Below are 95,696 nucleotides of genomic sequence, written 5' to 3'. Positions count from 1 at the left end.
ATTTTATATCTACGTAGATATTATATCAAAAATTTAAATTTTTTCAGCCGGCTGAATAAAGTAAAAGGAGAAAAATTAGGGGCTTCAAAAATAGGAGAAAATAAGTTAAAGAAAAAGTAAAAAATATATAAAAAGAAAAACAATCAGTTCTACCGACACCTGGATTTTTATTTGAGGAACAATAGACCAATTAATAAAATCAAAAGAGAGCAAGGATATAAGCATAAGTGGAGTGAGATTTCATATATTCAGAATAAACAAAATCAAGATAAAATTGTTTAGGCTTCTTGCTCATGGTTTAACCACCATGTTAAAAAAATATAGTTTTAATAACTATATTAAATAAATATTTAACTCAATTATATTATACACCAGCGAGGCCCCACTTTTTAAGAGTATTATGAAAACTCTGTAAACAATATACTTTCAGAAATTCGAAAGATACTATTTAAGATAAAAATGGAGGAAATTAAAATGGAAGATAAATTAAATAATAATAATAATAATAATAATAATAAAATTATAAAACAAAAAAGTATTATTTGGAATTTAACAAAGTATTGTGTGTGGAATTGTCAATTTTGTTGTGTTGATGCAAAATGTATTCGACCATTTAGTCTAATTAATAAAGAAGAAAAACCGGATTTTTCTTATGATACAGAAGAACTTAATTTTAAACAAAAAATAGCAGTTATTGACCAATTGAGTAAAGGAAATTACCGTATTGATTTTTCTGGTGGGGAATTATTAATTGATCCTATGAACATAAAAGTTATTCAATATGCGTCAAAAAAACTTGGTAAAGAAAATATTGGAATTAGTGTTTCAGGTGCTTTTATTACAGATGAAATTGTTAAAATTTTAAAAAATACTGTACATGATGTTGAAATTACTGTAGATTATTTACCGTTTAAACCATATAATTTAAGACCGATTGGATATCATGAATATGCTGAATATGCGATAAAAAAATTAAAAAAACAAGGCATTCGTGTGGGGGTTCAAACAGTTCTCACGAATGCAAATATTTCATTGAAAAAAATTTATTCATTATATAATTGGATTCAGGAAAACAATGTAGACGAATGGAGTATTCTTCGTTTTTTCCCTTCAGGACGAGGACAATTTTATGAATTTCTAACTCCAACGCATGTTCAATATTGTGAAATTGTTGATTATATAAAAAATATATCCAAAAATGGAAAAGTAGAAATTAAGTTTCAATATCTTTTACCAAATCATGAAGCTTATACATTAGAATGCAGAGCAGTTAAGAGATCTATAGGTATTTTACCGAATGGAACAGTAATAGCTTGTTTTTGGGCTCTTGATAAAAATATGGTGCCAAACAATGATAAATATATCTTGGGTAAAGTACCCGATGAATATATTGAAGATATTTTGAAAAATGAAAAAGCTATGGAATGGAGAAATAAAACTCATATGTGTAATATTTTTACAAAAGAAATTTTAGAAAACTATAAACCACGAAAATATATTATATAGATTTAAGAGGTGAAAAATAAAATGAATGAACTAACCAATTTAAAAAAATTTATTTTTAATGCGAAACAGCATACTTATGCTAGCTCAAAAGATGGGGATGAAATAATTAATGATGATCGTAGTTATGAGTTTAAATATCAAGATAAAGAATTTTTATATCGAGATAGATATTTTGGAATTGACCCATTTACTGGGCAGGAGGTTGTATATTATAAAAATTCTCCTGTATGGTGTATGAACTATTATGGATACACTCTAGAAAATTCAAAGTTTAGAAATGAAATTTTCATTTTTTTAAAAACTGCATTAATACAACTTAATGAAAACTATCCATTTAGAGGTATTGATAATCTTCGGATTGGAAAATTTCAGTATATAAACAAATATAAAGGGGATCTTTTAAGGTTTTCGGGACATGAAGTAATTTATTATGAAAAACGTATTGTTTATTATTTGGATTATTTTGGTGGAGAAATAAAAGATCAATAGTCGATTAGTTTTGCTAATAAGGAGGAACATAGATGGAGAAAATTTGTATCCTTTTAGAAGATCATGCCGATATAAAATATTGTAAAACAACAATAGCACTTATAAAATATAGTAAATATGATGTTGTTGCAATAATAGATTCCAAAAATAAAGGAAAATTTTCCGATGATGTTTTAGGGACTCATAAGAAAATTCCGTTTGTTAGTAATATAAAAGAAGCATTCAAAATAAATAAAAAAATCAAAGCTTTATTTATTGGAATATCTCCTCCAGGTGGGGAATTTCCAGAAATAATGCGGAATCATGTTAAAGAAGCTTTAAGTATGGGTTTGAATGTTGTTAGTGGTTTGCATTATTTCCTGAGCGAAGATCCTGAATTTTGCGAATTAGCTCGTTTAAGTGGAAGCAAAATTATTGATATACGTAAAATTAGTAAAGATAAGATTTATTATAATAGATATAATCCTCGTAGAGCAGGTACAAATGTAATTTTAACTGTTGGAAGTGATTGTTCGGTTGGAAAAATGATTACAACAATTGAATTAAATAAATCAGCATTAAATAGAGGTTTGAAGTCCACTATTGCTATGACAGGGCACACAGGAATGATGATAGTTGGTGATGGAATTCCTGTAGATGCAACAATAAGTGATTTTACAATTGGAACTATTTCAAAATATATTCAGTACTTAGCTGAAAATCATGATTATGTATTTGTTGAGGGACAAGGGACAATTACACACGGTAATATATCATTAGCGTTATTGCATGGTGCAGAACCAGATTATTTAGTGTTATGTCATCAAGTAGGACGAAAATATATTAAAGGATATAATCAATGGTTAATTCCTCCTTTAAATGAATTAGTAAAAATATATGAATATGCATCATCCTGGAAAAAAGGAACTAATTATGCTCGCGTAATTGGAATATCCCTCGATACACACCTATTATCCCACGAAGAGGCTATTATCTATATTAATAGCGTTCAAAAAGAACTAAATATTGTTACTACAGATCCATGGCGTTTTGGTGTTAAAAAGATAATTGATGAGATTATTTCTAAACATAAAATGAAAATTTAAAATCGTTTATAAAATATTTATAATTTTAATATTTTTAATAATTTATTTAATTTTGTAAAATAAAGTGGAGGAATATATAAATATGGATAATAAAATAAATCATTTTAAATTCAAAGTAAGATCGCATCTGCCTGATATATTATATTTTATATCTTCGATGTTGTTTTTTTATACACAACTACATATAGTTATTGAATATTTGATGTTTTCAAAGATAAATTTTGTTGAGATATGGTTGTGTTTGATTTTATTTAAAATAGGTGAATTAATTCATGAATTTATTGATATAGAATATAATGATATATTTTCCATACTAATTATAATAATTTCAATAGGTTTAATTAAATTTAGTACTATTCCAATATTTTATTTTTTCTTTTCTTTCATTTTTATGAAAATTAGAAGTAATATATCAGAATATAGTAGTAAAAAAGTTAAAATTATTGGACGAGCAATAGGATTTATATTATCTCCTTTTTATAATAGTTTAATTTATTTATTATGTGTTATTTTAACATCAGTGATTTGTTTGTTGACTACTGAATTGGAAACAACAAAAAGATTAAAAATTAATAAAATAAATAATAAAGAAAATTCCATAATATATTTGCTTATGGCTCTGCATCATACGCATTATTTTGTGTATGCCTATTCAATTCCAATATTTTTCTTTCAAAAAAATATTTTACCAATAGAGATAACAGGCCTTATTTTTTATTTGGGCTGGGCAGCTTATAATGCTTATGAGAAAATAATAAAACCAGCATGGAATTGGTTTATTATAGGACATATATTGGCAGCATTTTCTCTTATTATATTATATATGACAAACGTTCTATTTTTTACAATTATAGCCTGGTTTATGACAGGACTTGGAGGTGGAACTGTGTATATGCTGCACAGTTTAGTATATAAAAAAAATAATAATACTAAAAAGGATATGTTAATTGCTGAAGGATTTGGACACCTGATAGGTATAATTTTGTGGGGTATTATTTATTTATTAAAAGGAGTTAATGCAAATTTTTTATTTGGAGCATTTTTTGCAATTATTATAGCTATTCTCTCTTATTATACAAATTATAAAACAAATTTAATAAGTTCACGATTTTAACTTATATTAATCATGATTATATCAAGGGAGGAATTTTAATGTATTATGCTAATGTAAAATTAGATATATTTAAAGTAGAATCATCTTTTTTTAAACTCAACCAATCTACTCCATCTGCATTATATAGAACAAAAGAATGGTTAGTTGATAGTCAACAGCGGTTGGGGGATATTCCGGTTTATATAGAATTATTTTATAATAAAAAACCCATTGCACTTTTTCCAGTTATTATATTTAACAAACAGAGTGATTATCCACCAGTGGATCCACATCGTATAATAAATGAAGCGCTTGGTATAAAAACGAATAAACCTATTGCATACTGTGCAACTTTATTTGGTTTGGGGTGTCCAATTTTATTTAATAAAAAAGAACATGATTGGGATTCTATAATTTCAATTCTTAAAGCATTATTAAAAGAAAAATTTAATTGTGAAAATCTTGTGTTTGGATACTTTTTTGAAAATGATGATCCATTTAAAGGTTATACTTTTAATAAAAATTATGTAACAATTAAATCTCATAAATTACTTGGTATCCTTAATACAGGAAAATTTACTTCTTTTGAAAATTATAAAAAAAGCTTAAGTAAAAATACAAGAAAATCTTATAATTCAGAAACAAACACTTTTATAAAAAATAAATTATATGTAAAAAATCTACCTATTAAAGAATATGATCTTGATTTAATAGGTAAAATGTCTTCAAATGTTTTCGCTAAATATGGTGCTAAAGTAGATCCTTCTAAAATATCGAATTTTGCCAAACATATTTCCGATAAATTCCCTAATAATTCTGGTATTATTTCATGTTGGAAAGACAAAAACATAATATCTTATGTATTATATATTAAATATAATAAAATTTTGTATGCTCATACATTTGGAAGAAATTATGAATTAGACAAATATAAATCATATTTTTTAGTTGCATATCATGCACTCATTAAATATGCGATTGAGACGGGAATGGAATATATTAATTACGGAGGAGGAGCTAGTTGGACTAAAAAAAGAAGGGGGGTATCTATAATACAAACATATTCATATGTTTGTTAATTATATATTATGAAAAAATATTTTAAAAATATCAATAGAAATATGCAGGTTATTTTGTTAGGACAGATAACAAATAATATCGTGTATTATTCTTTTCTGCCTTTTCTTTCTTTTTATTTGTCAGGAACATTTAATGTTAGTCAAATAGGATTTATGATATCTTATCGTTCAATATCAAATATTAGTGGTATACTTATTGGAGGCGGATTGGCGGATCGTGTTCGTCCAGAAAAGGTGATGGTAATTTGTTTAACTGGCGCTTCATGTATTTATTTTTGTTTGGCATTTATAAATAATTATATTATGTATAGTATTTTGCTATCTACTATAGGTTTTTTATCGGGAATTAGTTATCCATGTGAGAGTGTTCTTATAATGAGAAATACAAATTCAAAAAATCGCGCAGAAGTATTTGCTATTATACGTGTGATCTTAAATATATCTGCTAGTATTGCACCTATTCTTGCTGTTAAGATATTTATTAAATATCATATTATTACTTTTAGTATTCTTGCATTATTAAATATAATTTATGTTATATCAATAATCGCCTTTTTTAAGGGAAATGACATTAATCAAATAAAAAATGGTAAAATTTTAGATACATTTTTAGATGAAATATGGGGTATTATAAAAATTTTTAAAGATTATAAATTTTTGCTTTTAATTATGGCTTTTACCCTGTCAACGGTAGCAACATATTCCATTGAAACTACATTACCGTTATATTTAAATATATATTATCATAATGCTGAATATTTATATAGTTTTATTATATTACTAAATACATGGTTGGTTATCCTTTTGCAGATTCCGTTATCTAAATTTAGTAAATTTATTACTTATACAAAATCCGCAATTTTAGGACAACTTTTAGTAGGTATCTCTTTTATTTTTTTAGCATTAATTCATAATTCAGTAGGTTTAATTATTATATTCATAGTTTTTACAATTGGAGAAATTCTTATTTCTCCTGGTGCAACGCTTCTCATCGTTGATAATTGTAGTAGTAATAATACAGGAAAATACTTATCTATAGGCAAATTACGTCTATTTTTAGCTTTACCAATTTCATCTTCAATAGGTGGTTATTTGTTAAATTTAAAAATGGATAAAACTTTTCTTTATATGTATGGATTATTTGCGTTTAGTGGAGCAACTCTATTATTTTTTCTCATTAATAAGATAAACGATAGCAGTGTAAAATTTAACATTTCGAATATGAATAATATAATTTAATATTTATTTAACAAAACTATATAAATAGTGAGGGATTTGAATGGATATAAAACAACCTTTAATAGGGATTATTGGTGGCATGGGAGCATTTTCTTCACTTGAATTTATGGATACGATTTATAAATTTAATAGACCATATATTTCCGATCAACAAGCTCCAAGAATTATATGTGTTTCTGACACTAATATCCATGATCGTACATCTTCTATTTTACATAATTGTTGCGATTCATTACCTGATTCAGTAAATTCTATTATTAATAAACTATTATATTTCGAAATTGATATAATAGTAATAGCTTGCATAACTTTTCATTTTTATTTTAAATTGCTTCCGCCGGAGATACAAGAAAAAACAGTTAATCTTATAGACATTATTAAGAGGGAGCTGAAAAAACATAATAAATCAGCTGTTTTATTAGCAACACTCGGTACTTATAAATCCGGTATTATTAATGGCAAAAATGTAATTATTCCTTCATTGGAACAACAGAGAAAAATTCATTCCCTTATATATGAAATTAAAAAAGTTGGGAAAGATCCTGTTTTATTAGATGAATTAATGATTAACATTGAAAATATGAAAAATGAATTTAGAACTAATTTAGTTATTGCTGGTTGTACAGAAATACATATTGCCGTAAAATATTTTAAAGAAAATAAATTATTAAATGATATTACTTTTATAGATCCATTATTTACTATTGGGGTTAATATAAATAATATCCTCAGTTTGAAAAAAGGAGAGAATTTTTAATGGCAGAAATACTTTGTAAAAGTATAATTACAAAAAGTAAGCTACCTGAAACAGATTATTGTTGTAATATTTATGTTGGGTGTACTCACGGGTGTGTATATTGTTATGCACGTTTTATGAAACGATTCACAGGTCATACTAATGAAGAGTGGGGATATTTTGTTGATTATAAATCAAATGCAATAAATGTATTAAAAAAGGATATAAAAAAAATAAAAAAATATGAAAGGGTATTAATGGGAAGTGTAACTGACAGCTATCAACCTATTGAAAAGAAACTTCAATTAACTCGTAGATGTCTTAAAGCTATGGCAGACTTTGACATCAATATTTCAATTCTTACAAAATCTGTGTTGGTTTTAAGGGACATTGATATTTTTAAGAGATTCACGAATTGTGAAGTTGGCATTAGTTGTGGAATAAATAATAGTGAGGTATCTAAAATACTTGAACCCCATGCAAGTTCTATTGAAAAGCGTTTTGATGCATTAAGAAAACTAAAACAAAATGGTATAAAATGTTATGCCTTTATAGGACCGATAATTCCATATATAACAGACTTAGAAAAAATATTTTATAATATAAAGGATAATGTAGATTTTATTATGGCTGAAGCTCTTAATCTAAGAGGAATAAATCTACCTTTATTCAAAAAGCGTCTCATTGAGTTAGTAGGTGAAGAAAATACAAATAAAATAATAGCAACATGTAAAAATAATGAATATTGGAACATGGTAGAAAAAACTATTGTAAAATTATCTTCAAAGTATGGTATAGAAAATAAAGGCTTTTTTAGACATGTAAAGAGATGAAAAATAAAAAGCATAAAAGAAACAATAAATTGAAACAAGAGAAGTAGCTAAAAACACGAAACATTATTATTAAGTTTGTGATTAAAAAGATTAAATACAAAATCAGGAGTAAAATATTTCAAAGAACCATGAGGTCTGAGATTATTGTAAAAATAGATATATGAAATATAGTAATTATAAACATCCTCAATATTATTAAATTCAATAGATTCAACAAATTCTCTTTGAACATAAACAGCTTTTCGAAGAAAAGCGAGTTTAGAAAAACCATAAAAATAAAATAAAGCCATAAACCTTATTCCTGCGAAGCAGTGAATATTCTTGTAACCAAATTCATGAGTAATATTTAACTCTTCTATAAGAGCAGCAGTAAATTTAGCCTTGAATTGTGGTCCGTTATCTGTTCTGATAATAAGATTATCAGGAATAGCTCCTCTAAAATCAATAGCTTTTTGTAAGGTATTAATAAAATCTTTAGCTTTAATAGAATGACCAATATAAACACCAACAATAGACCTATCAAAAGCATCAATAATACTTAAAACAGGAATAAACACATCAGAAACCTTTTCACCTTTAGTATTAAGAGAAAAACCTTTAAAATGGGATTTTCTATTTCTTTTAACAACAAAAAACAATCTGGAATTATAATAAAAAGTACTGGGACTAATATTATAATTTTTAAGTAAAAAAGAAGTAGCAACACCAAAATTTCTATACTTAAAAACAATTAAAAAATTACCAATAAAAGTTACTTTCCACAGTTGTTTTTTTTTCAAAAGTTTAATCTCATCTTCTTGCATTTTAAGAAGAAGCTCTTTCTCAAGAAGACGTTCATAATATTCAAATTTCTTTTTTAAAACAGCAGAATCATTAGAATTATCCGAATCATTTCTAACAATGCCGGCAGATTCATAAATAAAAAAATCGCATGCTTCGCAAAAATAAAAGATAAAATATTATTTTAAATAAAAAATCATACTGCTTGCACAGCATGATTTAGAAATATCAGAAATAATAGATTTAGTTCTACCTTTTTTAGAATTAAAAACATTATCGTCATAACCAGAATCTTCATATTTTTTAACCCATTTAGTGAAAGCAGAAAAAGAAATAGAATATTTCTCACAGATATCAGCTTGAGTTAAAGAATCACTGGAAAGATATTCTTTAACAACAGATAACTTAAAATTAGGATCATATTTTTTTCTTTTTCTCATTTAAAACACCCCTTTCTTCTTTTCATTTTTATGATATCATTTTCTTATTTTTTCTCCAAATCTTCCAAGGGGTGATTACGCGGCTTGCTTCAAGATATTGGAAAAGAAAAAGTTATTTTTTAACAGTGATGAAAAAATTGGAGAGTGAAAAATGTCAAAAGAAGTGTTAAATAATAAAAATTATGTTTTAATAATTATTTCTGATTCAATTAACAGATTCGGAGATTCAATTGACAAAATTGTTTATCCATGGATGGTATACGAAGTTACAAATTCAACAAGCATAATGGGGATTTTATTTGCAATAAATTTTATTCCTCAGATAATTTTTACTATATTAGGGAGTAATTTCATCGATTTTTATTCAAAAAAGAAAATTGTTATTTCAGGAAATCTATTACGTGGAATCATTGTATTTTTTACAGCTATTTTATTGTTAACTAAAACCATAAATGTTTCTTATATTTTTCTTTTTTCCATATTAAGCAGTTCTTTAGGAACTATTGTTAAACCAGCGAATAAAGCTTTGATACCTTTAGTGGTTGAAAAAAATAATTTAATGGAAGCAATATCTTTTTCAAATTTATTAATTTCTATAGTTGATATATCAGGGTTATTATTTGGAGGACTTATATCATCATATTTTAATATGTTTATAGCTTTTATTATTAATAGCTTGACTTTTTTTATTTCTTCAGTATTATTAGCCTACATCAGGATAAATGAAATATTTGAAAAAAATATTTCAAAAAATAAATTTTTGATTTTTGATACTTTGAATTATATAAGAAAAAATAAAATAATATTTCCAAGTATTTTAATGGCTTTTATTGTAAACTTATGTATAACTCCATTTTATATATTACAAGTTGTATATGTAAAAGATATTCTAAATCAAAATTCTATTTATATTAGTTATATGGAAATATCAACATTATCTGGAATAATAATAGGAAGTTATATAATATCAAAAATATCAAAAAAGATTAAAAATCTTAATACTATAGTTGTAAGCATTATATTTTTAAGTATTACTTATGCCTTATATGTACTTCCACAAATAATTATAGTTGAAAACTATAACTTATTTATATACATAGTTTTTATAAGTTTTTTCTTTGGTTTTTTTGGACCTTTTTCGACAATACCACTAAATTATTATATTCAGGCGTATTCACCTAAAAATATGTTGGGAAGAATAAATTTACTAAAAAGTTTCTTAGCTAGAAGTTCAGCTCCATTAGCAGGATTGATAGTATCAATAATATCTAATAAAACAGATATTTTAAGTATTTTTTTAATTATGTCCAGTATTATGGGAATATCAGCAATTATATTTTATTTAAAAAATTATAAAACTTTTAACCAGGTAAAGAAAATTGTGAAAGAGTCAGTATGAGGTTTTAATTAAAAACCCCTCAATAATCTCATCAATCAAAGCTCTTTCATCATCTTCAAAAGAGTAATAACCAAGAGCAACACGCTTATAACCTAAACCATATTTAATTGCAAAATCACGAACATTATCTTTTGGATAAGGAGTAATAGGCCATTTAATATTGTATTGAACGCAATTTCTTAAAAACACATCAAAAACTTTCATTTCCTCATCACTGAGCTCAAAATAGTGTAGAATAAATTCTTTAAATTCTTCACATTCTTTAAAAGCTCAGTGATGAGTTTTTTTCTTGATAAAAAGATATTAGAGATATAAATTGATAGTCAAAAGTGTTATAAAGCGCCAAAGATACACTAAAAACTTTGTGAAAAATAAAAAATGTATAACTTAATTAATACAATACAGAGATTAAGGAGTGGAATACATGAAAAAGATAAAAGAAATAATAAATTTTTATAGATGTATTAGCAGGAAAAGATTGATTTTAACTCTTATTGGAGGTCTAATTCTTTCCTTTCCAATAATCATAAATATATATACGCCCGTTATTATAGGTAAAATAATCGATAATCTGTCAAATCAAACGCTAAATATAAATAATATATATCTTTTAATAGGATTATTTGCATTAAATATAATATTAGATTATATAGGAAATAAAATATATTTGTACAATAAATACAAAGCAGCAGATGAAATGAGAAACTATATATTTGAAAAAACTTTTAGTATACCTATAAAAGAATTTAACAGAAATGGTGCAGCATATTATTCTACATTAATTAGAGAACAATTAAATAACGCATTTGCAGTACTTGATTATTCGTTTATCCAAAATATTTTACTTACAGTACGAATGATATTTATTATGGGAATAGTATTTTTATGGAGCAAAATAATATTTATAGTATTTTTATTAAATGGTGTGGCAGTTTATTTGTTTTCAAAAAACATGAATAAATTGACAAGACCATATATAGAAAAAGGAATGAATGAAGTAAGGAAAATAAATTCCTTTCTAAATGAATCGTTTAATAATATCATACAGGTACTTTCCGGAAATTTCGTTAAAAAACTTTCAAGAGAATATCAGGAAAAGAATAAAATTACAACAGATTATTTTTTAAAATCAGAATATATAAGAGTGAAATTGAATATTTTGCTTTCTGAAATTCCGGAAGCATTTACAAAAGTGTTTATTATAGTTTATTCTGCATATCTGGTTTTAAAAGGAAATATGGAAATAGGTCAGATATGGGTATTATTGACTTATTATTCTTATATAAAACAACCATTTGAATTCTTTAGATACTTCTCTAAAGCATTTTTAGAAGGTGATGTAACTATTAATGAAATAAATAAATTTTATAGTAAAACAAAAGAAAACAAAGGAAAAGATAAAAAATATATGGAGTTATTATCTGCAGATAATTTTTACACATTAAAAAATGTAAACTACAAAATAAATGGAAGAAAAATATTGAAAAATATAAATATTGTATTCCCTAAAAATAAAATAATAGGAATAGTTGGTTTATCTGGAGAAGGAAAATCAACACTGATAAACATCTTATTAGGATTTGAAAAAGAATATGAAGGAGAAATATACTTAAATAGAAAAGACATAAGGAATTTAACTCATGAAGAAATATTTAACGAATTGGATTATTATGAACAAAATGTAAAAATATTTAATAAATCACTAAAGGAAAATATAATTTTAGGTCGAGAATGGAATAAAAAAAGATATGAAGAAATAGTCGAAAAATTAAAATTAAAACATTTAGAAAATAGAAAGTTAGGGAGCAATGGTGAATTTATTTCTGGTGGTGAAAAACATAGAATTCAATTAGCCAGAATTATGTATTCAAATAAAAAATATGTAATCCTTGATGAACCGCTTACCAACCTGGATGCAATTAATGAAAAAGAACTGCTGGATATATTAAATGAACATTTAAAAGATAAATCAGCAATTATAATTTCTCATAAATTTAATATCATAGATATTTGTGATTTAATAGCGGTAATAGAAAACAGTAAGATAACCTCATTTGATGCTCATGAAAATTTATTAAAGAAAAATGATTTATATAAAAAATTAAGAGATATAGCTGTTAATTTTGAAAATCGATCTAAAATAAATCAATGAATTTTATTAATTTTATAGTAAAACGCAAGAAAAATTTCCTTAAAAAGAATTTCGCGATATAAGACCTTTGTTTGAAATCGGATGATAAATTAATCATCCGATTTTTTTATTGCCTTTAAAATCGCTAATTTTTAAAAATCATAAATTTTGATACCTGGTAAAATTATATTTTTCTATTTAACTTCGGTAAATCAAAATTTACCGAAGTTAAGAGAAAGTCTTTAATAAAGCTAAAAATCGCTATTTTTCTATTAAATATACCTATAAAAATACAAATATTTGAGTATGAGACATTATCTATTTTTTCTAGATGAAATATTTTTTTAGTACTTTTTTATATAATATATATAGTTTATACAATATATAATAATTATTACATTGTATTTGTGGTTTTTGTTTGTTTTTGATTTTTCTATTGGTCGTATTAATGTATATTGCATTATATAATTTATTATTGGATATATAATAATTTATCTATTGTATAATATAAATATTTGATGTATAAGAAAAATGAAATTGATTATTTTTAATTTTTAATAAATAAATTTTATCTATGAATATATAATATACATTAAAATATATAATGTATAAATTTAATTGATAAAAAAATTCCAGATTTGAATTTTTATGGTATACTTATCATGGAGAAATTTTTTGATTGGAGGATGAAATTATGGGAAAGGTTCTAGTTGTTGATGATGATAAAGTAATTAGAGAATTTTTAAGAGAATTACTAACTTCAAAAAATATTGAAGTTAACGATGTAGAAAAAGGAAGCGAAGCTATAGAATTACTTAAGCATACAGAATATGATGTTGTATTATTGGATATAATAATGGAGGATTTAGATGGAATAGAGGTTTTAAGAAGAATAAAGAAAATGTCACCATTAACTACTGTAATTATGATGACTGCTTATTCAAGTCCGGATTATGTTTTGCATGCACTAACTCTTGGTGCAACTGATTTCGTTGAGAAGCCGTTTGAGCCAGAACTGATATTAAAATTAGTTAAAGAAAATCTTACTCGTGTGAAAAGATGGAAAAAATCTTTGGGTTTATGAGGGCTATATATTATGTCCTTTATATCTAATCTAACTTTTTCGGAGTTTAATGAATATATTAGTAAAATTTTTGATTTAATAATAAAAAAAGTAAGAGCTGATTCTGGCTCTATTCTTGTTCTTGATGAAAATGAAAATATTATATACAAGGCTGAAAAAAATCTTACCATTGAAATTGAAAAAATCTCTGTTGGTGAAATTGACAGACTTGTTTCCAGAATGAAGAAGCCTGTTATTCTTGAAGATTTATCAGAATTTCCTGATTTAAAAGGTAAAAAACGAGAGGAAATAAAATCATCTATTATTTTTCCAATGTATTTCAAAGATAAATTAATAGGTTTTTTAAATTTAAATAGAAAAAATTCATCTTTTATCAATAAAGATATTGAAATTATAAAAGAGCAGGAAGTTTTTTTAATTCCTACTATATATAATATTGTTCTTTTAGAAGAAATAAATAAGGAACGTAGAAAGTTTAATAGATTTATTATTGCATTAAAAATTATGATAGATTCATATTCTAACTCAAAAAATACATTTGAATTTTTAGGAAAGGTTTTAAGTGCGGTAAAAAAAGAATTGAATGCAAAAATTACATTTGTTTTTCATGATTCACAATATACTGGAAAGGGGATAAGATTTGGAGACAAGGTGCTTGAGATAGTATATGGTGAAAATTATGATATTGAGTATGTTGAAAAAATAGAAGAATTCTTTAAAAGTATATTATTATTAAAACATCTTGAAGAAATTACAAAAACCATAGATGTATATTCTGAAAATTCCAAAGAAATTTTAATGATGAATTTTGTATCCTGGGAATTGCTTCAAGAGGTAAATAGCACCTTAACCTCATTAAATATGATAGCTTTTATGTTAAAAGACAAAGATCCACGATTAGCAGAAAATATAAAAGAAACTGTTAAAAGATTACAAAGTGCATCTGATAAATATAAATCTAAATTCTTTAAAGATAAAAAAATAGAACTTGTGGATATCTATGATTTACTTGAAGATATTGGAAAACGTATAAAAATATTTTTACCTGATATTGATTTTAAAATATTGAATATTTTTCATACTAAAATATACTTTCAGAAAGAAATTATTTCAAATGCCTTTTTCAGTATTTTTCTCACAATACTAAAAGATTTAAAAACAGATAAAAACATTTCTTTTGAAATTTCACACGAAAAAATAAGTTTACGTGAGATAAAAGTGATAATTACAGCATACCCAATTAATATGTCAATAAGCGAAGAAAAGATTAAGGAGCTTTTTAAAATACCATTTGGTATATTTGAAAATTATCATATTAAATCAAATGTTCAAATTAACGAAGATAAAATAATTTTAGATTTCATTATCCCAAAAAAATAATACCCTTAAAAAGGGTATTATTTTTCTAATGCATAAACAATTTTTTCTAAATCGTTATATGTGTTAATATATGGAATTTGTTTTCTTATTTCCCTGGCATTTTTTAAACCTTTTGTGTAAGCAATAAAAATCTTTTTAAATCTTCTAATTGCTTTTTCTTCACCATAATCATCTATCATCATTCTAATATGTTCTAAAATTGTTGATTTAAATTCTTCAAATTCTGGCTTTCTATTTGAGAAAATCCATGGATTGCCCATACTTCCACGAGCAACAATTACAAAATCTACATTATATTCACTCATTAAAATTTGCGCATCTTCATATGAATAAACATCTCCACTTGCTCCTAAAGGAATATCACAAATTTTTTTTAAATCTCTAAACCTTTTCCAATTCGCCTCTCCAGAATATAATTGTTTTTGAGTTCTGGCATGGACAATAACATAATTAGCATTATTCTTTTGAACAACTTCGATTATCTTTTCTGCAATATCCTCATCAAAACCCAATCTGATTTTTACTCCCACTGGAATTTCAACATTTTCCTTTAATGCTTTAATAATATTTCCCAACTTATCTAAATCCTTTAATAAAGCCGAACCTGCTCCTTTTTTTATTACTTTTTTAACAGGGCAACCGGCATTTATGTCAATCCAATTTCCTTTATTTTCAACTAATTTTGCAGCTTTTATAAAACTTTCTATATTAGAACCAAATAATTGAATACCAATATCTTTTTCATTTTCTTTTGGCAACATTGAAAAACTTTCTTTTTTATCTCTAATTAATGCTTCTACACTAATCATTTCAGTAAAAGTAAATTCTGCACCATTCTTCCTGCATATTTCTCTATATGCATAATCTGTATAATCTGCCATTGGTGCCAATCCAATTTTACCTTCTATCATATATCTCTCAACCCCAAATTTGGAACTGCATCAAGAGATAAATCAGCAAAATTATTTCTAATAAATTTTTCATAACCTGCACGTGCAATCATAAGCGCATTATCAGTACATAAATTTAACGGCGGGAAATAGATTTTCATATTTTTTCTTTTAACTTTTTCTTCTTCTATTCTTTTCCTTAAATATGAATTTGCAGCAACACCACCTGCAATAATTATTTTATCAACCTTTAAATCTTTAGCTGCTTTCATAGTTTTATGAATTAATGTATCTATTAAAGCCTTTTGGAATGAAGCCGCCACATCTTCAATCTTATAATTATCATTTTTCTTAGTAAAATATAATAGTGCAGTTTTTAATCCGCTAAAACTAAAATCATATCCTTTATGATACAACGGTTTTGGAAAATCATAAATAGGTTTTCCATTTTGAGCTAATTTATCAATTTTAGGACCGCCAGGGTATCCAAGATTCAACAATCGAGCAACCTTATCAAAAGCTTCGCCTGCTGCATCATCTATAGTTTGACCAATAATTTCAAAATGCAAATAATCTTTTGCATGAAGTATCATAGTATGACCACCAGAAACAAGCAAAACGAGAAATGGCGGTTCTAAATCATCGAAGGCTATAAAATTGGCATAAATATGCCCGTACAAATGATTAACTCCAATTAATGGTTTATTTAAATTTAAAGCCAACCCTTTTGCAAAATTTAAACCAATAAGCAAAGCCCCGACTAATCCGGGGCCATATGTAACTGCAATAGCAGAAATTTCTTCAGGTTTTATATTAGCTTCTTCAAAAGCCTTATTAGTTAATTGATTTAAATAATTCAGATGTTTTCTTGCTGCAATTTCCGGAACAACACCACCAAATATCTTATGTATATCAATTTGCGAAACAACAAGGTTAGAAAGTACTGTATTTCTTCCCTTTAAAATTGCAACAGCTGTTTCATCACAGGATGTTTCAATAGAAAATATAATAGGTTCTTCCTTCATTATGCACTCTCCCGCTCAATCATAACAGGTTCTTTCTTTTTCTTAACAACATCTTCATCAATAATAATTTTTTCTATAATGCCTTTTCTTCCAGGAACTTCAAACATTATATCAAGCATTACTTCTTCAAATACGCTTTTTAAAGCTCTTGCACCGGTTCCTCGTTTTAATGCTTCTTTAGCAAGTTCATATAATGCACCATCAGTAACTTCCAATTCAACGCCATCTAATTCAAGCATTTTCTGGTATTGTTTTAACAATGCATTTTTGGGTTCTTTCATAATTTTTACTAAATCTTCTTCACTTAAGTCGCTTAATGTAGAAACTACAGGAAATCTTCCAACAAATTCTGGGATTAAACCATAATGTACTAAATCATCTTGAGTTACATTCTTTAATATTTCTCCAAGTTTTAAATCTTTTTTAGACTTTATTTCAGTACCAAAACCCATTGTAGTTGTAAGAATTCTTTGTTTAATAATATCATCAAGTCCATCAAATGCACCACCAGCAATAAACAATATATTAGAAGTATCTATTTTAATAAATTCTTGATATGGATGTTTTCTTCCACCTTGAGGAGGAACATTTGCAATAGTTCCTTCTACAATTTTTAATAATGCCTGTTGAACACCTTCACCTGAAACATCTCTTGTAATTGAAGGATTAGGTGATTTTCTTGTAATTTTATCAATTTCATCAATGTATATAATACCCATTTGAGCCTTTTTAGTATCAAAATTAGCAGCCTGTAAAAGTCTTAAAATAATATTTTCAACATCTTCACCAACATAACCAGCTTCTGTTAAAGGTGTTGCATCAGCAATTGCAAATGGAACACCAAGAATTTTAGCTAAGGTTCTTGCCATTAATGTTTTACCAGTACCAGTTGGTCCTATTAATAATACATTTGACTTTTCAATTTCAACATCATCGTGTTTATTGCCGTAGAAAACTCTTTTATAATGATTATAAACGGCAACAGCAAGTGTTTTTTTAGCATATTCCTGTCCAATTACATATTTATCTAACTCTGCCTTTATTTCAGCAGGTGTAGGTAATTCCTTTTTTTCGCCTGCATTTTCTCCCTCGATATTTTTTGCTTCCTGTTCTTCTATTAAATCAGCAAATAATTCTATACATTCATTACATATATACACACCAGGTCCAGCGATTAATGTATCAACTTTGCTTGCTGGCCTTCCACAAAACGAACAATATTTTTCTTTCATAAACCGATTCCTCCCGTTTAAATATAATTTCTTTTATCCTATTTTAACACCTTCATGTAGATTTTCTTCAATAACTTTCTTTAATATTTTGTAAAAAAATACATTATCATAAAATTTTTTATTTTATGTAGTTTTTAGTTTTATCGAATTTTAGTATTTAATAATTAAAATCAATAGCTTAAATATATTTTATTAAATACTATAATTTACCAAATTTCTATTTTATTATATCTATAAATTTGACATTTATATAAATTTTTTGTATAATTATTTATATTCAAACTTAAAATTCTTTTTAAATCCTGAAAGTTTACAGGAGGCTAAATATGTTAGAATTTATCTTTAACAGTAAAATAAAAATAAAAGTTTTAAGAACTCTTGTAGAAACTGATGAAATTTATTTTAACGACTTAAGAAGAAAAATAAATAGTGGTGCTGGTAGTTTGAAAAAAGTTATTGATTTCTTTTATGAAAAGAATATAATTGAATTAAAAAGAATAGGTAAAAGAAAACTTCTTATATCTCTAAATAATAATTACAAAGAATTATTAAAAAAGATTTTCGAAATAGAAAAAGATTTTATAAAAACCTATAGAAAAATTTAAGATTATTTTTTTTGAATTTAAAAAATTAAAAAATAATTTTTCAAGGAATAACAATAACATCCTCCAAAAGGGAGGATGTTATTGTTATATATTAAATTCTTCTATATCTTCACCAAGTAAAATTTTTGAAATTCTTAAAGATGCCTTTCCATCACCAAAAGGATTTTTTGCATGAGACATTTTATTATAGAAATCTTTATCAAATGCCAATTTATTTATATATTCTTTTACTGTTTCTTTTTCAGTTCCTATGAGTTTTGCTGTCCCGGCTTCTATTGCTTCAGGTCTTTCTGTTGTTTTTCTTAAAACTAATGTTGGTTTTCCTAAAGCTGGAGCTTCTTCCTGGATACCACCGGAATCGGTCATAATAAAATCAGCTCCTGTCATTAAAGCTGTAAATTCAAGATATTCAACAGGATCTATTAAGATTGCATTTTTTATATTTTCTAATATTGGATAAACAACTTCTCTTACTGCAGGATTTAAATGTACTGGAAATACTAAATATATATCTGGATTTATTTCAAGGAACTCTTTAACTGTTTCCATTACATTTTTCATTGGTTCTCCCCAATTTTCTCTTCTATGCATTGTCATTAGTATGTATCTTTTATCGTTTAATCCGTATTTTTCCTTTATTTTTTCTATTTTTTCTTTATTTTTATCTATAACCCATAACAATGCATCAATAACCGTATTTCCTGTTATAAATATATCTTTTTCGTTTATTCCATCTTTTAATAGATTTTCTTTTGCATTTTGTGTTGGTGGAAAATGCAAAGTGCTTAATACTCCAGTTAATCTTCTATTCATTTCTTCCGGAAAAGGGTTATATTTATTGTTTGTTCTTAATCCTGCTTCCACATGTCCAACAGGAATTTTATAATAAAATGAGATTAAAGCACCTATAAATGTTGAAGTTGTATCTCCCTGAACGAGTATATAATCAAATTTTTCCTTTTTTAAGATATCATCTATTTTTTTTACGAGATTTGCTGTTAATTCCGGCAATGTTTGGCGATGTGTCATTACATTTAAATCGTAATCAGGTTTTATATTGAATAGTTCTAAAACCTGATCCAGCATTTCTCTATGCTGTGCAGTTGCAATAACTTTTGCGTCTATATTATGTTCTTTTAATGAATGATATACCGGTGCCATCTTTATTGCTTCTGGTCTCGTTCCAAATATTAGTCCAACCTTCATTTTTTCACTCCTTTAATATATTTAGATGATTTATTGCATTTGATTTTAGAATTCATATGATATTTTTACTGTATATTTGATTAATTCAAATTTATCAAATGTTGTATTGATTTCTAAATTTTTGAGTTTTAATTGTAATGTTGTGTAGTTGAATTCAGTTGTTTCACCATATGGTCCTGACCATGTTTCGGTATTTCCCTTTAATTCAGTATTAAAATATGATGTGTTTAAATCTATTTCGCCTTTAATTATGTGCTCATATAATACCTTTAAATTGTCAAATTTATTTATAAATTCTAATGAAATGAGATAGCTTTCTATATCGTTGCCATAATCATATCCCATTGGTATATCGTATATTTTATTTCCGTCAATATATCGTCCGGTAAATTTTAATAGTTCCTGCCATCTATTATACATCCAGGAGTATATTTTATATTTTTCACCTTTTAAAATAAAATATGTGTTTTTATATTTTCCATTTATAGAGCTTCCGTATCCCCATGCAAATGCTGTTGGTTTATATGATTCAGCACCAGCTTCAGTTAAAGGTACAACATAGTCATCCATGGCAAATTCGCCATATAACTTTATTCCTTTAAAAGGAACAATTTCTCCATCTAATCCAAAAAGAGCATTTGAATATCCTTCGCCATATGTATTATGTAAAATATTCATAAAATTTAAATCGACTAAATCAGGGAATTTACCACCAATTAAATTTAATTCATTGAGGGAAATTCTTAATTGTTTTATAGGTTTAATATCCAATCTATGAATTAAGAGAGACTTGTATGGATCATAATATCCTATACCTATTGATCTTCTATCGGAATTTCCATCTACATTCATTTTTTGTATTGCTAATTCCTCATCTGTAAGATATGCATTAAATGAGTATGCGCCAAAATATATTCCCATTTCACCTAATAAAAAGTCTGTTGTGAAACCACCTGTAATTCCATTTACATATGGAAGTGCGTCTGAAAAAAACACGCCATGTTCCAACAAAGACCAATCTGTTTTATACTTTCCAGCAATAAACCAGAAACTGTTTATTTTTTTTCCATAATAATATTCAAAATTCAGATTATTTTCAGGAGTTATTTCAAAAATTATACCATAATTATTTGTTCTATATGAAAAAAGATCATATAATTCGTAACCTGTATTTTTTCGTAATAAAGGAAAATACAAGGAAATATTTTTGGTATATTCAATAGGATAAGGTGAAATTGCCGTTGGAAGTGTCTCCCCAGATATAGTTTTCTCGATTGTGTAAATTTTATATTCATTATCGTTTTCAAATGAAAAAGCAAATAGTTGTATTGCTGATAATACTATAAATAGTATCAAAATAACTGTTTTTTTCATAACACACCTCTATTATTTTAATTTAAGTGGTATTGTTGTAAATATTGAATATATATTGTATCTTTCATCGCCGTATTCCATATTAATATATTTAAATTCAAGATTTTCAATTAAAGGTATGTTTATTATCCCTTTTATTTTTTGTACTTTAAATTCTTCACCAAAAGATGTCCCAAATTCATTTTCATAGTATAATAACCAGTTTTTTGAAGAAATATATCCTGAAATGGAAGTTGCTTTTGAATTTTCATCATATTTAAATCCAAGGGGATAATCATAAAAATATCTTGCTCCCGGGTCATTTATTATTTCAAGTGAACGGTTGTATAATCTATTATATGGAATATCGTCTTCGTATATTCCAGCATCTACAGAATAATATTCGTATTGTCCTGAAATAAATAGTTCTTTTAAAGGTTTTAATAATATTTCCACACCATATCCGTAACTATTTTTTTGTTTTATAGGATTATATGCATCTTGAAAGTACAATCTAAAAGGCATTTTTTGATATTGAATGTCAATACCTGCTAAAGCATTTTTTACATCAAATGGTGTAGATGGAATTTCTCCACCATATAATCCTAAGGTTGAAAGTCCTATGTTTATTGCGTAACTTTCATAATCTATTCTGTTTACCCATACTTCTTTAAAGGCAAGTGTTGCATCTGTTGAAAATTGTTTTTCGTATTCCGTTTTTGTCATCATTGGCTGCATTGAAATTAATATGGAATTACAGGTAATATCAGGCAATTTTACTTTAAAATTTATATTTTCATAGTATTTAGATGCATCTGATATTAAAAGTGAGTTTTTTAAAGGACCTAATGATATAGGAGTACGTCCAAGTACCATGCTCCATTTTTTTTCGTTTAAACTGAGATAACTAAGAGATGGTGTGTCTAGAGTTGTTCGAGTTAAGATTGATGCATCTTTGTATATATCATAAATGTTCATGCTTTTATATTTAAAGTAAGGCGAATTCCCTTCTTTAAAATCAACAATAAATTGTGCATATAAATTTTTATTATGATAGAATTCAAAGCCAAAATCCAACCATGAATAATATTCCTTATACATATCACTAAAAAATATTTCATCTTTTTCAAGGGTAGAATATCCTCCACCATCAAATATTACTGTATTTTCTAATCTTTTTTCGTAACCCAGGGGTATTTTAAATAAAATTGAAGATTTGTATTCTGAATCATTTTTGTATAATAAAGGAAAACCGGTATATTGAATACCGGCATACATGTTTAACGATTTTTGATAATAATATTCGATTGTTCCAGGAAAAAGTAATTTTGCGGAACTAAATAATATAGTATTTAAGATTGCTATAAAAAATATTAATACTATTTTCTTCATCTAATCTTCCCTGCCAGCCATTTTTTTCTTTTTTCAAGATATAGATTTCTTATTTTTGTTAATTCTTCCTGGTATTCTTTATCTTTAAAATTTTGATAAGAATGGTCAAAAGCCTTCCATTGTTCATATACATACATTAAGGTTATTTCGGCATAAATTCCTTTGGATAAATATATTCTATTACCCCATGGTTTAGTACTCGCTAAAACAAATTGCATATGATGAACATAACCAATATCAAGATTTACCTTTCTTTTTCCATCAACAGAATATTTTTTTTCTATATCATTTGTTATTGTTTTAGCTTCTGCAAGAAATCCAGGCGAATATAGGTTTTTAAAACTTATCATTCGCGCCTTTATTTTAACGTTTTGCCCCATTTCCATATTGTAATAATATGTATATTTTTGAAAGTCAATTTCATCTGAAATATAATCTATTTCTCCAAAATGTTTTACAAGTTCATTATATACTCCCTCAGTATATAACCAGTAATCGGTATTACCAGCTGAAAAGAAGTGTATGACATAATTAACTCTATCAATATCTTTAATTTTTCCCATCTTCGACCACCACCTCAAATTTTTTGAGTTTAATTTTATATATTTTATCGTAAGTTTTTACAGTAATTATTCCATAATTGTCTTTAATAATAAATTTTTCATTTTTCCCTATTATTAGGTTTTTTGTATTTCCAGGTTTTAAGATTTCATCGTTTATAAAAACAGTTTTTGTTCCATTATTTGTAATTTCCACTGGAATTTTTTGAGATGAAGCAATATATATTAAATCTGCTGAGTTTTGAAGTATTTTAACAGCTAAAATCAGTGAAACGATAATGATAAAAGCTGATATACTCATGTATATTTTATATTCATTCATTTGATATCACCAAACGTTCCAAAAATTCTTTTTCATCTTGAATTTCACCATCAAGTTTTTTGATTTTTATATATTCTAATATTTCTCCGACTTTTTTTCCTGAAATACCTTTTTTTATGATATCTTTTCCTGTAATTTTTAATTCTAAATTTGAAATGGCCTTAAGATATTTTATATATTTTTCCTCCATTTCCTTACTGGTTAAAAAACCAGAAATCACAATCTTCAATTCATCATCTATATCTCCTAAAATATTATAAAAATCCGAATTTTTCCATTTAAATGGCAAAGTTTTAAACTTTTCTATTATGATGTTTAATCTGTTCAGGTTATTTATAAATTTCTTTGGCAACCCATATCTTTCAGTTGCATATATCGCCGCCTCTCCATTTTCGCAGGCTAAATAGCTATATAAGAATATATGGAAATCCTTAATTTTCTTATTTTTTATATTACATTTATTTTCAAACCATTTTTTAAATTTAAGTATTTTTTTAAAGCGTTCTACTTTTTCTTTTTTATATTTTGAATGCCAGAATAAATGATCAAATATTGATAATTCTCCCATTTCAATAATAGAATCTATTACATTTTTTTCAGATAATATTTTTTCTAATTCTTCTCTCAAACGCATTCCGGTAACTTTTTCAATATAATTATTGTTTATAGCTTCTTTCATTAATTCAAGTGTTCTTTCTTCTATTTTAAAATTAAATCTTCTTTCAAAACGTATTGCTCTTAAAATCCTTGTTGGATCTTCAATAAAACTTAAATTATATAAAATCCTTATTATGCCATTTTCTAAATCATTTTGACATCCAAAGAAATCAAATAATACACCAAATTCTTCTGGATTTAATTTTATAGCCATTGCATTTATTGAAAAGTCACGCCTGTAAAGATCTTTTTTTATTGTACTTATTTCAACTTTTGGTAAATCAGCAGGTTTTTCATAATATTCAACACGTGCAGTTGCAATATCTATTCTAAATCCATCTTTAAAGAATAATGAACCTGTATGGAACTCTTTATGTTCAACAAATGTTGTTCTAAGGTTTTTAGATACGTATTTTGCATACTTTAATCCATCACCTTCAATAACTATATCAATATCGTAATTCTTTTTTCCCAATAATAAATCTCTTACAAAACCTCCAACTACATATACTGGAAAGTTAAGTTCTGCTCCATATATTCCGAGTAATCTTAAAAGATTTAGATATTTTGGTTCTATAATCTCTAACATCTTTTTTAAAATATTTTTTTTATGAAGAGTATTGGTATAGTCAATTATTATTTTTGCAGGTGATTTGTGAAAAAATTTCCCTTTTATTAAATCGCTTCTTGTAATTATTCCTATAAGAAGATTCTCTTTATTTAAAACAAGAATTCTTCCTATTCCATTTTCCGCCATTATTTCTCTAATTTTTTCAATAGAGGTTTCAGGTGAAACGGAAATTATCTTTTTTGACATTATTTTTTTTATAGGCTCTTTTTCAAGACCATGGTTTATAGCTTTTTCAACATCTTTTTTGGTAACAATTCCAATTAATTCATTTTTTTCAATAATTGGAAATCCGCTATGTCCAGTTTGTATCATAAGTTTATATATCTTTTCTATTGGTTCTTCTGATAATACTGTTCTTACAGGTGAAGACATAATGTCTTGTGCTCTAATTTTTGGAATACAGATATTATCTATGTTATTTAAGATTTCTTTCAAAAGAATATCCGGTGATTTTATTGAGCTTTCAAATGAAATCATATTATGGGATAACATATCTATTTTATAGTATTTCTTTAATTTATTGATATCTATATCCGAATTTGCAGATTTTATTATAACTTTTATTTTTTCATGAGTTTCAATAATAAAAATTATGTAAATATCATAAATTCCAAAAATTTCTGAATTTACATACTTATCTATATAATTATTTAGCGTTTTCTCAATATATGAGAAAAACACATTATAAGAGTTAAATTTAATTATCTGTGAATTTTTCTTCAATTCATCAATTATTTTGTCCATCTTCCCATCTCTCTTTATTTGAACTTTTTAAGTATATGTTTATTCTAAAGTATTAGAGTTTTCAACTTAGGAGTTGAAAATATGCGAATAAATCCTGATGCTGTAAATCCAATTCTTGGATATAAACTTGATCCCGGAGAACCTGGTCTTTCAACGGGAGCACCTGCATCATTGAGTATTTTACGTGTTCTTTCCCAAGAAACTTCAAATTTAGTACGTTTTAAAGCAGAAGCCGCAAAAAACGGCGGGTATATAATTTATAGCAAAATCTCGCTTGATATGGAAAAGCGAGGTGCCTTTCTGGCTGCTGTTGCTGGAAAAACAGAAGTAAAAGTTGCTTATAAAAAATCTGATGATACGTTAGATCCGGATAATTCCAATCCATTAAATCCCGAAAGTGATAAAGATGAAAAAAATTCTTTAAATCCTACAAAAAATAAGGATAAAAAACTCCTGGAAATGGAAATGTTAATAAAACGTTTGAAAAATTATGCACAAAGTGAAACTGATCCAATTATAAAATCTGAATTAGAAGAAAAAATTCGTTCTTTAGAAAATCAATTAATAATGATGAAATTGGGAAATACAATCATTTCCCAGAATGAGTCTATTTTAGGTATGATTTTTTCTGCGTATTTTTAATTATTTATTTTTTTTGTTATTACTTATATTTTCAAAATGCTTTTCAAGTTCGTCAAGATCTATATTTTCTTCATTTCTATATATAGATTCTTCTTTAGGGTGTGAAGGATGTTCTTTTACCTTTTCCATGGCTTTTAATACTTCTGTTAATACTTCCGCTCTTGTCTGGAATGTGTAATTTTGCAATTCTGAATATAATCTACCTTTTTCAGTGACTACATATTTTGGATGCAGATGGTTTAATGCCAGTGCAATAACATCGGCTCTACATCTGTCGCATATACACATATCGATATTTGGCATCGCAAACATTTCATTGGTTATTTCTTCAACTATATGTTCCATTACATTAGTAATATGATACTTTTCAATAATCATCATTTTCCCCCCATTGTAAATAATGTTAGTTTTATATCACCATAATTATACACCTTATATACTGCAAGTTCACCATATTTTTCTGAAATTTCTTCTCTTTTTGAATGTTCAACTATGATTAAAGTATCTTCATCATATATATTAGAGTTTTCACTAATTTTTTTCATTGCTTCATCTGCAAGTCCCATTTGAAAAGGTGGATCCATAAATATTATATCGTATTTTTCTGTTAATTTTGCAATAGCATTTCTAAAATCAGAACATATTAAATTTATTTTGTCTTTAACTCCTAAATTCCTTGCATTTTTTAATATAGTAGAACAGGCTTTTTTAGATGCTTCAATAATAGTTGCATCTGTGGCTCCTGAACTTAAAAATTCGAAAGTAACTATTCCTGAACCTCCGAATATTTCAAGAGATTTCATATCTTCCACATCAACAAAATTAAATATAGCTCTTCTTACATTTGCCGGTGTATAACGTGTTCTTTTATCATTAACAGTCATTACTTTTTTTCCTCTTAAACTTCCACTTTCTATTGATAACATATCTTTTTCACCTACGCTTCTAACATTTTTAATTTTTTCCCATATCGTTTATATATTTCTTCTCTTAATGCAGGATATTTTATTAAATCGGGATCTTTGGACAATATTTCATTAGCATCTTTTCTTGCTGTGTTTATAAGTTCTGGATTGCTTAATATATCAGGAAATTTAAAATCTGGTAATCCATGCTGCTCAGTGCCAAAGAATTTTCCAGGCCCTCTCCATTGCAGATCCATTTCTGAAACTTCAAATCCATTTGTTGTTTGAGCAAATTTTCTTAAGCGTTCTCGTGTTTCAGAAGCTGTTTTTTTGCTAACAACAAGGAAACAGTAAGCCTGCTTATTACTTCTTCCAACTCTTCCTCTTAATTGATGCAATTGTGATAGACCAAAACGTTCTGCATGTTCTATAACAATTACGGTAGCATCTGGAATATCAACACCAACTTCCACAACTGTTGTAGAAACAAGGATTAAGAATTCTTTTTTGGAAAATCGTTCCATAATATCGTTTTTTTCCTGTGATTTCATTTTACCATGTAATAGTTCAACACCATATTTTTTAAATCTTTCATTTAATACTTCATACATTTCCGTTGCGGCTTTTAAATCTATTGCTTCAGATTCTTCAATTAGCGGATATATAAAGAAAACCTGGTGTTTTTGTTTTAATTCATCTTCTATAAATTTATATATTTCATTTATTTTTTCTTCTGTTGCATAAACTGTTTTAACTTTCTTCCTTCCAGATGGCATTTCATCAATTATTGAAACATCAAGATCTCCATACAATGTCATGGCGAGCGTTCGGGGAATTGGGGTAGCTGTCATAAATAAGATATCAGGCATTACCCCTTTATTTATTAAGCTTAAACGCTGTTTTACTCCAAAACGATGTTGTTCGTCAATTACAACAAGACCAAGGTTTTTAAATTCTACATCTTCCTGAATTAATGCATGTGTTCCTATCAAAATATCTATTTCACCATTTTTTAATTTTTCTTTAATAATTTTTTTCTCAGAATTTTTTGTTTCACCCAATAATAATTCCACGTTAATCCCAAAATTCTCCATATGTTTTTTAATTTTTAAAAATTGTTGTTTAGCGAGTACAGAGGTTGGTACCATCACTGCTCCCTGAAAACCACTTTCATAATTGTATAATAATGCCATTTCTGAAACTACAGTTTTTCCTGAACCAACATCTCCTTGTAATAGTCTGTTCATAGGTTCTTTGGAATCCATATCTTTTCTTATTTCATTAAAAACCTTATTTTGAGCATTAGTCAATTTAAAAGATAATATCTTTTTAAATTCTTCAATTAATTTCCCTTCATTTTTCTTAGATATACCTATTTTTTCTTTAATTAATCTTTTTTTCATTAATACTGAAAATTCAAATAAAAAAATCTCTTCATATTTTAAAGCTTCTTTGGCTTTTTCATAATGAAAAAAACTCTTTGGAAAATGTATCCCTTTTATTCGCCTGGATAAGCTTATTAATTTATATTTATTTTTGATTTCTTCAGGAATAAATTCTTCTTTATAATTTACATAGGGAATTGTTTCTGAAAAAATGTTTCTCATATTGTTTTGGTATATACCTCTTTTTAAAGGATATACTGGAAGAATTCCAGTTTGAACTTCTTGTTCAGAAGTTATTATCTGAAAATCAGGATTTTTAATGGTTTTCCTGCCAAACTCCACTTCAACTGTTCCATAGGCTGCAACCTTTAATCCAACTTGAATAAATTTTTTTATATATTCCTGATTAAACCATGTAAGAATTAAAACACTCCCATCTTTATCTTCAAGAGCATATGATAATATTCTTAAACTTCCTATATTTTTTTCTTCAAAATTTACTATATTACCAACAACAAGACAATTTTGACCATGATAACAATCAATAATACGTTTAATTTCTCTTCTATCTTCATAATCTCTCGGGAAAAAATAAAATGTATCTTCAATTGAATTAATACCAAATTCTCTTAATATTTTTGCACGTTTATTGCCGACACCTTTGATAAATTTAATATCTGTAGCTAATGGCATATCTTTATATGGTTTTTCTGGTGAATCAATTAGATATTCATATTTCAATTTTTCTATTAGTTCTAAACCATTTAAAGCTCTTTTTATACGCCTTTCATCTGAAAGATTAGCTATAGGTTTATAATAACCAAGAAAAGAGCCTATTTTTTCTTTTAGGCCCTTCTCCTGTTCTATTATGTTTATATAATTGGCGGAATATTTATATAACTCTTTAAATAAATATTCCCATTTTAGTTTTTCTTTTAAAGCATCTTTTAATTTAGCTTCGAGACCGTTAAAAAAGTCTTCTATATTCATTATAAGGGTTTTTCCTCCCCATATACTGCAAGCCCGAATACTTCCGGACCACTATGACATGCTACTGTTGGCCATATTCTACCTTCAATTAGTTCGTAATCATAGCCAAGTGTTTGGAATTTGTCCATAAACATGTTAAACACTTTTTCTTCCTGTTCTTTATTGCTTTCAAATCCGTGTATTTTATATATTTTAATGTTATAAGGTTTATTTTTTATAAATTCAAACAATGATTCAGACATAGTTTTATATGCTTTATTTAAACCTCTAACCTTAGCTAACGGAGTAATTTCAGCATCTTCAACAGTTAATACTGGAATTATTTTTAATAAAGTTCCTGCCATCCCTGCTGCTTTTCCAATCCTTCCATTTTTAATAAGATATTTTAATGTTGGGACAGAAAATTCCATAAATGTATTATCTATAATTTTCGGAATTAATTCGTTAACTTCTTCAAATTCTCTTCCTTCATTTAAGAGTTCAACAATTCTTCTCGCAACAAGAGAAGCTCCTATTGAAACCATTTTGGTGTCAACAATTTTTAGATTAATATCATTGAGCATATTTTTTGCCATATTAGCAGTGTTGTATAACCCTGACATTTTCGATGAAAAATGAATATCAACAATTTCATCATATCCCTCTTCTTTTAATGACTCATAAATATTCATTATTTCCTTTAAGGATGGTTGAGCGGTATGAATTTCTTCAGCACCTTCTACTAAATCATAAAATTTTTCTTTTGAAAGATCTACACCATCAGTATATTCTTTTCCATCAATATATACCTTCATTCCCATAAATTTCAGATTATATTTTTCAATCCAGTCAGGTGTCGGAGAACATCCTGAATCTACGATTATTGCCCTTTTCATTTTTGTTCCTCCTCTACGACTATATAATTACCCTCTCGTTTAAAAATCAAATTATTTATTTTTACTTCTTTTATTTCTGAATGATTGTTCATAAACATGAGTAATTTATCATAAAATCTTACTTTTAAATATGCATCAAAAATATTATATTTTGATTTTAGATTTTCACGCTGTCTAACATTTAAATAGAAATAGAAAGTTATTGAATTTATGACTATAATTATTGTTAAAAGAATTATTGCCAATCTCATTTTAAAAATTCATACACCCTTTTAAAATTTTCTATTCTGGATTTATAACGTGTATCAGGATATCTCTCTAAATATAGTAAATTATAATTATAAACTTCTGAATAAAATTTTGTTACATGTTCCGCTAATTTTATTGCCAATTCCGAATTACCATTTGACTTTAGATAAAAATAGAGATCTTCAAAAAATGCAAAAGATTTATCAGGTATTCCTCTTGTTTTTTTCATCATATAATAATCTGCTTTTGCTTCTTTTTCGGCTATTTTTAAAATATTATTTATTGTTTTTTCCATACCTATATAGCCATTAAAGTTAAACATTATTTTCATGTATTCGGTATATACATCTTCCCATTCAGGAAATCTATTCCATCCTCCTGGCAGTATTTCAATTGTTTTATCATACCAATACACAAATTGAGTATAGTAATGCTTTTTTAACTTTTCTATCTCTTCAACAATGTTTTTATCTTCATTAAAATATCGTTCTAGATTATTTAAATTCTGGAAAATGATAACATTTAATTTTGAAATTAATCTATACGCATTTTTTTCATTAAAAGATGTATAATTACTTTTTAATTGATCAATTTCATCCTGTAAACTTTGTATATATGCAAGTGCCTGTAATACTTCTGGATTTCCGTTTGTTTTTTCTTTAAGTAATAAATAAAGATTTTTTATAGTAAATCTAATCTGAGATGAAGAATACGGCATTAAGTCTAATGCGCCTTCGAATTTTTTAAGCATAAAATCATATTCAGGATATTTCATATCCATATAATCAGTTAATTTGTTATAATCAATTTCCATTAACCTATATGGCGTTTTTGCAAGTAACTGCGCAAGATAAAATCCAGATTTTCCAAATGCTGGATTAGCTTTTAATGATTTTAAGAAATATTCTTTTGCTTTTTTATATGATTCAAAAGCTTTATTTTCATATTCTCTTTTTGTATTTAGATATTTTTTCTTTTCATCTTCCAGTTTCTGTATTTCTGAAGAAATCTTTTGTAATTCAAGCGGATTTGATACTTTATAATTTTTTAATTTACTTATTTGAGTATCAATTTGATTTATTATATTTGGAATTTGGTTTTTAACTACATTTTGATAAGCATCAATTTTCATATATTCTGCATTGGCGGTTTTAAAGTAGATTTCTGCCGCTGTAGAATTGATTTTTAAAAATGATACAAGAATTCCAATTATAAAAAATACAACAAATACACTCTTTAATGTTTTAGAAGAAATTGATACTTTTTTTGTTTCTCCAAACTGTTCTGAAACAGCTACAGAAATAATAAACAATGCGGACATTATATTTGGATGTAAATGCATTGGGAATTCAGTTGCACTATGAATTGCTATAATTGTAAGTGACCATGCAAATAAATTGAACATTAAAAGTTTATTGAAGTCTTTAATATTAAAAACTCTTTTAAAGAAAACAGTTATTAAACCAAATAATAATAACATTATTGCTATAAAACCAAATAAACCCGTTTCACCTAAAACCTGTAAGTAATCATTATGAGCTCTTTTAAAATTGTTCCATGCATAATAAAATTTTTCAGGGTTTCTTGCCTGAATATCAGCCATATATCTTACAGCATAAACAGGATAAGTGACAATTCCTCCACCTATAAATCTATTTAATAGATGATTTGGGTCTTTCCACTGTTCAACAGCAGCAAGCCAGGATAAAGTTCTTTCATCCCATGAAGATACCGATGTAATTGCTTCGAATCTCTTTGCTGCAACAACTTCCCCACCCTTGTTAAATGGTGATGGAATATTGAACATAATTAATAAAAAGGAAATTATAAGAATAATTAAAATCATCGGAATTAAAAACTTTTTGCTTTTTATATAATTAATATCTTCATCGTTTTTATTTTTTAAAAAACTAATTGAAAAGAATATTGCAAATATTGCCATTCCAAGGAAAAAAGATAAATAAATTGAACGTGTTTGTGCAAATAATAATACCCAGAACATAACAAATATTGAGATAATACTAAAGACTCTTTTTAAAAGAGAAGAGTTTTTTGATAATGCAAAATATATTCCTATTGGAATCATTTGTCCCATGTAGTCTGAAACAAAATTTGGATTTCCTATTGTTGTTCTTAAGGTTATTCTCTGGGAAGGATCACCATATTTCCCAAAAAATATATCATATCCGAAAAATTTATTTAATAATCCATCTACGCCAATGATAAAACCAGTTATTAAGAATATAAACAGCGCATCTTCAATAAATTTGAAGTCTTTTCCAAATCTATTTGTTAAAATATAGGATACAAAAACAATTATTGAGATATATAAAGCTACTTCAAAAGAATATCTGAAATAATATTTATTTTGTATAAATACGTTTATCAAAGAAAAAACAGACGCCAGACCAAATAACGAGAAATATATGTGATTTAGAGAATAAGAAATTTCATATTTTTCTTTATTAAGCTTGAACAAATAAACAAAAAACATAGCGGTATAAAAAAGAGCAAAAACGAGATGTTTTTGTGTTGAATACTCATAAACCCATGATGGCACCATTAAAAATGGTAATACTAAAAAGAAAACTCCCATTGCCATAATATCAGCTGGATACTTTGACCTGACATTCATACTACTTCCTCCTCCGTAATTATCTTTATCTTTACCATTTTATCATACCACAAAAATTATAAATACTTACATCTAAAATCAATAAAAATGTTATATAATATGCCTGGTTATATTAAATTTTTGTCATTTAATTATCTCATCGGTTAGCTGCAAAATTATATGTTAATAAAAAATAATAATATGTAAAAATAAATTTTATTTAGAAAAGAATTTGTTTTTTCAAGAAAGATTTTTTGCGGTAAAAGATAAAAAAATATTTTTTATTCTTTATAGGTAATAATACCTTTGCTCTAATTCTGACTCTTTTTAACAGATTTAGAGTATAATAGTAATGAAAAATATCACAACACTTTTTGATTTTGTTTTTATATTCTATGTAGGAGGAATTCGTCATGATAATACCATTAAGCAGTTTAATAATAGGAATGGATGGAATAATTGTAAGGCTCGATTTTGAAGATTCAATAAAGGAAAGATTTATTGCCATGGGGGTATTGCCTGGTAAGAAAATAACTTATGTTCATGAATCACCATTTGGTGACCCAATGGTATTTAAAATTGAAGATAATAAAATCATGATAAGAAAAAGCGAAGCTCAGCGTATTTTTGTTGATGTTACTGAAGAATATATTACTTTAGATGAGGCACGTCCTGGAATGTATGAAGTTTTTATGATTAAAGGCGGAATGTTATTAAAAAAAGAATTGGAGAAGACAGGTATTACTATAGGCAGTAAAATTCAGGTTTTAAGCAATAATTATGGAAAGGTTTTAATTAATGCAAATGGTAAAAAAATAGGATTTGGTAAAGGAAGGTCGAGAAAAATAATTCTCAGAAAAATCAGATAATAAAGCTGGTGGAATAATGGTAAACGAAATAATGGAGTATATTAATAGTCAACAGGAAAATGTATCTACTGATGATATAAAAAGATATTTTAATCTTTCTGATAGTGATTGGAACATTATTTATCCTTTTTTATTATCAAACGGTGTCAAAATAAACACTTTTGAATCAATGAACTTAACCTGTGAAAGTTGTCCTTTAAAAGGTTTTTGCAATAAAAAAAGTTGTGGAGGGTAAGATATGACTTTTGAAATAGCCATAATAGGTAATCCAAATGTAGGTAAAACCTCTATATTTAATATTATTACTGGAAGTAGGCAGTATATTGCCAATTGGCCTGGAGTTACTGTAGAAAAAAAGGTTGGTTCATTTAAATACATGGGACACAACTTTAAATTAGTTGACTTACCCGGTATTTATACGCTTTCAGCCCAAAGTGACGATGAAAAGGTTGCACGTGATTATTTAATAAATGAATCTCCTGATGCTGTAGTCGTTGTTGCTGATGCATTAAACCTTGAACGTTCAATGTATCTTTTGACTCAGATTTTAGAAATGAATTTACCGGTTGTTCTGGCAATAAATTCAATTGATGAAGCTGAAGCAAAAGGAAAGGTTATAAATCCTTCATTTATTTCAAAAACATTGAATATCCCCGTAATTTTAACTTCTGCGAAGAAAAATATTGGTATTGATAAATTACTTGAAGAAATTCATAAAACTGCTGAAACAAAACATGTTCCTGCGAAAAATTTTCTTTATACAGATAAAATCAATGAGTACATAAACGAATTTATAAATGAAGTGAAAAAATATTCCATGTTAAATTCATATGATTCAAGATGGTTGGCAATATACTATCTTGAATTTGGAAATAAAAACTTTCATTATCCTGAAGAGTTAATAGAACATATTAACAAAAAATTCGATATGAATAAATTAAAATCAGAATTCATGAACTGGAAATTTAAATTTATCTCTTCTCTTATAAACAGCGCTGTCGTTGAAGAAGGTAGAAGCTGGGCAATGAGAGACATTTTAGATCATGTAATGACACATAAAGTTTTAGGGTTATTAATTTATGTTATTGCATTGTATTTTGTATTTTCTTTAACCTTTAATATTGCCAGTCCTCTTTCTGATCTAATTGATATGGGATTTAGCGCATTAGGGAACTTAATTGATGGTAAGATTCAAATTCCATGGTTAAATTCATTGATTGTAGATGGAATTATCGGTGGAGTTGGCGGAGTTTTAGTATTTATCCCACAACTTTTCGTGCTATTTTTCTTTATGGGATTTTTAGAAGAATCTGGGTATTTACCTCGTGCCGCATTTCTTGTTGATAAACTGGTTAGAAAATTCGGTCTTAGCGGACGTTCTTTTATGTCAATAATTTTAGGATTTGGATGTAGTGTTCCGGCAATAATGTCAACAAAAACTATTGCCAATAAGAAAGAAAGAATGGCTTTAATTTTAAGTATCCCATTTGCTTCATGTTCAGCAAGATTACCTGTATTTATACTTTTAATAAGCGCCTTTTTCGATAAAAATGCTGCATTTATATTGCTTTCTGTATATATTACCAGTATTTTATTAGTTTTAATTTCAGCTAAAATATTACAAATCTTCTTTATCCGTGGTGAAGAAGTTCCATTTACAATAGAATTGCCACGTTTTAGAATGCCTACATTTAGAAATCTTGCTTTATATTCATGGAATAGAGGAAAACATTTCCTTGAAAAAGCTGGAGGAATTATATTAATCGCAACTATTTTTATCTGGCTTTTATCTTATTTTCCAAATAATAATGATATAGCTAATTCATATGCAGCAATGCTTGGTAAATTCTTTGAACCTATAACAATGCACTTAGGATGGAATTGGCAAACAAATATTTCCTTATTATTCGGAGCTGTTGCAAAAGAAGTTGTTGCATCATCATATATGACCATATTAAACGTTGGAGAAGACGGAATTTCATATGCTTTGAGAACTATTTTAACAGAACGTTCAGCTTTAGCTTTAATATTCTTTGTATTGACATATATTCCATGCTTTGCTACACTTAGTGTAATTAAACAAGAAACAAATAGCTGGAAATGGATGTTCTTTGAATTATTTTATACATTATTGGTAGCTTATGGCCTTGCCAATCTTGTATATTGGATTGGAGGTTTTATATTATGAAAAACAAACGATTATTGCTCATTATAATAGGAATTATGTCTTTAATAATGGGTTATATAAATTTTTCATACGATAATTTCATTTTCCTTTCCTATATTACTGTATCATTAATAGCTTTTTTTGGATTTTGGGAAGATATAAAAAATATATGGTATCATCGTTCCGCACATATTATCGTTAGTGGTATTATTTCTGTTTTAATAGGGATATATGAGATATTAAAATACATATTTGGATGGCTTGCAGTTTATACAAGTCAGGAGAATCCTCCTATATTTAAAATTGACATTTTTGTTTTTAGTTTATTTATGATTTTAGTTATGGTATATGAAATTAATTATCTAAAAAAAGCTGGAAAAAATATATAATTAAAAATAGCTCCCTGATGGGAGCTATTTTTAATATTGAAATATTTTCATTGATTTTACAGAATCCTTTCCAAGTAAGAAAATCACATCTCCTGTTTTATCAACTAAAGCATATTTTATATCGTATTTTAAGTTAAAACTATAAACTTTATTCAAATTTACACTATTCCATATTTCCACATTACCGCCTTTACCGGAAACAATAAAATATTTTTTCAAAAGAGATGGTGAAACGTTATACACACCTTCAAATGATTTAAAGGAAGTTAAAACATTTCCATCTTCAATATTTATTATAGAAATTTTTCCATCAAATTCTGCTGCAATAAGATATTTGTCATTTTTTAACAATAAGATATCTGTAATTGTATTATTGAATTTAACCTTCCAGATTAACTTACCATTAAATTTATCAATTTTAGAAACCATACCATCTAATGTTGAAATATAGATAGCTCTGTCATTTACACTAACTTTTGTTATTTCTTCTTTTAAATCAACAAGGAGCTTTTTCTCTGTTCCGGTAATTACATATAAATTGCCATTTTTTAAAGCTACATATACCATTTTATTTTTTGCAGTTAAATAGGTTATGCCGTTTTTAAAATTAAAGGTATAATCAATCTTCTTTGTAGTAAGATTATAAACATTTAATATACCTTTTTCATCACCAGAATATAATAACTGATCTTCATCATCAAAAGCAAGTGCCGTGATTTTATTATCGTGATTGTAACTATCAAAACCTTCATTGGTTATATCTGATACAATCATAACCATTTTGTCATTTCCATAAGCAAGAAGATTATATTTACTTAAAGCTATAGCTTTACCTATTACATTGCTTTTTAGATCCCAATTTATTTCAGGATTTTTCAAAACGTTTTCTGTAGTTTTTTCTGAAACAACATCTATTAAATCTATATCGCTTTTGTTCTGCGGTTTAAATGAGATTTTTCTGTTTTCTTTTGTATAATTTCCATATAATATTCCATCCTTTGAAAGAACAACCATTGTATTTTCGTCAGGTATTTTTGCATAGGTTAAAATTGAATCCTTTGAAATTGTATGTTCTCCAAAAATGCTTGTTACATTTATATTAGCTTCATCACTACCTGTAATATCTCCAAAAAATTTCATTCCATTTTGCAATACAAAATATGTATATTTGCTTTCAGGTTTTTCCATACCTCCAGAAAATCCGTAAATAGCATTATTTAATAAACTCAAAGTTCCATAACCAACATCAAAGAAATAATAATCATTTACCTTTTTTATGAGTTTTTCATATTTAAATTCATAACCATTATAAAGTTTTAGAGTATATGGTTTTTTAAATTCATATTTCGGATATGAAATACTTTTTATTACTGATAAATCAAGAGCACCTTGCCCTAAAACAGGAATATTCAAAAACAATTGATTATCTTTAGCTTCAAATATATTACCTTTAATTTCAGTATAATTATCCCCTAATGTTATTTCAAAGTTAGTGGGCTGTTCTTTTCTTGTCCATTCAACATCTGGAACCTCTGGATGTGCAACATTTACAAACTTTAGCTTTGAAACATCGTTTAATATTAACTCACCGATGTTCATTTGAATATTAGCTGTTCCAGAAGCATATGACGTTAATTTACCTTCAAAAATTTTATCATCAACAATTACTCCATAATCAGACGTTGTTTTTTCATCAAAAGAAATATATAAAACATTATCAAGCATTACTGTCATTATCTGATTAAAAACTTTCATTTTTACAACGCCATCTTTTATTTCAATGATTTCTGTTGTAACAGTATTTCCATCAACAGACTTTAGTAATGCTCCATACCCCATCCCCATAAATAACATAGTCAAAAACAATACAAAAAACTTTTTCACATAAACTTCCTCCTTTCTCTCCCTCACTTTATATTAATTTTATTATATAATAACCAATAACAATTGAAAAAATCTGCAATATCAAAGAGTTTTCCAGATAATTTAATTTAATAGATAATGATTTCGTTTTCAAATTGGAAACAGCAAGTGAAAATATTAAAGCTGTAATGGAAATAACTAAATCAAGTTTGGTAAAATGATATTCAACAATTCCAATTAATGGAATAATAGAAATTAATATAGTTGAATAATATATTTTTTTTGATAGTTTTAAAGCATTTATTATTTTTATTGAATACATCGCTGTTGTAAATGCTGATATATACAATAATATCTTTAAATCCCCATGGATACCTATACTTTCTTTTACAAAAAATCCATGTGATGGAAAAATTCCTGATAAACCAAAAATACTGAATATAGCCAGCATTTTATTTATATCGTAATTATTTACATCTCTCAATAATATTATACTACGAATATGCGTTTTTTCATAAATTCTTCCAACATTGTAAAAAGCTAAAGATTTATATATCATATGCATAATAAAAAACGGAATAAAAAGTTCTTTCTTTTCAGCTATAATTATCATTGCTAATCCCATTTGAGATATCGTCGAATATGCAAGTATCCTTTTGGCATCATTTTCCAGAAAAGCTAAAATACCACCAATAATTAAAGAAATAAAACCATAAATTAATAAAATTTCTTTTATTTCATTATAAAATCCGTCATATAAAGCAAAAGAATATATTACATAAGTTCCAATTGGTGCAATGTAACCTGATAAAACCGCGGAAATTTCAGAAGAAGCTTCAGAATGTGCTGTTGGTAACCATGCAGATAAAAAAATCATACCGCTTTTAACTAACAATCCAGTAACAATAAGTGAAACAGCTAAAGGATTTGGTTCTTTTGAAAATGCTATATGTAAATTCAAGCTTCCAGTTTGTGCATATATTAGACCAACTCCTATTAAATAAAAGGTTAATCCAATATAACTCAAAAACATATATTTTAAACTTGCCCATATCCTTCTTTCATTTCTTCCTATTCCAATTAGCAAAAATGAAGATATTGAAATTAATTCTAAATGAACATATGTATTAAAAAAATCTTCTGAGGTTAATATACCAATGAGCGTACCATTTATAATAAGCCAGAGTGCCGTAAAGATATTATCATGACGTCTTGCTGAACGCCAATATATTATAAACATCATAATATTGAAAAAGAAGGCAACAACATACATTTCTCTCGGAAAATAGATTTCTATTCCGTTAAATCTATTCCAACCACCTGGAAATATTCTTTCTTCTTTTCCAAAGAACATTAAATACGTATTTAATGTAATAAGAAAAGCATAGGTTATATAACCAATTTTTTGATGGTGATGTCTGGAAAGATATGCTATAATTCCCATTGATACAGGAAATAAAATCAATAAAATAGCCATTATTTTTCTAACTCCTCTTCTATAATTTCAACATTATGAGTTTTAAATTTTTCTGCAAGTATCATAATATAAACAAGAGAAAGTGAGATTGTGGCAAAACCAATAACAATAACCGTTAATAAAAACGAATGTATTAACGGATCTGAGAAATTTTCCCTAATTTGCTGAGATATTATAGGTATATTTTCATCATAGGCTACAAAGGTAAAAAACAACAAAACACCAGATTGAAAGATACTTAAAAAAAATAATTTAATTATTAAGTCTTTTTTTATAATAATTCCCAATAATCCTAATATAATTATTATAAATGAAAATATTATATATATATAACTCATTACAACAGCCCCCTATGTTTTATAAACTGATATAATATTGTCCAGGAGCCACCAAAAACCTCAAAAGCAATAAAAGAATTTAACATTATAGCACTTCCACCACTGAAAAGCGAACCTGGTTCAAATTTTGGGAAAAAGTTTATAAAATATTCACCAAAAAAAATCTTTCCAATTACTGCATATATAATTATAAAAAGCGGCACTAAGACTTTTATTTCTTCAATATGAGATTTTTCAAATACTTCTTCAATATCCTCATATTTTTTTACCAATGCCAATGAAAGAACGCCTGTTCCTAAAATAATTCCAGAATTAAATCCTCCACCAGGGTATAAATGACCTGTAAATGTATTATAAAAACCAAGAAGAAGTGTTATTGGAAACATAACAGGTGAAAAGACTTTTAACACAACAGATGGTTCGGAAAATTCATATTCACTTTTTCCAAAGAATTTCATAAAATATGAAATTCCAATTATAGTAACTGTAAAAACAAGAATTTCAAAGAAAGTATCATAAAATCTATAATCTAAAACTATTGCAGACACAATATTCAAAGATCCGTTTTCATTTAAAACGTTAATTCCATAATATTGATTTTTTATAAACTCATGAGGAACTTCAACTATTAAAATATAAAAGAATAAGCCAAGTGATAATAAAGAAAGAAATAATTTTTTCATCCCAGATTCCTCCGGATTATATTTTCATATTCTTTTGAAGATAGGAAACCTTTTAAAAACCTGTTAAATTCATCCTTTAACGCTTTATTATTTTTTGGAAATAGTGCTATATAACCTGAGCTTTTATATTCTTCTGGAGAAATATTTTTCTCTTTTCTCAAATAAGCTTTTAATCTTAAGTAATCCATCAAATTTTTATTTTCAAAATCTGAAAAAAGCATTTTAAATTCTTCTGGTATTTCTTCATTGACTATAAATAATTTTGTTGGAAGATATTCTTTGGAAAACAATAATTTTAATTTTTTGGGATTTTCAATACTTATCCCGCCAATTATCATATCCAAACGTTCTTTTTTTATATTTTCCAAAAGGCTATTTTTATCCATCTTTACATATTCTACATCAAAAAAAGAATTTTCAGAGAAATTTTCAATGAGTTCCTTTTCAAAACCCGTTAGTTTTCCATCAATTTCTTCAATTAAATACGGCGCTTCTATATACCCAACTCTAATTTTAGACCTTGTTTTTATTGCGATAATATAGACAAAGATTATAAATGCAGAACCTATAGTCATTTGAACTGCAGCAACATCAGGTGCATTAAAAACAAAAAAAACACCCGATAAAATCGTTCCAAATGATGCATATATCAGGATTGCTTTAATATATTTTTTCACAAAAAACATCATAATTGCAAGAATTAGTAAAGAAGTCAAAAGTACAATTTCAATCATTATCTCTCACCTTAACCTTATTTTGTGCAGCACTGTGAGCAATTGCATGAGATAATACGGGACCTATTAATAATATTAAAATACTTATAATTAAAAAACGGAATATTTCGTCCTGATACTTTAAAGCAAAACCTATTAGTACTGTAAAAGTTCCTACAGTATCTGCAATACCTGCAAATTGAATTCGCGTATATAAATCTTTTTGGTTTAGCATTCCTATACTTCCCAATAATATTAATATCCCGCCAAGAATAAGCAATATATTGCTAATCATTTTTCCCACTCCGTTCAAGAAACCTTGAGATAATTACAACTCCCCATAAATTTAATACCAAAAAGATTATAATTATATCAATCATTACATAAAACTGTTTATTTATTGCATAAACAATAGATAATATAGAAATTTTAGATGACATTGAAGCAAATGCTAAAACTCGATCCCACGCTGTGGGACCGAGTATAAGTTTTATTATCATTAATATCAAAGAAATTAAAATTAATATATCCAGAATTATAAATATCAAAACAGTTCACCCTTCCATACATTGTTTGGATTGTGTGCTTCATCGGGTGATTTATCAACTTTATGGATTATTAAATGATTATTCTCTTCAAAAATAAACATTGTTCCCGGTGTTAGGGTAATGCAATTTGCTATAGCAGCTTTCTCAGAATCAGTTTTATTATTTACATCTACTGGAACAAGCCCAGTATAACTTTTTTTTATTAGAAAAGGTAACATTTTGAATGTTGTTTTATACATCTGAATAATTCTGCCAATGGCTGATATAAATAATTCTACAACTCCTTTAATTTCTTCTTTTAGAAAATATTCAGAAATTTTCACAACAGCAATAGAAATAATTATTCCAAGAGATATGGATATATCATTTAATGATCCTATAAACCCTAACCAGAGAAATAATATAAATAAGTATATCATTTATAACTCTCCATTAATTTTTTTATTGTATCAATAACCTCTTGTTCAGTTTTTTCAATATTATCTGTATTTATACTAAACCCAGCAGCTCTTGGGTGGCCACCGCCACCAAAATGTACAGCAACTTTTGAAACATCAAACCATGATTTTGATCTCATACTAACATGAAACTCATTTTCTTCAGCTTCGGTAAATGTAATAGCCACTTCTACGCCTTTTATGGATCTTAAATCCCCAACAAATGATGGTGAATCCTTTGGTTTAATATCATATTTTTTTAACATATCCAATGTAATATGTGAATATGCAATTGTATTGTTATAATCCAATTTCATTACATCAAGGAAATCTTTATATAAAAGTATATGTTCAAGAGGTCTATTTTCAAGAATCATATTACTTATAAATGCAATATCTCCACCTTTTCCAACAAGCCATGCAACATCTTCAAAAACTGTTGCATCAGTATTTGAGTATTTAAAAAATCCTGTGTCTGTAGCAATTCCTAATAAATTTGCAGTTGCCAATTCTTTATCATACTCAACACCTAACATTTTATTTATTCTCATAACCATCTGTGCAGTTGCACCATACATTTCAACCCAATTAATATTTCCAAAATATGTATTAGTTGCATGATGATCAATTACTATACTTCTTGCAAACTTAAAATGGTCATAGACCCTACCTATTCTGTCAGGCGAAGAAGCATCCACTGAAATAATTAATTCAGCTGGAAATTCTTTTATACAATCATATGATTTTATTTTATCCTTAACTCCTGGAAATTCTTCAAGATACGCTGGGATTTCATAATCAATAACCCCTCTTACATTCTTTCCTAATCTTTCCAAAGCAATAACCATTGATAATACTGATGATATATCATCACCATCTGGCATAATATGTCCAACAACAAGAATATTTTTTGCTTTTTCTATTTCACCAACTATAGCTTCTATATTTCTCAACATCCAATCACCTCAAAACGTCTTAATTGCTATTTTTACAACTTTAGCAAATTTATGTTTTATTCTTTCAGCAACTTCCATAACTTCCTTATGATTAAGTGGCTGAGGCAAAATACCTGCTGCCATATTAGTTACTGCAGAAAAAGCAACAGCTTTTATGCCACAGTGATTTGCAGCAATAATTTCCGGCATTGTTGACATACCAACAAGATCACCTTCTAATTTTTCAAGCATCTTTATTTCTGCAGGTGATTCATAAGATGGACCTAACATCCAGCAATATGTTCCTTCCTGAATCTTTATTTTCTTTTCTTCAGCACCTTTTTCAATTTTATCAAGCCATTTTCTATCAATTGGTGTTGCCATTGATGGAAATCTTGGACCCATTTCGTCAATATTTGGACCAATTAATGGATTCTTAAATGTGAAATTTATAAAACTTGTATTAGCTACAATATCTCCAGGATTATATGTTCTATTAACTCCACCTGCAGCATTAGTTAACACAAGTCCTTCAACGCCTAGTTCTTTAAAAACATAAATTGGAAATACCAATTTACTTAACTCATGACCTTCATATGCATGAAATCTTCCTTTTAAAGTAATAACAGGTTTTCCTTCTAACATGCCAATAACCATTTTTCCTGCATGACCCTTTACTGTAGACTGTGGAAAATGCGGAATATCCTTATAATCAATAATAATAGGATCTTCAATTTCGTCAGCGATATATCCTAATCCAGATCCTAAAATTAATCCAATTACCGGTTTAATATCTGATTTTGATTTAATATATTCTGCTGCTTCCTGAATTTTCTTATACATATAAATTCCTCCCTTTCATATTCGTTTTAGTCTTTACTTAAATTTTATCACAAAAATATGGCGATTTTACTATATAAAAATTTATTTTTGATATAATACTATTAGAAAACATTCCATTATGGAGGTGAAATTATGTTAAATGAAAAAAAAATAATAGAGTTTCTTGATGATTTAAGCGCCAAAACTCCTACACCTGGCGGAGGAGCAATGGCTGGCGTTTGCGGAGCAATTGCTGCATCGTTGGGAATAATGGTGTCAAAATATTCATTAAAGAAAAAAGGACTTGAAGATTTTCAACCAATTATTGAAAAATCTCTGGAAAACTTTTTAAAATGCAAAGAAAGGCTTATTGAACTTGCTGAAGAAGATATGAATGCATATCAAGGGATAAAAGATGCCTTTAAATCAAAGGATAAAGAAAAAATAAATATTGCTGTACGAAATGGTATAGAAACAGCTTATAAAATTGCAAAATGCGGCTATGAAATTTTAAATAATTCATACAATATTGCAAAATATGGAAACCAAAATTTACTTTCAGATGCTATCATAACAGGATATTATGCCTGGGCTACGTTACAATCAGGTCTAATCCTGGTAAAAGATAATATACAATATTTATCAGATGAAGAATATAAAAAAGAATTAATTGAAGATATCAATGAATTTACTACTGAAACTGATGGATTAGTAAAGAAAATTAGAGAATTATTTGAAGAGAAAAATATTAAATTATAGGAGGATTTTTGATGCTTGAAGGACCTTTAAAATATGAATTATTACACAAAGATAAACACAGTAATGCACGAAGAGGAAGAATATATACACCAAATGGGATAATTGAAACACCAGTATTTATGCCTGTTGGAACTAACGGAACAGTAAAAGCCTTAAAAAACTCAGATTTAAAAGATATTGAAGCAGAGATAATACTTGGAAATGCTTTTCATTTATTTTTGAGACCGGGATTAGAAGTGCTTAAAAATGCTGGTGGATTACACAAATTTATGAATTGGGATAGACCAATATTAACTGATAGCGGTGGATTTCAGGTATTTTCTTTACGAGACAGAAAGATTTCTGATGAAGGGGTGCTATTTAGATCACCGCTTGATGGCTCGAAAATTATGATGACTCCTGAATTATCTATGGAAATTCAAATGACAATAGGTTCAAATATTGCCATGGCTTTTGATGAATGCGTGGAAGCTGGTGCTGAAAGAAAATATGTTGAAGAATCAGTAGATAGGACTTTTGAATGGGCTAAGCGTTCATATAAAGCTCATACTAAAAAAGACCAGGCTTTATTTGGAATAGTTCAGGGTGGATTCCATGAAGATTTAAGGGATAGAAGCTTAAAACAGATTACTTCAATTGATTTTGACGGTTTTGCACTTGGAGGATTGTCTGTTGGAGAACATTATTCTGAAACCGAAAGAATATTAAAACATTCAGGACCAAAATTACCTGAAGATAAGCCTCGATATATAATGGGAATTGGAACACCTTTAATAATATTAATGTCTGTTGAAAATGGCATGGACATGTTTGATTGTGTTCTTCCAACAAGAATGGGAAGGCATGGAACTGCTATGACCTGGGAAGGAAAGGTGAATTTAAAAGCAGGAAAATGGAAATATTCAACTGAACCAATAGACAACAAATGTGATTGTTATGCATGTCAAAACCATACAAGAGGTTATATTCACCACCTCATAAGAAAAGATGAAATACTTGGTAAGATATTATTGAGTATTCATAACCTTAGATTCCTTATTAATTTTGTAAAAGAGGTACGAAAAGCTATAGAAGAAGATAGATTTCTCGAATTTAAAGAAGAATTTTTATCAAATCCAAATAATGTTTATTAATACAATCCCCACTCATTACGAGTGGGGATTAATTGTATAATATGTATTTTTTCCGCTGCCATTTCTTTTAAGTAATCCTTTTTCAACATATTCTTTTAAAATATTACGCGCCTGTCTTTCTTTTATATTAAGGATTTTTTCAACATCACTCCTTGTGATTTTCCCATGTTCATTTAAAAATTTTAATATATCCTCGTTTATTTCCGGCAATTTTCCGGCACTTTCCGGCAATTTTCCGGCACTTTCCGGCAATTTTCCGGCACTTTCCGGCACTGTATTTTCAAAAGCTTCTTTATTTTCTATTATCTTATAAATAACAACTTTAAAATATCTTCCGTCATCAATAAATTCTGGTTCTTTTAATCCATTTAATTTACATAACTCGATTATTCTTCTTATTCCTGTTCCCCATTGTTCAATATACCTGATTTCTTTAAAAAATCTTGCAATTACTTTATTTCTTATTTCGGAACGACCATCTTTTATTGATTCTACATCAAGATTCCCTGGTAATCCTCCTGGTGAGGTTATTTCTATTCTATTATCAAAAATAGCCAGTTTTATATCAGAATTGATTGAATAATCACGGTGAACAACAGCATTTATTATTGCTTCTCTAATAACTTCAATAGGTACTATATATTTTTCCCGCCTTCGAATTTCAGTTATTATCATGCTTTTTTCAATATGAACTTTTGAAAAATTAATTGCTTCTTCCACGATTTTATATAATGGACCAATAAATTCTTTACTATCAATAAATTCATTTACGCTATTTCCTTTAAATCTTGCACATTTTATACCGGCATATTCTAGAAATTCATCTTTACCAATTAATAAAGCTCCTCCAATGGTAAGAAATTTCTTTTTATTATATTCCTTTAAAATCTTCAAATTCACCATTTTAATTTCATTTAATTCTTTACCTGTAAATTTCTTAAAATCTGTTTTTATTGGTTGAAAATCAATACTCTCTTCTGGATAATCAAATAATATCTCTTCATCATAGGATATATTTAATTTTTCTCGTTCTAAAGCTTTTATAATATTTTCATCAGCGAGCCTCGTTGTAGCTCCAACTCTAATATAAACTTTCTTTTTATTATCCTGTTCTTTTAAATAATATGGTTTTAATTGCCCCGAAAATATTTCCACAACCAATAAGTTTTTATTTTCAATGTTTGCAATATAAATTTCTGGAATTATTGCAGGAAAACATTTTTCTGAAATTAAATTTGATATTTTATCGGATAAATCAAAAATTTCTTCATCATCAATTCCAATTATTTCATGTGTTTTATCTTTTATTCCAAATATTATTTTCCCACCACTACCATTAGCAAAAGCTACAACAGTTTTTAAAAAACTGTTGTAGTTTCCTGACAATTTTTCTTTAAATTCTAATTTTTTATTTTCACCTTTTTTTATTTCTTCAATAAGAGTCATATAAATCACCTGTAATCTTTAAAATACACTTTTATTATAACATGGATATCTTCTTTTTTAACTCTTCTTCAAAGTTTTTGTTGTATTCAACCTCAATTATTTTTCCATTTTTCAAGCTTATAATATATCCTTTTAACGGATTTCCAAAGTCTTTTAAAAGATACATATAAAATTGCAATTGGAATTTATAATCTTCTATTTTTTCAGAATTGTTCAATTCTGAATATTTATAGTCCAGAATTTCAATATTATTTTCTTCATCAAATATTACCCTATCTGGAACACCAAAAATCATATACTCTTTATTATCAATCAACAACCTTTTCACAAGTCGCCATTCAGTTTTGAACCTTTTAGCAGAAAATAATCTTTCAATTAACGCATTATTCAATTCCTCTGGAAGCTCTCCAGTTTCGATTAAATTCAATATTTGACTGAAATTACCAACACTTTCCATTAAATTGTGTAATTCCGTTCCTTTTAATATACTTTCTTCATCAGAAAAGAAATCATCTGCTGTGATTTTTATATATCCTTCTTCTGTTAAATCATCTGTTGTTTCTTCCTTTTTTAATTCATTGATTATATATGTTGGTGCTATATATTTTTTATATGCAAATCCTGTTAAATCGCTTAATTGTTTTTCTTTTATATCACGCGATTTTTCAGAAACTTCTTCATTTACAGATATTTCATTATTTTCAAGCTCTTCTAATGCAATAATATCTCGCTTGTCTTCGTATTGAAAATGCATAAACAAATCGGCTACATATTTATACTTTCCATCATCATTTTCATCTTTTTTCTTTTTTGTTTTATTTTCCTGAACAATAGGAATTATAGGAATTAACATTTCTTTTGGCCTTGTTATTGCAACATACATTAACCTTAAAACTTCAGTATCTTCAAGAAATTTATTAATATCAAACTTTTTTGAAAAACCTTCTCCAAGTTCCACATTAATTTTTTCTTTATCTGTTAAAGGAAGTTCTATATTTTTAACTGTCTTGAGGAATAATTTTTTTAGAATAAAATACCTTACATTGTCTTCTGGCAATGAAAATTCCGTTTCTTCCTTACTTAAACTGACATTTTCACCTGTTTCTTCTTCTGAATTTAAATTTAGCTCTTTACCAAGGCCACCAAGTATTACAATAGGAAATTCAAGGCCTTTTGACTTGTGGATTGTTAATACTTTTACAACATTTTGTTTTTCATCTTCTATAGCTGCTTCGCTTTCTGAAACTTCCGATGTCTTTTTTAATAATTTTATTAATTCCGCAAATGAAACAGCAAGTGTGTTATATTGTTCAGCTTCATTGATAAGTTTTTTTACATTTGCTATTGCATAATGTGCATCAGACATCAGTGTTAATTTTGATAAATAATTTGTTTCTGAAATAAATTGTTTTAAAATATGTGTTGGTTTTAAATAGTATTTTAATTTCACATATCTTTCCAGAACTTCAAATGCTTTTAATTCTTCAGGAGATAGTTTATCTTTATTATTGCTTACTACTTCATATAATGAACTATATTTTTCCTTATTTCCTTTTTTTATTTCTATGAACTCATTTAATCTTTCAAATGTCATACCACCAATTAATGACATCATATATGCTGAAAAATTGAAGTCATTACGAGGATTTTGAACGGCATTTAATGCAGAAAATATGGTCTGAATTTCGTTTTTATCATAAAATGATTTACTTCCAAGAATATAAAAAGGAATATTATATTTTTTAAATGATTTTCTTATTTTATCTTCTGAAATTTTTAATTCTCTCAATAATACAGCAATATCGCTATATTTTATTTCTCTTTCTTCAAAAATAATTTTTCCATTTTCTCTTTTTCTAAATTTCATTTTTTTACCAATTAATGATTGAATAGTTCTGGCAATTGCTTCATATTCAATATTCTTTTCTTCATCTGACTTTTTATCATTTTTCTTTGGTTTTATGTACGTTACATATTTTATTCTTCTTTTATCTGTTCCATCTTTTGAAATTGAAGGAATAACATCGTTTTCGTCTTTTACTTCATATTCAGAATAATCCTTATCTTCACTAAATAACAAATTTTTATATATTTTTTCATATGTTTTCTTTACATTTTCATATACCCCAAGTAATTCATCATTAAACAGCATCTTTTCCGAAAATTCATTGGCAAACTCAACAATTTCTGCATTTGAACGTCTATTAACCCTTAATTGAAATTTACTGTTTTCTTCAAATTCATTTTCTGTAACTGCAAATACAGAAACATCTGCACCTCTAAATCTATATATTGATTGTTTCCTGTCTCCAACATAAAAGATATAATTTTCATCTGTATGAATCTTATCAAATAATGCTTTTTGAAGGAAATTGGTATCCTGATACTCATCGACTATTATATATTTAAATTTATGCTGATACTTTTCTTTTATATTTTCATCTTCAAGTGTTTCCAACGTTTTGGCTAATACACCTTTAAAATCAAATTGAAATTGATCTTCTGTATATAAGTTATATATTTCCTGCGCTATTAAAACAGCATTTTTAAAGAGCCATAATACCTTATTATAATCAGGATTAGGTAAATCATATTCAGGAATTTGACTCATTTTCATTTCAGTTCGCCAATTTCTTAATGTATCCAATAAAACTTCCTTAAATGTATCGATTTTTAGCTCCTGAAGTATAAACTTCAATGCAACAATGAAATTTTCTTTATTTTGAATTAACTCATTTATAATTTTTTTCACTGTCTCTCTTCGTTCAGGCGATAAAAAGAATGTAATTTCTTCAATATTTGATTCTTTGTCTTCTATAATATCTTCATATATCGAAAATATTATTTTCAATGTATTATAGACAGATTTTTCTATTTCAATTCCCATTCTTAATTCATTGATTATTGTAAAATTTGGATCAACACCTATTGCTATATTATTTTCTCTCAATATTCTCGAGCAGAAACTGTCTATTGTCATTATCCATGCACTATTGAGATTTGTTTTTATCTGACGCCAATATTTATAATTTTTTCCTTTATCTAACTTTTTATCAATCTCCTCCAAAATCCTTTCTTTCATTTCTCCAGCCGCTTTATTGGTAAAGGTAACAGCAAGAATATTTTGAACAATATCTGGATTATTTTCTTTTTCGTATTTTTCCAGTATGGCAACATAATATTGAGTTATAGTATATGTTTTTCCAGTACCTGCAGAAGCTGAAATAAAATAATTTTTATCAAGATTCTTTTTCATTTCTTCTATATTTAAAACTTCAGGCATTTTCTTCACCTCATTATTTAGATTTACGTTTAGCTTTTAAGTGATCTCTATTTTTTAAATTAATATATTTTCCAAATCCCATAATCTTACATAATGAATAATACTCACATTTTATTGATAATCCGTTAGGATTATCATTACCTTTACATGCATAATATTTTTCATTACTATTTCTCACATTGTATCCTTTTGATTTTAAATAATCTAAAAATCTAAATTTTAGTTTTTCATCATCATTAATAAAAACAGGATAAAATTCTGAATTTTTAATGGCATCTACCACTTCATTAAACCAGCTTTCAAATTCTTTTAGTGATATTTGACTATATGAATTTGAATTTCCAGAATATTTTATATATAAATCGTCATTTTTTATTTTAATCCATATTAAAGCGTCAGTTTTATTAAAATCCTTTTCTTTCATTGGAAGGAAGCTCAAAAATACGGATTTTTCTTTTAATTTTTCTTTCCAATCAGAATTGCTTAATAATATATAATAATAAAATAATAATTGTTCACTTTTGAAACTTTTACTATTTTTATAATCTATTATTGAATATGCTTCCTTTTCTTCTTTACCAACAGGAATCAATTCATTCTTTGACTTGTCAATATCAAAAATCACATCTTCTTCAAGAATATCGATTCTATCAATCCTTGCAAAAAGATTATAATTTTCATATTTACCGGAAACAGGAAATTCGCTTTTCAATACTTTTTTGTATTTTATAATCTTTTTCTGCTCGTCTTTAATCTTTGAATTTTTAAAATGAATATAAAACTCTATTAATTTTTTTATAGTAAAGATTAAATCCTGTGATATATCTTCAATTTCCACTTCTTTTACAATCTTATACGATTTCAATTCATCTACACCCGAATTATCCCATTCTTCATAAGCAATACTTTTAATTTCTTCATATAATTTTTCTTCGTCTCCAATAAGGCTATAAATGGAATTATATGTTGGATACTTATCAAATAATTTCTTCATTATCTTATGTTTTAAATTACCTACATAGAAAATAGAAAAGTCCTTATTTGCCCCTATTCTTGCTATATATTTCAGATAATATTTAAATGGGCAATCAACATATGTGGATATCTTATTATGACTGATATCCCCAATAGGATATTTGGTATCCAGCACCCAATTATAATTATCCCTTTTCTCTTTTAATTTTTCAATTTCTGAAATAACTTCATTAATTTCATCAAGGTCGGACTTTAAATTATTATATGCAAAATATAAAGCTGCCTGTTCAAGAGAATATATTTCGTCCGTGTTTTCAGGAATAATCTCTTCGCTTTTTATAGCAAAAGGATACTCTCTAATTTCAAATAATTTTTCAAAATCCTTTTCATATGAGGAACCAAGGATTTCTTCTCCCGATAATGTGGCTTTTGGATATGTAAATACCACATTATCAGCAAAAAGCATTGAGATAAACATATTTTCTCTGAATTGTAACTCAGAGATTTTTGAGTAATTATTTTCTTTTGTAATAGACGATAATAATGGATTTATATGTATAGAAGGATAATTCATATCCGTAAATGAAACAAAGATTTTATACTTTTTATGTACAAACCTGGAATCATTAAGTGAAAATATTTCCACTGTATTGGAATATTTTTCTGAAATTCTGTATTTTTCTGTTTCTATTAAACTGGAAAGAATATTATAGAACTTTGAAAGTTTTATTTTTCCAGGTATTAAATGTTCCAGATTTTTTTCTAATGTAAGCAGCAGTTCATGAAATTTATACAATGCATTTAATTCACTTTCAACCTTATCAATATTTTCTACTTTTATTCTTCCTTCTTTAATCCATGTATTTAAAAGTTCCCTATAATATGTAAGCTCAAAATCGTTTTTATCTATTTCTTCCAACAAATTAAACAATGTTTCAAGTATCTTCTCTAATTCTTCCAATTCGGCTCTCTGCAATTCCAATCTCTCTTTTTCATCAGAATCAAATAATTCTTTATCTATTTCTTCAAGACGCTTTGAAACAACACTCAACCACTTTTCTTTTCTCGATTTCAAAGTTGCTTTTGGAAAGTCATAATAAAGGTTTAATGTTTTTAAAAGTGATTCTATTTCATCAATTGATAATGAACGTTCTCCGCCATAACCTGCTTCTATTAATGCAAGTAAGTCTTCAACTTCATAACCGGAATATTTTGTTTTTAATGGCAATAATAATTTAGATACCATTACACTTTCTGAAAGTGGCATATCATTTTTAAGCCTATATGGAACCTTTAATTCTTCAAAAAATTCAGCAAATGCATTGGCAGTTTGCGAATCTGGAACAATTATTCCAAAATCATCAGGTTGATAATTCTCGTATATTATTTTTCTTTTTATTTCTTTTGCAATATTTTCAATTTCAAGAACAGTATTCTTAAACACGCCCTTTTGAAAAGTTGTATTTAAAAATAGTTCTTTTAAACTTTCCTTTTTATAACTTCCAGAAAACCCTTCATTTTTCAGGAAATAAACAATATTCTCCAGACTCTCAAACGATTCATCATCAATAGGATTCCATGCAAAGAAAATTACGTTATCAAACATATCAAACAATGTTTTTAATACCTTGTTCAATATTGGCGGAACATCAAAAAATCCACTTATAACAAGTGTTTTTCCAAGTTTTTTTTCAATTTCAGGCAATTCCTTATAGAACCATTTATAAATACTAATCTGATCATAATTTTTCCCATTGTTTTTTGAATCGTCAAAAGTTGTATTTAAGATATCTTCTAATTTTTCTTCAAGATGTTTATAAAGTTTGAAGAGATTATTATCGCTTTCCATATCTTTATCTATTTCTGAGTACAACGGATGATTTTCAATAAGTTTTTCATCTTCGATTCTTGAAATTTCCCATTTCTTTTCAAAGATTTCCAGCAAATATTCAATGGCCTGTTTTGATTTTGCAAGTGTTTTTACGTATTTTCTAAACTCTATATTATTTTTTTCTTTTTCAATTAAATCTTCTAATTCCTTGGCGATATAGGCTTTTAAAAAATCCCTGTCTATAAACAAAGATGTTGGTTCATATCTTCTAAACATCTCAACAGCATATTGATTTATAACTCTAAAGGCATCTCTATTAATAGTCTTATCAACTTTTCTTGCAACACTTTCTGCAATTTGCTTTACATAATCACCAGAAGGTCCTAAAAAGAGAAAATTCATAGGATCTTTCTCATATAAAGGCAATATAAACTCAGCAATCTCCTCAAAGTGATTTTTACTTAAATTAATTAACTTCAACTCTTTCATCTCATTCCCCCGTTTTTATAGAATTTTTTATATTATCCTGATTTTCATTAATTTTATTATTTCACTTCCTCAACAAACTTAGCTTCTTTTCCAACAAAGATTATTATGAATTTTTTTTGCTATATTAAAATTATACCATACTAAAATTATAAAAAGCCCTTCCGAATTTTGTCGGAAGGGGATATAATAAATCTTTTATAGAATCCTTATTTAATTACAATCTCAACCTCTTTCTTATCAAAAGCAATAGCAACTTTTATTATTTTTTCTATTCCATAACTCTTGATTTCTGCTTCATAATTCTTTTCTTCTATTTGTTTCATTCCTTTTTCTGCACATTCTTTTAAGTTTTTATCTTCGTCTATATCTAATTTTTTGAATTCAAATATTATTCCTGGCTTGCTTTTCTCTTTTGGAATCAGTATTAAATCTGCTCTTCCGTATCCTGATTCTCTATTGCTTTTTATTATATATTCTCTTTGTAACCCCACACTCATTCCCAATATAAGTCCATGGTAAAATCTTTCCGGTTCTTCTCCGCTTACATCAAAATAACTTAATGTTCCTTCTACTATTTTTTTAAATTCCTCTTCAAACTTTTTTTTCTTATTATTTGTTAGCAACCAGATTATACTCTTATAATCTATTCTATTTTCTTCTAATATATTCACCACTGTTCTTTCAAAGAAGCCTTTTGTCTCTTTGTTTGTTATTCTCAATGTATATTCTGGATTTTCTTCATCTCCTTTTTTATCTATCCAGGTTAAATATCCAGTAAATAAAAATAATGTCCATACGCTTTCTTCTACATTGACATTTAAATCTCCATATACCAAATTTTCATTTATTGTTGTTGTTACTGTTCCTCCTTCTATTAAATCATACATCTTTGCTTTTATTTCTGCACTTCCTTTGGCTATTAAATCTTTTATTAACTTATTCCCGCTGGTGTTTATCCAATAATTCTTTATTTTCTTTTCATATAATAAATTCATTATTGAATATGGATTATATATTTCCAATCCTCCAAAATTAAATCCATTATACCATTCTATTATCTTTTCTTCTTCATATTCCATACCATAATATTTCAAAGCTTCATGTAATTCTTCTTTTGTCATTCCGAATTTGTCATTGAATAATTCACTTAATACTGTTGATACTTGAAGATTATTTACTCCAGTGAATATGCTCTCTTTTGCCACTCTTGTTATTCCTGTTAATACTGCTTTTTCCAAATACTCATTATCTTTTAATGCGCTTCCAAGCATATTTCCTATGAAGTTTATGAATTCATTGTAATATCCATTTAGATATGATTGTTGTATTGGTGTGTCGTATTCGTCTATTAATAATATTACCTTTTTACCATGATGCTTGTAAATAAATTCTGTTAGATTTTTTAATGAAGATTCAAATATTGTATCTTCTTTTGCATCTTTCTCTTCATCTGTTTTTCCTGGAATTTCCTCTAATTCTAACAATTGTTTTATATATCTTTTTTCCAGTATATTTAATTTATCGCTTTCCAGTAAATATAGATGTTCTGAATATATCTTTCTTATTAATGCTTTTACTTCTATTTTCATTGAAAGTAATTTATCTTTTTTTGTGTCTTTAAAGGTTATAAATATAACAGGATATTTATTTAAATACTTTTCTATTATTTCCTTTTCATTCCAAATTTTTAAATCTTTAAATAAATTCTCACTGTTTTCTTTCATTGAAAAGAAATGTTCTAACATGCTCATGTTTAATGTTTTTCCAAATCTCCTTGGTCGAGTGATTAATATTACATCTCCACCTTCTAATATATCTTTTATAAGCATGCTTTTATCTACAAAATACATATTGTTTTCTATTAAACTTTTAAAATCGCTTTTTCCGAGAGGAAGTTTCTTCAATTTTTCCATTCTTTCACCCCCACGGTGTTATTATACCATACTAAAATTATAAAAATCCCTTCCGTGCTTTGTCGGAAGGGGATTTTTAATTTTTAATTAAATATTTTTTTGTTATTTGTTTATAACCAACATACATAAATTCCCACGAATATATAAATCTATCCATTTTACAAATTCACTTTTATGTTAAATTTTATTTTTCATTCCTCATATTCTATTCCGTGTTTTTCACACCATTCTATAGCGATTTCTTTATATTTTTCTGTTTTATAATCGAACCATTTTTCTCTTAGACCTAATCTAAAAATTTCATTTTTGAATCTTCTAAATGCTCCTCTACCTCTAATTGCATTTAATAATATTTCAGAAGTTTCGTCATCAACCATATAAATAGAAAACTTTTTCATGATCATATATTCATGAATGTCATATTGTGATGGTATTGGAATATAATTTTCCGGATGACTTAATATATCCTCTGCCAATTTTAACTGTTCCTTTTCCCATTCATCGGCTTTTGAATATATATTATCATAATCATCATCCTCAGCATCTTGAAGATATTCGTCTTCAATCATAATAAATTCTCCATTTTTTTTGTTATAATATGTAGTTGTTTCCGCCATTTGAATTTCCATTTCTCCAATAAGATCATTTATATTAACTTTAATAATATCCCCCCTTTTTTTACTATATTTTACATTCTTTTATTCCACCTCTTCAACCAACTTAGCTTCTTTTCCAACAAAGATTATTATGAATTTTTTCATACTTCCGTTTTTTGAATTTAATTCATATGACTTTTTGTATCTTTCTATCTGTTCCCTTGCCTGAGCGATTTTTTCCTTGAATTTGCTTTCGGTATATTCATTCTGTTTTATGTATTTTACTTCTATTATTGCTTCATATGGCACTTCTTCATATCTTTTGAATATTGCTATATCCACATATCCACCTTCTACTGGATATTCCATTTTTACCATTGCTAATGAGGTTAATACTAAATAACTATACATTAGTATTTTTATATATTTTTCATCAAATCCCATAAATATTCTGTTATCCAGCTTCTTTAATATATTTTCTATCTCTTTTACAAATGGTTCTATTGTTCCTTCTGATAATAGACTTATTATTGCATCTTCTATTTTACCGGTGTCTATTATATCCGTTAGTTTTTCTTCTATATATTCTGTGAAATAGTCTGAGAATATCTTTCTCATTGAATAATTTGGTATTTTTAAATATGTTCTTATTCCTTCTTTTTCAAATGTCATAAATCCAAGATAAAATAATAATGATTTTATATCTTTTGTTTCTATCCTTTTTCCTGGATTGAATATGGTTGTGAGTTCCGGTAAGGTTGTTTTTCCTGTTAATAGTATTTCATTTAATAATTCTCCTATTATCCTTTTTGCACTTTCTTTTTCTCTTTCTTCTTTTGACAAATCTTTATTATTTTCTATCGCTACTCCTAGTAATTCCCCTAAATCAAATAGGTTTTGTACTTTTTTATAATCACTTAATATGTTGTCGTCTATTATTTTTTCCGGTGGTTTTTTCCCCCTTTGATATTTTATTATGAAATAAAATACCATATCAGGGTTATATACTGTTTCTTTTGCATCTGGATTGAACTTATAGCCATTATAATTTTCTTCCATTTCTTTAAGTAATTTATCAGAATATATTTCATAATATTTTAATAATTCAATTACCTCTTCTTTTGTAAATCCAAGCATTCTATTAAATTCTTTTTCTAAGGTTATATTCATTGTAATATTAAATCCACTGGTTAATGAGTCAAGCATAATAGGGCTTACCCCTGTCATGGATATTCTTTTTATTATTGTTTTTGTTCCTTTTTTTATTTCTTCGTAGAACTTTCTTACAAATCCATGTTTCGTTACACTATTTCTAAACAAGTCAAGATTAAAACTCAATAATTCATTGGCAAAGTGATCATATTCATCTATTAATAAATATATTGGTTTGTCTAAAATATCTTTCGTATCAGTTAAAAAAGCTCTTATTATATCTGCTGGTTCACTATATTCTTCTTTTATTGTTAATTCTAAATCATATCTATTATTGAAATCTACAAGTGAAGCTATTACATTATTTTTAAAACTTTTTATTAATATATCCTTGTTTTCTGTTTGTATTCCTGAGAAATCCATATATAATATGTAATATTCATTTTTTAATGGTGTTGGATTTTTGCCGATATATAAATCTCCAAATAATTCTTCAAATTTGTTTTTATAATTAATATCATAATATTTTCCAAGTGTATCTAAAAACAATGTTTTTCCAAACTTTCTTGGTCTTAAAAAGACTATATATTTTTCATCTAAATTTTCTAATTTTTTTATATATTCTGTTCTATCTATATAATAATAATTATCTTTTCTTAATCTTTCAAAATTTTGTTCTCCATATGGTATTTTCTTTTTCATTTACCCCACCTCTTAAAAAGTATTATGGATTTTCTTTGCTATATTAAAATTATACCATACTAAAATTATAAAAAGCCCTTCCGAGTTTTGTCGGAAGGGATTAAGAATAAATATGGTTTAATTAATAATATTTTTAAGCCTTTCTTCAATTTTTGACCAATGCTGATTTAAATTAATAGTTTTAATACATATTTTATATTTATCACTTTTGGCACAAAAATCTATTTGATTGTCTCTTTCAGGATATAGAAGAATTCCTACTAATTCTTGATTATCTTTTGGATTGGTATTTTCAAGATACGAGGATATTTGATATAGATTAGAAGATATAAATTTTTCTCTATCATAATTTTTTTGTAGTGCATTTTTATAATATTTAGTATCAATAATAATTTTTTTAGATTTTGATATCAATGAAATATCTGTCTTCATAGTGGGAATATTTATTAATTTACCTTCCAGTACATTACTACTCCATTTCCATTTTATATATTCTATTTTTACATTATATAAATCGCTTACAGTTATTTTATAAAAATTTCTTACGAACTTTTCAAAAATCACATGCATTTTTTCTTCATCATCAAATATATTCATAAAGTTTTTATTATTGCAACTTGTTGAAAATAGATAATTATTATATAATAATTCACATATTTTTATTATGAATATATAATAATTATTATTCCTATGAAATAATATATTATTAAATTTCAACGAATCTAATCTTATTAAATCAACATTGTTAAAGTATATATAGATTTGCTCAATTTCATCTTTTATATTATTCGTTATTTTTTTATTTTTTAATAAATAATATAATGTTGTTTTTATTATTTGATTCTGTAAATTATTATAGGATAATTCATCATGTTCACAATATAATTTCATTTGTTTAAGACCTATAAAATTCAAACTTCTTGTAAAATTTATTTTTCCTTTAGGAATAGAAACAATCATTGAATTTTCTTGATATGTTCTATCAAACCCTCTTTTTATCAAATAAGATAAGGCATTTACAAGTATTTTAGCTAAGAAATCTGGAATATTTTTAAAATTTTCCGTTTTAATTCCAATTTTATCAAGAAATTTTATATTTAACTTATCCCACGCATAAAATAACATATAATATAAATTTTCTTCATAAATTTTATTTTGACTCATCATTTTGTTCATCTAACCAATCCTTTTCTTCTATATCTAACTTTTTTCTTATTTCTTCAAGTTTTTCAGGATCATTAAACCAATATTCTTCTAACAATGGTAATATCTCATATTTTATAATATCATTGTACCAGTATTTAAAATCATCTATATTATTCTCCGAAACAAAATAACTATGTCCAATTTCAAATCCTTCTCCAAATGCTTCTTTTATCTCTTTATTGTTGAGATTTTCTATTTTATTTCTTAATTTATTTATATTTCCAACGGATATTCTTTTATTTTTTAAAAAATCTTCAAACTTATTATTACTAAATGCAGGCTTTATAGTAACAAAAGAAAATCTTCTTCTTAAGGCATAATCCACCATTGCAAGTGATCTATCAGCTGTATTCATTGTTCCTATTATATATACATTCTCAGGTATATAAAACTTTTTATTTTCATTATATGTTAATGAAATTTTATTTTTCTCTCCTCTTTTATCCTTTTCAATTAGCATCATTAATTCACCAAAAATTTTACTTAAGTTTCCTCTATTAATTTCATCTATGATAAATAAATAACTATTTTCAGGATCTTTTTTTGCTTTCTCTATAAATTTATAAAATATGCCTTTCTTTAATATAAATGAACCATTTTCAGTTGGCCTATATCCTATTATAAAATCTTCATATGAGTAGGACTGATGAAATTGAACTATTTCAATATTATCATCTTTTATTCCCATTAAATTACCCATTTTTTTGGCAATAAACGTTTTCCCCACACCTGGAGGTCCTTGAAAAATTACATTTTTTTTCCTCTTAATTAATTCTAAAATTTTATCAATTTCTTCATCTGGAAGAAATATTTCTTTTTTTATTTTATTTACATCGTTCGTATTTGGATTATTGTCAATATTATTATTCGATATTTTTTTATCAGGAGTTTCGGATAATTTATTTAATTCCTCTTCCCATTTACTTTTATTTATTACTTTATAAGTTCCATTATTATCAACAAATTCTAAGAGATTGTCATCTCTGAGGTTTTGAAATTCTCTAAGAATTGTCGGTTTAACATTTTTATTATTAGAATGTATTTTTTCCAATTCTTTTAAAAATGCGTTATAAAAATCCTTTGAAGTAAAAATATCTTTATCTAATTTTTTTATTCTTAAGAAAATATCTTTAGTCCACCCCTTATAGGCCATCAAAATTCCTCCTTAATTATTATTGCTAATTATAATTTATATTGCATAGCAAATGCAAATATCGAGAATCTTTTGAATATTTTTACATGTAATAAATTATACCATACTAAAATTATAAAAATCCCTTCCGAATTTTGTCGGAAGGGGGTTAATTATCAATAAATTTTAAAAATTTTCCTATTCAAATATTTCTTGAATCCAGTATTTTTTATAAGCATTATGTTCTCCAATTTTATTTATATTATCAGTAAACATTTTTCAAATCCATCTATTTTATTCGGATAAATTATTTAATTCCTCTTCCCATTTACTTTTATTTATCACTTTATAAGTTCCATTATTATCAACAAATTCTAAGAGATTGTCATCTCTGAGGTTTTGAAATTCTCTAAGAATTGCCGCTTTAACATTTTTATTATTAGAATATATTCTTTCCAACTCTTTTAAAAATGCGTTATAAAAATCCTTTGAAGTAAAAACATCTTTGTTTAATTCTTTTATTTTTAAAAAAATATCCTTAGTCAAACCTTTATATGCCATCAAAATCCCTCCTTAATTATTATTGCTAATTATAATTTATTAAGTTTCAATATTAAATATCTTTATAAATTTCTTTTATTAAATTTGTTATATCTTCATCTTTAAATTGAGTTTTAAATTTAATTTTTATAGTATCTCCAAAAAATTTTTCTGCATGTTTTATTTTTATTCTTTCTTCATCTCTTAAACTATCTTTATCAGTATCCTTTGTTTCTACAATAAAATACATCTTCTTTTGGCCATTTTCATAATCTAAAACATATGCAAAATCCGGGGAATATGTTTTTCCACCAGCTATCGGTATTTTTATGGAGTTTTTAGGAATTTTTGTAAAAACAATTATTTCTTTTATTTCTTTTTTTATATTTTCTCTTTCCAAATCTGAATCATAAAATAATTCTTCAAATAAATAATCATCAGAAACTTGTTCTTCCGAATAGAAAATTCCAATATCAGAGGAATCAATTTCTTTTTTAACCATCCCATCAGAATTAGTAATTTTAGTTGGATGAATTGAACCAGTAACCTTCTGATATTCTATACTAAATTTATTTAATGCATTATACATTAAATAATTATCAAATTTTTGTTTGAATAATCTAATTGTAGTTTGATTAAGATATTTATTCATTTCTATTTTGGATTCCACAAAAGCATTATGCAAAGTTTTTATATTTATATATAATTTTTTAGATAATTCTTTCAGAAATTCCTCATAACTCATTGTTTGAATAGAGCTATTTTCCTCACCATAAATCGAAACTTCTTCATTTACCATTGCTTCATAATTTTCAAAATTTACTTTTTTAATTTTTTCTTGAAATTTTTCTGGTTTAAAAGGTTCATATTTTTTCAAAAAATCTAAAAATATTTCCTTGAATTGTTCTTCATTTTTTATTTTATATTCAAGTATAACCTTTTCATTAAGCTTTTCCCAAAGCTCCTTTAATAATGGATATTTTTCAACTCTTATTTTTACTTTTTTCTTGAATTCAGTATCTTTTTTTATTTTATTAGAATTAACTCCATTAAATATAAGAGGATAATTTTTTTTAATATATTCAAATCCATTCTCTTTAAATTTATTAGTTCTTGTTATAACATTATTTTTATCTAAAGTTTCTAATAACTCTTCTTCACTAATTTTATAAATTTTACAGATTCTTTTAATCATTACATCATCAAGTTTTTCAGGTTTATCCTCTCTCGAAATAGCTCCTGATTTATCATTTATTTCTTTAACTAACTTTTCCACAAAATCATTTTCAGTAAAATCTACAAAATAATGTAAATAGAATTGTTCATTTTTAACTCTGTTACCATATTGATTCACAGGCAATCTTAATCCTCTTCCAACTTCTTGTAATTTGGAAATTTCTGAACCACTACTTCTTAATTTACATATTTGAAAAACATTAGGGTTATCCCAACCTTCCCTTAAAGTCCATTTTGAAAATATAAATCTTCTTGGATTTTCCAAATCTAATATTGCTTGTTTATCATGTAATATTTCATTTACTTCTTTTTCGATAACTTCATCATTTTCCCCTTTATCTGCAGCAAAATATCCACCATGGGTTTTTGAAATATCTTCTAAAGTTTTTTTTAGATAATTTCTATAAAATTCATTTTCTTCTTTCTTTAATAATTCTTTTATTTCTAATTCAACATAATTTTCAAGTGTTTTTCTAATATAACCTTCCTTATTTCTATATTCATCAATATTATCTATAAAAAATAAAGTTAACGGTTTTATTTTTATATTTCTTGTAAGATATTCTTTTTCTAATTTAAAATGATTTTTAACAGCTTCTTTGATCATTATTTCTTGCAATTTTTCAGCATATGAATAAGGATTTATTTTATCTCCTTTTTTAAGTTCTAAACCATTAGATAAAATAATAGTATTTTTATTTAATTTTTCAATAATCAAATCCTTCATTGCAGGATGTATTTTTTCAAGACTTTCATTTTTTATTAATTTAAAATTCTTTTTCGAACTACCTTTTTTGGTTAATTCAAATGTCGCTTCTTTTCCATTTGAATTTACAAATCTAACAAATACATTTTTCCCTTCTTCGAATTCTGTAACATGACCAATAACCCCTTTTACCAAATTTCTATTAAATGCTTCTGCTGCCGTAAGTGTATATATTAAATTTTTATATTCCTTAAAAGTTGCTCCAAATCTTAAAATGAATTGCGGTTTCATTTTCTGAATATTTTTCCATGTTTCACTTCCTATAGTAAATTTATGCGGTTCATCAATAATCATAAAAGGATTTACTGAAGCAATTGCATCAAATGGTACTGAATATTTATCTAATAAAGTTTTATCATAACTTTTTTTCATAGTTGGAGAATTTATCATTCCTAGATTAATAATAAGAACATGTATTTTATCTTTTTCAAATCTTCCAGCATTTACAAAATTACTAACAGCTTGTGGCATATATAATTTTTTATTTTTATTAGATTTTTGACTCGCTACAACATGTAATTCAATAATTTTTCCATATTGATCTTTAAAATGTTCTCTTGCACTTTCTGATCTTAAAAAATTTATTGTTCCAGCTTTAATTGCTATTGTTGGAACAACTATAATAAATTTAAAAATTCCATATAACTTATTGAGTTCAAAAATAGTTTTTGTATATGTATATGTTTTTCCAGTTCCCGTTTCCATCATAATATCTATAATATTACTTTTTCCTTTCACATTTCTTTTAATATCATTTTGTTCTTGAATACTTCCAATATTATTTACGTAACTAAAATTTGTATCTTTATTGAAAATAGGATTAACATATTCTTTTTCTATTCCAAATGGTTCTATTATCTCAACACCTTTAAAAACGTTAATAATAGATTCTACAGCACGATTTTGATGTTCTAAATTTTTTTCAAAATGAAATCTCATCATATTTAATACCTCACTATAAACTCAATATTATCTGCACTTTCTTTTTTATTGATATAATTTTTTAGATTTTCTGCAATTTCTCTCAACACTTTACTTTCAAAATGATATCCAAATGCTATTATTTTCAAAGGATTAAAGTTTGGATTTTCATCTATTTCTTCTAATAATTTTTTTAAATTTTCCGTTTTAAATTCCTTATTTATAAGATAAAGAATTCCTTTTTCATGATGGTAATAACTTTTATATCCATCAAGATCAAGTTCTTTTAAATCTTCTGTTAAAATTATTCCGTCATATAGTTTCCATGTAGTAAGAAGTGTTTTTAAATCATCATTAGTTAACTTATTCTCATCAAATAATTTTATTTTTGGATTAAATTCTTTAGCATTAATTTTATAACTTTCCCATTTTCCTTCATTATTTGGAATAGTTTCAAATATTTTAAATCCTAAATCTTGATTTTTTATATTATTCACTTTTTTTTCTAATTTATTTATTTCTTCATTGAGTATTATTATCTTTTCCTCATCTTTTTTATTTTTCTTTTTTTTGTTTATTATTTTTTCTAATTCTTCCTTTTTATTTTTCAATTCATTTTCAACATCTTCTTTTATTTTTTTAGCTGCTCTAATTAACCTTTCTTTTGTTATATCAAAAATAGTAGGATTATCTACCTTAAGTTCATTTTTTACAAAATCATAAGCAGTTTTGTTTTTCTTTTCCTCAATCGGCTCTGGTAATTGAACCAAAATATATTTTCTATTACCCCCATCTTCTGCATTTAGTTGCATTACTGCATCGCCTGTCGTTCCAGAACCGGAAAAGAAGTCTAAAATAAGAAAATCTTTTTCTTCAAAAAGCGTAATTAATAACTTAATGAAAGAAGGATTTTTAGGATTATCAAAAATTTTTTTATCTTTGCCATTTGGTATTCCAAAAAGATTATTAAGATATGTTCCTGCAGTTTCTGTTTTTAAATCAATTTCATCAGTATTTTTTAAAATACTTTTTATTCTAATAAAAGTATTAAAATCTTTCTCATAAATAGAATTCTCTTTAAAAATTAAAGAATTGGTTTCAAATAATTCTTTAAATTTTGAAGATGTATATGTATTTTCTATAAATTTGCCATTTTTTGTTGAGATATATCTTTTATATCCCTGTTGTATCAATTTTACATCTATAGTATTAATATTTTCTTCTTTTTTTATAACAATTTTTTTCTCGCTTTCATTGTAATAAACCGTATAATGTTTATCAGAATTAACTGACACTTCTTTATTTGAACTCTCACCAACAATAACTCTTTTTCCATGAGTATAGTATCTTCCAAATTCATCCACTTTTAATTCTGTTTTTAATTTAGGAAGATTTTCTATAAAATAACTTTCACCTTTATTTTTTGCATAAATTAAACAATAATCATTTGAAATTGAAACAAAATTAGAATTTTTTCTACCTTTAGGATTGTTTTCAACGGATAACAATGCAATAAAATTTTCTTCCCCAAAAATTTCATCCATTAAAATTTTTAGTTGTGCAACTTCATTATCATCAATACTCACAAAAATAACTCCATCTTCTCTCAAAAATTGCCTAGCTATGTAAAGTCTTGGATACATAAAAGTAAGCCATGCAGAATGTGAATTACTTTTACTATTTACAAAATCCAAAATTCTTTTTGCTTTTTCTTCAGAAATTCCTGCTAATTTAGACAATTCTTCCTTTGAAAATTTTCTGTCATCCTGATATACAAAATCATCTTTTCCTGTATTATACGGTGGATCGATATATATCATTTTTATTTTTTCTCTATATGCATTTAAAAGATGTTTTAATACTTCTAAATTATCACCTTTTATAAGAAGATTTTGTGATTTTCTATTTTCTTCTTTCGAATTAAATTCTTCATCTTCTTTTATAAAAGTTCTAACAGGCTCATGAGTTAATACTCTCGCATAACTTTTTCCAAGCCATTCAAGACTGTAACTCTCTTTTGATAAGTTAATTTCATTTATTTTTATTTCTTCTTTAAACTTTTCTAAATTAAAATTACCTTCTTTATCAAAACATTGAGGGAAATACTTTTTTAAAATATAAATATTATCCGGAAGATTTTGTTCAAAAATATTTTCTTCGTTAATCATAATTTCCTCCTTCATAAATTTGTTTTCAAAAATAGTATATTCAAAAATCCTAAAAAATTATACCATATTTTTATATAAATTTCATCCTATAACATTCCAACATCTAAGTTTAACTATAAAACAATATCAACTTTTATTATTTTTTATATTTCACAGCTTTTTATTTCTGTTTCGTAATTTTTTATCTTTTTAAAATAATTATTCTTTATATAACTCTGATAATAACTCCAGCGTTTTTAGACCTATTTCTTTTTGTTTTTTTTCTGAGTATTCTGTTTCAAGGAGTGTTTTTATTTTTTCGATATCTTTTTTTATTTTTTCGCCTGTGAATTGATAGTTTTGAATATCAAAAGAGAAGTTATGGCTTATAACTTCTTTTTCTTTTATTTCTATTTTATCTGTTTTTCCTGATTGGTTTGTATTGATTATTATTATATTTTCTGTTTTTTTATTTGGGTTTATTAGATAGATGTATAATTCATTTTTGCCATTTATTTTTATCATTTTTTCAATGTTTTTTGAGTATTGACTGTTGTTTTCGTGGAATCGTTTTGCACAGCTTTCTGAATCAAAGATAAGTATTTTTTTTGTATTTAATTTTATTTCTTTTTCGCATTTTTTATTGAATAAGGAAATAAAATCTATTTCTGTATTTATTTTTTCTGATTTTATTTCATTAGCCTGAATAAGATGTTTGTATATTTCAAAGATTATCTTTTTTTCAGCGGTTTCTGTGTTATATAAAATTGAGATTTTTTCCGGTAGAATTCCTGTTAAATAAGGATTTGTGATGTGAACATTCTCATTAGATGTAATTGTTTCTGCTAATGCTTTTTTTAGCTCTTTGAAATTTATACTTATTAATATATGCAAGTCCTCATTTTCATTGTTTCTTATATTCCTTTGCAAATTTCTTTCTGGAAGCGTATTTAATGTATCAAGGAATGAATTTATAATTTCATTATATGTTCCTCTTAATATATTTTTTGAAAAATCAAGATTGTTTAATAATCTAAATACTTTTGTTTTTGATTCATCGGGAATGTCTGGAATATTTTCTGCATTTTCAATAAAGGATAGTTGTTTTTTTATCTGTTCAAAAAAGTTTTCCGAGTTTAAAACTGAAATTTCTATATTTTCTGTTTTTTCAATTAATTCATGTTTTTGAGTTATGTAATCTTTTTCTGTTTTTAAGTCGTATAGAAATTTATAAAATGCTATTAAATGCGTTTGTGTCTGGATTAATTCCAGATTTTTTGAATCCGAATGTTGCCATATATTTTTCAGTATTTCCGCTATTGTTTTATACATTTAAATCACTCCATACTTTTAAGAATATTGTTTTGTCTATTAGCTCTTCTTTTAGCAGGAGGCTTTTTAGTTTTAATTCTTTTTCTTTTTCAAAGTTTTTTACAATTTCTATTATTTGCTTTTGTATTTCAAGCGGGGGTAATGTTAATTCAAAATCTTCAAGTGTTTTTTTCTTAATAACTTTAATTATCTTACCAACACGTCTTTCTTCAAAATATCTTTTTGCATATTCATTGTTTAATATTATTGTGAGAAATTCTGGAAGTATTTTATCAGAATTGATTCTAATATTAAAAAAGAATTGTGCAGAAATGAGATTTGGAATGTCTTTATCAATATGGACAGCAAAGATATTTGAACCTTTTGCGCTGAAGATTATGTCGTTTTTCTTTAAGAGATATTTTTCTATGTTTCTATTTTTATTATACACAGCTTTTGACAGTTTTTCTATCTCTATTTTGTTTTTTGTTATTGATGAAAGTTTTATATAATTAAGATTGCCCTCAGGTGTTTCTTCTACCTGAGGTGATAAAAAAATATTTGATATTTCCTTTAATTTAATCTTTTTCATCGCCCCACCTCTTTTCTTTATCAGGATATTGATATACATCACTAACTTCTACTACATTGTCATCATCATCTAAATTTAAATCAATACCAAATGAACCTTTATGCATAACAAATACCTTTTTTTCCTCATTCTCTAATACAATTACATCTCCTTCATCATAATATTGTTCTATAATTTTCACTTCCCCATTTTTTAGTCTCTTAATCCTTCTATATAACTCTCTTACATAAACTCTTTCATTATTGGTTTTATATACTTTATACATCGTTATTGCTTCTGTTCCATCATCTAAAATCTTTGGAGGGGTTGTAACTTCATATGGCTCTACATTAAAATCAAGAAAAGGATATTCCTCTTTTTTGGCTTCACTATAATAAACTTCAGGATACTCATCAGATGGATCAAATTTTATTAGTTCTAACATTCCACTACTACCATAACCATCTAGTAATGGATAAAAACCGTCTTTTATAAATATACCAAATGTTTCAAATGAGATAAAATCTAAATCCATATTATCCCTCCTTTATTTTTTACAGTATATATTATACTGTAATTTTTATAATTTGTCAAGTACTATAATATTTTTATTTTAAGTTGCTATGTATAGTATTTGAGAAATTAATAACTACTATATATAGATATCTTAATGAAAATTAAAGATTTTTTCAATATTTCTTTTATATAATGATAGAGCATTAATGAATTTATTTTATTGAATATTGAGGTGGCATGATGGAAGAGATTTTGGCATATTTTAAGGATAAACAGTTAAGAATTAATATCGAAGGGAATATTGGAAGTGGAAAGACAACGCTTGCTAATGCTATTTTTTATAAAATTAATGCTGATGAGTTGATTTTAGAAGAATTTGAAAATAATCCTTATCTTCCATTATTATATAAGAATGAAGATGTAGGATTTCAAACAGAAATGTTTTTTCTTGTTTCAAGATACAAGCAATATCACAGGAATAATGATTCAAGATTAATTGTTTCTGATTATGATATGTTAAAGAATAAGATTTTTGCCGATATTACAATTACCAATCCAAAGGAGAAATATAAGTTTTTCAAGATTTATGATATTTTAACTGAGGATATTAAGAAACCTGATGTTCTTATTTATATTGATACCGATGTGGATACTGTTATTGAAAGAATTAAAAAGAGAAATAGGGATATGGAGAAGGTCATTGCAAAGGAATATCTGGAATTGGTTGATAGAGGTTATAAGGAATATTTTTCTAATGAGAAGGATTTTCTTTATATTGACGGAAATAATTTTAATGTTTTTGATGAAAAACAGTTAAAAGAAGTTTTATTAAAAATAATAAATTATCTGGAGGGAAAATAATGGGAAAGATGATAGTTTTGGCCGGGAATGTTGGTGCTGGAAAATCTACATTTACAAGAGTTCTTTCAGAAAGGCTTGGTTTTACACCATATTATGAATCTGTTGCTGATAATCCATTTTTAGAAGATTTTTATAAGGACCAAAAGAAATGGTCATATCATTTACAAACCTTTTTCCTTTTTCATCGATTTAATAGTATTAAGGATATAATCGATAGCGGTACAGATGCTATTTTAGATAGATCAATATACGAAGATGCAGAGATTTTTGCAAAAAATCTTTATTTAACAGGTAAGATGAGCGAAAGGGAATATAAGACATACACTCAAATATTTTATACTATGCTTGAATTTTTAAAAAAGCCTGATTTATTGATATACATTAAAACAAGTGTGGATACTGTTGTTAAAAGAATTGCTAAAAGAGGAAGAGAAATGGAGATGCAGGTTCCTATTGAATATTGGCAGCAACTTGATAATTTATATAAAGACTGGATTGATAATTATGATGAATCAAAGATTTATGTTGTTGATGGTGATGAAATAGATATTGTAGAGAATCCAGAATATATAGATAAAATTGTTAATGATATAAATGAGATACTCAATATAAATGAAGTTGATGAAGTAATATAAAACCGGAAGCTTAAAAGCTTCCGGTTTTATATTATTAATTATAATTGTTCTTCTGCAGCTTTCATTCCAGCTTCAATTGCTTTTAAGTTAAGTTCTAATAAGTCTGCTTTTTTACCTTTTAATGATTTTTCAAGAGCTGCTTTTACTGAATCAAATGAAACTGCATCTGTTGCTTTTAAATATGCTCCTAACATTACCATATTTTGAACTTTTATATTTCCTAATTCATCTGCAATTTCATTTGCAGGAATTTTTATTACTTTTACATCTTTTCTTTCTGGTTCTCTATCTATAACAGATGTATTTAAAAGTAATAATCCACCTTCTGGTAAGAATTTTTCAAATTTGTACATTGATGGAATATTAAATGCTATAACTTCTGATGGTTTGTCTACAACTGGTGATGCAATGTATTTTTCTGAGATAACTACTGTACAGTTTGCTGTACCTCCACGCATTTCTGGACCATATGATGGTAACCATGTTGTATATAAATTTTCGTACATTGCTGCTAATGAAAGGATTTTTCCAAAGAGCATTACACCCTGACCACCAAATCCTGCTGCTATGAATGCATGATGTCTCACTTTTCATCACCCACCTTGTCAACATAAACGCCTAATGGAAATTCTGGAACCATGTTATCTTCTAACCATTTGTTAGCTTCAATTGGATTTACACCCCAGTTTGTTGGACATGTTGAAAGAACTTCAACCATACCAAAACCAAGGCCATTTAATTGAGCTAAGAATGCTTTTTTAATCATTTTCTTTGTTTTTAATACATCCTGTGGTTTGTTAACTTTTGTTCTTGCTAAGAATGCTACACCTGGTAGGTTTGATAATACTTCTGCCATATGAATTGGATAACCTTCATTTTCTGCTTTTCTTCCATATGGCGAAGTTGTTGTTTTCATTCCAAGCAATGTTGTTGGAGCCATTTGTCCTCCAGTCATACCATATATAGCATTGTTTACAAATATTGTTGTGATTTTTTCTCCTCTGTTTGCTGCGTGCATAATTTCTGCTGTACCTATAGCAGCGAGGTCACCATCACCCTGATATGTAAATACTACATTATCTGGTCTTGCTCTTTTCATACCTGTTGCTACTGCTGGAGCTCTTCCGTGTGGTGCAACTGTACCATCTACATCAAAGAATTCATATGCAAAAACTGAACATCCTACTGGAGCAACCATTAATGTTTTTTCTCTTATTCCTAATTCATCTAATACTTCTGCTATTAATCTATGGATTATACCATGATGACATCCTGGACAGTAAGTAAATTCTTTTCCGCTTAATGACTCAGGACCTTTAAATTTTATTTTATATGACATAATTTTCCTCCTTTCTTATAACAATTCCATTAAATGATCTAATATTTCATTTGGTGTTGGAACAACACCACCAGTTCTTCCGTAGAATTCAACTGGTTTTTTACCGTTTACTGCTAATCTTACATCTTCAACCATTTGTCCCATACTCATTTCAACTGTGTAGAATAATTTTGCCTGATCTGCTAATTTTGCAATTGCTTCATATGGGAATGGCCATAATGTAATTGGTCTTATTAAACCTGCTTTTACGCCTTTTTCTCTTGCTGTATCAACAACTGTTTTTGCAATTCTTCCAATTGTACCATATGCAACGAGAATAACATCTGCATCTTCTGTTTTGTATTCTTCGTACATTATTTCGTTTTCAATTATTTTCTTATACTTTTCCTGATATCTTAAGTTCATTTTTTCTAAAACATATTCATTTATATCAAATGAAGTTATTTTATGTGGTTCTCTTCCTTTTGCTCCCTGCATTGCCCATGAGCTATGATCAGGTAATGTTGATAAATCCCTATATTCTGGGAATTCAACTGGTTCCATCATTTGACCGAGCATACCGTCTGCAAGGATTAAAACAGGATTTCTGTATTTATCTGCAACATCAAATGCCTTTATTGTTAATTCTACAGCTTCCTGTAATGATTCTGGACCATATACAACAAGTCTGTAATCTCCGTGTCCTCCACCTTTTGTTGCCTGGAAGTAGTCACTTTGTGCTGGCTGAATATCTCCTAAACCTGGACCGCCTCTAACAACGTTTACAAATACTGCAGGTAATTCTGCACCAGCAATATATGAAACACCTTCTTGCATTAATGAGTATCCTGGTGAAGATGTTGATGTGAATACTCTTGAACCTGTTGCTGCTGCACCGTAAATCATATTTACAGCTGCAACTTCACTTTCAGCCTGTAAAAATGTACCGTCAACCTGTGGTAACCTTCTTGACATATATTCTGTTAATTCACTCTGTGGTGTTATTGGATATCCAAAATATAATCTACATCCAGCCCTTATGGCGGCTTCACCAATTGCTTCTGTACCTTTAACCATTACTTTTTCGCCCATCAATTATCCCTCCTTAAGCATTTGCCTTTTCCAATGTTGAAACTGTGATACATACATCAGGACACATCTGGTAACAGAATCCACATCCTATACATTTTTCTGGATGTATTACTGCTGCTGGATGATAACCTTTTGCATTAAATGCTTCTGAGAATCCTAATGTCTGTGTAGGACAGGCATCTATACAAAGGCCACATCCTTTACATCTTTCCTGATCGATTTCAACTTTGTTTTTGTATTCCATCGTATCCCTCCTTTTCAGGTTCATAATTCATACACTTTATCCATAAATCTTCTTAAAATGAATTTCTTATTTTGTGTTTCTATATCTTTTAAGAATTCAGGAACTACTGTAAATGCTATTGGTATTCCTGTTTTTTCAGAAACTTCCATTAATAATTTTTCACCTTCGAGAATTACTTCTTCAGTAGTTTCATTTTGAAGATTGGAATTTGATACTAAATAATCTATTTTTCTTCTTGCCTTTGCACCTAATCTTTCGAGATTATATATAATATCATCTACTGTGTTCATAAACGGTCTTTTAGTATTTACAACCAAATATGTTGCTGTTTTTGTTTGAGTCAAAAAGTTATTTAGTGATCCCACTACTGTAGCTCCGTCTTCATTACCACCAGCATCTATTACTGTTTGGTATTCTGGATTTACTATATATCCTCCAACTTCTGGTGGAATTATTGGTAAATCCGCATGCATAAATCTTTTTGGTGGTGTTATTACTTTGATATTCATATTGCTTAAAATATCTATTTCGTCTCTTGTTCTGAAATATGGACTTATTACATCTATATCAGCTATTGCAACATGATCATATTTTTCTTTAAGATATATTGCTGTATTTAAGGCTATTTCTGTTTTTCCAGAACCAAACATTCCAATAAAAACGTGACATTTAAAATCAGTATTAACCATTATTTACCTCCTGAGGATAACTTTTAACTTCCTCTTCTCCTTTTAACGCTCTCAATGCTGCTTCTGCAAGAGCTTTTTCTTCATCTCCACCTGGCACAACATAAATAGGTGCTATAAACTCTGTATGTTCTTTTAACCATTTAACCATATTATTTTTATCGTATGCCAAACCGCCAGTTAAAACAATTCCATCTACTTCAAAATTCAAAGCAGCTGCCATTTTTCCAATCCATTTGGATATCTGTAATGCCATTGCTTTATAAATTGTTGTAGCATATTCTTCTCCACTTTCTACTCTTTTTTGAACTTCTAATGCATCGTTTGTGTTAAGATATGCTACTAAACCACCTTTTCCTTTTATCCTTTTTTTCATTTCATCTAATGTCATTTTTCCTGAATAGGCCAAATCCATTACCTGAGTCATTGGCAATGTTCCAGCTCTTTCGGGGGTAAAAGGACCGTCGCCATCGAGTGCGTTATTTACATCAACAACACGTCCATGTTTATGAGCACCGATAGAGATACCACCGCCCATATGTACAACAATTAAATTAACTCCTTCATATGATTTTCCCATTTCTTTTGCTGTGCTCCTTGCAACAGCTTTTTGGTTTAATGCATGGAAAATAGATTTCCTTACATAATCTGGATGTCCTGAGAATCTTGCAATATCTTCCATTTCATCAACTACTACAGGATCTGCAATGTATGCTGGAATACCAACTTCATTTGCTAATTCACTTGCAATTAATGCCCCAAGATTTGAAGCATGTTCTCCGTATTTTCCTTCTCTTAATTCTTCTTTCATTAATTCATTTACTGCGTATACTCCACCTGGAATTGGTCTTAATAATCCACCTCTTCCTATAATTGCAGAAAATGTTTCTAATGAATGTCCGCTTTCTTCAAGGAATTTCTTTATAACGTTTTTTCTAAATTCGTATTGATCTGCAATATGTTCAAAAGGAGCTAATTCTTCTGATGAATGTCTTACTGTATCTTTTGAAAGAAGTTTATCGTCTTCGTAAATTGCAAGTTTAGTTGATGTTGAACCAGGATTTATTACTAATATTTTATACATAACTATTACCTCCTAAGCTAAGAGTACTGATAATGCAATTGATAATAGTTTCGCATCATCAGAATCTGCTCTTGAAGTTAAAACTACAGGTTTTTTACCGCCAAGAATTGTACTTGCAACACCAGCACCTGATAAGAATACCATGGATTTATAGAATATGTTTCCAGCTTCGATATCTGGCATAATTATAATGTCTGCATCTCCGGCAACTTCACTTTTTATTCCTTTGTGTTCTGCTGCTTCTTTAGAAATTGCATTATCCATTGCAAATGGTCCATCTACTATGCAGCCTTTTATTTGACCACGTCTGTTCATTTGAGTAATTATTGCTGCATCCATTGTTGCTGGCATTTTTGGATTAACCTTTTCAAGAGCGCCTACTATTGCTACTTTTGGTGTTTCAATTCCCAAAGCTTTTGCTATTTTTACTGCATTGTTTATTGAATCAACTTTTTGTTCTAAAGTTGGTGCTATAACCATTCCAGCATCTGTTACAATAAGTAATTTATGATAACCTTCTATATCAAATACGCTTACAAGATTCATTGTGCTTTTTGTTCTTAATCCATATTCCTCTTTTAAGAATACTGAAAGCAATTCACCTGTTGTGATATGGCCTTTCATTGGAAGGTCTGTTTTTCCTGAGGCTACATCTTCAACAGTTTTTCTAACTGCTTCTTTATTATTTTCACAATGAACTACTTCCATTTTGGAAATATCTATATTATGTTCTTTTGCAATTTCTTTTATTTTTTCTTCGTTTCCATATAATACAACATTACAAATTCCTTCCTTTAAAGCTCTTTCAACAGCCTTTAACACTACTTCATCTTCAGCTGCTGCAACACCAACGGTTTTTTTTACTTCCATTGATTTTGCAAGTTCAATTATTTTGTTAATTCTCATTGTTTCACCTCACAATTTCCATTCTTTAGCTGGTTCTTCATTGTTTAATACCCTTAATGCACCTTCTGCTAATGCTTCCATTTCAAATGAACCTGGATATCTCATAATTAATGCAATTTTCGATACTCTTTGTTTAATCATATCTATAAATACATCGTTTCTTGCCATACCACCTGTTATAATAATTGCATCTACTTCACCTTTTAATATAGCTGCCATACCGCCAATTTCTTTAGCAATTTGATATGCCATAGCTTCAACTACTTTTTTAGCGTATTCATCTGTTTCGGCTTTTTTCATTGCTTCTCTTAGGTCATTTGTTCCAAGATATGCTACGAGACCACCTTTTCCAATATATCTTTTCTTTAATTCTTTTTTATCGTATTTACCAGAAAATGCCATTTTTGCAAGATCGCCAACTGGTAATTCCCCTGTCCTTTCAGGACTAAATGGTCCTTCGTCATTTGCGTTGTTTACATCTATCATTTTTCCTTTTCTTTGTGCGCCAACAGAAATTCCCCCACCAAGGTGTGCAATAACAAAATTACAATCTTCATATTTTTTGTTTAACTCTTTAGCAGCCTTTCTTGCAACACTTTTCATATTTAATGCATGGAATAAACTTCTTCTTTCTATTTCAGGAATACCTGAAATTCTTGATTCTGGAATAAATTCATCAACTGAAACTGGGTCGGTAATAAATATTGGTATTTCTCCATTTGACAATTCCCAACCAATTACAGCGGCAAGATTTGAAGCGTGTTCTATTTTTGTTTTGTTTCTTAAATAATCAACCATTTCTTCATTTACTTTATAAGTACCGCTTTCAAGAGGTGGAAGAATACCACCTCTTGCAGCAATTGCATCAAAGTCTGAAACTTTGTATCCATATTTTCCAATAAATTCTTCGATTTCGTTTTTTCTTAAATCTATTTGATCCATTAATCTATCGTATTTTTCTAATTCTTCCATTGAATGAGAAACTTCTTCAGAAACTATTAAGTTATTATCTTCAAAAACTGCTATTTTAGTTGATGTTGAACCAGGATTGATTACTAAAATTCGTTTCATTTTTTCACCTCACAATGCTTAAAATATTATTTATTTTAATTTCAATTCTATTCCTTTTTCTTTTGCATATTCGTCAATTGCTTCTCTTAATCTTTTTACACCTTCATCTAATTCTTCAAATGATGGAAGACAGAATGAAACTCTCATTGTATTTCTTTCTGGTTCATCTACATAGAATGTTTCGCCTGGTATATAGATTACTTTCTTTCTCTTTGCAATTTCAAATAATTCCATTGTATCAAAACCTTCTGGTAATGTAATCCATGAGAACAATCCACCTTCTGGTCTAATCCAGTCAACACCTTCAATATCTCCAAGGTATTTTTCCAACGCTTCCATAAATTTATCTTTTTTAGCTCTGTATAACTCTATTGTTGGTTTTATTTCTTCAAATAAATCATATTTTTCAATAAATCTTGCTGCTATTCTCTGAGTTAATGTTGAAGAACAAAGATCCATTCCCTGTTTTGCCAATACCATTTTTCTGATTAACTCTTTATTTGCAACAATAACACCTATTCTTAATCCTGGAGATAATACTTTACTAAATGTATTTAATAAGACAACCCTTTCACCATTATTTAATTTGAAGATACTTGGTTGCTTTTCTCCTTCAAATCTTAATGCACCATATGGATCATCTTCAATGATAATAAAATCATATTTTTCTGCTAATTCAATTAATCTTTTTCTCTTTTCAAGTGATAATGTTGTTCCTGCTGGATTGTGGAAATTACTTACTGTATAAACAAATTTGAATTTATCGATTTCTCCATTTTCATCTAATTTCTTTAATTCATTTTCAAGATAGTCAATATTCATACCATCTTTTTCAAGTGGAATGCTAATGTATTTTGGATTTCTTTGATTAAAAGCACTTCCTGCTCCTAAATAAATTGGTTTACTTACTGCACAGTAGCTATCTTCATCTAAAAATACTGTTCCAACAATAAATAATGCTTGCTGTGATCCTGTTGTAACCATTAAATTTTCTTCTGTTAAACCATGGATACCTTCATATTCTTCCATTAATCTAATGTACTGTTTAATTAATTCTGGATCACCTTCTGTTGAACCATACTGTAATGATACTCTGTATTCATTCATAATTACTTCATTTGCAATTTCTGACATTTTTTTAATAGGAAATGTTTCTGGATCTGGAATTCCACCACCAAATGAAATAATATCTTTATCACCAGCTGTTTTTAACAATTCTCTGATAAGGTTTGATTTAATCCTTTTAACGGTTTCTGAATACTTATTTTCAAATTTCACAATAATCACCCCTCCAAAAAGTAGTTTATTTCTCACTTTTATTTTACACTTTTAATTTACTTTTTACAAAGTTGATTAGAGGGGTATACATCTGGTTATATGGAATTATCCCTGATTAAATGGTGTGTGAAATTTTTTTCACGAAATTTTTTTCAATGTTAGTATTAGTATTTTTATTATATTTATTGTATAATATATGTGAAAATTTTATCGGTGAGGAGGAGAGAATATGTGGGAAAATGTGAAAACAATTGATCTTGAAATCTTCGAAATTATAACCGAAGAATTAAACAGACAGGAATATGGAATTGAATTAATTGCTTCAGAAAATTTTGCATCAGTTGCAGTTATGGAAGCAATGGGAAGCGTTTTAACAAATAAATATGCTGAAGGTTATCCTAAAAAAAGGTATTACGGTGGTTGTGAGGTTGTAGATAAAGCAGAAACTCTTGCAAGAAATAGAGCAAAGGAATTATTTGGCGCTAAATATGCAAATGTTCAACCACATTCAGGTTCTCAGGCTAATATGGGTGTTTACCTTGCATTAATGGAAACTGGCGATACATTAATGGGAATGTCATTAAGCCATGGGGGACATTTAACTCACGGTGCATCAGTAAACTTTTCAGGTAAAATATTCAACGTTGTACAATATGGTGTAAATGAAGATACAGAAGTAATAGATTATGATGAAGTAGAAAAGTTAGCTCTTGAACATAAACCAAAGGTAATTGTTGCTGGTGGAAGTGCGTACGCAAGAATTATTGATTTCAAAAGATTTAGAGAAATAGCTGATAAAGTCGGAGCATATCTTGTAGTTGATATGTCACACTTTGCAGGACTTGTTGCTGCTGGATTATACCCAAATCCTCTTGAATATGCACATGTTGTTACAACAACAACACATAAAACATTAAGAGGCCCAAGAGGCGGTATGATTTTAACTAACGATAAGGAATTATATAAATTAATTAATAAGAGTATTTTCCCTGGAATTCAGGGGGGTCCTTTAATGCATGTTATTGCTGCAAAAGCTGTGGCATTTAAGGAAGCTTTATCTCCAGAATTTAAAACTTATCAAGAACAGGTTATAAAAAATGCAAAAAAACTTGCTGAAGAAATGGAAAAACTTGGATTTAGAATTGTTTCAGGTGGAACAGATTCTCATTTATTCCTTGTTGATTTAAATGAAAAAAATGTAACCGGAAAAGCTGCTGAAAAAGCTTTAGAAGCTGCTGGAATTACAGTAAATAAAAACACTATTCCAAAGGAAACACGTTCACCTTTTGTAACAAGTGGTATTAGAATAGGAACACCTGCTGTTACATCAAGAGGCATGAAAGAAGAAGAAATGGTTGTTATTGCTAAATTAATTAATGAAGTTATTACAAATATAAAAGATGAAGATGGAACATTAGACGAAGAATTTAAAAATAAAATAAAATCAGAAGTAAAGGAATTATGTGAAAAATTCCCATTATATAAAGGAAAAATATTTTAAGTGTTTATAATTAATCCCGCTTTTTGCGGGATTTTTTTATTGTTATCAATATTTTTATGATATAATGATTAGGATAACTAATTATCAGGGAGGTTTTTGAATGATTACATTATCCATATTGGCAGGATTTTTTATTTTGATTTTAGCAATAAAATTTACCAAAAGTATTCATTGGGGAATATTTGCTGCTTTGATTTCTACTGCAATAATCTCTGCAAAGTTTCCTATGACTGCAACAGCTTTTTTGATAACATTAAAAGACCAAAAGTTTTATGAAATAATTATAACTATATATAGTATCTATTTAATAGCTGATACTTTTAAATCTTCTGGAAACTCACAAAAGTTTTCCAATAGTATAAAAAATATTTTTAATGCTAAACAGGCTTCTGCTTTAATGCCCATGTTTTTAGGCTTTTTGCCTATGCCAGGTGGTGCAATGTTCACTGCACCAATGGTAAGAGATATTTCTGATGAAAGTGAGTTGGATCATCTAACTGCTGCTTCTATGAATTATTGGTTTAGACATTCTATGGAATTTTTCTGGATATTATATCCGGCTCTTGTTCTTGAAGCAATATTTACAAAAACTGATCTGGTTAAAATTTTATTTTTGCAATTACCAATTGGTATTTTTGCAATTGTAAGCGCCTGGTTTTATTTTGGACTTGGTAAAATACATATTAATTATAGTAAAAAAGATATGATAACTTTTATTGACTCTTTAATACCAATTATCGCTATAATTATTGGAGTTTTATTAAAGATAGAAGGTTGGTTAGTTGTATTTACTGTTGCAGTTTTATACGCAATTTTTACCAAGAATTATAAAAATCTTTTTAAATTGAAATATTCTATTTTTCTTTTATTATTTTTGGTTTTCTGGTATAAAAATTTTATTAGTGCTTCTAATCTTTCTGTTATGTTTACTGAAGAACTTAAAAATTTTGGAATTAATCCCTGGATAATTATAATTTTTTCTCCATTTATTCTTGGATTGATTACGGGAATAACTCAAGCAGCTTTTTCTATTACAATACCTCTTACACTAAGTCTTGCAACCTCTGGGGCATTTCCGTTATTAGCAGCTGCAGTAACTAATTATTATTTTGCAATAATAGGAGTTTTGCTTTCACCTGTACACTTATGTTTATTATTAACTTCTAATTTTTTTGGTGTTAAGATGTCTTCAATGCTAAAAAATTTGATTATTCCCTTTATTTTTTCTTTTGTTGGTTATTTAATGATTTTATTATATCTTTTACATTTTTGAGTTGATTACAGAAATAATATATGTGGTATAATTTAGTGTGAGGTGAAAATATGAATTATATATATGTGAAAGGTGCCAAAGAACATAACTTAAAAAATATAGATGTAAAAATCCCTAAAAATAAATTAGTGGTTATTGCAGGACTTTCTGGTTCTGGAAAATCTACACTTGCAATGGATACAATATATGCCGAAGGTCAGAGAAGATATTTGGAATCTGTTTCTTCATATGCAAGACAATTTCTTGGCGAATTAAAAAGACCAAATGTCGAACAAATAATAGGACTTTCACCTGCAATTGCAATAGAACAAAAATCTGTATCCCACAATCCACGTTCTACCGTTGGTACAGTTACAGAAATATATGATTATATGAGGGTTTTATTTGCCAGAATTGGAAAAGCATATTGTCCAAAATGTAAAATTCCTGTTGAAAAATCTTCAATTGATGAAATTATTGAAAGAGTGTATGACCAATTTGATGAAAATTCAAGGTTATACGTTTTTGCACCTATTGCAAAAGAGAAAAAAGGTGAATTCAAAAAAGAATTGGAAACAATGAGAAAAAATGGATATAAGCGTGTTGAAATTGACGGTGAAATATACGATCTGGATGAAATTACATCTTTAAAGAAAAGCTATAGGCATACAATTAATTTACTTATTGATAGATTAAAGTTAAAAAAGGAGAATTTCGAAAGGTTATATGAAGCTATTGAGCTGGCTTTAAAGGAATCTGATGGATTTGTTGAAATTCGAGAATTGGATAAAGAAGGTAATGTGTTAAAAAAGAAAACATATAGCGAAAAATTGGTTTGTCCTGAATGTGGGTTTAGTTTCCCTGAAATTACTCCAAAACTTTTTTCTTTTAATAGCCCATATGGTGCATGTGAGGAATGTCATGGCCTTGGTTTTAAATTCGAATTTGAACCCACATATATCTTAGATTATGAAAAAAATATATATAATGGTGGAGTTTCTTTTGGAAAAGATACATATATGATGAAGGTAATTGAAAATGTTATAAAACATTTTAATGATGACCCTCAGAAGAAAATAAAGGATTTAAAAAAGGAAACTATTGATGGTATTTTATATGGAACAACAGAACCTATAAGATTTGAGTACAAAACTTCAAATGGTGTTTATCGTTATTATAAAGAGTTTGAAGGACTTATCAATATGTATGAGAGACGTTATAGAAATGCTGAGAATGATGAAATACGTTTATATTATCAAAAGGAATACATGGTAATGAAAACGTGTAATACCTGTCACGGAAAAAGGTTAAAAGAAGAACCTTTAAACGTTAAAATCAATGGCAAAAATATTCAGGAAATAACTGAAATGCCAATTGAAAAAGCCAAAGAATTTTTTGAAACAATATCTTTAACCAAAAAGGAAAAAGAGATTGTTGGAGAATTATTAACAGAGATAAAGAAAAGAATAGGATTTCTTGTTGATGTAGGATTGGGATATATAACTCTTTCCAGAAGTGCAAATACCTTATCAGGTGGAGAATCACAAAGGGTTAGACTTGCTACTCAAATTGGTTCAGGGCTAACTGGTGTAACATATGTACTTGATGAACCAACAATAGGTTTACATCCCAGAGATAATGACAGATTAATAGAAACTTTGAAAAAATTAAAAGAATTAGGAAATACTGTTATTATAGTTGAACATGATGAAGAAGTAATAAAATCTTCAGATTATATAGTTGATTTAGGCCCCGGCGCTGGAATTAATGGTGGAGAAGTTGTATATAGCGGGACAGTTAAAAATCTTCTTAAAAATCCAGGAAAATCCCTTACAGGACAATATATTTCAGGAAAGAAAAAAATAGAGTTAATAAAATATAAAACTAAACGTGTTGAAACAGATAAAAAGATAGAGATAATTGGAGCAGAACATAATAATTTAAAAAAAGTAAATGTAGAAATTCCTCTTGGAAAATTTATCGTGGTAACAGGTGTTTCTGGTTCTGGAAAATCCTCATTAATAATGGATACATTATATCCAGCATTATTAAAAGAGCTAAGACATTCAAAAGTAAGACCTGGAAAGTATAAAGAAATAAAAGGATTGGAATATATTGATAATGTTATCGCTATTGACCAATCTCCAATTGGAAGAACTCCAAGAAGTAATCCTGCAACTTATACAGGTGTATTTGATTTAATAAGGGATTTATTTGCTGCAACAAAAGAAGCTAGAATGAAAGGATATACAAAAAGCAGGTTTAGTTTTAATGTAAAAGGAGGAAGATGTGAAGCTTGTAAAGGTAATGGTTATTTAAAGATTGAAATGCAATTTTTGCCCGATGTTTATGTTACCTGTGATGTATGTAAAGGAAAGCGATATAATAAAGAGACGCTTACTGTAAAGTATAAAGATAAAACAATTGCTGATGTTTTAGATATGTCTGTAGAAGAAGCACTGGAATTTTTTGAGAATATTCCTCGTATTAAAAGAATACTTCAATTATTAAATGATGTTGGAGTTGGATATATAAAACTCGGACAACCAGCAACTACATTATCCGGTGGTGAAGCACAAAGAATAAAACTTACTTCAGAATTAAGAAAAAGAGACACAGGAAGAACTATATATTTTCTTGATGAACCTACTACTGGTTTGCATTTTGAAGATGTGAGAAAGTTAATTGAAGTTTTGCATAAATTGGTTGAAAAAGGAAATACTGTAATAATAATAGAACATAATCTTGATGTTATTAAAAATGCAGATTATATTATTGATCTTGGTCCTGAAGGTGGAGAAAAAGGAGGATATATTGTAGCCACAGGAACTCCAGAAGATATTATCAAAGCAAATACATATACAGGAAAATATTTAAAAAATGTGTTATAGCAAAAAACGCCTCAGAATTATTCGAGGCGTTTTTTGTTATATTAACATTATTTTATTTCTGCAATATGTAAAAAGTTTGTTTTACTTGAGAATCCATAAGGGATTCCAGCTGTAAATATAATTTTTTCTCCTGATTTTACTAATCCTTCTTCTTTTAAAGTTTGTTTAACAATATAAAGCATGGTGTCTGTACTTACAAATTCATTTACTATCATTGGTTTTACTCCCCAAACTAATGCCAACCTATTGTATGTTTTTTCTGAATGAGTAACAGCTATTATATTTACGTTTTCTCTATATCTGGATACTGCACGAGCTGTATAACCTCTATCAGTAACAGCTACTATAGTTTTTATTCCTGAACTTACAGCAATTTCATTAGCAGCTCTTGAAATTGCATTTGTAGTTGAATCATCTTCTTCATCAAATTCATAGAACAATGTACTATAATGATTAATATATGGTTCAGTTTCTTTAGCTATTTTATCCATAACCTTAACTGTTTCTATGGGGTATTTTCCTATTGATGTTTCGCCGGATAACATTATTGCATCTGTTCCATCTAAAATTGCATTTGCAATATCTGTTGTTTCAGCTCTTGTTGGAACTGGATTTTCTATCATTGTTTCAAGCATTTGAGTTGCTGTAATAACTGGTTTAGCCATTCTATTTGCAATTTTTATAATTCTTTTTTGTAAAACCGGAATTTTTTCAACTTCTACTTCAACTCCAAGATCTCCTCTTGCAACCATTACACCATCTGAGAGTTCAATAATTTTTTCAAGATCATTCTCTATTGCTTGCTTTGTTTCAATTTTGCTAATAATCTGTGCATCTTTTGCATTTAAGGAATTTAATATTTCTCTCATTTCAAGAACATCTTCTGGCTTTCTAACAAATGAAAGTGCAAAATAATCAACTTCATGTTTAATACCAAATTCTATATATTTTTTATCTTTTTCTGTTAACGCTGGAATTTTTATATCTGCCCCTGGTGCATTTATTCCTCTTCTATGTGTAATTGTTGCTGTATTTAAAACTTTAGTTTTTATGTTAACTCCGTCAGATTCTATAACTTCTAACTTTAATTTTCCATCATTAACTAAAATTTTATCTCCTGGTTTTACATCTTTTGGTAATCCTTTATAATTAATCGATACTTTTGTTTCATCGCCTGTAACTTCCTCTGCTGTTAATATAAATTCCTGTCCTTCTTCAAGTGTAATTTCATCTTTATAGAAATTTCCTGTTCTAATTTTTGGACCTGCAAGATCCAATAAAATCGCCACAGGTTTGTCAAATTCTTTTCTTACTTTCTTGATAGTTTCAATTCTTTTTTCATGAACTTCTGGGTTTTCATGAGATGTATTCAGTCTTAAAACATCAGCTCCAGCTTCTATTAATTTTCTTACCATTTCTTCTGATTCAGTTGCAGGCCCTATTGTTGCAACAATTCTTGTTTTTCTCATTGTCATTCTCATCACTCCTTATGATAATGTATTTGCTAATTTTACTAATTCATAATCTAACTCTTTCTTTTCACTTAATACTTTATCAATAGGAACTGCTATTAGTTTGCTTCTGTTTAAAGCAACCATAACTCCAGCTTCTCCATTAAGCAAAAACTTTACAGCTTCATAACCCATTCTTGAAGCTAATATTCTATCAAATGCAGTTGGTGACCCTCCTCTTTGAATATGACCTAAAATGGTTATTCTTGTTTCATACCCTATTTTATTTTCAAAATGTCTTGCAACTGTATATGCGCTTGCAGCACCTTCTGCAACAACAATAATACAATTTATTTTTCCTCTTTTTCTTTGTTCCCAAATTTTATCTGTTAATTGATCATAGTCAATTGGCAATTCCGGAATTATTATTCCTTCAGCACCAACTGCTATACCAGACATTAAAGCTATATATCCAGAACCTCTTCCCATTACTTCTACAATAAATGCTCTTTCATGAGAAGATGCTGTATCTTTTAATTTTTGCATTGAGTCTACAGCTGTATTTAAACATGTATCAACACCAATTGCCATATCTGTATCAGGTATATCGTTATCAATAGAAGCAGGAATTCCAACAATTGGTATTCCATGTTCTTCATATAATAATTTAGCACCTGTTAAACTTCCTTCACCACCAATTACAATTAATGCATCTATACCCAGTTCTTTTAAATTTCTTGCTGCTTCTGCTCTAATATTAGGATCTTTAAATCCCGGTACCCTCGCAGTTCTTAAAATAGTTCCGCCTTTTTCCATTATTCCTCCAACAGATGCATAAGTCAATTCAGTATATTCCTTATCAAGAATTCCTGCATAACCTTTGTAGAATCCTATTACTTCCAATCCATTTGAAGTTGCTGTTCTTGTTACAGCACGTACTGCTGCATTCATCCCCGGAGCATCTCCACCACTTGTTATAATACCTATTTTCTTAATTTGAGGCATTTTGTCTCTCCCTCCTTAAAAGTTATTAAACATGAAAATCTATGAATATATGAAATTTTTTTCAATTATCGCCGTTTATTGATATTATACCATGTTTTTTATAAAATTTCTTTTCTTTATAAAAACAAATTTTAGATGTATAATAGAATTTGAAAGAAGGTGTGAAAATGTGGAAAATTTTAAAATCTCACATTAATGACTTTGAAGCTCAAATGATAAAACAATTGCTCGAATCAAATGGAATAAATGTATTATTAAAAGCTCCTAAAGAAATTGGTATTGGGAGCGAATTTTTTGGTAATGGCACAATAATGAATCTTTATGTAAATGAAGAAGATTATAATGTTGCAAAACAAATTCTTGAAAATAGGGAGGCAGAGTAATGGAAAATTTAAAAAGAACACCTTTGTATGACGAACACGTAAGGTTAGGAGCAAAGATGGTTCCATTTGGTGGTTGGGAAATGCCAGTATGGTATTCTTCACTTAAGGAAGAACATAATGCTGTAAGAAATAACGTTGGAATTTTTGATGTTTCTCATATGGGTGAAATTGATATAAAAGGTAAAGATGCTGTTAAGTTTGTAAATTATTTAATAACCAATAATGTTGAAAAAATAAAACCAGAAGAAATCGTATATTCTCCAATGCTTAACGAAAATGGTGGAGTTATAGATGATTTATTAGCTTATAAGTATTCTGATGAACATATATTGTTGGTTGTAAATGCCTCTAACATTGAAAAAGATTATAATTGGATTGCTGAAAAAGCAAAAGATTTTGAAGTAGAAATTAAAAATATTTCTGATAATATTGCACAAATTGCTGTTCAAGGACCAAAAGCTGAAGAAATGTTACAAGAAATTTCAGGGGTTGATTTGAAAAATATTTCATATTATAATTTCACTGAAGGAAGAATTAACGGAATTGAATGTTTAATTTCAAGAACAGGTTATACAGGCGAAGATGGTTTTGAAATTTATCTTGATAAAGAGGCAGCAGTTCCAATGTGGAGAAAATTATTGGAATTACTTCCTAAATACGATGGAAAACCAGCAGGACTTGGTGCAAGAGATACTTTAAGATTAGAAGCAACATATTTATTATACGGAAATGATATGAATGATGAAATAACAGCTTTAGAAGCTGGATTAAAATGGGCTGTTGACTTCGAAAAGGATTTTATTGGAAAAGAAGGTTTATTGAAGGAAAAAGAAGTTGGCATTAGAAGAAGATTAAAAGGAATAGAAATGCTTGAAAAAGGAATTCCAAGACATGGTTATAAAGTTTTTGTTGGTGATGAAGAAGTTGGATTTATTACCAGTGGAACAGTTTCTCCTACATTAAATAAGCCAATCGCATTAGCAATGTTAAATAAACCATATTATAAGAAAGATACAGAAATTGAAGTTGAAATAAGAAATAAAAGGGTTAAGGCAAAAGTAATAAAAATACCATTTTACAGAGGTAGTGTAAAAACAAGAAAATAACTTTAGGAGGGTATGAGAATGAAAAAGTATACAAAAACACATGAATGGGTAGAAGTAGAAGGTAACATTGCAACAATTGGTATAACAGCACATGCAGCAGAAGAACTTGGAGATATAACATATGTTGATTTACCAGAAGAAGGAAAAGAAATCAAAAAAGGTGAAGCTCTTTGTGCTGTTGAATCAGTAAAATCTGCAAGTGATGTTTACTCTCCTGTTTCAGGAAAAGTAATTGAAGTAAATTCAGAACTTGATGCTTCTCCTGAACTAATAAATGATGATGCAGAAAATGCTGGTTGGATTGTAAAAATGGAAATCAGTGATGAAAGCGAATTAGACGAATTATTATCTGAAGAAGAATATAAGAATTCTCTATAATTTCAGGCCCGGTTTTCCGGGTCTTTTGAAATTTTAAAAGTGAGGTGACATTGGTGAAAAAATATCCATACATTCCACATACAGAAGAAGATATTAAAGAAATGATGGAAGTTATTGGAATTAAAAATATTAAGGAATTATATTCAGATATTCCCAAACTTTTTGAAGGTGATTTAAATATTCCTGAATCAAAATCAGAAATTGAAGTAAGAAGAGAAATTATGGAATTGGCTAATAGAACAATAAATCTTGATGAATATGCAATGTTTAGGGGCGCCGGAATTTATAAACATTATATTCCTTCAGCTGTATATCAACTTGCAACCAAAAGAAATTTTTTAACTGCTTATACTCCTTATCAAGCTGAAGTTTCTCAAGGTACATTACAAGCATTATATGAATTTCAAACTGCTATTTGTGAATTAACAGGTATGGAAGTTGCAAACTCTTCAATGTATGACGGAGGAAGTGCTGTAGCAGAAGCTATTTTAATGGCTTCAAGAATAAATAAAAAATATAAAACTTTAGTAGCTTCTTCCTTACATCCTGAATATATTGAGGTTTCAAGAACATACATAGAATCACAGAATCTGGAATTAGAAACTGTAAAATATGATGAAAAAACAGGAAGAATTGATATAGAAGATTTAAAATCAAAATTAACAGAAGATATAAGTTCTGTAGTAATCTCATATCCTAATTTCTTTGGTGTTGTGGAAAATATAAAAGCTATAAAAGAAGTATTACCAGAAAAAGTATTACTTATAGTTAACGCATATCCTATTGCACTTGGATTATTAGAAGCACCCGGAAAACTTGGTGCTGATATTGTAGTTGGCGAAGGACAATCTATTGGAAATTATATGTCTTTTGGCGGTCCAACATTTGGATTTTTTGCTTCTAAAAAGCAATACATAAGACAGATGCCTGGAAGAATTATAGGTGAAACTGTAGATGCTGATGGAAATAGAGGTTTTGTTATGGTTCTTCAAACAAGAGAGCAACACATCAGAAGAGCAAAAGCCACTTCAAATATATGTTCTAACCATGCTTTAATGGCTGTTTTATCTTCCGTTTATCTAAGTGTTGTTGGAAAAGAAGGTTTAGCTGAAATCGCATATCAAAACTATCAAAAAGCACATTATCTTGCTAAAAAATTAATGGAAACAGAAAAGTTTGAACCTGTATTTGAAGGACCTTTCTTTAATGAATTTGTTTTAAAACCAAAATTCGATCTTGATGAATTTAATAAGAAATTATATGAAGAAAAATTTGTTGGTCCATTAAATCTTGGAAAATTCTATAATGAATTAAATAATTATGGTTTATTCTGCGCAACTGAATTAAATACAAAAGAAGAAATTGACTACTTGATTTCTAAGGTAGGTGAAATCGATGAAATTAATCTTTGAAAAGTCAAAAGAAGGAAGAACATCATTTTCATTGCCTAAATTAGATGTACCAGAACAAAAAATCGAAATGGAAGATGAATTAATTAGAAAAGAAAAACCAAATCTTCCACAGGTTTTTGAACTTGAAGTCGTAAGACATTACAATGATTTAGAAAGAAAGAATCATTCTGTTGATAGTGGATTTTATCCATTAGGTTCATGTACAATGAAATATAATCCTATGATTAACGAAGAAATGGCTGGATTATTTAACAACATACATCCATATATAGATGAAGAATATACTCAAGGTGCTCTTGAATTAATGTACAATCTTCAGAATTACCTTGGCGAAATCACTGGTATGGATGCTGTTACATTACAACCTGCAGCAGGTGCTCATGGTGAACTTACAGGAATGCTTATTGTAAGAAAATATATCGATGATAATGGATATACAAATAAAACAAAGGTTATTTTGCCTGACTCAGCTCACGGAACAAACCCTGCATCAGCTAAAATGGCTGGTTTTGATGTTATTGAAGTAAAATCAGGTCCTGATGGAAGGGTTGACCTTGAAGAATTTAAAGAAAAAATGGATGATACTGTAGCAGCTATCATGCTTACAAATCCAAATACTCTTGGTTTATTTGAAAAGGATATTCTTGAAATTGCAAAATTAGCTCATGAACATAATGCCCTTCTTTACTATGATGGAGCTAACTTAAATGCAATAATGGGTAAGGTTAGACCTGGAGATATGGGATTTGATATAGTTCATGTTAACCTTCATAAAACTTTCTCAACTCCACATGGAATGGGTGGACCTGGAAGCGGGCCTGTTGGAGTAAAAGCTAAATTAAAAGATTATTTGCCTAAACCAGTTGTAGACTTAAATGAAGATGGAAAATATTATTTAAACTATGATATCCCTAAAAGTATCGGAAGATTAAGAACATTCTATGGAAATTTCTCTGTAATGGTAAGAGCTTATACTTATATTCTTTCAATGGGTCATGATGGATTAAAATTCGCAAGTGAAATGGCTGTATTAAATGCAAATTATTTAAGAAAGAAATTGGAAAAAGAATTTAAAATTGCTTATGATGAAGTATGCAAACACGAATTTATCATCGATGGAACATTCTTAAAAGAATATGGAGTAAAAACTCTTGATTTTGCTAAAAGGTTGCTTGATTATGGCATTCATCCACCAACAATTTATTTCCCATTGATTGTGCATGAAGCTATGATGATTGAGCCAACAGAAACAGAATCTAAAGAAGAATTAGACCATTTTGTAGATGTTATGCATAAAATATTAGAAGAAGCAAAATCAGATGCAGAAATTCTAAAAGGTGCCCCTCGAAATACACCTGTTAGGAGATTAGATGAAAAGGTTGCTAATAAAGAGTTAAAAGTAAGATTTTAATATAAAATATAGGGAATAGTCAAATGGCTATTCCCTATATTTTATAACAACTAAATTTTTTATTTTTTATTTTTATGGTATAAGTTTATTATAAGTTTTATCTCACCTGATCCTTTATCAAGCATTTTTGCAATTTCCTGTATGCTCATTCCTTTATCATAATATTCAATTATTTTTTCTTTTAAAATTTGTTCCGGACTTTTTTCTTCTTCAATTTCTTTTTCAATTACATGTGTTTTATAATTTTTTTCAATATTTTCTCTGTTGTATCCAATTGATATTTCACGTTGCTGATAATCTATTTTTGGGATATGTTTCTCTTTCATAGGCGAAGACGGTTCCGCTAATCTTCTTTTTTCCTGTTTTATCTTTAAATTTGTTCTTTCTCTTTTTAGCTCATCTGTTTTTTTCTCAAGATCAGTAAGCATCGAAAAAGATTTCATATATGCTTCATCGGCATCTTTTATAAGTTGATCAAGAATTTCGATCTTATTATCCAGAGCCCGTAATCTCGAAGAGGTTATTTTTTGAAAACGTGCCAATAAAGTATTTGTTTGATCCTCAATGGAAGAATCAATTGTTATAGAAAAACTATTAAATTTTTTCCATAATGAAATTAATAAGGAGAGATTAATAAGAGATATAATAGATAATCCTATTAACCATATAAAAATGATTAGCGTTATCATTTTTCAACCCTTTCTAATTTTATTGTTGGAAATTCAATTTCGCCAGCATCCTTCCATAACAAATAATCTTCAGTAATTTCTGTTGGCTGAGGATATGTTTCAATAAACTCCCAATTTTTAGGTTTATAAATATATAATGTAGAATTTGCCAGATTCATTTTTTGTGAATTAAGAGAAAATTCATATTTGTTATTACCTAAATCTTTAATAAATCCAAAAATCACAGCTTTTTCATTGACATATATTGTATAATTATTATTGTTTGTAGTCAATGATGATTCTAAAGATACTAATTTGAAATCACGCCCTGTATTTTCTGTTAATTTTGATAAAAATTGTTCATATGCCTTTCTTTTTTCTTCATCAGGTTTATCATAATTTTCAATTAATCGGTTATAAGATTTTTCATCTTCAGCCTGAATTTCAACTTTAGAAAACATTACAACGCTTTTATCGTCATTTATATAATAATAATTATCGCTTTTTATTACCTTGAAATTTGTTTTCATATTTTTAACCATAAAAATATTTACAATACTTATTGCCAGTATAAATAATAAGGCTATCAAAATAAAATTATTTGAGAAACCTCTTTTCTGTTGAGCATTTGAATCTTTCATTTAAGTTACCCCCTTGAATTTTTATTTTTCATAGTATATAATACCACAAAATGTGGTAAAATAAAAAGAGTAAACGGGAAAAAAGGAGGGTTTTATGTGAGAATTTTAAGTGGTATGCGTGCAACTGGAAAATTACATCTTGGTCATGTTTTGGTGTTAGAAGATTGGAAAAGATTGCAGGATGAAGGAAATGAAACTTTCTTTTTTGTTGCAGACTGGCATGCATTGACCACTCACAAAGAAGAAAGTCATAAGATATACCAATCTACAATTGATATAGTAAGAGGATATCTTGCTGCTGGAATTGATCCAGAAAAATCTGTAATATTTGTTCAATCTGCGATTAAGGAACATGCCGAATTATATCTTTTATTAAATATGCTCGTTTCTGTTAGCAGATTAGAAAGAATACCAACTTATAAAGATTTAAAAGAAAATCTTGAAAATAGGGATTTATCAACTGCTGGATTTTTAACTTATCCAGTTTTGCAAACTGCTGATATTATTTTATATAAAGCAACAGGCGTTCCGGTTGGTGAAGATCAGGTTTATCATATTGAATTAAGTAGAGAAATTGTAAGGAGATTTAATAATTTATATAAAGAAGTATTTCCGGAGCCAGAACCAATTGTTACAAGAATACCAAAATTGCCTGGTACCGATGGTAGGAAGATGTCAAAGAGTTATGGAAACATTATAATGATAGATGAAGACCACGAATCATTGAAGAAAAAGATAATGCCAATGATGACAGATCCTGCAAGAATGAGAAGAACAGATCCTGGCACTCCAGAAAAATGCCCTGTTTGGGAATATCATAAAGCATTTACTTTAAATCAAGAAGAGCTGGATTGGGTTGTAAAAGGATGTACAACTGCTGATATTGGCTGTGTTCAATGTAAAAAATTATTATTAAAAAATATGGAAGAACGTTTAAAACCAATATGGGAAAAATACGAAAAAATTTCAGATGAAGATGTTTTAAATGTGATTCATGAAGGTAATAAAAAGGCCTCCGCTGTAGCGAAAAAAACTATGGAAGAAGTTAAGGAGGCTATGAACCTCAGGTGGTGATTATATGTTTTCCGACATAAATATTGAATTGGATATCTTTTCAGGCCCTTTTGAAGTTTTAGTTGACCTTATAAGAGAAAAAAAGATACCGGTGCGTATGCTACCGGTATCTTATATTGCTGATATATTTAACGAATATATAGAAAAAAATTATGACAATTTAAATGATATTGGTGAGTTCTTAAGAATTGCATCTTATCTAACTTTATTAAAATCAAAAGAATTATTACCAAAAGCCAATGAAGATAAAGAGTTTACACGTCAAAAAAATACATTATATAATATTATCGAGGATTATGATCAAATAAAGAAAGCTATGGAAAAACTTAAGGATAATTTTGGAAAAAATAATACTAAGAAACCCATTAGAGTTAAGGCTATGAGATTTGATAAAAAGAAAATTTATGAACAGTTAGACTTATATATGACAGATTATATACGGCTTCAGCATAAATTAGAAATATTACGTGAAGGTTTTACAGTAGAAGAAGCTATAGAAGAACTTGAAAAAATGGAAAGATTTACTTTACAAGAATTGTATATCCTTTCAAACAAAAATAGATTGAGATTTATAGTTTATTTTCTTGCATCATTGACACTTGTAAGAAATGGCATTCATTATATTAATGAAAATTACGAATTTATTCGTTCTAAAAAAGAGGTGACATTAGGTGCAGAATAAGCATCTTATCCCTATAGTTGAAGCTATGTTATTTTCAAAAAGTTCTGGCTTTTCTGTAAAAGAAATTTCAGAAAAATTGGAAATTTCAGAAGAAAAAGTCAATAGCATTTTAATTGAAATTTGGAAACATTATAATTCAGAATTTCATGGAATAGAACTGGAAATGTTTGAAGGAAAATATAGATTTACTATAAAAAGTGAAATAAAATCTATTTTAAAACCACGCCCAAGAACATTTTCTCTTACTGAATCACAATTTGAAATTCTTGCTATTTTACTTTTAAACGGTCCATCCTCTACAACAGAAATAGAAAAATCACGCGGAAAATCATCATACCATCAAATAAAAAAACTTATGGAAATGGGATTAATTGTTAAAAAAAGAAAAAACAATACAAAAAATAGATTTGTTTATGATCTTTCAGAGACTTTTTTTGAATTATTACCAGAAAAAACTATAGAAGAGTTAAGAGGTGCTAAAATTGATAAAACTTCAGACATTTCTCCAGAAGATAGGTGAAGGTTCTCGAAGAAAAGTTGGAGAAATGATTATCTCGGGAAAGGTAAAAGTAAATGGAAAAACTATCAAAGAACCCTGGTTTTTGCTTTCAGATAAAGATATTATTGAAATAAATAATAAAAAAATATATGTCAGAGAAAAAATAAACGATATAGATAATTATGTATATTATTTATTGCATAAACCTATAGGATATCTATCCTCTCTTTCCGATGATAGAGGAAGAAAAACTATTACTGATCTAATAAAAGGAAAAATACCTGAAAAGGTTTTTCATGTAGGAAGATTGGACTATAATACTTCCGGATTAATGCTCCTTACTAATGACGGAGAATTAGCTAATTTACTTTTACACCCCCAAAAAAAGATTTATAAAACATACAAAGTATTAATTAATAAACATATAAAAAACGAAGATATTGAAAAACTTAAAAATGGGGTAATTATAGAAAATTATAAAACTCAACCTGCCAAAATTGAAAAAATTAGAAAAAAAGGAAAATATTCAGAAGTAATTATTAGTATCCATGAAGGAAAAAAAAGACAGGTAAGATTAATGTTTAAAGTATTAGGATATAATGTACTAAAACTTAAAAGAATTAAGTTTGGTCCTTGGACTGTAAATGAAGTTCCTAATCCCGGAGATATAAAAAAAATTGATAATAAAGATATAAAAAAATTAAAAGATTATTTACAAATGAGAACGAAAAAAGATTAATAATAAATTTT

Annotated in this window: 89 protein-coding genes; 34 read left to right on the top strand and 55 right to left on the bottom strand. The window is 27.5% G+C overall.

The genetic code is table 11. The features are described from left to right. Window positions 1-474 precede the first annotated feature (474 nt). The 8 genes from XO10_RS01425 (at window position 475) to XO10_RS01390 (ending at window position 8,060) form a co-directional block, all read left to right on the top strand. On the top strand, window positions 475-1,506 hold the full coding sequence (locus tag XO10_RS01425; protein ID WP_175421040.1) for a radical SAM protein: 1,032 nt from the start codon (window positions 475-477) through the stop codon (window positions 1,504-1,506). Window positions 1,507-1,527: 21 nt separating this feature from the next. After that, window positions 1,528-1,995 carry a DUF5680 domain-containing protein gene (locus XO10_RS01420; protein WP_175418060.1) on the top strand — a complete coding sequence of 156 codons (468 nt, stop codon included), beginning with the start codon at window positions 1,528-1,530 and terminating at the stop codon, window positions 1,993-1,995. 32 nt (window positions 1,996-2,027) lie between these two features. Continuing rightward, window positions 2,028-3,080 carry a DUF1611 domain-containing protein gene (locus XO10_RS01415; RefSeq protein WP_075780156.1) on the top strand — a complete coding sequence of 351 codons (1,053 nt, stop codon included), beginning with the start codon at window positions 2,028-2,030 and terminating at the stop codon, window positions 3,078-3,080. Window positions 3,081-3,162: 82 nt separating this feature from the next. Beyond that, on the top strand, window positions 3,163-4,194 hold the full coding sequence (locus tag XO10_RS01410) for a hypothetical protein (protein ID WP_075780155.1): 1,032 nt from the start codon (window positions 3,163-3,165) through the stop codon (window positions 4,192-4,194). A 38-nt stretch (window positions 4,195-4,232) separates the two neighbouring features. Beyond that, window positions 4,233-5,252, top strand: a complete 1,020-nt coding sequence (locus tag XO10_RS01405; protein WP_075780154.1) for a peptidogalycan biosysnthesis protein — start codon at window positions 4,233-4,235, stop codon at window positions 5,250-5,252. 54 nt (window positions 5,253-5,306) lie between these two features. Next, window positions 5,307-6,491, top strand: a complete 1,185-nt coding sequence (locus XO10_RS01400) for an MFS transporter (RefSeq protein ID WP_175418059.1) — start codon at window positions 5,307-5,309, stop codon at window positions 6,489-6,491. A 40-nt stretch (window positions 6,492-6,531) separates the two neighbouring features. Next, window positions 6,532-7,248 carry an aspartate/glutamate racemase family protein gene (locus XO10_RS01395; protein WP_075780152.1) on the top strand — a complete coding sequence of 239 codons (717 nt, stop codon included), beginning with the start codon at window positions 6,532-6,534 and terminating at the stop codon, window positions 7,246-7,248. Further along, window positions 7,248-8,060, top strand: coding sequence for a radical SAM protein (locus tag XO10_RS01390; RefSeq protein WP_075780151.1), 813 nt, complete (start codon window positions 7,248-7,250; stop codon window positions 8,058-8,060). Before XO10_RS01395 ends, XO10_RS01390 begins: the two co-directional genes overlap by 1 nt. Window positions 8,061-8,107: 47 nt before the next feature. Here the strand turns inward: XO10_RS01390 and XO10_RS01385 are convergent, their stop codons facing one another. Continuing rightward, window positions 8,108-8,839: a DDE-type integrase/transposase/recombinase gene (locus XO10_RS01385; protein WP_175418058.1), complete on the bottom strand. Its 732-nt coding sequence runs from the start codon at window positions 8,837-8,839 to the stop codon at window positions 8,108-8,110. A gap of 180 nt (window positions 8,840-9,019) precedes the next feature. Next, window positions 9,020-9,280 carry a transposase gene (locus XO10_RS01380; protein WP_075780150.1) on the bottom strand — a complete coding sequence of 87 codons (261 nt, stop codon included), beginning with the start codon at window positions 9,278-9,280 and terminating at the stop codon, window positions 9,020-9,022. Between the two features lie 151 nt (window positions 9,281-9,431). Between XO10_RS01380 and XO10_RS01375 the strand changes: the two genes are divergently transcribed. Beyond that, window positions 9,432-10,679, top strand: coding sequence for an MFS transporter (locus tag XO10_RS01375; RefSeq protein WP_075780149.1), 1,248 nt, complete (start codon window positions 9,432-9,434; stop codon window positions 10,677-10,679). Here XO10_RS01375 and XO10_RS01370 read toward each other — a convergent pair. Continuing rightward, the gene (locus tag XO10_RS01370; RefSeq protein WP_232223911.1) at window positions 10,671-10,883 is read right to left on the bottom strand and encodes a hypothetical protein; all 213 of its coding nucleotides are present in this window, start codon (window positions 10,881-10,883) and stop codon (window positions 10,671-10,673) included. The two genes, XO10_RS01375 and XO10_RS01370, sit on opposite strands and share 9 nt — an antisense overlap. Before the next feature lie 220 nt (window positions 10,884-11,103). On the opposite strand from XO10_RS01370, the gene XO10_RS01365 reads away from it, so the two are divergent. From XO10_RS01365 to XO10_RS01355, 3 genes are all read left to right on the top strand, one after another. Further along, on the top strand, window positions 11,104-12,831 hold the full coding sequence (locus XO10_RS01365; protein ID WP_175421039.1) for an ABC transporter ATP-binding protein: 1,728 nt from the start codon (window positions 11,104-11,106) through the stop codon (window positions 12,829-12,831). A 673-nt stretch (window positions 12,832-13,504) separates the two neighbouring features. Further along, window positions 13,505-13,894, top strand: coding sequence for a response regulator (locus XO10_RS01360; RefSeq protein WP_014295733.1), 390 nt, complete (start codon window positions 13,505-13,507; stop codon window positions 13,892-13,894). 12 nt (window positions 13,895-13,906) lie between these two features. After that, window positions 13,907-15,274 (top strand): GAF domain-containing protein, encoded by a 1,368-nt coding sequence (locus XO10_RS01355; protein ID WP_014295732.1) that lies wholly within the window; start codon window positions 13,907-13,909, stop codon window positions 15,272-15,274. 17 nt (window positions 15,275-15,291) lie between these two features. Here the strand turns inward: XO10_RS01355 and XO10_RS01350 are convergent, their stop codons facing one another. The 3 genes from XO10_RS01350 to clpX are packed head-to-tail and all read right to left on the bottom strand — an operon-like array spanning window position 15,292 to window position 18,421. Next, entirely contained in the window at window positions 15,292-16,185 is an 894-nt protein-coding gene (locus tag XO10_RS01350) for a tRNA-dihydrouridine synthase (protein ID WP_175421038.1), read from the bottom strand. Beyond that, window positions 16,182-17,189 (bottom strand): tRNA (adenosine(37)-N6)-threonylcarbamoyltransferase complex transferase subunit TsaD, encoded by a 1,008-nt coding sequence (gene tsaD, locus XO10_RS01345; protein WP_175421037.1) that lies wholly within the window; start codon window positions 17,187-17,189, stop codon window positions 16,182-16,184. Before tsaD ends, XO10_RS01350 begins: the two co-directional genes overlap by 4 nt. Next, window positions 17,189-18,421, bottom strand: a complete 1,233-nt coding sequence (gene clpX, locus XO10_RS01340; protein ID WP_014295729.1) for an ATP-dependent Clp protease ATP-binding subunit ClpX — start codon at window positions 18,419-18,421, stop codon at window positions 17,189-17,191. Before clpX ends, tsaD begins: the two co-directional genes overlap by 1 nt. Window positions 18,422-18,747: 326 nt before the next feature. Between clpX and XO10_RS01335 the strand changes: the two genes are divergently transcribed. Then, window positions 18,748-19,026 (top strand): hypothetical protein, encoded by a 279-nt coding sequence (locus XO10_RS01335; RefSeq protein ID WP_014295728.1) that lies wholly within the window; start codon window positions 18,748-18,750, stop codon window positions 19,024-19,026. 84 nt (window positions 19,027-19,110) lie between these two features. Here the strand turns inward: XO10_RS01335 and wecB are convergent, their stop codons facing one another. Genes wecB through XO10_RS01305 form a run of 6 tightly spaced genes read right to left on the bottom strand, consistent with a single transcriptional unit; the run spans window position 19,111 to window position 25,891 of the window. Further along, window positions 19,111-20,232, bottom strand: a complete 1,122-nt coding sequence (gene wecB, locus XO10_RS01330) for a non-hydrolyzing UDP-N-acetylglucosamine 2-epimerase (protein ID WP_014295727.1) — start codon at window positions 20,230-20,232, stop codon at window positions 19,111-19,113. 45 nt (window positions 20,233-20,277) lie between these two features. After that, on the bottom strand, window positions 20,278-21,606 hold the full coding sequence (locus tag XO10_RS01325) for a hypothetical protein (RefSeq protein WP_075780143.1): 1,329 nt from the start codon (window positions 21,604-21,606) through the stop codon (window positions 20,278-20,280). Window positions 21,607-21,618: 12 nt separating this feature from the next. Beyond that, entirely contained in the window at window positions 21,619-22,977 is a 1,359-nt protein-coding gene (locus tag XO10_RS01320; RefSeq protein WP_175421036.1) for a hypothetical protein, read from the bottom strand. After that, window positions 22,974-23,540: a DUF4416 family protein gene (locus tag XO10_RS01315; protein WP_014295724.1), complete on the bottom strand. Its 567-nt coding sequence runs from the start codon at window positions 23,538-23,540 to the stop codon at window positions 22,974-22,976. The genes XO10_RS01320 and XO10_RS01315 overlap by 4 nt, the downstream gene beginning before the upstream one ends. After that, on the bottom strand, window positions 23,527-23,859 hold the full coding sequence (locus tag XO10_RS01310; RefSeq protein WP_014295723.1) for a hypothetical protein: 333 nt from the start codon (window positions 23,857-23,859) through the stop codon (window positions 23,527-23,529). The genes XO10_RS01315 and XO10_RS01310 overlap by 14 nt, the downstream gene beginning before the upstream one ends. Then, entirely contained in the window at window positions 23,852-25,891 is a 2,040-nt protein-coding gene (locus tag XO10_RS01305) for a CBS domain-containing protein (RefSeq protein WP_175418034.1), read from the bottom strand. Before XO10_RS01305 ends, XO10_RS01310 begins: the two co-directional genes overlap by 8 nt. 81 nt (window positions 25,892-25,972) lie before the next feature. Between XO10_RS01305 and XO10_RS01300 the strand changes: the two genes are divergently transcribed. After that, window positions 25,973-26,533 (top strand): hypothetical protein, encoded by a 561-nt coding sequence (locus XO10_RS01300; protein ID WP_075780140.1) that lies wholly within the window; start codon window positions 25,973-25,975, stop codon window positions 26,531-26,533. Here XO10_RS01300 and XO10_RS01295 read toward each other — a convergent pair whose 3' ends face one another. The 6 genes from XO10_RS01295 to XO10_RS01270 are packed head-to-tail and all read right to left on the bottom strand — an operon-like array spanning window position 26,534 to window position 33,572. Further along, window positions 26,534-26,911 carry a late competence development ComFB family protein gene (locus tag XO10_RS01295; protein WP_014295720.1) on the bottom strand — a complete coding sequence of 126 codons (378 nt, stop codon included), beginning with the start codon at window positions 26,909-26,911 and terminating at the stop codon, window positions 26,534-26,536. Further along, on the bottom strand, window positions 26,911-27,459 hold the full coding sequence (gene rsmD / locus XO10_RS01290) for a 16S rRNA (guanine(966)-N(2))-methyltransferase RsmD (protein ID WP_014295719.1): 549 nt from the start codon (window positions 27,457-27,459) through the stop codon (window positions 26,911-26,913). The genes XO10_RS01295 and rsmD overlap by 1 nt, the downstream gene beginning before the upstream one ends. Before the next feature lie 11 nt (window positions 27,460-27,470). After that, complete coding sequence (recG, locus tag XO10_RS01285; RefSeq protein ID WP_075780139.1) at window positions 27,471-29,813, bottom strand: ATP-dependent DNA helicase RecG; 2,343 nt, start codon at window positions 29,811-29,813, stop codon at window positions 27,471-27,473. Continuing rightward, a complete protein-coding gene (locus XO10_RS01280; protein ID WP_014295717.1) occupies window positions 29,813-30,688 on the bottom strand; it encodes a DegV family protein in 876 nt (291 codons plus the stop codon). Before XO10_RS01280 ends, recG begins: the two co-directional genes overlap by 1 nt. Continuing rightward, complete coding sequence (locus tag XO10_RS01275) at window positions 30,685-30,939, bottom strand: hypothetical protein (RefSeq protein WP_014295716.1); 255 nt, start codon at window positions 30,937-30,939, stop codon at window positions 30,685-30,687. The genes XO10_RS01280 and XO10_RS01275 overlap by 4 nt, the downstream gene beginning before the upstream one ends. Then, window positions 30,936-33,572, bottom strand: coding sequence for an O-antigen ligase family protein (locus XO10_RS01270; protein ID WP_075780138.1), 2,637 nt, complete (start codon window positions 33,570-33,572; stop codon window positions 30,936-30,938). Before XO10_RS01270 ends, XO10_RS01275 begins: the two co-directional genes overlap by 4 nt. A gap of 392 nt (window positions 33,573-33,964) precedes the next feature. Here XO10_RS01270 and XO10_RS01265 point away from each other — a divergent pair, with 392 nt between their 5' ends. From XO10_RS01265 to XO10_RS01250, 4 genes are read left to right on the top strand one after another with little or no spacing between them, the layout of a single operon-like run. Then, complete coding sequence (locus XO10_RS01265) at window positions 33,965-34,420, top strand: FeoA family protein (RefSeq protein ID WP_014295714.1); 456 nt, start codon at window positions 33,965-33,967, stop codon at window positions 34,418-34,420. Window positions 34,421-34,436: 16 nt separating this feature from the next. Beyond that, the gene (locus tag XO10_RS01260; protein ID WP_175421035.1) at window positions 34,437-34,655 is read left to right on the top strand and encodes a hypothetical protein; all 219 of its coding nucleotides are present in this window, start codon (window positions 34,437-34,439) and stop codon (window positions 34,653-34,655) included. 3 nt (window positions 34,656-34,658) lie between these two features. Next, window positions 34,659-36,608, top strand: coding sequence for a ferrous iron transport protein B (feoB, locus tag XO10_RS01255; protein WP_014295712.1), 1,950 nt, complete (start codon window positions 34,659-34,661; stop codon window positions 36,606-36,608). Continuing rightward, complete coding sequence (locus tag XO10_RS01250; protein ID WP_014295711.1) at window positions 36,605-36,976, top strand: hypothetical protein; 372 nt, start codon at window positions 36,605-36,607, stop codon at window positions 36,974-36,976. The genes feoB and XO10_RS01250 overlap by 4 nt, the downstream gene beginning before the upstream one ends. 30 nt (window positions 36,977-37,006) lie before the next feature. Here the strand turns inward: XO10_RS01250 and XO10_RS01245 are convergent, their stop codons facing one another. Genes XO10_RS01245 through XO10_RS01200 form a run of 10 tightly spaced genes read right to left on the bottom strand, consistent with a single transcriptional unit; the run spans window position 37,007 to window position 44,813 of the window. Then, window positions 37,007-38,860: a PQQ-binding-like beta-propeller repeat protein gene (locus tag XO10_RS01245; protein WP_175421034.1), complete on the bottom strand. Its 1,854-nt coding sequence runs from the start codon at window positions 38,858-38,860 to the stop codon at window positions 37,007-37,009. Window positions 38,861-38,888: 28 nt separating this feature from the next. Further along, a complete protein-coding gene (locus XO10_RS01240; RefSeq protein ID WP_175421033.1) occupies window positions 38,889-40,316 on the bottom strand; it encodes a complex I subunit 5 family protein in 1,428 nt (475 codons plus the stop codon). After that, window positions 40,316-40,654: an NADH-quinone oxidoreductase subunit K gene (locus XO10_RS01235; protein ID WP_014295708.1), complete on the bottom strand. Its 339-nt coding sequence runs from the start codon at window positions 40,652-40,654 to the stop codon at window positions 40,316-40,318. Before XO10_RS01235 ends, XO10_RS01240 begins: the two co-directional genes overlap by 1 nt. After that, entirely contained in the window at window positions 40,654-41,337 is a 684-nt protein-coding gene (locus XO10_RS01230; protein WP_014295707.1) for an MnhB domain-containing protein, read from the bottom strand. The genes XO10_RS01235 and XO10_RS01230 overlap by 1 nt, the downstream gene beginning before the upstream one ends. Then, window positions 41,334-42,071, bottom strand: coding sequence for a transporter substrate-binding domain-containing protein (locus XO10_RS01225; RefSeq protein ID WP_014295706.1), 738 nt, complete (start codon window positions 42,069-42,071; stop codon window positions 41,334-41,336). Before XO10_RS01225 ends, XO10_RS01230 begins: the two co-directional genes overlap by 4 nt. After that, the gene (gene mnhG, locus XO10_RS01220; protein WP_175421032.1) at window positions 42,064-42,345 is read right to left on the bottom strand and encodes a monovalent cation/H(+) antiporter subunit G; all 282 of its coding nucleotides are present in this window, start codon (window positions 42,343-42,345) and stop codon (window positions 42,064-42,066) included. The genes XO10_RS01225 and mnhG overlap by 8 nt, the downstream gene beginning before the upstream one ends. Further along, window positions 42,338-42,598, bottom strand: a complete 261-nt coding sequence (locus XO10_RS01215; RefSeq protein ID WP_014295704.1) for a monovalent cation/H+ antiporter complex subunit F — start codon at window positions 42,596-42,598, stop codon at window positions 42,338-42,340. Before XO10_RS01215 ends, mnhG begins: the two co-directional genes overlap by 8 nt. Continuing rightward, window positions 42,595-43,017 (bottom strand): Na+/H+ antiporter subunit E, encoded by a 423-nt coding sequence (locus XO10_RS01210; RefSeq protein WP_014295703.1) that lies wholly within the window; start codon window positions 43,015-43,017, stop codon window positions 42,595-42,597. Before XO10_RS01210 ends, XO10_RS01215 begins: the two co-directional genes overlap by 4 nt. Beyond that, window positions 43,014-43,991: a bifunctional oligoribonuclease/PAP phosphatase NrnA gene (locus XO10_RS01205; protein ID WP_014295702.1), complete on the bottom strand. Its 978-nt coding sequence runs from the start codon at window positions 43,989-43,991 to the stop codon at window positions 43,014-43,016. The genes XO10_RS01210 and XO10_RS01205 overlap by 4 nt, the downstream gene beginning before the upstream one ends. A gap of 9 nt (window positions 43,992-44,000) precedes the next feature. Beyond that, window positions 44,001-44,813 carry a purine-nucleoside phosphorylase gene (locus XO10_RS01200; RefSeq protein WP_075780132.1) on the bottom strand — a complete coding sequence of 271 codons (813 nt, stop codon included), beginning with the start codon at window positions 44,811-44,813 and terminating at the stop codon, window positions 44,001-44,003. Window positions 44,814-44,945: 132 nt separating this feature from the next. Here XO10_RS01200 and XO10_RS01195 point away from each other — a divergent pair, with 132 nt between their 5' ends. Both XO10_RS01195 and tgt read left to right on the top strand, forming a co-directional pair. Next, window positions 44,946-45,551 carry a cyclodeaminase/cyclohydrolase family protein gene (locus XO10_RS01195; RefSeq protein WP_175421031.1) on the top strand — a complete coding sequence of 202 codons (606 nt, stop codon included), beginning with the start codon at window positions 44,946-44,948 and terminating at the stop codon, window positions 45,549-45,551. An 11-nt stretch (window positions 45,552-45,562) separates the two neighbouring features. After that, complete coding sequence (tgt, locus tag XO10_RS01190) at window positions 45,563-46,684, top strand: tRNA guanosine(34) transglycosylase Tgt (protein ID WP_014295699.1); 1,122 nt, start codon at window positions 45,563-45,565, stop codon at window positions 46,682-46,684. A 15-nt stretch (window positions 46,685-46,699) separates the two neighbouring features. Here tgt and XO10_RS01185 read toward each other — a convergent pair whose 3' ends face one another. The 14 genes from XO10_RS01185 to XO10_RS01120 all read right to left on the bottom strand — a co-directional run bounded on the left by XO10_RS01185 (window position 46,700) and on the right by XO10_RS01120 (window position 69,436). Then, complete coding sequence (locus tag XO10_RS01185; protein ID WP_175421030.1) at window positions 46,700-48,130, bottom strand: RNA-binding domain-containing protein; 1,431 nt, start codon at window positions 48,128-48,130, stop codon at window positions 46,700-46,702. Window positions 48,131-48,164: 34 nt separating this feature from the next. After that, window positions 48,165-51,413, bottom strand: a complete 3,249-nt coding sequence (locus XO10_RS01180) for an exodeoxyribonuclease V subunit beta (protein WP_175421029.1) — start codon at window positions 51,411-51,413, stop codon at window positions 48,165-48,167. 13 nt (window positions 51,414-51,426) lie between these two features. After that, window positions 51,427-54,708 carry a PD-(D/E)XK nuclease family protein gene (locus tag XO10_RS01175; protein WP_175421028.1) on the bottom strand — a complete coding sequence of 1,094 codons (3,282 nt, stop codon included), beginning with the start codon at window positions 54,706-54,708 and terminating at the stop codon, window positions 51,427-51,429. A gap of 206 nt (window positions 54,709-54,914) precedes the next feature. Then, window positions 54,915-56,621 carry an AAA family ATPase gene (locus tag XO10_RS01170; protein WP_175421027.1) on the bottom strand — a complete coding sequence of 569 codons (1,707 nt, stop codon included), beginning with the start codon at window positions 56,619-56,621 and terminating at the stop codon, window positions 54,915-54,917. Between the two features lie 191 nt (window positions 56,622-56,812). After that, the gene (locus XO10_RS01165) at window positions 56,813-57,250 is read right to left on the bottom strand and encodes a UPF0158 family protein (protein WP_050899146.1); all 438 of its coding nucleotides are present in this window, start codon (window positions 57,248-57,250) and stop codon (window positions 56,813-56,815) included. Window positions 57,251-57,319: 69 nt separating this feature from the next. After that, window positions 57,320-59,071 (bottom strand): AAA family ATPase, encoded by a 1,752-nt coding sequence (locus tag XO10_RS01160; protein ID WP_175421026.1) that lies wholly within the window; start codon window positions 59,069-59,071, stop codon window positions 57,320-57,322. A 117-nt stretch (window positions 59,072-59,188) separates the two neighbouring features. Then, on the bottom strand, window positions 59,189-60,247 hold the full coding sequence (locus tag XO10_RS01155) for a hypothetical protein (protein WP_175421025.1): 1,059 nt from the start codon (window positions 60,245-60,247) through the stop codon (window positions 59,189-59,191). Then, window positions 60,222-61,430 (bottom strand): AAA family ATPase, encoded by a 1,209-nt coding sequence (locus tag XO10_RS01150; RefSeq protein ID WP_217671570.1) that lies wholly within the window; start codon window positions 61,428-61,430, stop codon window positions 60,222-60,224. The genes XO10_RS01155 and XO10_RS01150 overlap by 26 nt, the downstream gene beginning before the upstream one ends. Before the next feature lie 273 nt (window positions 61,431-61,703). Continuing rightward, a complete protein-coding gene (locus XO10_RS01145) occupies window positions 61,704-61,970 on the bottom strand; it encodes a hypothetical protein (RefSeq protein ID WP_175421024.1) in 267 nt (88 codons plus the stop codon). A gap of 52 nt (window positions 61,971-62,022) precedes the next feature. Then, window positions 62,023-64,893 (bottom strand): type III restriction-modification system endonuclease, encoded by a 2,871-nt coding sequence (locus XO10_RS01140; RefSeq protein ID WP_175421023.1) that lies wholly within the window; start codon window positions 64,891-64,893, stop codon window positions 62,023-62,025. 2 nt (window positions 64,894-64,895) lie between these two features. Further along, a complete protein-coding gene (locus XO10_RS01135; RefSeq protein WP_014295692.1) occupies window positions 64,896-67,040 on the bottom strand; it encodes a site-specific DNA-methyltransferase in 2,145 nt (714 codons plus the stop codon). A gap of 198 nt (window positions 67,041-67,238) precedes the next feature. After that, entirely contained in the window at window positions 67,239-68,351 is a 1,113-nt protein-coding gene (locus tag XO10_RS01130; RefSeq protein WP_175421022.1) for a hypothetical protein, read from the bottom strand. Continuing rightward, on the bottom strand, window positions 68,344-68,922 hold the full coding sequence (locus tag XO10_RS01125) for a restriction endonuclease subunit S (RefSeq protein WP_014295690.1): 579 nt from the start codon (window positions 68,920-68,922) through the stop codon (window positions 68,344-68,346). Before XO10_RS01125 ends, XO10_RS01130 begins: the two co-directional genes overlap by 8 nt. Next, on the bottom strand, window positions 68,909-69,436 hold the full coding sequence (locus XO10_RS01120; protein WP_014295689.1) for a hypothetical protein: 528 nt from the start codon (window positions 69,434-69,436) through the stop codon (window positions 68,909-68,911). The genes XO10_RS01125 and XO10_RS01120 overlap by 14 nt, the downstream gene beginning before the upstream one ends. Window positions 69,437-69,657: 221 nt before the next feature. Here XO10_RS01120 and XO10_RS01115 point away from each other — a divergent pair, with 221 nt between their 5' ends. Together XO10_RS01115 and XO10_RS01110 are read left to right on the top strand one after the other, a co-directional pair. After that, on the top strand, window positions 69,658-70,278 hold the full coding sequence (locus XO10_RS01115) for a deoxynucleoside kinase (RefSeq protein WP_014295688.1): 621 nt from the start codon (window positions 69,658-69,660) through the stop codon (window positions 70,276-70,278). After that, window positions 70,278-70,913: a deoxynucleoside kinase gene (locus XO10_RS01110; protein ID WP_014295687.1), complete on the top strand. Its 636-nt coding sequence runs from the start codon at window positions 70,278-70,280 to the stop codon at window positions 70,911-70,913. The genes XO10_RS01115 and XO10_RS01110 overlap by 1 nt, the downstream gene beginning before the upstream one ends. A 38-nt stretch (window positions 70,914-70,951) precedes the next feature. On the opposite strand, the gene XO10_RS01105 is transcribed toward XO10_RS01110, so the two are convergent. The 9 genes from XO10_RS01105 to XO10_RS01065 are packed head-to-tail and all read right to left on the bottom strand — an operon-like array spanning window position 70,952 to window position 78,592. After that, complete coding sequence (locus XO10_RS01105) at window positions 70,952-71,500, bottom strand: 2-oxoacid:acceptor oxidoreductase family protein (protein ID WP_014295686.1); 549 nt, start codon at window positions 71,498-71,500, stop codon at window positions 70,952-70,954. Further along, complete coding sequence (locus XO10_RS01100) at window positions 71,497-72,252, bottom strand: thiamine pyrophosphate-dependent enzyme (RefSeq protein WP_014295685.1); 756 nt, start codon at window positions 72,250-72,252, stop codon at window positions 71,497-71,499. The genes XO10_RS01105 and XO10_RS01100 overlap by 4 nt, the downstream gene beginning before the upstream one ends. 15 nt (window positions 72,253-72,267) lie before the next feature. Next, window positions 72,268-73,323 carry a 3-methyl-2-oxobutanoate dehydrogenase subunit VorB gene (locus tag XO10_RS01095; protein ID WP_014295684.1) on the bottom strand — a complete coding sequence of 352 codons (1,056 nt, stop codon included), beginning with the start codon at window positions 73,321-73,323 and terminating at the stop codon, window positions 72,268-72,270. Between the two features lie 13 nt (window positions 73,324-73,336). Continuing rightward, entirely contained in the window at window positions 73,337-73,567 is a 231-nt protein-coding gene (locus XO10_RS01090; protein WP_014295683.1) for a ferredoxin family protein, read from the bottom strand. Window positions 73,568-73,587: 20 nt separating this feature from the next. Further along, on the bottom strand, window positions 73,588-74,256 hold the full coding sequence (locus tag XO10_RS01085; RefSeq protein WP_014295682.1) for a hypothetical protein: 669 nt from the start codon (window positions 74,254-74,256) through the stop codon (window positions 73,588-73,590). Continuing rightward, window positions 74,249-75,337 carry a butyrate kinase gene (buk, locus tag XO10_RS01080; protein ID WP_175418018.1) on the bottom strand — a complete coding sequence of 363 codons (1,089 nt, stop codon included), beginning with the start codon at window positions 75,335-75,337 and terminating at the stop codon, window positions 74,249-74,251. Before buk (XO10_RS01080) ends, XO10_RS01085 begins: the two co-directional genes overlap by 8 nt. Window positions 75,338-75,349: 12 nt before the next feature. Then, entirely contained in the window at window positions 75,350-76,243 is an 894-nt protein-coding gene (locus XO10_RS01075) for a bifunctional enoyl-CoA hydratase/phosphate acetyltransferase (protein WP_175418017.1), read from the bottom strand. A 9-nt stretch (window positions 76,244-76,252) separates the two neighbouring features. After that, the gene (buk, locus tag XO10_RS01070; RefSeq protein WP_014295679.1) at window positions 76,253-77,314 is read right to left on the bottom strand and encodes a butyrate kinase; all 1,062 of its coding nucleotides are present in this window, start codon (window positions 77,312-77,314) and stop codon (window positions 76,253-76,255) included. A gap of 30 nt (window positions 77,315-77,344) precedes the next feature. Next, window positions 77,345-78,592, bottom strand: coding sequence for a PLP-dependent aminotransferase family protein (locus XO10_RS01065; RefSeq protein WP_014295678.1), 1,248 nt, complete (start codon window positions 78,590-78,592; stop codon window positions 77,345-77,347). A gap of 229 nt (window positions 78,593-78,821) precedes the next feature. On the opposite strand from XO10_RS01065, the gene glyA reads away from it, so the two are divergent. From glyA to uvrA, 3 genes are all read left to right on the top strand, one after another. Then, complete coding sequence (gene glyA / locus XO10_RS01060; RefSeq protein WP_175421021.1) at window positions 78,822-80,093, top strand: serine hydroxymethyltransferase; 1,272 nt, start codon at window positions 78,822-78,824, stop codon at window positions 80,091-80,093. A 100-nt stretch (window positions 80,094-80,193) separates the two neighbouring features. Next, complete coding sequence (locus tag XO10_RS01055; RefSeq protein WP_175421020.1) at window positions 80,194-81,366, top strand: DUF401 family protein; 1,173 nt, start codon at window positions 80,194-80,196, stop codon at window positions 81,364-81,366. Between the two features lie 50 nt (window positions 81,367-81,416). Beyond that, window positions 81,417-84,236 (top strand): excinuclease ABC subunit UvrA, encoded by a 2,820-nt coding sequence (uvrA, locus tag XO10_RS01050; RefSeq protein ID WP_014295675.1) that lies wholly within the window; start codon window positions 81,417-81,419, stop codon window positions 84,234-84,236. 47 nt (window positions 84,237-84,283) lie between these two features. Here the strand turns inward: uvrA and pyk are convergent, their stop codons facing one another. Together pyk and pfkA are read right to left on the bottom strand one after the other, a co-directional pair. Beyond that, window positions 84,284-85,711 carry a pyruvate kinase gene (gene pyk / locus XO10_RS01045; RefSeq protein ID WP_014295674.1) on the bottom strand — a complete coding sequence of 476 codons (1,428 nt, stop codon included), beginning with the start codon at window positions 85,709-85,711 and terminating at the stop codon, window positions 84,284-84,286. A 12-nt stretch (window positions 85,712-85,723) separates the two neighbouring features. Continuing rightward, on the bottom strand, window positions 85,724-86,683 hold the full coding sequence (pfkA, locus tag XO10_RS01040; RefSeq protein ID WP_041638685.1) for a 6-phosphofructokinase: 960 nt from the start codon (window positions 86,681-86,683) through the stop codon (window positions 85,724-85,726). Window positions 86,684-86,859: 176 nt separating this feature from the next. Between pfkA and XO10_RS01035 the strand changes: the two genes are divergently transcribed. From XO10_RS01035 to gcvPB, 5 genes are read left to right on the top strand one after another with little or no spacing between them, the layout of a single operon-like run. Next, window positions 86,860-87,075: a DUF2007 domain-containing protein gene (locus XO10_RS01035; protein WP_014295672.1), complete on the top strand. Its 216-nt coding sequence runs from the start codon at window positions 86,860-86,862 to the stop codon at window positions 87,073-87,075. Further along, window positions 87,075-88,181, top strand: coding sequence for a glycine cleavage system aminomethyltransferase GcvT (gene gcvT, locus XO10_RS01030; protein WP_175421019.1), 1,107 nt, complete (start codon window positions 87,075-87,077; stop codon window positions 88,179-88,181). The genes XO10_RS01035 and gcvT overlap by 1 nt, the downstream gene beginning before the upstream one ends. A 12-nt stretch (window positions 88,182-88,193) precedes the next feature. Beyond that, complete coding sequence (gcvH, locus tag XO10_RS01025) at window positions 88,194-88,559, top strand: glycine cleavage system protein GcvH (protein WP_171814206.1); 366 nt, start codon at window positions 88,194-88,196, stop codon at window positions 88,557-88,559. 53 nt (window positions 88,560-88,612) lie between these two features. Further along, complete coding sequence (gcvPA, locus tag XO10_RS01020) at window positions 88,613-89,971, top strand: aminomethyl-transferring glycine dehydrogenase subunit GcvPA (RefSeq protein ID WP_014295669.1); 1,359 nt, start codon at window positions 88,613-88,615, stop codon at window positions 89,969-89,971. Beyond that, window positions 89,955-91,382 (top strand): aminomethyl-transferring glycine dehydrogenase subunit GcvPB, encoded by a 1,428-nt coding sequence (gene gcvPB, locus XO10_RS01015; RefSeq protein ID WP_014295668.1) that lies wholly within the window; start codon window positions 89,955-89,957, stop codon window positions 91,380-91,382. The genes gcvPA and gcvPB overlap by 17 nt, the downstream gene beginning before the upstream one ends. A gap of 59 nt (window positions 91,383-91,441) precedes the next feature. Here the strand turns inward: gcvPB and XO10_RS01010 are convergent, their stop codons facing one another. Continuing rightward, on the bottom strand, window positions 91,442-92,071 hold the full coding sequence (locus XO10_RS01010; protein WP_175418014.1) for a hypothetical protein: 630 nt from the start codon (window positions 92,069-92,071) through the stop codon (window positions 91,442-91,444). Then, the gene (locus XO10_RS01005; protein WP_014295666.1) at window positions 92,068-92,691 is read right to left on the bottom strand and encodes a DUF4897 domain-containing protein; all 624 of its coding nucleotides are present in this window, start codon (window positions 92,689-92,691) and stop codon (window positions 92,068-92,070) included. The genes XO10_RS01010 and XO10_RS01005 overlap by 4 nt, the downstream gene beginning before the upstream one ends. Before the next feature lie 96 nt (window positions 92,692-92,787). Here XO10_RS01005 and trpS point away from each other — a divergent pair, with 96 nt between their 5' ends. The 4 genes from trpS to XO10_RS00985 are packed head-to-tail and all read left to right on the top strand — an operon-like array spanning window position 92,788 to window position 95,685. Beyond that, a complete protein-coding gene (gene trpS / locus XO10_RS01000) occupies window positions 92,788-93,765 on the top strand; it encodes a tryptophan--tRNA ligase (RefSeq protein ID WP_014295665.1) in 978 nt (325 codons plus the stop codon). A 4-nt stretch (window positions 93,766-93,769) separates the two neighbouring features. Continuing rightward, window positions 93,770-94,447: a ScpA family protein gene (locus XO10_RS00995; protein WP_014295664.1), complete on the top strand. Its 678-nt coding sequence runs from the start codon at window positions 93,770-93,772 to the stop codon at window positions 94,445-94,447. Beyond that, window positions 94,437-94,967 carry an SMC-Scp complex subunit ScpB gene (locus tag XO10_RS00990; protein WP_014295663.1) on the top strand — a complete coding sequence of 177 codons (531 nt, stop codon included), beginning with the start codon at window positions 94,437-94,439 and terminating at the stop codon, window positions 94,965-94,967. Before XO10_RS00995 ends, XO10_RS00990 begins: the two co-directional genes overlap by 11 nt. Continuing rightward, window positions 94,930-95,685, top strand: a complete 756-nt coding sequence (locus tag XO10_RS00985) for a pseudouridine synthase (RefSeq protein ID WP_175421018.1) — start codon at window positions 94,930-94,932, stop codon at window positions 95,683-95,685. The genes XO10_RS00990 and XO10_RS00985 overlap by 38 nt, the downstream gene beginning before the upstream one ends. Window positions 95,686-95,696 lie beyond the last annotated feature (11 nt).

The sequence above is a fragment of the Marinitoga sp. 1135 genome (assembly GCF_013363245.1).
Taxonomy (GTDB): Bacteria; Thermotogota; Thermotogae; order Petrotogales; family Petrotogaceae; genus Marinitoga; species Marinitoga piezophila.
The sequence above is the reverse complement of the archived record's forward strand: the minus strand, read 5'-3'. Positions and strand labels throughout refer to the sequence as shown.

Excerpts from the sequence above, each read along its gene's own strand:
- glyA (WP_175421021.1), top strand. The coding sequence starts at position 78,822 with ATGTGGGAAAATGTGAAAACAATTGATCTTGAAATCTTCGAAATTATA.
- XO10_RS01280 (WP_014295717.1), bottom strand. The coding sequence starts at position 30,688 with ATGAAAAGGGCAATAATCGTAGATTCAGGATGTTCTCCGACACCTGAC.
- XO10_RS01295 (WP_014295720.1), bottom strand. The coding sequence starts at position 26,911 with ATGATTATTGAAAAGTATCATATTACTAATGTAATGGAACATATAGTT.
- XO10_RS01235 (WP_014295708.1), bottom strand. The coding sequence starts at position 40,654 with ATGAGTTATATATATATAATATTTTCATTTATAATAATTATATTAGGA.
- XO10_RS01150 (WP_217671570.1), bottom strand. The coding sequence starts at position 61,430 with ATGGCCTATAAGGGGTGGACTAAAGATATTTTCTTAAGAATAAAAAAA.
- XO10_RS01230 (WP_014295707.1), bottom strand. The coding sequence starts at position 41,337 with ATGAAAAAATTATTTCTTTCTTTATTATCACTTGGCTTATTCTTTTAT.
- XO10_RS01335 (WP_014295728.1), top strand. The coding sequence starts at position 18,748 with ATGTTAGAATTTATCTTTAACAGTAAAATAAAAATAAAAGTTTTAAGA.
- XO10_RS01360 (WP_014295733.1), top strand. The coding sequence starts at position 13,505 with ATGGGAAAGGTTCTAGTTGTTGATGATGATAAAGTAATTAGAGAATTT.
- rsmD (WP_014295719.1), bottom strand. The coding sequence starts at position 27,459 with ATGTTATCAATAGAAAGTGGAAGTTTAAGAGGAAAAAAAGTAATGACT.
- gcvT (WP_175421019.1), top strand. The coding sequence starts at position 87,075 with ATGGAAAATTTAAAAAGAACACCTTTGTATGACGAACACGTAAGGTTA.
- XO10_RS01315 (WP_014295724.1), bottom strand. The coding sequence starts at position 23,540 with ATGGGAAAAATTAAAGATATTGATAGAGTTAATTATGTCATACACTTC.
- XO10_RS01310 (WP_014295723.1), bottom strand. The coding sequence starts at position 23,859 with ATGAATGAATATAAAATATACATGAGTATATCAGCTTTTATCATTATC.
- XO10_RS01325 (WP_075780143.1), bottom strand. The coding sequence starts at position 21,606 with ATGAAAAAAACAGTTATTTTGATACTATTTATAGTATTATCAGCAATA.
- tsaD (WP_175421037.1), bottom strand. The coding sequence starts at position 17,189 with ATGAAGGAAGAACCTATTATATTTTCTATTGAAACATCCTGTGATGAA.
- XO10_RS01270 (WP_075780138.1), bottom strand. The coding sequence starts at position 33,572 with ATGAATGTCAGGTCAAAGTATCCAGCTGATATTATGGCAATGGGAGTT.
- XO10_RS01240 (WP_175421033.1), bottom strand. The coding sequence starts at position 40,316 with ATGGCTATTTTATTGATTTTATTTCCTGTATCAATGGGAATTATAGCA.
- gcvH (WP_171814206.1), top strand. The coding sequence starts at position 88,194 with ATGAGAATGAAAAAGTATACAAAAACACATGAATGGGTAGAAGTAGAA.
- XO10_RS01365 (WP_175421039.1), top strand. The coding sequence starts at position 11,104 with ATGAAAAAGATAAAAGAAATAATAAATTTTTATAGATGTATTAGCAGG.
- XO10_RS01260 (WP_175421035.1), top strand. The coding sequence starts at position 34,437 with ATGGTAAACGAAATAATGGAGTATATTAATAGTCAACAGGAAAATGTA.
- XO10_RS01425 (WP_175421040.1), top strand. The coding sequence starts at position 475 with ATGGAAGATAAATTAAATAATAATAATAATAATAATAATAATAAAATT.
- wecB (WP_014295727.1), bottom strand. The coding sequence starts at position 20,232 with ATGAAGGTTGGACTAATATTTGGAACGAGACCAGAAGCAATAAAGATG.
- XO10_RS01035 (WP_014295672.1), top strand. The coding sequence starts at position 86,860 with ATGTGGAAAATTTTAAAATCTCACATTAATGACTTTGAAGCTCAAATG.
- buk (WP_175418018.1), bottom strand. The coding sequence starts at position 75,337 with ATGTATAAAATATTAGTAATAAATCCTGGTTCAACATCAACTAAACTT.
- gcvPB (WP_014295668.1), top strand. The coding sequence starts at position 89,955 with ATGAAATTAATCTTTGAAAAGTCAAAAGAAGGAAGAACATCATTTTCA.
- pyk (WP_014295674.1), bottom strand. The coding sequence starts at position 85,711 with ATGACAATGAGAAAAACAAGAATTGTTGCAACAATAGGGCCTGCAACT.
- XO10_RS01160 (WP_175421026.1), bottom strand. The coding sequence starts at position 59,071 with ATGAAAAAGAAAATACCATATGGAGAACAAAATTTTGAAAGATTAAGA.
- XO10_RS01380 (WP_075780150.1), bottom strand. The coding sequence starts at position 9,280 with ATGAGAAAAAGAAAAAAATATGATCCTAATTTTAAGTTATCTGTTGTT.
- XO10_RS01140 (WP_175421023.1), bottom strand. The coding sequence starts at position 64,893 with ATGATGAGATTTCATTTTGAAAAAAATTTAGAACATCAAAATCGTGCT.
- XO10_RS01410 (WP_075780155.1), top strand. The coding sequence starts at position 3,163 with ATGGATAATAAAATAAATCATTTTAAATTCAAAGTAAGATCGCATCTG.
- XO10_RS01320 (WP_175421036.1), bottom strand. The coding sequence starts at position 22,977 with ATGAAGAAAATAGTATTAATATTTTTTATAGCAATCTTAAATACTATA.
- XO10_RS01405 (WP_075780154.1), top strand. The coding sequence starts at position 4,233 with ATGTATTATGCTAATGTAAAATTAGATATATTTAAAGTAGAATCATCT.
- XO10_RS01265 (WP_014295714.1), top strand. The coding sequence starts at position 33,965 with ATGATAATACCATTAAGCAGTTTAATAATAGGAATGGATGGAATAATT.
- XO10_RS01010 (WP_175418014.1), bottom strand. The coding sequence starts at position 92,071 with ATGATAACGCTAATCATTTTTATATGGTTAATAGGATTATCTATTATA.
- XO10_RS01275 (WP_014295716.1), bottom strand. The coding sequence starts at position 30,939 with ATGAGATTGGCAATAATTCTTTTAACAATAATTATAGTCATAAATTCA.
- XO10_RS01375 (WP_075780149.1), top strand. The coding sequence starts at position 9,432 with ATGTCAAAAGAAGTGTTAAATAATAAAAATTATGTTTTAATAATTATT.
- uvrA (WP_014295675.1), top strand. The coding sequence starts at position 81,417 with ATGAATTATATATATGTGAAAGGTGCCAAAGAACATAACTTAAAAAAT.
- XO10_RS01090 (WP_014295683.1), bottom strand. The coding sequence starts at position 73,567 with ATGGAATACAAAAACAAAGTTGAAATCGATCAGGAAAGATGTAAAGGA.
- XO10_RS01415 (WP_075780156.1), top strand. The coding sequence starts at position 2,028 with ATGGAGAAAATTTGTATCCTTTTAGAAGATCATGCCGATATAAAATAT.
- XO10_RS01395 (WP_075780152.1), top strand. The coding sequence starts at position 6,532 with ATGGATATAAAACAACCTTTAATAGGGATTATTGGTGGCATGGGAGCA.
- XO10_RS01075 (WP_175418017.1), bottom strand. The coding sequence starts at position 76,243 with ATGAGAATTAACAAAATAATTGAACTTGCAAAATCAATGGAAGTAAAA.
- XO10_RS01305 (WP_175418034.1), bottom strand. The coding sequence starts at position 25,891 with ATGGACAAAATAATTGATGAATTGAAGAAAAATTCACAGATAATTAAA.
- XO10_RS01200 (WP_075780132.1), bottom strand. The coding sequence starts at position 44,813 with ATGTATAAGAAAATTCAGGAAGCAGCAGAATATATTAAATCAAAATCA.
- XO10_RS01125 (WP_014295690.1), bottom strand. The coding sequence starts at position 68,922 with ATGAAAAAGATTAAATTAAAGGAAATATCAAATATTTTTTTATCACCT.
- XO10_RS01165 (WP_050899146.1), bottom strand. The coding sequence starts at position 57,250 with ATGGAAATTCAAATGGCGGAAACAACTACATATTATAACAAAAAAAAT.
- XO10_RS00995 (WP_014295664.1), top strand. The coding sequence starts at position 93,770 with ATGTTTTCCGACATAAATATTGAATTGGATATCTTTTCAGGCCCTTTT.
- XO10_RS01115 (WP_014295688.1), top strand. The coding sequence starts at position 69,658 with ATGGAAGAGATTTTGGCATATTTTAAGGATAAACAGTTAAGAATTAAT.
- XO10_RS01210 (WP_014295703.1), bottom strand. The coding sequence starts at position 43,017 with ATGATATACTTATTTATATTATTTCTCTGGTTAGGGTTTATAGGATCA.
- XO10_RS01170 (WP_175421027.1), bottom strand. The coding sequence starts at position 56,621 with ATGGAAAAATTGAAGAAACTTCCTCTCGGAAAAAGCGATTTTAAAAGT.
- XO10_RS01355 (WP_014295732.1), top strand. The coding sequence starts at position 13,907 with ATGTCCTTTATATCTAATCTAACTTTTTCGGAGTTTAATGAATATATT.
- XO10_RS01185 (WP_175421030.1), bottom strand. The coding sequence starts at position 48,130 with ATGACTCTTATTGAAGAAATAAAAAAAGGTGAAAATAAAAAATTAGAA.
- recG (WP_075780139.1), bottom strand. The coding sequence starts at position 29,813 with ATGAATATAGAAGACTTTTTTAACGGTCTCGAAGCTAAATTAAAAGAT.
- XO10_RS01055 (WP_175421020.1), top strand. The coding sequence starts at position 80,194 with ATGATTACATTATCCATATTGGCAGGATTTTTTATTTTGATTTTAGCA.
- XO10_RS01250 (WP_014295711.1), top strand. The coding sequence starts at position 36,605 with ATGAAAAACAAACGATTATTGCTCATTATAATAGGAATTATGTCTTTA.
- XO10_RS01350 (WP_175421038.1), bottom strand. The coding sequence starts at position 16,185 with ATGATAGAAGGTAAAATTGGATTGGCACCAATGGCAGATTATACAGAT.
- mnhG (WP_175421032.1), bottom strand. The coding sequence starts at position 42,345 with ATGATTAGCAATATATTGCTTATTCTTGGCGGGATATTAATATTATTG.
- XO10_RS01420 (WP_175418060.1), top strand. The coding sequence starts at position 1,528 with ATGAATGAACTAACCAATTTAAAAAAATTTATTTTTAATGCGAAACAG.
- XO10_RS01110 (WP_014295687.1), top strand. The coding sequence starts at position 70,278 with ATGGGAAAGATGATAGTTTTGGCCGGGAATGTTGGTGCTGGAAAATCT.
- XO10_RS01130 (WP_175421022.1), bottom strand. The coding sequence starts at position 68,351 with ATGTATAAAACAATAGCGGAAATACTGAAAAATATATGGCAACATTCG.
- XO10_RS01135 (WP_014295692.1), bottom strand. The coding sequence starts at position 67,040 with ATGATTAACGAAGAAAATATTTTTGAACAAAATCTTCCGGATAATATT.
- XO10_RS01180 (WP_175421029.1), bottom strand. The coding sequence starts at position 51,413 with ATGCCTGAAGTTTTAAATATAGAAGAAATGAAAAAGAATCTTGATAAA.
- clpX (WP_014295729.1), bottom strand. The coding sequence starts at position 18,421 with ATGAAAGAAAAATATTGTTCGTTTTGTGGAAGGCCAGCAAGCAAAGTT.
- XO10_RS01005 (WP_014295666.1), bottom strand. The coding sequence starts at position 92,691 with ATGAAAGATTCAAATGCTCAACAGAAAAGAGGTTTCTCAAATAATTTT.
- XO10_RS01300 (WP_075780140.1), top strand. The coding sequence starts at position 25,973 with ATGCGAATAAATCCTGATGCTGTAAATCCAATTCTTGGATATAAACTT.
- XO10_RS01175 (WP_175421028.1), bottom strand. The coding sequence starts at position 54,708 with ATGAAAGAGTTGAAGTTAATTAATTTAAGTAAAAATCACTTTGAGGAG.
- XO10_RS01390 (WP_075780151.1), top strand. The coding sequence starts at position 7,248 with ATGGCAGAAATACTTTGTAAAAGTATAATTACAAAAAGTAAGCTACCT.
- XO10_RS01120 (WP_014295689.1), bottom strand. The coding sequence starts at position 69,436 with ATGGATTTAGATTTTATCTCATTTGAAACATTTGGTATATTTATAAAA.
- XO10_RS01370 (WP_232223911.1), bottom strand. The coding sequence starts at position 10,883 with ATGAAAGTTTTTGATGTGTTTTTAAGAAATTGCGTTCAATACAATATT.
- tgt (WP_014295699.1), top strand. The coding sequence starts at position 45,563 with ATGCTTGAAGGACCTTTAAAATATGAATTATTACACAAAGATAAACAC.
- XO10_RS01205 (WP_014295702.1), bottom strand. The coding sequence starts at position 43,991 with ATGTTGAGAAATATAGAAGCTATAGTTGGTGAAATAGAAAAAGCAAAA.
- XO10_RS01195 (WP_175421031.1), top strand. The coding sequence starts at position 44,946 with ATGTTAAATGAAAAAAAAATAATAGAGTTTCTTGATGATTTAAGCGCC.
- XO10_RS01100 (WP_014295685.1), bottom strand. The coding sequence starts at position 72,252 with ATGTCATATAAAATAAAATTTAAAGGTCCTGAGTCATTAAGCGGAAAA.
- XO10_RS01095 (WP_014295684.1), bottom strand. The coding sequence starts at position 73,323 with ATGGGCGAAAAAGTAATGGTTAAAGGTACAGAAGCAATTGGTGAAGCC.
- buk (WP_014295679.1), bottom strand. The coding sequence starts at position 77,314 with ATGAAACGAATTTTAGTAATCAATCCTGGTTCAACATCAACTAAAATA.
- XO10_RS01145 (WP_175421024.1), bottom strand. The coding sequence starts at position 61,970 with ATGGCATATAAAGGTTTGACTAAGGATATTTTTTTAAAAATAAAAGAA.
- XO10_RS01155 (WP_175421025.1), bottom strand. The coding sequence starts at position 60,247 with ATGAACAAAATGATGAGTCAAAATAAAATTTATGAAGAAAATTTATAT.
- feoB (WP_014295712.1), top strand. The coding sequence starts at position 34,659 with ATGACTTTTGAAATAGCCATAATAGGTAATCCAAATGTAGGTAAAACC.
- XO10_RS01085 (WP_014295682.1), bottom strand. The coding sequence starts at position 74,256 with ATGGTTAATACTGATTTTAAATGTCACGTTTTTATTGGAATGTTTGGT.
- XO10_RS01225 (WP_014295706.1), bottom strand. The coding sequence starts at position 42,071 with ATGATTGAAATTGTACTTTTGACTTCTTTACTAATTCTTGCAATTATG.